This window comes from Vibrio antiquarius (genome assembly GCF_000024825.1).
Classification (GTDB): Bacteria; Pseudomonadota; Gammaproteobacteria; order Enterobacterales; family Vibrionaceae; genus Vibrio; species Vibrio diabolicus.
In genome coordinates this window covers 805,740-921,082 of sequence record NC_013456.1, presented here as the reverse complement: position 1 = coordinate 921,082, position 115,343 = coordinate 805,740, and the positions used below count along the sequence as shown (strand labels likewise).

General features: G+C 45.8%; 85 protein-coding genes, 8 tRNA genes, 9 rRNA genes and 1 riboswitch (2 of these 103 cut by a window edge). Of the genes, 33 read left to right on the top strand and 69 right to left on the bottom strand.

Going from position 1 to position 115,343, the window contains the following annotated elements; genetic code table 11:
• From VEA_RS04380 to VEA_RS04320, 13 genes are all read right to left on the bottom strand, one after another.
• A tRNA-Thr gene (locus VEA_RS04380) sits at positions 1–51 on the bottom strand (it extends 25 nt beyond the left edge of the window).
• A gap of 101 nt (positions 52–152) precedes the next feature.
• Positions 153–269, bottom strand: a 5S ribosomal RNA gene (gene rrf / locus VEA_RS04375).
• A gap of 93 nt (positions 270–362) precedes the next feature.
• A 23S ribosomal RNA gene (locus VEA_RS04370) occupies positions 363–3,251 on the bottom strand.
• A gap of 264 nt (positions 3,252–3,515) precedes the next feature.
• A tRNA-Glu gene (locus VEA_RS04365) sits at positions 3,516–3,591 on the bottom strand.
• 11 nt (positions 3,592–3,602) lie between these two features.
• A tRNA-Ala gene (locus tag VEA_RS04360) sits at positions 3,603–3,678 on the bottom strand.
• 95 nt (positions 3,679–3,773) lie between these two features.
• Positions 3,774–5,326 (bottom strand): 16S ribosomal RNA (locus VEA_RS04355).
• The 16S, 23S and 5S rRNA genes sit together here with 3 tRNA genes alongside, the layout of an rRNA operon.
• A 486-nt stretch (positions 5,327–5,812) precedes the next feature.
• Positions 5,813–7,066: a cyclic di-GMP phosphodiesterase gene (locus tag VEA_RS04350; protein WP_012841389.1), complete on the bottom strand. Its 1,254-nt coding sequence runs from the start codon at positions 7,064–7,066 to the stop codon at positions 5,813–5,815.
• A gap of 128 nt (positions 7,067–7,194) precedes the next feature.
• Positions 7,195–8,193 carry a LacI family DNA-binding transcriptional regulator gene (locus VEA_RS04345; RefSeq protein ID WP_006742369.1) on the bottom strand — a complete coding sequence of 333 codons (999 nt, stop codon included), beginning with the start codon at positions 8,191–8,193 and terminating at the stop codon, positions 7,195–7,197.
• A 105-nt stretch (positions 8,194–8,298) separates the two neighbouring features.
• The gene (gene chbG, locus VEA_RS04340; RefSeq protein WP_006742368.1) at positions 8,299–9,054 is read right to left on the bottom strand and encodes a chitin disaccharide deacetylase; all 756 of its coding nucleotides are present in this window, start codon (positions 9,052–9,054) and stop codon (positions 8,299–8,301) included.
• A gap of 18 nt (positions 9,055–9,072) precedes the next feature.
• Positions 9,073–10,395: a 6-phospho-beta-glucosidase gene (locus VEA_RS04335; protein WP_005397437.1), complete on the bottom strand. Its 1,323-nt coding sequence runs from the start codon at positions 10,393–10,395 to the stop codon at positions 9,073–9,075.
• Positions 10,396–10,405: 10 nt separating this feature from the next.
• On the bottom strand, positions 10,406–10,717 hold the full coding sequence (locus VEA_RS04330) for a PTS lactose/cellobiose transporter subunit IIA (protein WP_031780628.1): 312 nt from the start codon (positions 10,715–10,717) through the stop codon (positions 10,406–10,408).
• 51 nt (positions 10,718–10,768) lie between these two features.
• Positions 10,769–12,103, bottom strand: a complete 1,335-nt coding sequence (locus VEA_RS04325) for a PTS sugar transporter subunit IIC (RefSeq protein ID WP_005397441.1) — start codon at positions 12,101–12,103, stop codon at positions 10,769–10,771.
• An 89-nt stretch (positions 12,104–12,192) separates the two neighbouring features.
• Complete coding sequence (locus tag VEA_RS04320; protein ID WP_041852887.1) at positions 12,193–12,498, bottom strand: PTS sugar transporter subunit IIB; 306 nt, start codon at positions 12,496–12,498, stop codon at positions 12,193–12,195.
• A gap of 247 nt (positions 12,499–12,745) precedes the next feature.
• Between VEA_RS04320 and VEA_RS04315 the strand changes: the two genes are divergently transcribed.
• Positions 12,746–14,029, top strand: coding sequence for a polysaccharide deacetylase family protein (locus tag VEA_RS04315; RefSeq protein WP_006742366.1), 1,284 nt, complete (start codon positions 12,746–12,748; stop codon positions 14,027–14,029).
• 199 nt (positions 14,030–14,228) lie between these two features.
• Here VEA_RS04315 and VEA_RS04310 read toward each other — a convergent pair.
• Together VEA_RS04310 and VEA_RS04305 are read right to left on the bottom strand one after the other, a co-directional pair.
• Positions 14,229–14,313 (bottom strand) — tRNA-Leu (locus tag VEA_RS04310).
• 191 nt (positions 14,314–14,504) lie between these two features.
• Complete coding sequence (locus VEA_RS04305; RefSeq protein WP_006742365.1) at positions 14,505–15,170, bottom strand: SDR family NAD(P)-dependent oxidoreductase; 666 nt, start codon at positions 15,168–15,170, stop codon at positions 14,505–14,507.
• Between the two features lie 227 nt (positions 15,171–15,397).
• Between VEA_RS04305 and VEA_RS04300 the strand changes: the two genes are divergently transcribed.
• On the top strand, positions 15,398–16,666 hold the full coding sequence (locus VEA_RS04300; protein ID WP_006742364.1) for a DUF2254 domain-containing protein: 1,269 nt from the start codon (positions 15,398–15,400) through the stop codon (positions 16,664–16,666).
• A 184-nt stretch (positions 16,667–16,850) separates the two neighbouring features.
• Positions 16,851–17,330, top strand: a complete 480-nt coding sequence (locus VEA_RS04295; RefSeq protein WP_005397453.1) for an RDD family protein — start codon at positions 16,851–16,853, stop codon at positions 17,328–17,330.
• 87 nt (positions 17,331–17,417) lie between these two features.
• Here VEA_RS04295 and lptG read toward each other — a convergent pair whose 3' ends face one another.
• Together lptG and lptF are read right to left on the bottom strand one after the other, a co-directional pair.
• Positions 17,418–18,488, bottom strand: a complete 1,071-nt coding sequence (gene lptG / locus VEA_RS04290; RefSeq protein WP_005397455.1) for an LPS export ABC transporter permease LptG — start codon at positions 18,486–18,488, stop codon at positions 17,418–17,420.
• 3 nt (positions 18,489–18,491) lie between these two features.
• Complete coding sequence (gene lptF, locus VEA_RS04285; protein ID WP_006742363.1) at positions 18,492–19,592, bottom strand: LPS export ABC transporter permease LptF; 1,101 nt, start codon at positions 19,590–19,592, stop codon at positions 18,492–18,494.
• 200 nt (positions 19,593–19,792) lie between these two features.
• Between lptF and pepA the strand changes: the two genes are divergently transcribed.
• The 5 genes from pepA (at position 19,793) to VEA_RS23110 (ending at position 26,437) form a co-directional block, all read left to right on the top strand.
• The gene (gene pepA, locus VEA_RS04280) at positions 19,793–21,301 is read left to right on the top strand and encodes a leucyl aminopeptidase (RefSeq protein ID WP_005397459.1); all 1,509 of its coding nucleotides are present in this window, start codon (positions 19,793–19,795) and stop codon (positions 21,299–21,301) included.
• 115 nt (positions 21,302–21,416) lie between these two features.
• Positions 21,417–21,866: a DNA polymerase III subunit chi gene (locus tag VEA_RS04275; RefSeq protein WP_041853015.1), complete on the top strand. Its 450-nt coding sequence runs from the start codon at positions 21,417–21,419 to the stop codon at positions 21,864–21,866.
• Positions 21,867–21,962: 96 nt separating this feature from the next.
• Complete coding sequence (locus VEA_RS04270) at positions 21,963–24,821, top strand: valine--tRNA ligase (RefSeq protein WP_006742362.1); 2,859 nt, start codon at positions 21,963–21,965, stop codon at positions 24,819–24,821.
• 202 nt (positions 24,822–25,023) lie between these two features.
• Positions 25,024–25,416 (top strand): DUF2061 domain-containing protein, encoded by a 393-nt coding sequence (locus VEA_RS04265; RefSeq protein WP_012841386.1) that lies wholly within the window; start codon positions 25,024–25,026, stop codon positions 25,414–25,416.
• 115 nt (positions 25,417–25,531) lie between these two features.
• Positions 25,532–26,437 (top strand): bifunctional helix-turn-helix transcriptional regulator/GNAT family N-acetyltransferase, encoded by a 906-nt coding sequence (locus VEA_RS23110; protein WP_006742361.1) that lies wholly within the window; start codon positions 25,532–25,534, stop codon positions 26,435–26,437.
• A 19-nt stretch (positions 26,438–26,456) separates the two neighbouring features.
• Here VEA_RS23110 and VEA_RS04255 read toward each other — a convergent pair whose 3' ends face one another.
• Positions 26,457–27,257, bottom strand: coding sequence for a glycosyl hydrolase 2 galactose-binding domain-containing protein (locus VEA_RS04255; RefSeq protein WP_006742360.1), 801 nt, complete (start codon positions 27,255–27,257; stop codon positions 26,457–26,459).
• A 166-nt stretch (positions 27,258–27,423) separates the two neighbouring features.
• Entirely contained in the window at positions 27,424–27,837 is a 414-nt protein-coding gene (gene rraB, locus VEA_RS04250) for a ribonuclease E inhibitor RraB (RefSeq protein WP_005381081.1), read from the bottom strand.
• Positions 27,838–28,420: 583 nt separating this feature from the next.
• Between rraB and arcA the strand changes: the two genes are divergently transcribed.
• From arcA to VEA_RS04220, 5 genes are all read left to right on the top strand, one after another.
• Positions 28,421–29,641: an arginine deiminase gene (gene arcA, locus VEA_RS04245; protein ID WP_006742359.1), complete on the top strand. Its 1,221-nt coding sequence runs from the start codon at positions 28,421–28,423 to the stop codon at positions 29,639–29,641.
• A gap of 156 nt (positions 29,642–29,797) precedes the next feature.
• Positions 29,798–30,802, top strand: a complete 1,005-nt coding sequence (locus tag VEA_RS04240; protein ID WP_012841385.1) for an ornithine carbamoyltransferase — start codon at positions 29,798–29,800, stop codon at positions 30,800–30,802.
• Between the two features lie 282 nt (positions 30,803–31,084).
• Entirely contained in the window at positions 31,085–32,014 is a 930-nt protein-coding gene (gene pyrB / locus VEA_RS04230; protein ID WP_005397473.1) for an aspartate carbamoyltransferase, read from the top strand.
• Between the two features lie 15 nt (positions 32,015–32,029).
• On the top strand, positions 32,030–32,491 hold the full coding sequence (gene pyrI, locus VEA_RS04225) for an aspartate carbamoyltransferase regulatory subunit (protein WP_005381086.1): 462 nt from the start codon (positions 32,030–32,032) through the stop codon (positions 32,489–32,491).
• Between the two features lie 128 nt (positions 32,492–32,619).
• Positions 32,620–33,009: a RidA family protein gene (locus VEA_RS04220; RefSeq protein ID WP_005381087.1), complete on the top strand. Its 390-nt coding sequence runs from the start codon at positions 32,620–32,622 to the stop codon at positions 33,007–33,009.
• A gap of 85 nt (positions 33,010–33,094) precedes the next feature.
• On the opposite strand, the gene VEA_RS04215 is transcribed toward VEA_RS04220, so the two are convergent.
• The 8 genes from VEA_RS04215 to mlaF form a co-directional block, all read right to left on the bottom strand.
• On the bottom strand, positions 33,095–33,820 hold the full coding sequence (locus VEA_RS04215) for a 1-acylglycerol-3-phosphate O-acyltransferase (protein WP_005381088.1): 726 nt from the start codon (positions 33,818–33,820) through the stop codon (positions 33,095–33,097).
• Between the two features lie 146 nt (positions 33,821–33,966).
• The gene (gene murA, locus VEA_RS04210) at positions 33,967–35,232 is read right to left on the bottom strand and encodes a UDP-N-acetylglucosamine 1-carboxyvinyltransferase (RefSeq protein WP_006742356.1); all 1,266 of its coding nucleotides are present in this window, start codon (positions 35,230–35,232) and stop codon (positions 33,967–33,969) included.
• 9 nt (positions 35,233–35,241) lie between these two features.
• Positions 35,242–35,496: a BolA family iron metabolism protein IbaG gene (gene ibaG, locus VEA_RS04205; protein WP_005396230.1), complete on the bottom strand. Its 255-nt coding sequence runs from the start codon at positions 35,494–35,496 to the stop codon at positions 35,242–35,244.
• 3 nt (positions 35,497–35,499) lie between these two features.
• Positions 35,500–35,820: an STAS domain-containing protein gene (locus VEA_RS04200; RefSeq protein WP_012841384.1), complete on the bottom strand. Its 321-nt coding sequence runs from the start codon at positions 35,818–35,820 to the stop codon at positions 35,500–35,502.
• Positions 35,820–36,458, bottom strand: coding sequence for a phospholipid-binding protein MlaC (mlaC, locus tag VEA_RS04195; RefSeq protein WP_006742355.1), 639 nt, complete (start codon positions 36,456–36,458; stop codon positions 35,820–35,822). Before mlaC ends, VEA_RS04200 begins: the two co-directional genes overlap by 1 nt.
• Before the next feature lie 2 nt (positions 36,459–36,460).
• Positions 36,461–36,949, bottom strand: coding sequence for an outer membrane lipid asymmetry maintenance protein MlaD (mlaD, locus tag VEA_RS04190; protein ID WP_012841383.1), 489 nt, complete (start codon positions 36,947–36,949; stop codon positions 36,461–36,463).
• 2 nt (positions 36,950–36,951) lie between these two features.
• Positions 36,952–37,743, bottom strand: a complete 792-nt coding sequence (gene mlaE, locus VEA_RS04185; protein WP_005396234.1) for a lipid asymmetry maintenance ABC transporter permease subunit MlaE — start codon at positions 37,741–37,743, stop codon at positions 36,952–36,954.
• The gene (mlaF, locus tag VEA_RS04180) at positions 37,733–38,536 is read right to left on the bottom strand and encodes a phospholipid ABC transporter ATP-binding protein MlaF (RefSeq protein ID WP_005396235.1); all 804 of its coding nucleotides are present in this window, start codon (positions 38,534–38,536) and stop codon (positions 37,733–37,735) included. The genes mlaE and mlaF overlap by 11 nt, the downstream gene beginning before the upstream one ends.
• Before the next feature lie 374 nt (positions 38,537–38,910).
• On the opposite strand from mlaF, the gene VEA_RS04175 reads away from it, so the two are divergent.
• The 11 genes from VEA_RS04175 (at position 38,911) to mgtE (ending at position 47,673) form a co-directional block, all read left to right on the top strand.
• Entirely contained in the window at positions 38,911–39,876 is a 966-nt protein-coding gene (locus VEA_RS04175; RefSeq protein ID WP_005396236.1) for a calcium/sodium antiporter, read from the top strand.
• A gap of 29 nt (positions 39,877–39,905) precedes the next feature.
• Positions 39,906–40,877 carry an arabinose-5-phosphate isomerase KdsD gene (gene kdsD / locus VEA_RS04170; protein ID WP_005396237.1) on the top strand — a complete coding sequence of 324 codons (972 nt, stop codon included), beginning with the start codon at positions 39,906–39,908 and terminating at the stop codon, positions 40,875–40,877.
• An 86-nt stretch (positions 40,878–40,963) separates the two neighbouring features.
• Positions 40,964–41,527: an LPS export ABC transporter periplasmic protein LptC gene (gene lptC / locus VEA_RS04165; protein WP_005396238.1), complete on the top strand. Its 564-nt coding sequence runs from the start codon at positions 40,964–40,966 to the stop codon at positions 41,525–41,527.
• Entirely contained in the window at positions 41,508–42,002 is a 495-nt protein-coding gene (lptA, locus tag VEA_RS04160) for a lipopolysaccharide transport periplasmic protein LptA (RefSeq protein ID WP_005396239.1), read from the top strand. The genes lptC and lptA overlap by 20 nt, the downstream gene beginning before the upstream one ends.
• A 1-nt stretch (position 42,003) precedes the next feature.
• Complete coding sequence (lptB, locus tag VEA_RS04155) at positions 42,004–42,729, top strand: LPS export ABC transporter ATP-binding protein (RefSeq protein WP_005396240.1); 726 nt, start codon at positions 42,004–42,006, stop codon at positions 42,727–42,729.
• A 50-nt stretch (positions 42,730–42,779) separates the two neighbouring features.
• Positions 42,780–44,249 carry an RNA polymerase factor sigma-54 gene (locus VEA_RS04150; protein WP_006742354.1) on the top strand — a complete coding sequence of 490 codons (1,470 nt, stop codon included), beginning with the start codon at positions 42,780–42,782 and terminating at the stop codon, positions 44,247–44,249.
• 24 nt (positions 44,250–44,273) lie between these two features.
• Positions 44,274–44,561: a ribosome hibernation promoting factor gene (hpf, locus tag VEA_RS04145; protein ID WP_005381114.1), complete on the top strand. Its 288-nt coding sequence runs from the start codon at positions 44,274–44,276 to the stop codon at positions 44,559–44,561.
• 2 nt (positions 44,562–44,563) lie between these two features.
• Positions 44,564–45,010, top strand: a complete 447-nt coding sequence (gene ptsN / locus VEA_RS04140; RefSeq protein ID WP_005381116.1) for a PTS IIA-like nitrogen regulatory protein PtsN — start codon at positions 44,564–44,566, stop codon at positions 45,008–45,010.
• Positions 45,011–45,024: 14 nt separating this feature from the next.
• Positions 45,025–45,888 (top strand): RNase adapter RapZ, encoded by an 864-nt coding sequence (rapZ, locus tag VEA_RS04135; RefSeq protein WP_006742353.1) that lies wholly within the window; start codon positions 45,025–45,027, stop codon positions 45,886–45,888.
• A 2-nt stretch (positions 45,889–45,890) separates the two neighbouring features.
• Positions 45,891–46,166 carry an HPr family phosphocarrier protein gene (locus VEA_RS04130; protein WP_005396244.1) on the top strand — a complete coding sequence of 92 codons (276 nt, stop codon included), beginning with the start codon at positions 45,891–45,893 and terminating at the stop codon, positions 46,164–46,166.
• Positions 46,167–46,314: 148 nt separating this feature from the next.
• A complete protein-coding gene (gene mgtE, locus VEA_RS04125; protein ID WP_006742352.1) occupies positions 46,315–47,673 on the top strand; it encodes a magnesium transporter in 1,359 nt (452 codons plus the stop codon).
• A 61-nt stretch (positions 47,674–47,734) separates the two neighbouring features.
• Here the strand turns inward: mgtE and pmbA are convergent, their stop codons facing one another.
• A complete protein-coding gene (gene pmbA / locus VEA_RS04120) occupies positions 47,735–49,078 on the bottom strand; it encodes a metalloprotease PmbA (RefSeq protein WP_006742351.1) in 1,344 nt (447 codons plus the stop codon).
• A 110-nt stretch (positions 49,079–49,188) separates the two neighbouring features.
• Here pmbA and yjgA point away from each other — a divergent pair, with 110 nt between their 5' ends.
• Positions 49,189–49,716 carry a ribosome biogenesis factor YjgA gene (gene yjgA, locus VEA_RS04115; protein ID WP_005396253.1) on the top strand — a complete coding sequence of 176 codons (528 nt, stop codon included), beginning with the start codon at positions 49,189–49,191 and terminating at the stop codon, positions 49,714–49,716.
• An 87-nt stretch (positions 49,717–49,803) separates the two neighbouring features.
• On the opposite strand, the gene VEA_RS04110 is transcribed toward yjgA, so the two are convergent.
• Positions 49,804–50,766, bottom strand: coding sequence for a D-2-hydroxyacid dehydrogenase (locus tag VEA_RS04110; RefSeq protein WP_006742350.1), 963 nt, complete (start codon positions 50,764–50,766; stop codon positions 49,804–49,806).
• Between the two features lie 93 nt (positions 50,767–50,859).
• On the bottom strand, positions 50,860–51,612 hold the full coding sequence (locus VEA_RS04105; RefSeq protein ID WP_006742349.1) for a pseudouridine synthase: 753 nt from the start codon (positions 51,610–51,612) through the stop codon (positions 50,860–50,862).
• Positions 51,613–51,954: 342 nt separating this feature from the next.
• On the opposite strand from VEA_RS04105, the gene VEA_RS04100 reads away from it, so the two are divergent.
• Positions 51,955–53,220: an NRAMP family divalent metal transporter gene (locus tag VEA_RS04100; protein WP_006742348.1), complete on the top strand. Its 1,266-nt coding sequence runs from the start codon at positions 51,955–51,957 to the stop codon at positions 53,218–53,220.
• Positions 53,221–53,329: 109 nt separating this feature from the next.
• Here the strand turns inward: VEA_RS04100 and rapA are convergent, their stop codons facing one another.
• The gene (rapA, locus tag VEA_RS04095) at positions 53,330–56,239 is read right to left on the bottom strand and encodes an RNA polymerase-associated protein RapA (RefSeq protein ID WP_006742347.1); all 2,910 of its coding nucleotides are present in this window, start codon (positions 56,237–56,239) and stop codon (positions 53,330–53,332) included.
• 560 nt (positions 56,240–56,799) lie between these two features.
• On the opposite strand from rapA, the gene VEA_RS04090 reads away from it, so the two are divergent.
• A complete protein-coding gene (locus VEA_RS04090; protein WP_006742346.1) occupies positions 56,800–58,176 on the top strand; it encodes a PhoH family protein in 1,377 nt (458 codons plus the stop codon).
• 67 nt (positions 58,177–58,243) lie between these two features.
• On the opposite strand, the gene tldD is transcribed toward VEA_RS04090, so the two are convergent.
• The 26 genes from tldD to VEA_RS03960 all read right to left on the bottom strand — a co-directional run bounded on the left by tldD (position 58,244) and on the right by VEA_RS03960 (position 89,480).
• Positions 58,244–59,689, bottom strand: a complete 1,446-nt coding sequence (gene tldD, locus VEA_RS04085; protein ID WP_006742345.1) for a metalloprotease TldD — start codon at positions 59,687–59,689, stop codon at positions 58,244–58,246.
• A gap of 11 nt (positions 59,690–59,700) precedes the next feature.
• Entirely contained in the window at positions 59,701–60,522 is an 822-nt protein-coding gene (locus tag VEA_RS04080) for a carbon-nitrogen hydrolase family protein (RefSeq protein ID WP_006742344.1), read from the bottom strand.
• Positions 60,523–60,555: 33 nt separating this feature from the next.
• Positions 60,556–64,461, bottom strand: coding sequence for a YhdP family protein (locus VEA_RS04075; protein WP_006742343.1), 3,906 nt, complete (start codon positions 64,459–64,461; stop codon positions 60,556–60,558).
• A gap of 12 nt (positions 64,462–64,473) precedes the next feature.
• Positions 64,474–65,943, bottom strand: coding sequence for a ribonuclease G (gene rng, locus VEA_RS04070; protein WP_005381138.1), 1,470 nt, complete (start codon positions 65,941–65,943; stop codon positions 64,474–64,476).
• A gap of 18 nt (positions 65,944–65,961) precedes the next feature.
• On the bottom strand, positions 65,962–66,531 hold the full coding sequence (locus VEA_RS04065; RefSeq protein ID WP_012841381.1) for a Maf family protein: 570 nt from the start codon (positions 66,529–66,531) through the stop codon (positions 65,962–65,964).
• 4 nt (positions 66,532–66,535) lie between these two features.
• Positions 66,536–67,024, bottom strand: coding sequence for a rod shape-determining protein MreD (gene mreD, locus VEA_RS04060; protein WP_012841380.1), 489 nt, complete (start codon positions 67,022–67,024; stop codon positions 66,536–66,538).
• Positions 67,014–67,913, bottom strand: a complete 900-nt coding sequence (gene mreC / locus VEA_RS04055) for a rod shape-determining protein MreC (RefSeq protein WP_006742342.1) — start codon at positions 67,911–67,913, stop codon at positions 67,014–67,016. The genes mreD and mreC overlap by 11 nt, the downstream gene beginning before the upstream one ends.
• 150 nt (positions 67,914–68,063) lie before the next feature.
• The gene (locus VEA_RS04050) at positions 68,064–69,107 is read right to left on the bottom strand and encodes a rod shape-determining protein (RefSeq protein WP_005381144.1); all 1,044 of its coding nucleotides are present in this window, start codon (positions 69,105–69,107) and stop codon (positions 68,064–68,066) included.
• 151 nt (positions 69,108–69,258) lie between these two features.
• Positions 69,259–73,785 carry a DUF6701 domain-containing protein gene (locus VEA_RS04045; protein WP_012841379.1) on the bottom strand — a complete coding sequence of 1,509 codons (4,527 nt, stop codon included), beginning with the start codon at positions 73,783–73,785 and terminating at the stop codon, positions 69,259–69,261.
• A gap of 4 nt (positions 73,786–73,789) precedes the next feature.
• Entirely contained in the window at positions 73,790–74,218 is a 429-nt protein-coding gene (locus VEA_RS04040) for an MSHA biogenesis protein MshP (protein ID WP_012841378.1), read from the bottom strand.
• Complete coding sequence (locus VEA_RS04035) at positions 74,208–74,969, bottom strand: PilW family protein (protein WP_006742339.1); 762 nt, start codon at positions 74,967–74,969, stop codon at positions 74,208–74,210. Before VEA_RS04035 ends, VEA_RS04040 begins: the two co-directional genes overlap by 11 nt.
• Positions 74,969–75,532 carry a type IV pilus modification PilV family protein gene (locus VEA_RS04030; protein ID WP_012841377.1) on the bottom strand — a complete coding sequence of 188 codons (564 nt, stop codon included), beginning with the start codon at positions 75,530–75,532 and terminating at the stop codon, positions 74,969–74,971. Before VEA_RS04030 ends, VEA_RS04035 begins: the two co-directional genes overlap by 1 nt.
• Entirely contained in the window at positions 75,529–75,990 is a 462-nt protein-coding gene (locus VEA_RS04025; RefSeq protein ID WP_012841376.1) for a type II secretion system protein, read from the bottom strand. The genes VEA_RS04030 and VEA_RS04025 overlap by 4 nt, the downstream gene beginning before the upstream one ends.
• A 109-nt stretch (positions 75,991–76,099) precedes the next feature.
• On the bottom strand, positions 76,100–76,324 hold the full coding sequence (locus VEA_RS04020; protein ID WP_012841374.1) for a type II secretion system protein: 225 nt from the start codon (positions 76,322–76,324) through the stop codon (positions 76,100–76,102).
• A 77-nt stretch (positions 76,325–76,401) separates the two neighbouring features.
• Positions 76,402–76,908, bottom strand: a complete 507-nt coding sequence (locus VEA_RS04015; protein WP_012841373.1) for a type II secretion system protein — start codon at positions 76,906–76,908, stop codon at positions 76,402–76,404.
• A 291-nt stretch (positions 76,909–77,199) separates the two neighbouring features.
• On the bottom strand, positions 77,200–77,661 hold the full coding sequence (locus VEA_RS04010) for a hypothetical protein (protein ID WP_012841372.1): 462 nt from the start codon (positions 77,659–77,661) through the stop codon (positions 77,200–77,202).
• Positions 77,662–77,664: 3 nt separating this feature from the next.
• Entirely contained in the window at positions 77,665–78,888 is a 1,224-nt protein-coding gene (locus tag VEA_RS04005) for a type II secretion system F family protein (RefSeq protein WP_005397400.1), read from the bottom strand.
• An 8-nt stretch (positions 78,889–78,896) separates the two neighbouring features.
• Positions 78,897–80,621, bottom strand: coding sequence for an MSHA fimbrial ATPase MshE (mshE, locus tag VEA_RS04000; RefSeq protein WP_006742338.1), 1,725 nt, complete (start codon positions 80,619–80,621; stop codon positions 78,897–78,899).
• Complete coding sequence (locus VEA_RS03995) at positions 80,618–81,712, bottom strand: tetratricopeptide repeat protein (RefSeq protein WP_012841371.1); 1,095 nt, start codon at positions 81,710–81,712, stop codon at positions 80,618–80,620. The genes mshE and VEA_RS03995 overlap by 4 nt, the downstream gene beginning before the upstream one ends.
• The gene (locus VEA_RS03990) at positions 81,709–82,554 is read right to left on the bottom strand and encodes an ExeA family protein (protein ID WP_006742336.1); all 846 of its coding nucleotides are present in this window, start codon (positions 82,552–82,554) and stop codon (positions 81,709–81,711) included. Before VEA_RS03990 ends, VEA_RS03995 begins: the two co-directional genes overlap by 4 nt.
• A 44-nt stretch (positions 82,555–82,598) precedes the next feature.
• Entirely contained in the window at positions 82,599–84,242 is a 1,644-nt protein-coding gene (gene mshL / locus VEA_RS03985) for a pilus (MSHA type) biogenesis protein MshL (protein ID WP_006742335.1), read from the bottom strand.
• A gap of 20 nt (positions 84,243–84,262) precedes the next feature.
• Complete coding sequence (locus tag VEA_RS03980) at positions 84,263–84,595, bottom strand: hypothetical protein (RefSeq protein ID WP_012841368.1); 333 nt, start codon at positions 84,593–84,595, stop codon at positions 84,263–84,265.
• Entirely contained in the window at positions 84,588–85,238 is a 651-nt protein-coding gene (gene gspM, locus VEA_RS03975) for a type II secretion system protein GspM (protein ID WP_006742334.1), read from the bottom strand. Before gspM ends, VEA_RS03980 begins: the two co-directional genes overlap by 8 nt.
• Positions 85,235–86,680 (bottom strand): hypothetical protein, encoded by a 1,446-nt coding sequence (locus VEA_RS03970; RefSeq protein WP_006742333.1) that lies wholly within the window; start codon positions 86,678–86,680, stop codon positions 85,235–85,237. Before VEA_RS03970 ends, gspM begins: the two co-directional genes overlap by 4 nt.
• A gap of 11 nt (positions 86,681–86,691) precedes the next feature.
• Positions 86,692–88,701 carry an RNase E specificity factor CsrD gene (gene csrD / locus VEA_RS03965; protein ID WP_006742332.1) on the bottom strand — a complete coding sequence of 670 codons (2,010 nt, stop codon included), beginning with the start codon at positions 88,699–88,701 and terminating at the stop codon, positions 86,692–86,694.
• Between the two features lie 242 nt (positions 88,702–88,943).
• A complete protein-coding gene (locus tag VEA_RS03960; protein WP_012841367.1) occupies positions 88,944–89,480 on the bottom strand; it encodes a single-stranded DNA-binding protein in 537 nt (178 codons plus the stop codon).
• Positions 89,481–89,757: 277 nt separating this feature from the next.
• Between VEA_RS03960 and VEA_RS03955 the strand changes: the two genes are divergently transcribed.
• The 4 genes from VEA_RS03955 (at position 89,758) to VEA_RS03940 (ending at position 96,254) form a co-directional block, all read left to right on the top strand.
• Complete coding sequence (locus VEA_RS03955; protein ID WP_006742331.1) at positions 89,758–90,402, top strand: LuxR C-terminal-related transcriptional regulator; 645 nt, start codon at positions 89,758–89,760, stop codon at positions 90,400–90,402.
• Between the two features lie 158 nt (positions 90,403–90,560).
• Entirely contained in the window at positions 90,561–91,433 is an 873-nt protein-coding gene (gene galU / locus VEA_RS03950; RefSeq protein WP_005397418.1) for a UTP--glucose-1-phosphate uridylyltransferase GalU, read from the top strand.
• A gap of 149 nt (positions 91,434–91,582) precedes the next feature.
• The gene (gene uvrA / locus VEA_RS03945) at positions 91,583–94,405 is read left to right on the top strand and encodes an excinuclease ABC subunit UvrA (RefSeq protein ID WP_006742330.1); all 2,823 of its coding nucleotides are present in this window, start codon (positions 91,583–91,585) and stop codon (positions 94,403–94,405) included.
• 67 nt (positions 94,406–94,472) lie between these two features.
• Complete coding sequence (locus VEA_RS03940) at positions 94,473–96,254, top strand: PglL family O-oligosaccharyltransferase (protein ID WP_006742329.1); 1,782 nt, start codon at positions 94,473–94,475, stop codon at positions 96,252–96,254.
• Between the two features lie 59 nt (positions 96,255–96,313).
• Here VEA_RS03940 and VEA_RS03935 read toward each other — a convergent pair whose 3' ends face one another.
• Positions 96,314–97,435 carry a pyridoxal-phosphate-dependent aminotransferase family protein gene (locus VEA_RS03935; RefSeq protein ID WP_012841365.1) on the bottom strand — a complete coding sequence of 374 codons (1,122 nt, stop codon included), beginning with the start codon at positions 97,433–97,435 and terminating at the stop codon, positions 96,314–96,316.
• 220 nt (positions 97,436–97,655) lie between these two features.
• A riboswitch (Lysine riboswitch) is annotated at positions 97,656–97,834 on the top strand.
• Between the two features lie 101 nt (positions 97,835–97,935).
• Here VEA_RS03935 and lysC point away from each other — a divergent pair.
• Entirely contained in the window at positions 97,936–99,288 is a 1,353-nt protein-coding gene (gene lysC / locus VEA_RS03925; RefSeq protein ID WP_012841364.1) for a lysine-sensitive aspartokinase 3, read from the top strand.
• Between the two features lie 86 nt (positions 99,289–99,374).
• On the opposite strand, the gene metH is transcribed toward lysC, so the two are convergent.
• Positions 99,375–103,055 (bottom strand): methionine synthase, encoded by a 3,681-nt coding sequence (gene metH, locus VEA_RS03920; RefSeq protein WP_012841363.1) that lies wholly within the window; start codon positions 103,053–103,055, stop codon positions 99,375–99,377.
• A gap of 191 nt (positions 103,056–103,246) precedes the next feature.
• On the opposite strand from metH, the gene VEA_RS03915 reads away from it, so the two are divergent.
• Positions 103,247–104,578, top strand: coding sequence for a cation:proton antiporter (locus VEA_RS03915; RefSeq protein WP_041852885.1), 1,332 nt, complete (start codon positions 103,247–103,249; stop codon positions 104,576–104,578).
• 742 nt (positions 104,579–105,320) lie between these two features.
• Here the strand turns inward: VEA_RS03915 and VEA_RS03910 are convergent.
• From VEA_RS03910 to VEA_RS03865, 10 genes are all read right to left on the bottom strand, one after another.
• Positions 105,321–105,397, bottom strand: a tRNA-Asp gene (locus VEA_RS03910).
• Between the two features lie 46 nt (positions 105,398–105,443).
• Positions 105,444–105,560, bottom strand: a 5S ribosomal RNA gene (gene rrf / locus VEA_RS03905).
• An 85-nt stretch (positions 105,561–105,645) separates the two neighbouring features.
• Positions 105,646–108,534: ribosomal RNA gene (locus tag VEA_RS03900) — 23S ribosomal RNA — on the bottom strand.
• Positions 108,535–108,797: 263 nt separating this feature from the next.
• Positions 108,798–108,873, bottom strand: a tRNA-Ala gene (locus VEA_RS03895).
• 44 nt (positions 108,874–108,917) lie between these two features.
• Positions 108,918–108,994: transfer RNA gene (locus VEA_RS03890), tRNA-Ile, on the bottom strand.
• Between the two features lie 66 nt (positions 108,995–109,060).
• Positions 109,061–110,613: ribosomal RNA gene (locus VEA_RS03885) — 16S ribosomal RNA — on the bottom strand.
• 330 nt (positions 110,614–110,943) lie between these two features.
• Positions 110,944–111,060 (bottom strand): 5S ribosomal RNA (gene rrf / locus VEA_RS03880).
• A 93-nt stretch (positions 111,061–111,153) separates the two neighbouring features.
• Positions 111,154–114,042, bottom strand: a 23S ribosomal RNA gene (locus VEA_RS03875).
• 264 nt (positions 114,043–114,306) lie between these two features.
• Positions 114,307–114,382, bottom strand: a tRNA-Glu gene (locus VEA_RS03870).
• A gap of 89 nt (positions 114,383–114,471) precedes the next feature.
• Positions 114,472–115,343: ribosomal RNA gene (locus tag VEA_RS03865) — 16S ribosomal RNA — on the bottom strand (it continues 681 nt past the right edge of the window).

Sequence of the window (115,343 nt, the reverse complement as noted above, 5' to 3'; positions counted from 1 at the left end):
GGGGACCTCATCCTTACCAAGGATGCGCTCTACCGACTGAGCCATATCAGCACATTATTTGTGTCCGTAAGGACTAAAAAAGCCCGCTTTTACAAACGGGCTCTCTTAACTTTTGTCTTCACCTTTTAAAAAAGGAGAACACTAAATTTAAAGCCTGGCGATGTCCTACTCTCACATGGGGAAGCCCCACACTACCATCGGCGCTATTTCGTTTCACTTCTGAGTTCGGCATGGAAATCAGGTGGGTCCAAAACGCTATGGTCGCCAAGCAAATTCTTTAATTCGGAAAGCTGTTTCTTAATTCTCGTTCTTACACATTCAACGTTCTTTCATTGAGTCCATCAAAACCCCTTGGGTGTTGTATGGTTAAGCCTCACGGGCAATTAGTACAGGTTAGCTCAACGCCTCACAACGCTTACACACCCTGCCTATCAACGTCGTAGTCTACGACAACCCTTTAGGATACTTAAAGTATCAGGGAGAACTCATCTCAAGGCTCGCTTCCCGCTTAGATGCTTTCAGCGGTTATCGATCCCGAACTTAGCTACCGGGCAATGCGTCTGGCGACACAACCCGAACACCAGAGGTTCGTCCACTCCGGTCCTCTCGTACTAGGAGCAGCCCCTTTCAATTCTCCAACGCCCACGGCAGATAGGGACCGAACTGTCTCACGACGTTCTAAACCCAGCTCGCGTACCACTTTAAATGGCGAACAGCCATACCCTTGGGACCGACTTCAGCCCCAGGATGTGATGAGCCGACATCGAGGTGCCAAACACCGCCGTCGATATGAACTCTTGGGCGGTATCAGCCTGTTATCCCCGGAGTACCTTTTATCCGTTGAGCGATGGCCCTTCCATTCAGAACCACCGGATCACTATGACCTGCTTTCGCACCTGCTCGAATTGTCATTCTCGCAGTCAAGCGGGCTTATGCCATTGCACTAACCTCACGATGTCCAACCGTGATTAGCCCACCTTCGTGCTCCTCCGTTACGCTTTGGGAGGAGACCGCCCCAGTCAAACTACCCACCAGGCACTGTCCGCAACCCCGATAAGGGGTCGACGTTAGAACATCAACACTACAAGGGTGGTATTTCAAGGACGGCTCCACGCAATCTAGCGACTGCGCTTCAAAGCCTCCCACCTATCCTACACATGTAGGGTCAATGTTCAGTGCCAAGCTGTAGTAAAGGTTCACGGGGTCTTTCCGTCTAGCCGCGGGTACACTGCATCTTCACAGCGATTTCAATTTCACTGAGTCTCGGGTGGAGACAGCGTGGCCATCATTACGCCATTCGTGCAGGTCGGAACTTACCCGACAAGGAATTTCGCTACCTTAGGACCGTTATAGTTACGGCCGCCGTTTACCGGGGCTTCGATCAAGAGCTTCGACCGAAGTCTAACCCCATCAATTAACCTTCCGGCACCGGGCAGGCGTCACACCGTATACGTCATCTTGCGATTTTGCACAGTGCTGTGTTTTTAATAAACAGTTGCAGCCACCTGGTATCTGCGACTCTCAATAGCTCCATCCGCGAGGGACTTCACCGTCGAGAGCGTACCTTCTCCCGAAGTTACGGTACCATTTTGCCTAGTTCCTTCACCCGAGTTCTCTCAAGCGCCTTGGTATTCTCTACCCGACCACCTGTGTCGGTTTGGGGTACGATTCCTTACAATCTGAAGCTTAGAGGCTTTTCCTGGAAGCATGGCATCAATGACTTCACATCCGTAGATGCTCGACGTCGTGTCTCAGCCTTAAGAAGAGCCGGATTTACCTAACTCTTCAGCCTACGCACTTGAACCTGGACAACCGTCGCCAGGCCCACCTAGCCTTCTCCGTCCCCCCATCGCAATTGTAAGAAGTACGGGAATATTAACCCGTTTCCCATCGACTACGCCTTTCGGCCTCGCCTTAGGGGTCGACTTACCCTGCCCCGATTAACGTTGGACAGGAACCCTTGGTCTTCCGGCGAGGAGGTTTTTCACCCCCTTTATCGTTACTCATGTCAGCATTCGCACTTCTGATACGTCCAGCATGCGTTACCACACACCTTCAACCGCTTACAGAACGCTCCCCTACCCAATACTCAAAGAGTATTGCCGCAGCTTCGGTTTACTACTTAGCCCCGTTACATCTTCCGCGCAGGCCGACTCGACCAGTGAGCTATTACGCTTTCTTTAAATGATGGCTGCTTCTAAGCCAACATCCTGGCTGTCTGAGCCTTCCCACATCGTTTCCCACTTAGTAGTAATTTGGGACCTTAGCTGGCGGTCTGGGTTGTTTCCCTCTCCACGACGGACGTTAGCACCCGCCGTGTGTCTCCCGGATAGTACTTACTGGTATTCGGAGTTTGCAAAGGGTTGGTAAGTCGGGATGACCCCCTAGCCTTAACAGTGCTCTACCCCCAGTAGTATTCGTCCGAGGCGCTACCTAAATAGCTTTCGGGGAGAACCAGCTATCTCCAGGTTTGATTGGCCTTTCACCCCTAGCCACAAGTCATCCGCTAATTTTTCAACATTAGTCGGTTCGGTCCTCCAGTTGATGTTACTCAACCTTCAACCTGCCCATGGCTAGATCACCTGGTTTCGGGTCTATATCCAGAGACTGAACGCCCAGTTAAGACTCGGTTTCCCTACGGCTCCCCTAGATGGTTAACCTTGCCACTGAATATAAGTCGCTGACCCATTATACAAAAGGTACGCAGTCACAGGACAAGCCTGCTCCTACTGCTTGTACGTACACGGTTTCAGGTTCTATTTCACTCCCCTCACAGGGGTTCTTTTCGCCTTTCCCTCACGGTACTGGTTCACTATCGGTCAGTCAGTAGTATTTAGCCTTGGAGGATGGTCCCCCCATATTCAGACAGGATATCACGTGTCCCGCCCTACTCGATTTCACTGAATATGCGTCGTCAGTTACGGGGCTATCACCCTGTATCGCCAAGCTTTCCAGCTTGTTCACCTAACGCGTATAAAGCTTAAGGGCTAGTCCAATTTCGCTCGCCGCTACTTTCGGAATCTCGGTTGATTTCTTTTCCTCGGGGTACTTAGATGTTTCAGTTCCCCCGGTTCGCCTCGTTATGCTATGTATTCACATAACGATACTTACTTATGTAAGTGGGTTTCCCCATTCGGAAATCCCAGACTCAAGTGGTTTTTACTACCTAATCTGGGCTTATCGCAAGTTAATACGTCCTTCATCGCCTCTGACTGCCAAGGCATCCACCGTGTACGCTTAGTCACTTAACCATACAACCCGAAGGAGTTTCGAGTTGATGTTCAAATCACCAAAGTTGTCTCTCATTATTTGAATGAGCGAGAGACATTCGATTTTGCCGGACTCAAATTCCAAGAACACTTGAATGTGTTATTAGTTGTATTCATAAATGAATACTTTGAGAACTTTACAAACAACAATAAATTGTTGTTTTGTCAGCTTTCCAAATTGTTAAAGAGCTAATTACTTCAAAGAAGTAACCATTTTTAAAAGCACTCATTGAATGCCCTTAAAGATGGTATCCCGTAGGGGAGTCGAACCCCTGTTACCGCCGTGAAAGGGCGGTGTCCTAGGCCTCTAGACGAACGGGACACAGAAGTATGTGGTGGAGCTAATCGGGATCGAACCGATGACCTCTTCGCTGCCAGCGAAGCGCTCTCCCAGCTGAGCTATAGCCCCACATAAATTGCTTCAGCATTTTACGCAGAACCAATTTTGCTCTGAAATCTAAACCGTATCAATCTGTGTGAACACTCATCGCAATAATCATCGTATAAGGAGGTGATCCAGCGCCAGGTTCCCCTAGCGCTACCTTGTTACGACTTCACCCCAGTCATGAACCACAAAGTGGTAAGCGTCCCCCCGAAGGTTAAACTACCTACTTCTTTTGCAGCCCACTCCCATGGTGTGACGGGCGGTGTGTACAAGGCCCGGGAACGTATTCACCGTGGCATTCTGATCCACGATTACTAGCGATTCCGACTTCATGGAGTCGAGTTGCAGACTCCAATCCGGACTACGACGCACTTTTTGGGATTCGCTCACTTTCGCAAGTTGGCCGCCCTCTGTATGCGCCATTGTAGCACGTGTGTAGCCCTACTCGTAAGGGCCATGATGACTTGACGTCGTCCCCACCTTCCTCCGGTTTATCACCGGCAGTCTCCCTGGAGTTCCCGACATTACTCGCTGGCAAACAAGGATAAGGGTTGCGCTCGTTGCGGGACTTAACCCAACATTTCACAACACGAGCTGACGACAGCCATGCAGCACCTGTCTCAGAGTTCCCGAAGGCACCAATCCATCTCTGGAAAGTTCTCTGGATGTCAAGAGTAGGTAAGGTTCTTCGCGTTGCATCGAATTAAACCACATGCTCCACCGCTTGTGCGGGCCCCCGTCAATTCATTTGAGTTTTAATCTTGCGACCGTACTCCCCAGGCGGTCTACTTAACGCGTTAGCTCCGAAAGCCACGGCTCAAGGCCACAACCTCCAAGTAGACATCGTTTACGGCGTGGACTACCAGGGTATCTAATCCTGTTTGCTCCCCACGCTTTCGCATCTGAGTGTCAGTATCTGTCCAGGGGGCCGCCTTCGCCACCGGTATTCCTTCAGATCTCTACGCATTTCACCGCTACACCTGAAATTCTACCCCCCTCTACAGTACTCTAGTCTGCCAGTTTCAAATGCAATTCCGAGGTTGAGCCCCGGGCTTTCACATCTGACTTAACAAACCACCTGCATGCGCTTTACGCCCAGTAATTCCGATTAACGCTCGCACCCTCCGTATTACCGCGGCTGCTGGCACGGAGTTAGCCGGTGCTTCTTCTGCAGCTAACGTCAAACGAGCACGCTATTAACGTACCCGCCTTCCTCACTGCTGAAAGTACTTTACAACCCGAAGGCCTTCTTCATACACGCGGCATGGCTGCATCAGGCTTGCGCCCATTGTGCAATATTCCCCACTGCTGCCTCCCGTAGGAGTCTGGACCGTGTCTCAGTTCCAGTGTGGCTGATCATCCTCTCAGACCAGCTAGGGATCGTCGCCTTGGTGAGCCCTTACCTCACCAACTAGCTAATCCCACCTAGGCATATCCTGACGCGAGAGGCCCGAAGGTCCCCCTCTTTGGCCCGTAGGCATCATGCGGTATTAGCCATCGTTTCCAATGGTTATCCCCCACATCAGGGCAATTTCCTAGGCATTACTCACCCGTCCGCCGCTCGACGCCGCTATCGTTCCCCGAAGGTTCAGATAACTCGTTTCCGCTCGACTTGCATGTGTTAGGCCTGCCGCCAGCGTTCAATCTGAGCCATGATCAAACTCTTCAATTTAAGATTTTGTTCGGCTCAATGAATACTGAACATTACATAAAGTAATGTTTGAATTGACTGTGCTGAATCCGAAGATTCAATGGTCACTTCGTTTCATTGAAACCTAATTTGAAACCGAAGTCTCTAATTGGATTATCATCAACGAGTGCCCACACAGATTGATAGGTCTATATTGTTAAAGAGCTTGCTTTTCGAGAAGTTTTCTCTCAAAGCGGAGGTGCATTCTAGCGATTTGGTTGTTAGTGTCAAACACTTTTTTCAACTAATTTTTCGTAGAACCTTTTTACCTCTTCGACCCTACTGAAGCCTTGTGGCGTCTGCCGTGTCGATGGATGCGCATTATAGGGATAAGATTTTCTTTGGCAATACTAAAAATGCATTTTTTCTAAAAAAACATGCCAAGTGGATACTTTCCATCCAACCTAAAAATTACCCCAAAATAACACTCAAGATTTCTACAGCTTACCCACAAAAATCTGTGGGTAACTACTCATCACTATCGAAGAAGTAAGAAATGCGTGAACGCGGATTAAGATACTCTTTGATTTTCTCCGGCAATTTAGACGGATGAATCGCGTTAACTATCTTTATATCCTTTGATGCAAGATCAATGATTGGCGCCTGCGTCCTTGGCACTGATGGGTCGTAAACCAATACATTTGGGAATAATAGATGCGATGCATTCACTGAGATAACCAAGCCCACCATATTATTGGAAAGCTGAACCACAGTGCCTGGAGGAAACACGCCCATAAACTTAATCAGGATATTCAGGTTTTCTTCTTTATATAGGTGTTTACAGTTCTTATATAAATGAGAGAGTGCGGTATAAGGAATTTTTTGCTCTGAGACTATAGGTGTATGACACAAGTTATCAAATGCGTTAGCTACAGCAATAATTTGAGCAAACTCGTTGATCTCATCTCCTTTCAGACCTTTGGGATAGCCAGACCCATCTCTTAGTTCATGGTGCTGTGCAATCACAACTCTTGCAACTTCGGGAAAACCTTCTATTTGGCTCGCAAGGTCTACTCCATATTTGGTGTGCAACTTTAAGTAGTTAGTTTCTGGTTCCGTCAGCGGTGCTTGCTTTCTTAATATTGCGGTAGGAATTTTTATTTTCCCGATATCGTGGAATAGCGCTGAGAATGAAAGCTCTTTCAACTGCGCAGCTGAGTACCCCTTAGCACGGCCAATCATCATGGCGATAACAGCAACGTTCAACGAATGGAAATAAATATCTTCAAACTCATTTTTACCGTTCATCAGGTGTAGAGTGACATTATCATCACACATTAACTTCTCGACGATATCTTCAATAAGAAGCTTCGCTTCATCAACGGCAGCTGTTGGACGATTACGAATTTTCGTCATGACCGAGCGCATACGCGCAAGAGAGCGCTCAAACTCTTTTTCGCACTGGATAACGCGTCGACGATACGCACTTAACTTTTCTATGCGGTTTTGTTTTTCTTGCCAAAGTTTTTGAGTTTCATGATCTAGCGACGCTTCATTCGTTACTCTATCAGCTTGTATCTGGTCGACTGGAAGTGGTGCGGCATCACTTTGCTCTGGATTAAAGTAAACGAACTTTACACCGAGGTGACGGATCATCTCGACTTGTTCTTGATCTTTAATCTTAAAACTATTGAGTAGAAAAGGGTGATCGTTCCACTTTAGCGGAAGACGGATATGTAATCCGGGTTGAATACGATCGACCGTAAGTTTAATGGCTGCCACTTATTCACTACTGATTTACGTTGCCTAAGAGAGTTAGAATACTAGTAAATTTTGTGAATAAATTCATCAGTAAGTATCAAAACATCAGATGGTCATTTCTAATTACTCATTTAATGAGCAAAAGCAAGCTACTTTAAGGTTCGATCTGCTTTGCGTATTTTAAGCTGAGCCTCGAACGTTGGCTTATCTATTATTTCTTGACCTTTGACTAATCCCATTAATGTTTGTACCGCTACACGGGCCATATCACTGATAGGAAAGTGCACTGCCGACACTGTAGGATAAAGGCTTTCACAAAGGTCGACACTGTCAAAGCTAGTTAAAGAGATTTGCTCCGGTACTGAAATATTGTGCTCGTGTAAGTACTGCATTGCACCGACCGTCATTTCCTCACTGCAAGAAAAGACTGCAGTAACTTCAGGGTGTCGTTGTAAAATTGCAGCCATTGCATCATAACCACTTTGCCGACCATAATTCCCTTCTTCACACCAGCTTTCGTCAATATCGATACCTGCGTCCTTCATCGCATCAACGTACCCAAGCTTTCTTAATAAACTATTATGACGTTGGGATGGACCGGTAATACAGGCGATTTTTCTATGACCACCAGCTAAAAGATGCTCGACGGCAATACGGCTTGCATGATGATGATTAAAAGTAACGCAACGCTCTTCTATTCCTTCAACATAGCGATCCAGAAGAACGAAAGGCGTAGGCTGTTTTGCTAATTCACGTAAATCATCATCTGACAAATAACGACTATGGAGGACATAGCCATCACAACGCAGATCATTAAAACGCTGAATGGCTTCCTTTTCACCTTCTGCAGAATGATGTCCTTGAGCGGTAATCAGAAACTTTTTATGAATATCCAGCTCAGTCTGAACCTGCTCCATCATCTCTCCAAAGAAGCCCCCCGTATAGTAAGTCACCAATAAGCCAACCATATTACTGGATGAGGTTGCGAGTGAACGAGCAATCGCACTCGGGCGATAATTCAGTTGCGCCATAGCTTGCTCTACTTTTTTTCGAGTTTCTTCGCGAAACTTCCCCTCCCCATTAATGATTCGAGAAACGGTAGAGCGATTTACACCGGCGAGTTCGGCGACATCTTTAATCCTTGCCATAATGCTATTGGGTCCAACTGCAATTGTTATTAAATATCCGTTTGTGTAGAACGGCTGCCAGCAATTCGTAAGGTGCTTATAGGGGGCGAAGCTGGCAGCCTTTAATCATACACCGACCATTTGATTGGTAGAAACGAGCTCAGAGTAATCCGTGACAGCTATACCATGTTGAGCTAACTGTTCTTTTAAAATGGGAGAGGTTAGAACTTGTAACTCTAGCTCTCGCTGAAGCGCATAACCACTCTTTAAAATCAGCGCTTGATCGGCCTCTGCCGGGTGGCACATCACCTCAACCAAATCATAGTTTGTCTTTAGACTCAATAAATGCGCCATCAAACCATCTAAACTTACTTTTTGATCGTAAAACTCGTCAGTAAAGACATACCTTGTTGTCATCGATTCTTGACACAAGCCAGTGCCCCGCAGTGGCACTCGGTATTCACTCGCTACCTCTTTAATAACGGGCAAAATTTGAGGGTGAGTATGCGCGTGATGATGGCTATCTAAGTGGCTTAGCTCTAACCCAAGCGATAAAAAATGTTCCACCTGAGCTTTTGCTTCGTCATAAATGACCTGAGTTTCGAAGTCCTGCTTACCCCACAGTTCGTCGTATTTGATAAAATGCGCTCGACCGTTGGTCAAATTAGGGTGTCCAGTTAGAGGCACTCCCGCTGTAAACCTAAGATGAACGCCAATTCTCAAGTCTGGATTATGGCGAGCCAACTCTAAAGCATGTTTCTCAGCATCCATACCGACCATCATGGTGGTTGAATGAACAACACCTTGCTGATGAGCTTTTACGATGCCGTTATTTACACCTCTCGTTAAACCAAAATCATCAGCATTAAAAATGACTTTCATTGGCGCCCTTCCTTAGTACTACAACGTCGTTAGTTTAAATTGAGGTAAATACGGAGCGTTCACCGCTAGGATATCATCCAGAATTGACTTGGCACGACCAATGTCTGGCACCAATGGGTTGTTGGTTAATGCCATGAGCGCTTTGTCATAATTACCTTCAACAGCAGCGTCTATTGTCAACTGTTCATATGCTTTGACTTGATAGAGTAATCCTTTGATATTGTTTGACAGCTCACCAACCGCAAGAGGTTTCGCGCCCCAACTACCAATCACCGCGCTACACTCAATCACAGCATCGTCGGGGAGGCCGTTAATCGCTCCGTTATTTAAGACGTTAACAACATGAATACTATTACGATTGTTATAAATTGAATCAACCAAGTTTAGTGATGCATCTGAATAATAAGCCCCACCCCGCTCTTCTAACTCTTTCGGCTTATGATCGAGATTAGGATCTTGATAGAGCTTGAATAGCGCATTTTCTGTTTCCATTACCTGCTCAGCACGAGTGCCCTTTTCACCCGCGCTTTGTTTCTCTTCAGCGAGCATAGCATCGGTTTGATAGAAATAACGATGGTAAGGACATGGTATCGCCCCCAGCGCTTTTAAAAATGCTGGATCCCACGGTTCTTCCCAGATGTTCTTCATGCTGAAGTTAGCACCATCACCGACTTTCTCTAATACCGTTTGAGTAATATCTTCTCCATTGAGCCATGCTTTGTGCACCCAAACGAGATGGTTTAATCCGGCAAACTCCAGTTGTAGCTCTTTTGGCTCGCACTCCATCATTTCTGCGATCATCATTTCCATCGAAACCGGCACATTACATAAACCAATACTCTTTACTTTGGTGTACTTACTGACGGCTTCAGAGACCAAACCCGCAGGGTTGGTGAAATTGAGCATCCATGCATTGGGTGCCAACTCTTCAATATCTTTACATATATCAAGAATAACCGGGATGGTTCGCAGTGCTTTAGCAAACCCACCAGGGCCTGTTGTTTCTTGGCCGATGACGTCGTATTTAATTGGAATTCGCTCGTCATTAGCACGAGCAGCAAGACCACCCACACGGAACTGCGTCATCACAAAGTCCGCATCTTTTATCGCAGCACGACGATCAAAGTCTGCTTTTATCTCAATCTTTGCACCTGCTTTATCAACCATTCGCTGCGCTAGACCTTTGATAATCTCAAGCTTCTCAGCTCCTGACTCAATGTCCACAAAATGAATCTTCTTAACGGGTAAATATTCTAAGCGCTTAATAACCCCTTCAACCAGTTCAGGGGTATAACTACTACCACCGCCAATAATGGCAAGTTTGATCGCCTCTCTAGACATTTTTCTCCCCTTATTTGTTCGAGATTTTTTTGTTCAGTGCAACGATTTCTACAGCCATTTCTTGAGCCAAAATCGTGGTCATTAAGTGATCTTGAGCATGTACCATCACTAACGTCATCGGGACTTTCCCTTCCCCCTGATCTTCCTCAATCAACTGAGTCTGAATTAAGTGGGCTTTGTTAATGCACTCTCTTGCTTGAGAGAGCTTCTCCTCAGCCGCATCAAAATCTTGTTCTCTAGATAAACGCAACGCCTCGTAGCTCAAACTTCTGGCTTCGCCAGCATTACAGATGATCTCCATCACAACCAATTCTTGTTCCATCATTTTCTCTCCGAAAATCGGGCCGCGGTAATTGCGGCCCATTAAGCACCGTTAAGCAGTAACACCTTCACCTGAAGGTTGCGCCTCATCCTTAGTTTCTTTCGTCGTTGGTAGTTCTTGCTCCAACATTTGCTTCTCAAACATTTTGAAGAATGGGAAGTAGATAATTAGATCAAGAATCAATAAACCAATGACGAGCAATACTGGAGCAAAGGTCCAACCGCTACCCCACGAAGCACCTATCAGTGCTGGTGTTGTCCAAGGCGTTGTAGCGACCCCCATACCCACAAAGCCGACATGCACAGCAAAGTACGCTATCGTAGCGTTGATGACTGGAGCGAAGACGAACGGGATAAACAAGGTCGGGTTCATCACAACTGGGCTACCGAAGATCACAGGTTCATTGATTTGGAAGAAGCCAGGCACCGCACTCATTCGACCAATACTCTTAAGGTGAACAGAACGGCTAAATGACATCAGCATAACAAGAGCAAGTGTTGCACCAGAGCCACCGATAAAGATGTAAAAATCCCAGAAAGGCTGAGTAAATACGTTTGGAATCGGTTCACCTGCAACAAAGGCTTCGATGTTGGCACCAATGTTGGTCAAGAAAATTGGAGAAAGCAGCCCCACAACAATTGCAGCACCATGGATACCCGCAAACCAAAGTAGTTGGCAAAGCAATAGAGCGCCAATAATGGCAGGCAATGAGTTAGACGCACTAATTAAAGGCTTAAAGACAGCCATGACCGCATCAGGAATCAGCATGTCATACTGGGTTTGCACGAAAAGGCTAAGTGGATATAAGGTAATAAATATCGCTAAGACTGGTAACAGTACTTCAAATGATCGTGCAATCGCCGGTGGCACCTGCTCTGGCATACGAATCGTAATATTGTGCTTTTTCATAAAACGGTAGAGCTCTACCGAGAAGAATGCACACATCACTGCGGTGAAGATCCCGGTTCCTCCCATGTGTGACATAGACAACGCGCCATCTTTAGCAGGGGCCGCGATGAGTAAAAAAGACATCAGCGACAATACAGCACTCGTGATCCCATCCATCTTGTAAGCCTTAGCTAAGCTATAAGCAACGCCGAGCGAAACAAAAATGGTCATGATCCCCATCGACATGTTGTAGGGCATCATTATGGTATCAAAATGTGTGGTGGCGAAATCGAGCCAAATTCGACCAAAAGTAAAGGTCGTGTCTTCGGCAAATGGTGGGAATGCAAAAATCAAAATGAAACTACCGACAATAATAAACGGCATTGCAACTATAAAACCGTCTCTCATTGCTCGAACATGGGGCTGATTCCCCACTTTTGCTGCTATAGGGGCTATATGCTTTTCGACTGCGCCTATAATTGCGTCATAAAGCTTCATAGAATCCATCCTTATTTTAGGCAAAAGAATCCCGCATCAAATATTTATATTTGATGTACAGTTATCTTTTTTAAATTTAAAACTATGGTTTAGTTAATTAATTCTAATGCTTGCTCTAGTACTTCTTCTCCCTTCATCATTCCATAATGCTGAGGAGAAATCGCATCAATGTTTTTACCATGCTCTTGCGCCGTTTTTCTTAGCTCTTCTAGCTGAAAACGTACTTGAGGCCCGAGAAGACAAACATCGTACTCTTTAATTGCATCTTCAAATGCATTCACTGACATCGCATCAATTTTGCACTCAATTCCTTTACTTTCAGCAGCTTGCTCCATTTTTTTAACAAGCATACTAGTTGACATCCCTGCGCTACAGCATAAAAGGATCTTTTTCATAGCCTTACTCCCGTTGTGTAAATTTCAACCTGCAAAAACTGTAGCAAAAATAACCAAGACAAAAAAGCGCAACCGGTTGCATTATTCGTGAACATAATCCCAATTTAGAAAATACGACCTGTTTTTTAGTAATTATTTAGGTCTAGGATAAAAGTCAGGAAATAAATTAAGACACCACATTAGGTTTCAAATTATCAATATATTACTACTGACAACGTCGTTATTAATTTCTAAAAAGGAATAGAGAATGAAATTTAATAAATTGGCTATTGCAACGCTTGTAAGTGCCGCACTATCACAATACTCATTTGCTCAAACCGACTCTAAAGGCACCATTTATTTAACGTTTGATGATGGACCAATCAATGCTTCTATTGACGTTATTCAAGTACTTAACCAAGAAGATATCAAAGCGACGTTTTACTTTAATGCTTGGCACTTAGACGGAATTGGTGATGAGAATGAAGACCGTTCGCTAGAAGCCTTAAAGCTCGCATTAGACACTGGTCATATTGTCGCGAACCATAGTTACGATCATATGGTTCATAACTGCGTTGATGAGTTTGGACCTAATAGCGCAGCAGAATGCAATGCTACCGGCGACCACCAGCTTAACTCGTACCAAGATCCTGTTTACGATGCCTCAATGTTTACGGAAAACTTATCTGTGTTAGAGAAGTATTTGCCTAACATTACAAGCTACCCGAATTATAAGGCAACAGAGTTTGCTAGACTGCCCTACACCAATGGTTGGCGCGTGACTAAAGACTTCAAAGCAGATGGATTATGTGCAACATCTGATGACTTTAAACCTTGGGAACCAGGCTACGTTTGTGATATCAACGACCCATCAAACAGTGTGAAAGCCTCAATTGCGGTACAAAACATTCTGGCTAATAAAGGCTATCAAACACATGGTTGGGATGTGGATTGGGCACCTGAAAACTGGGGGATAGCAATGCCAGCCAACAGTCTAACAGAGGCAGAACCTTTCCTAGGTTACGTAGATGCAGCATTGAACAACTGTGCTCCTACCACCATCAACCCTATCAATTCAAAAGCACAAGAGTTTCCATGTGGTACACCACTACACGCAGACAAGGTCATTATTCTAACGCATGAGTTTTTGTTTGAAGACGGTAAGCGAGGAATGGGCGCAACCAAGAATTTACCTAAATTAGCGGAATTTATCCGACTAGCAAAACAAGCTGGCTATGTATTCGATACGATGGATAACTACACACCAAACTGGCAAGTTGGTCATAGCTACAACGCTGGCGACTACGTCCTACATTTAGGCACCGTTTACCAAGCAGTGGCCAGCCATAACGCACAGCAGGACTGGGCACCTTCCCCAACCTCTAGCCTTTGGACCAATGCTGATCCGGCAACAAATTGGGAAGTGAATGTTTCATATAAAGAGGGAGATGTTGTGACGTACTCTGGCAAACGTTATCTCGTCAACGTCCCACACGTCTCTCAAGCCGATTGGACACCTGACTCACAGAACACCTTGTTCACAGCTCTATAAGCTGTTCCCTACTATTATCATGTAGTAGCTTGCGCGAGGTAATCCCTCGCGCTTTTTTATTTTTAGAAAAGTAAAAATGGAAAGCAGTAAAGAGTGGACTGACTGGGCCTGGCATTCCTGACGCCACGCTGGATTTGAATTCACAAACCCTAGATACAACAAAGCCCCGACTTACGTCGAGGCTTTATCATATGAATTATGGTACCGGTGGGCGGACTTGAACCGCCACGCCCGAAGGCAACGGATTTTGAATCCGTCGTGTATACCAATTTCACCACACCGGCATCTTTGGGCTATTGCCCTTTGATGGTTGGCATTATACGGAAGCTTTTGACCTGCGCAAGCAGAAATACCTTAAATAACTATCGTTTGCTGATAATTTCGCCACAAAGTGTGACAAAGCTGTACTCATAAGAAACGTACACTCCATTTCCTACTACTGATCCAGATAAAAATGGGTATACGTAACTCTTTTTTAAACTCTATTCACTGTAATATCAGAAACATAACCATTCCCAATGCTCGACAAAGCCGTATGGACCATCTCGGCAGCATCTTCCGCTTGCATGAAGTGACTCGTGTCCATCGTGTTGCCGCTTGTCTTCCAGAATTCCGTATCCATTCCACCAGGATAAACCGCGATAATTTTCATTGGCTTTCCTTTTAACTCCAAACGAACCGACTCGATTAATCCTTTGACAGCCCACTTCACAGCGCAATACGTAGACTCTTGCGCTTTAGGCTGTTGCGCAGCAGTAGACATAACCATGACCACTTTTATCGGTTGATCTTTGTAACGCTTTACTAACTCTCTTAATACATGAATGGCAGAATTCAGGTTATTATCAATCAGTTTTTGAATCTCTTCCGGCTCCTGCTCTTCCAGTTCGCCAAAATAACCACTTCCTGCACTATGAATGACCATTTCAGGCGGCTGTTTCATCCCATCAAATAGGTGTTTCACATCTTGATGTAATGAGAGGTTGCAAGCTTGATAGCCGACGTTATGAGAGAGTTGTTTAGCTAGTGCGGATAGTTTTTCTGTGTTTCTTCCTATGATATACGTCTCTTTGTCTTCCGCATCATAACGCTTTGCCAGCTCTGCCCCTAAACCGCTACTTGCACCTGTAATTACAATCATGGCTACCTCTTTTCAATCACATACTTTTAATGCATCTATCAATTAAGGTAACAGAATCTTGGTAATTCACACCTCAAGAACACCATTCTTTGAAGCAAGCGGCTTTCTTACTCTCATGATGCATGAAATTCCACGTAGAATGAGGAAGATTTAACCTATGCTTAAGCAAGAATAACTTTCTGAATTTTCTATCGACTTTCGAGTAAGAACCTCATAGGAGCATACGAATGACTGGGTCAAAATGGCAATGGTTACTGAAGCAAATGACGCGTAAACTGTGGGTTCGCACGTCACTTTATGCCTTACTTGCTGTCGCTACTGCCCTAATATCCATTGTTTTAAACCAGTTCATTACTCTGCCTCCTGCAATCAACGTCAGTAAGGATTTGCTTAACAACATATTAAATATCCTCGCGACTTCTATGCTTGCGGTGACCACATTCTCGCTCAATATAATGGTCTCAGCGTACAGTGCCGCTAGTGCAGGGGTAACGCCGCGAGCGACAAAACTGTTGATGGAAGACAGCACAACACAAAATGCTTTGGCGACCTTTCTTGGCTCTTTTCTATTTAGTTTGGTAGGCATTATCGCGCTAGGCATTGGCGCCTATCATCAACAAGCACAAATTTACCTATTCATCGTAACCATCGCCGTGATCGTGATGATCATACTCACCTTGCTACGTTGGATTCAGCACCTTTCCGTACTAGGGAGAGTCAGTGAAACTACCTCCTACGTGGAACAAGCTTTGTTAGATGCGATAAGAAAACGGGGCAAAGAGCGTTGGCTAGGCGCTCACCCATGGAGCCATCCAGAACATAAACCCAGAGGAAGCAAGCCTATTTTCAGCCAAGAAATTGGCTACTTACAGCATGTTGATATGCATCATCTCGATAGTATTGCTGAAGCAAACCAATGCACTATCTATCTTGAACGACAACCAGGAAGCTTTGTGTATGTGAGTCAACCATTGGCTTGGGTTTGTGGAGCGTTGCCAGACGAAAGCGAAGTAACGGCGGCCTTCACGATTCGAACGGAGCGTTCCTATGATCAAGATCCTCGTTTTGGATTAGTCGTTATGGCGGAGATCGCCTCACGAGCTCTCTCCCCTGCAGTGAATGATAACGGTACCGCGATTGACGTTCTTGGGCGTTCTGTACGAGCACTTTCATTATGGGGAGACCTACTCAGTGAGCCGCCTACCAAGACTCGATACCCTAGGCTATTTGTGCCCGCATTAAGCTGCCAAGATTTATTTGATGATGTCTTTTTGCCAATCGCGCACGATGGTGCAGCGCAACTCCAAATACAGATTCGCCTACAAAAAGCCTTGCTGGCTCTTTCTAGTATGCACCCCAAGTTGTTTTTATCACCTGCAACCAAGCTATCAGAAAAAGCTTTAGAGCTCTCCTTGAGCCAGCATTATACCGAAGATGAGAAACACCAACTCTCTCATCTGTCTAATCTAGTTACAGACCAAAAAGCTAATTGTTAGGCAAGTAAAATTCAGTTGAAATGGGTTACCGAAAGGCCTTGTACATCATGATATGTGTTCATAACACACAGCAGAAAAGTCACTTCGTTTATGCATAATTAAAGACTCTGTGCGTTAGGTCTCTTTTCTCTTGGTGAGGGAATCTATATTCTGACGCACAATTTTTAAGGTAAGTGATGGAATAATGACGACGTCTACAACTCTTCCACCTGCAGGTCTCTTTCGTCGACTTGCAGCGTTGATTTACGACACATTGATTATTATCGCAATCGAAATGATGGCCGCAGGTATTGTTATGGCCGTTGTATTTGCACTAAATGCAGCAGGGCTGTTGAGCTATGGCGAGTACGCAGATGCCGCTGATATGCTCGGAAAGCACCCTGTATTAAGCCCTCTGTTTACACTGTATCTTGCGGTTGTGTGGATATACTTCTTTGTCTTCTTCTGGACGCGAGCAGGACAAACACTTGGGATGCGCGCTTGGAAACTTCGAGTTCGCAATGCCAAAGACGGCGCGCCGATTACAGTCACTCAAGCCCTGATTCGTATTGCAACATCTGGCTTTGGTTTGGCAAACCTGACTGTACCGATTGATCCCAAGAAACGTGGGTTCCACGACATTTGGGCAAAAACAGAGGTTGTTGTGTTGCCTAAGGCAAACTAACTTATCCGGGGATACAAAAAAGGAAGGCATAATGCCTTCCTTTTACATTTAGTCCAATGAAACATGGTTTATTCGGTGATACTTCAGCTACAGCTTTCTTCTCAGCAGCGCAATCGCAATGGCTAAGAACACCAGGCTCGGGGCCAATGCACCAAACACAGGGGATATGCCATATACCAAGCTTAATGGGCCAAAGAACTCACTGGATATATAAAAAGTAAACCCGGCAACCACGCCCGATAATACCCTTGCCCCCATGGTCACACTTCTGAGTGGACCGAAAACAAACGATAGCGCCATCAACATCATCACGGCAATTGAAAGCGGCTGTGTCAACTTACGCCAAAACGCCAATTCATAGCGAGACGCATCTTGCTCAGATGCTTTCAGATAGGTCACGTAATCATACAAACCGCTCAGTGATAACTCTTCAGGCTTTACCGTCACCACAGCTAGCTTATCTGGAGCCAATGACGTATGCCATTCCATCTGTTCGATGTCTTGCTTCGAAATCACGTTTTCATTTTTCATATCCGTGATTTGTACGTCTCGCATCAACCAATTGTTATCTTGTTGATAGTCGACCTCTTCAGCAAAGATAACCTTTTGTAGATTCTTATCATCATCAAAACGCCACATATTTAAAGCATAAAGCTTGTCGTCTTCGACTTTACCTATAAAGATAAAGTCGTTTGCGTCACGAGCCCAAACTCCAGAACGAACTGAGACAATACTACCTCCAGATATCGCAAAGGATCGTAGGTCACGAGCCATCTTTTGTGCTTCTGGAGCGCCCCATTGCCCTAACGTCATAACGATAAGCATAAGTGGCACCGCCGTTTTGAGCACGGATAACCCGATATCCAACTTTGAGAAACCAGCAGCTTGCATCACCACCAGCTCAGAGCTTGACGCCAACATACCCAAACCAATAAGGGCACCGAGTAATGCCGCCATTGGGAAGAACATTTCGATATCACGCGGCACACTGAGCAACACAAAGTACAACGCATGAGTTAGGTCATACACGCCTCGCCCTACTTTACGTAACTGTTCTACGTATTTGATGATGCCCGATAAGCCAACAAACGTCGCTAAAACCAAGGCAGTGGTAGAGATGATGGTTCTACCGATGTAAAGGTCTAAGATTTTGAACACAGCTTACGCGAGCCTCTTTTTACGGAATTTGTCTTTTATTCGTCGAGCAGCAACGCTGTCCATCATATTGGCCATGATTGCGACAATCAGTAACATCGCATTAATTGGCCACATGCCGATTGCCGCCGGAATGTCACCATCTTCTAATGCAGATTTTGTTGCACTAATCGCCAGGAAATACGCTAGATAAATAAGAATCGCGGGCCCCATTTTGGCAAATCGTCCCTGACGCGGATTCACCGCCGACAATGGAATAACCAACATCGTTAAGAGTGGAATACACACAAATAACGAAATGCGCCATTGCAGCTCTGCTTGCGCTTCTGGGTCTGGGTGTCCAATCAAATCGACCGTTGGGTACGCTTCCCAATCTCGCCCTTTCTTTTTGACCTCACGCTGGCCGATAACGCCTTCGTATTCATCGAATTTTGTGATCATATATTCAACGCGAGTAGGCACACCTTCATAACGCGTGCCTTCTTTCATGGTGATGACCTGACGGCCGTCCGACAGCTCTTTTACTTCACCAGAAGACGAGAACATCACACTCGGCAATACTGAATCTCTCGGGCGCATCTGCGCGACAAAAACGTTGCTCAATGTATTGTCTTTAATGTCATCAATGAAGACAACCGATGAACCATCTGGCGTGCCTTGGAATTGCCCTTTCTTTAGCAAGTCAACGCTGTTTTCTGCCGCCACTTGTTCATAAAGTTGCTCAACACGGTCTTGAGACCACGGCGATAACCACAATGCATTGAAAGCCGCCACAGCAGAAGTAATCAGTGCTAAGTACAAGGCCGCTTGTACCAGGAATTTGTTACCAATACCTGTCGCGTTCATCACGACAATTTCGCTCTCTGCATACAGGCGACCAAACGTGATCAATATGCCGATATACAGACTTAAAGGCAGCATTAATAGACCCATTGCTGGCATATTCAAACCAACAATCGAGAAAATCAATCCAGCAGGAATATCCCCATCAGAAGCATCAGCAAGAACACTTATGAATTTCTGGCTTACAAACACCAAAAAAAGTACGAAAAAAATCGCAAATTGGCTCTTGAGTGTTTCGCGGATCAAATATCTAACAATAATCACGCTGAAATTACCTATACAAAACTTGTTTTTTTGGTCGAATCACTATAGTTTCCCGTTGAACCATTTATTTTTTTAAAAATTATAAACTAGATGTTAGTCGCTTAATCAGCTCTGCATGTAAGCCTGGAGCTAAAATTCAACAAGTAAGCGATCATTATCTAACATTTAGAGCAATTTGTCTTCAGGATGTAGGAGTACGCATGGAGTTCAGTGTAAAAAGTGGCAGTCCAGAGAAACAACGTAGCGCATGTATCGTTGTTGGTGTGTTTGAACCACGTCGCCTTTCTCCAGTAGCCGAACAACTTGATAAAATCAGTGACGGTTACATCAGTTCACTACTTCGCCGTGGTGATCTAGAGGGTAAACCTGGTCAGATGCTGCTACTGCATCAAGTACCAGGTGTTTTGTCAGAGCGCGTTTTACTTGTCGGTTGCGGCAAAGAGCGTGAACTTGGCGAGCGCCAGTACAAGGAAATCATTCAAAAGACGATCAGCACACTTAACGAGACAGGCTCAATGGAAGCGGTATGTTTCCTAACTGAACTGCATGTTAAGGGTCGCGATACATACTGGAAAGTACGCCAGGCTGTAGAAGCGACTAAAGATGGTCTATACACATTTAATCAATTCAAGAGCGTTAAACCTGAGACTCGCCGCCCACTGCGTAAGCTTGTTTTCAACGTACCAACGCGTCGTGAATTAAACTTGGGTGAAAAAGCAATCACTCATGGTCTCGCTATCGCATCTGGTGTCAAAGCCTCAAAAGACCTTGGCAACATGCCGCCAAACGTAGCTAATCCAGCTTACCTTGCTTCTCAAGCTCGTCGTCTAGCGGACGATTACGAAACCGTAACCACCAAAATCATTGGTGAGCAAGAGATGGAAAAACTGGGTATGACCTCTTACCTAGCAGTAGGCCGTGGTTCTAAAAACGAATCTATGATGTCTATCATCGAGTACAAAGGTAACCCTGACTCAGATGCAAAACCTATTGTGCTAGTAGGTAAAGGTCTAACCTTCGATTCAGGCGGTATCTCTCTAAAACCGGGCGAAGGTATGGATGAGATGAAGTACGACATGTGTGGTGCGGCATCGGTATTCGGTACAATGAAAGCGCTAGCGAAGCTGAACCTACCAATCAACGTTATTGGTGTTCTAGCTGGCTGTGAAAACATGCCTGGCAGCAACGCGTACCGTCCAGGTGACATCCTAACGACAATGTCTGGTCAAACTGTAGAAGTTCTGAACACGGATGCGGAAGGTCGTCTTGTTCTTTGTGACGCACTGACTTACGTAGAGCGTTTCGAACCAGACTGCGTGGTTGACGTTGCAACCCTAACTGGTGCTTGTGTTATCGCACTAGGTCACCACATCAGTGGCGTTATCTCTAACCACAACCCTCTTTCTCATGAGCTAGTTAACGCTTCAGAGCAAGCAAGTGACCGTGCATGGCGTCTACCAATGGCAGATGAGTACCACGAGCAGTTGAAGAGCCCGTTTGCGGATATGGCAAACATTGGTGGCCGTCCTGCTGGTACTATCACTGCAGGTTGCTTCCTGTCTAAGTTTGCTAAAAAGTACAACTGGGCTCACGTCGATATCGCAGGTACCGCGTGGAAATCAGGCGCAGCGAAAGGCTCAACGGGCCGTCCTGTCTCAATGCTTGTCCAATTCCTTTTGAACCGCAGCGGCCAAGAGACAGAAGAGTAATTTCTGAACAAAATCTAAAAGGGCCGCAAGGCCCTTTTTTATTATCCTAATTTTCTAAAATGAAAATGGGATTTAAGATGGTCTTAGGAAGAGACCCAAGGCAAGTGAGAGAATGATGCAAACTGCAACCTTCTACATCATTAACGAAGAGAGCCCGCAAGCAACGGTGGCTGGCTTTGAAGAGTACATTGTGTTTTTGGCGCAGCACTTTGCCCGCCAAGGCGCTAAAGTGTATTTAAACTGCCAAGACAAACCACACGCCGAGCAGCTCGCTGAAGCCTTTTGGCAAGTTGATGCAGACAAGTTCATGGCACATAACCTCGTAGGCGAGGGACCGAAATACGCCACCAATATTGAGATCGGCCATAACGGTGTAAAGCCGTCTTGGAATCGTCAATTGGTAATTAATTTGGCGGAAAATGAGACAACCTTTGCGAACAAGTTTGCTCAAGTGGTAGACTTCGTGCCCTGCGAAAAAAAAGCTAAACAACTCGCAAGAGAAAGATATAAAATTTACCGTCAAGCAGGTTACCAGCTGCAAACGATCGAAATTCAATATCCTTAACGGTCAATCCTTATAGTTAAGGCGATCTTGTTAAGATCCCTCACTTATAAAGATTGACTAAGATTCAACCATCAACGTATCCATTAAAAGAGCGCTATGGAAAAGACATACAACCCAACTTCAATCGAACAAGCTCTGTATCAGACTTGGGAAGAGAAAGGCTACTTTAAGCCACACGGTGACACTACTAAAGAATCATACAGCATCATGATCCCGCCACCGAACGTCACTGGTAGCCTACACATGGGCCACGCGTTCCAAGATACGATCATGGATACGCTTATCCGTTGTGAACGTATGAAGGGTAAAAACACCCTTTGGCAAGTAGGTACTGACCACGCTGGTATCGCAACTCAGATGGTTGTTGAGCGTAAGATCGCTGCAGAAGAAGGCAAAACAAAACACGATTACGGTCGTGAAGCTTTCATCGACAAAATCTGGGAATGGAAAGGCGAATCTGGCGGCACTATCACTAAGCAGCTTCGTCGTCTTGGCGCATCTGTAGACTGGGATCGTGAGCGCTTTACGATGGACGATGGTCTATCTAACGCCGTTCAAGAAGTATTCATACGTCTATACGAAGACGATCTAATCTACCGCGGTAAGCGTCTGGTTAACTGGGATCCAAAGCTACACACAGCGATTTCAGATCTAGAAGTAGAGAACAAAGACACTAAAGGCAACATGTGGCACTTCCGCTACCCACTAGCAGATGGCGCTAAAACAGCGGATGGCAAAGACTACATCGTTGTTGCAACGACTCGTCCAGAGACCATGCTAGGCGATACGGGTGTTGCAGTTAACCCAGAAGATCCACGTTACAAAGATCTTATCGGTAAAGAAATCATCCTTCCTATCGTTGATCGTCGCATCCCAATCGTGGGCGATGAGCACGCAGATATGGAAAAAGGTACTGGCTGTGTGAAAATCACACCTGCGCACGACTTCAACGACTACGAAGTTGGTAAGCGCCACCAGCTACCAATGATCAACATTCTGACTTTCGACGCGAACATCCGCGACGCAGCAGAAGTATTCAACACTAACGGCGAAGCAAGCGACGCTTACAGCACTGAGCTACCAGCTAAATACCACGGTATGGAGCGTTTTGCCGCTCGTAAAGCTATCGTTGCTGAATTCGACGAGCTAGGCCTACTTGAAGAAGTAAAAGATCACGATCTACAAGTTCCTTACGGCGACCGTGGTGGCGTGGTTATCGAACCAATGCTAACTGACCAATGGTACGTACGTACTGCGCCTCTAGCGAAAACAGCAGTTGAAGCAGTAGAAAACGGCGACATCCAATTCGTTCCTAAGCAATACGAAAACATGTACTTCTCTTGGATGCGTGACGTTCAAGACTGGTGTATCTCTCGTCAGCTATGGTGGGGTCACCGCATCCCAGCTTGGTACGACAACCAAGGTAATGTTTACGTAGGTCGCACTGAAGAAGAAGTTCGCAAGAACAACAACCTAGAGTCAGTAATTGAGCTGCACCAAGACGAAGACGTACTGGATACATGGTTCTCTTCTGCGCTATGGACGTTCGGTACTCAAGGTTGGCCAGAGCAAACTGACGATCTGAAAGTATTCCACCCTTCAGACGTTCTAGTAACTGGTTTCGACATCATCTTCTTCTGGGTTGCGCGCATGATCATGATGACCATGCACTTCGTGAAAGACGAAAATGGCAAACCACAAGTACCATTTAAGACAGTTTACGTTACCGGCCTAATCCGTGACGAAAACGGCGACAAAATGTCGAAGTCGAAAGGTAACGTACTTGACCCAATCGACATGATCGATGGTATCGACCTAGAGTCTCTAGTAGAGAAGCGTTGTGGCAACATGATGCAGCCTCAGCTAGCGAAGAAGATCGAGAAGAACACGCGTAAGACGTTTGAAAACGGTATCGAAGCATACGGTACAGACGCACTGCGTTTCACTCTTGCAGCAATGGCATCAACAGGTCGCGATATCAACTGGGATATGAAGCGTCTTGAAGGTTACCGTAACTTCTGTAACAAACTATGGAACGCAAGCCGTTACGTAATGATGAACACAGAAGAGCAAGATTGTGGTTTTGGTGAAGGTGAGATCGAGTACTCACTAGCAGACAAGTGGATCGAGTCTCAGTTTGAACTCGCAGCGAAAGCGTTCAACAACCATATCGACAACTTCCGTCTAGATATGGCTGCAAACACACTTTACGAATTCATCTGGAACCAATTCTGTGACTGGTACCTAGAGCTAACTAAACCCGTTCTATGGAAAGGTACTGAAGCGCAACAGCGTGGTACTCGCCGTACACTAATCACGGTACTTGAGAAGACGCTACGTCTAGCTCACCCTGTGATTCCTTACATCACAGAAACTATCTGGCAAAGCATCAAGCCACTAGTTGACGGTGTTGAGGGCGAGACAATCATGCTACAAACTCTGCCTCAGTTTGACGAAGCGAACTTCCACCAAGAAGCGCTAGACGACATCGAGTGGGTGAAAGCGTTCATCACTAGCATCCGCAACCTACGTGCTGAGTACGACATCAACCCAGGCAAGCCTCTAGACGTTATGCTGAAAGCAGCGAATGAGAAAGACGCCTCTCGTCTAGAAGCAAGCAAACAAGTATTGATGTCTCTAGCGAAGCTAGAAGCAGTACGCGTGCTTGAAGCTGGCGAAGAAACCCCAGCGTGTGCAACGGCACTGGTTGGCAAGTCTGAGCTGATGATCCCAATGGCGGGTTTGATCGACAAAGATGCAGAGCTTGCTCGTCTAGATGGCGAAATCAAGAAGACGCACGGCGAAATCAAGCGTATCGAAGGCAAACTGGGCAACGAAGGCTTTGTAGCGAAAGCACCTGAAGCGGTTGTTGCTAAAGAGCGTGAGAAGCTTGAAGGCTACAAAGAGACACTAGCTAAGCTAGAAGAGCAGAAGACAACGATCGCCGCACTTTAAGCCTCAGTGAAAGAGAAGAACTAACACTTCTCACTTTGAATCCAAAGGTTGGCCATCATGGTCAACCTTTTTTGTATATCTTTCACCAAAAACCATCATCAATAGCTTTCCCCTATCGCAACAATACTCATCATCCATTAGTATTAATGAGAATTATTATCGATAATAAACTCATCGAAACAAACACGATTGAGTAATTATCATGAAAAAGACACTAACTTTCGCAGCACTGCATTTTACTATCGCATTTAGTGTCGCTTACGTACTCACAGGCGACGTTTTAATTGGTAGTTTAATTGCCATGATTGAGCCTTCAGTGAACACCGTAGCCTTCTACTTTCATGAAAAGGCATGGGCAAAAGTCCCAGCACTTAAAGCTCGTCAGTGGATGACCAAATTAAAAACCGCAAGCTTTGCGACCGTGCACTTCAGCGTCGCTTTTACCGTGGTTTACTTACTAACAGGTGATGCATTTGTCGGCGGCGTAATGGCGATGCTAGAGCCGAGTTTGAATACGGTGGCTTACTACTTCCACGAGAAAGTATGGATGCGTAAATCATCAGCACCGCAGTTTTGTTTACATCACCACGCTTAAACATGGAGGCTCACTACGTCTCCTAACGAGCCAAATGACATTTATCATTGACAAAGTTGCGCACCGCAATTAATTTAATTGCGGTGCGCAACTTTATTTTTAGAGGTAAGTGATAATGAACGCTCGTCAACTCCGACACTACTCCCGTCAAGCCGTCCGATTGCTTGGTATGCTCGATAAACAATGCGGCGATGTCGCTCTTACCCCGGTACAAGCGCACGCATTAGGTGAAATCCAATTGCAGCCATTGACCATCAACCAACTGGCGCAGCAGCTTAGTGTCGACAAGTCCAATGCAAGCCGCACCATTACTGGTTTGATTAAATTAGGTTTGGTTGAGAGCATCGAAAACCCGAAAGATAAACGAAGCCAACTCGTAGTGCTCACAATTCAAGGACAGCAGGCGTTAGCGCAACTAGACCAGCAGCAAAACAGCTTTTTTGAGCAGTTGCTTACACAACTTGATGACTGTGAGCAAGAACAACTCAAACTTGGTCTAGAGACTTACCTAAAAGGGCTAACAAAAGTGTGTCAGGCAGAGGAATACACCCTTCGACCTCTTACCAAAGCAGACAATCCGCAAGTGGCAGACGTAATTCGTAAAGTCTCCGCAGAATACGGCTTAACCGCAGACAGAGGTTATGGTGTGGCCGATCCAACGCTTGATGATATGTATTCGGTGTATAATCAAAACGGGGCCGCCTATTGGGTCATTGAACATCGCGGAGAGATCGTTGGTGGCGGTGGCTTTGCCCCTTTAGCTGGTGAGCCAAATGTGTGTGAGCTGCAAAAGATGTACTTCTTACCTCAAACACGAGGACACGGTTTAGCCAAACGCATCGTCGCATTGAGCTTACAACTGGCGAAACAGCTTGGGTATCAGCAGTGCTATTTAGAGACAACCGAATGTCTAAGAGAGGCGGTAGGCTTGTATGAAAAGCTAGGCTTTGAGCATCTCGATGCCCCGCTTGGACAAACAGGGCATGATGCATGTGAAGTCGTAATGCTTAAGGTACTGTAATAAAAAATATTATCAGACGTTAAAGCACAACATGGGTAACGCAAAGCTCCTGGCTCAATGCAACAGTGAAGTTTTGGCGTTGCCCATCCAATTCAACAGACAACTGATAGAGATCATTTGGATCAGGGTCATTAAGATCAGCATACTTTGGCGCTTCAATCTGAAAGAGTGCACTGGCGTGATCTGCACGAACGTCAATTGGGATATGGTAAGTCATGCCATTAAACTTTACCGCTGCTGACACTAGTCCTGGCGCAAATGTCTGGTAATACAAATCGACCTTAAATTCACACCCGCCACCATGGTGCCAAATCTGCTCGGTTGCCACGCGATCTAAACGCACGTTGCGAATAAACTGCAAGTACGGTTCTTGCCACACGCCCAGTCGCTCATCACTTTTCTTATATTGATGTTCAGAAAGCGGGCACAGCTCTGGCTTATCCTCATCGAATAAAAGATCTTCTTCTTCCTCTAGGAACAATATCTCAAAGCGATTACGCCCCATTTGCATGTATGGGCGAATGTCTTTCTTATACACACTTTGCGAGCCATCACAATCAAACACAGCCACGCCGTTCAAACGTACCTCCGCATGGTAATCAACACCACCCATTACCATTTCCACTGCAGGAAATGCCATCATCGCCTCATCCACTTCAATGTCATGCATCAGGTGCCATTCTTGTTGACGGATCGCTTCCTCCGTCAATTCATCAGGCAGGACCAGACTTAAAGGGGCGGGAAAAGTGATGTCATCCTGTGGAATCGAGAGGTCCGTCAGTGGAGAGACTTGCCATAAACCGGCGAGTGAGAGTTGCATATACACCTTGCGCTAGATCAATTTTCACGCATTATAGGGAGAAATCCCCTATAAACTCAATGTGAATTATTTATCACCTCCACATACATCTGTTGTTGGATGCCATTTTCAAGGTATAAAAAAACCAGCGTTAAACGCTGGTTTTTCTAAAAAAGGTGAGCTTTGATTACTCGTCGTCTTCATCTTCTTCAGGGTAAAGCGCATCTTCGCCTTCGTAGTACGTACCCCAACCGTCATAGATGATGTCGTATTTTTCTGCCAAGTGAATCAATTTTTCAACTTGCGCATCAATCGCTTCTGCGTCTAGTGCGGACTCCATAGTCGCATCACAGCAAAGCAACTTGTTACCATCTTCATCTTCAGTTTCTTCTGCTTCAAGCACTTCAAAGCCCATCTTGAATGCTTCAACTACCGCTTTTTCTAGCGTGTCAAAATCTTCTGCAAACAGGTGGTGCTCAATTTCGTATAGCGAATCTGGATCGCTGCCATCTTCTAGCAATGCTGCAATGATATCGCGAGTCTCTTCCTTTTGAATCTCAATTAATTCTTCTACTGATAGATATTCATCTTCGTGAGACATGTTTTGGCTCCAGATTAGTTACTTGATGGAAACACAATACCCGATACTGAGTATGCTGATCCGGTGAAATATGGCATGGATTGCGATGAAAAGCCACAAACAAACATCATACCACTGCGATTCTTATCGGTTATTTGAATCTAAATATTAAACCGACCACACAAAGAAACAAAAAATTAACAAAGAATGGCATTTTTTAATATTCAGAACATCCTAATTGACACTTAATGTGGTTATTTTCTCTTTCTATGCGTGTTTATGGCGCTTTCTTGAATACACTCACGTGTAAAACGAAGAAGCATAACGAATAAATTCACTTTAATAATGCATAATTTAGAATAAAAATGCACGTTTTATGCACTGTGCGTGTATTCTTTCTCAACGGGAAAATTAGAATAAAAACGCACGCACTCTAATTTTAATAAAATAGCATTTATATCTAATAATAAATTTCATAAGAATCAAAATGAAAATAAAAAACTCACAAAACCAGAAACACCAGAATATAAACAAAGCTTGATAACTTGCATCTTTCTAGGAAGCTTGTCATAACTAATGGCTGGAAAATTTGTAAGGATACAAAATGAGCAAGCTGTACGTTGGATCAGAAGTTGGTCAACTTCGACGAGTTCTATTAAATCGCCCAGAGCGCGCCCTAACCCACTTAACTCCATCAAACTGTCATGAGTTACTGTTTGATGATGTTCTTGCTGTAGAAGCGGCCGGTGAAGAGCACGATGCGTTCGCACGCACGCTACGCGATCAAGATGTAGAAGTGCTTCTCCTCCACGATTTACTGGTCGAAACCCTCGCCGTTCCAGAAGCAAAACAGTGGCTGCTAGATACTCAGATTTCTGACTTTCGTTACGGGCCAACCTTTGCGCGAGACCTACGCCAATATTTTTCAGAAATGGATGATGAACACCTTGCCAGCATCTTTTTAGGTGGCTTAGCTTACTCAGAGCTGCCGATCACCTCATCTTCTATGCTGCCAAAAATGAAGCGTCCGCTGGATTTTGTTATTGAGCCACTACCTAACCACCTATTTACGCGTGATACCTCATGCTGGGTTTATGGTGGTGTATCGCTCAACCCAATGATGATGCCTGCACGCCAACGTGAGACAAACCACTTACGTGCGATTTATCGTTGGCACCCAATTTTTGCTGGCCAAGACTTTATCAAATACTTCGGTGATGATGATCTGCATTATGATAATGCGAATGTCGAAGGCGGTGATGTGTTGGTTATTGGTAAAGGTGCAGTTCTGATCGGTATGTCTGAGCGTACGACCGCGCAAGGCGTAGAGAACCTTGCAGCGAGCCTGTTTAAGGCAGGACAAGCAACCGAAGTGATTGCGATTGATCTGCCTAAACACCGTTCATGCATGCATTTAGACACCGTTATGACCCATATGGATGTGGACACGTTCTCTGTTTACCCAGAGATCATGCGCAAAGATCTCGACACATGGCGCTTAACACCAAAAGGCAATGGTGAAATGCATGTTGAAGCATCTCATAACTACCTACATGCGATTGAATCTGCTCTTGGCTTAGATCAGCTGAAAATCATCACCACGGGTGGTGACAGTTATGAAGCTGAGCGCGAACAATGGAATGACGCCAATAACGTTCTTACCGTAAAACCGGGCGTTGTGATTGGTTACGAACGCAATGTATACACCAACGAAAAATACGACAAAGCTGGTATCAAAGTACTGACAGTCCCAGGTAACGAGCTTGGCCGTGGCCGTGGTGGCGCCCGCTGCATGAGTTGTCCGATAGAGCGAGACGATATATAACCAATTCGTCCTTTTACATTAAATGAATAAAAACTAAGGTTGATGTGAATGCATCAACCTTTTTTAGTTTTATGTAAAAATAATTATTCACAAATAAAGCATTTATATGTTTTAATGCATTCTATTAATTCAATCACACGTACTAAGGGACGAGCTATGGCTTTCAATTTACGTAACCGCAACTTTTTGAAGCTATTGGATTTCTCAACCAAAGAAATCCAGTTCTTGCTCGAACTGTCTGCAGAGCTAAAAAAAGCAAAATATGCAGGAACAGAGCAGAAGACACTTCAAGGTAAAAACATTGCACTCATCTTTGAGAAATCTTCGACTCGTACCCGATGTGCGTTTGAAGTCGCAGCTTTTGATCAAGGCGCTCAAGTCTCTTACATCGGCCCTTCTGGTTCTCAGATTGGCCATAAAGAATCAATGAAAGACACCGCGCGCGTACTTGGCCGCATGTATGATGGCATCGAATACCGCGGTTTTGGCCAATCCATTGTTGAAGAGCTTGGCACTTATGCTGGTGTTCCAGTGTGGAATGGTTTGACTGATGAGTTCCACCCAACCCAAATCCTTGCCGATTTCCTTACCATGCAAGAGCACGGCCGTGGTAAACAGCTGCATGAAATGACCTTCGCTTACCTAGGCGATGCACGCAACAATATGGGCAACTCGCTCATGGTGGGGGCCGCTAAAATGGGCATGGATATTCGCCTTGTCGCGCCAAAAGCGTTCTGGCCTGAAGAAGATCTCGTGGCGACTTGCCAAACTATCGCGCAGCAAACTGGTGCAAAAATCACATTAACTGAAAGCGTGGAGGAAGGCGTGAAGGGTTGTGACTTCCTTTACACCGATGTTTGGGTATCTATGGGTGAGTCTGCCGAGGCATGGGATGAACGTGTAGCGTTAATGACACCATATCAAATCAATATGGACGTGATTAAGCAAACGGGTAATCCACATGTGAAATTCATGCACTGCCTTCCTGCTTTCCACAATGATGAAACCACCGTCGGCAAAGAAGTCGCTGAAAAATACGGCATGAAAGGCCTTGAAGTAACAGAAGAGGTATTTGAATCGGAATACTCCATCGTATTCGACGAAGCTGAAAACCGTATGCACACCATCAAAGCCGTGATGGTTGCGACGCTAGGAAGCTAAACCAGCGCGCAAAAACAGCTGCCAAAAACCATGATGTAATCGCTTGCGCTCACGAAAGTTAAGCGTATAATGCTCGGCAATTTGTCTGAGGATTAAGAAATGACCAAGCTAATTGCCAACATGAAAACGCGATTTGCTCTCGCTAAGCGACTACGCTTACGTGGTGTTATTTTCGTTAATTCTATTGAATTTTAAAACCTCCCCATTTGGGGAGGTTTTTTTATGTCCAAAATTCCTTTCGGCAATTTGGATATAGTCATCAATGTTATAGGGAAGAAGATCATGGCGAACTCGCTTTACCAGAAGCACATCATCTCTATTCCAGAGCTTTCACGTGAAGAGCTGGAACTTATCGTAGAAACAGCAGGCAGCCTTAAAAAAGCACCTCGACCAGAACTGATTAAAAACAAAGTCGTTGCCAGTTGTTTCTTTGAACCATCAACACGTACACGTTTATCGTTTGAAACAGCGATTCAACGCATTGGTGGTGACGTGATTGGCTTTGATAATGATGGTAATACCTCTCTGGCGAAAAAAGGCGAAACACTCGCAGATTCAGTACAGGTCATCTCTTCTTACGTCGATGCCTTTGTAATGCGCCATCCACAAGAAGGCGCCGCTCGCTTGGCCTCTGAATTCTCAAATGGCGTGCCAGTGATCAACGCTGGTGACGGTGCAAACCAACACCCAACTCAAACGCTACTCGACCTATACACCATCGCAGAAACACAAGGGCGTCTAGACAACCTGAACGTCGCATTCGTAGGTGACCTAAAATATGGCCGCACAGTGCACTCACTGACTCAAGCCTTAGCGAAGTTTAATAACATCCGCTTCTTCTTTGTTGCACCAGAAGCATTGGCAATGCCAGATTACATCTGCGAAGAGCTAGACGAAGCTGGCATTCAATATAGCCTGCACACGGACATGGAGAGTGTGATTCCTGAGCTGGATATTCTGTACATGACACGCGTACAGAAAGAACGTTTTGACGAATCGGAATACGCACATATTAAGTCGGCTTACATCCTAACGGCGGCACTACTAGAAGGGGCGCGCGAGAACCTAAAAGTACTCCACCCCCTCCCTCGCGTGGATGAAATCACAACCGATGTTGATAAAACGCCTCATGCTTACTTCTTCCAGCAAGCTCAAAATGGCGTATACGCTCGCCAAGCACTGTTGGCGCTTGTTCTAAACGAAACACTGTAATCGAGGAGAAAACCCATGGCTAAAGAAACTCAATTGCAGGTAGAAGCAATCAAAAATGGCACAGTCATCGACCACATCCCTGCGCAAATCGGCATCAAAGTATTAAGACTGTTCGATATGCACAATTCATCACAGCGCGTTACGATTGGTCTGAACTTGCCATCATCGGCACTCGGTCATAAAGATCTACTGAAAATAGAAAATGTGTTTATTAATGAAGAGCAAGCGAGCAAGTTGGCGCTGTATGCTCCTCACGCGACCGTGAACCAAATCGAAAACTATGAAGTGGTGAAAAAGCTCGCGTTAGAGCTTCCAGAGCGCATCAATGATGTCTTCGAATGCCCAAATTCAAACTGTATTTCTCACAATGAGCCAGTAGAAAGCAGCTTTAGCGTATTCGAAAAGAAACAAGAAATCCGCCTAAAGTGTAAGTACTGCGAGAAAGTGTTCTCACGTGAGATCGTAACCGAACGATAAACACACCGTACGACTGGGCGTGATACGTTTAAAATACCCCGCAATGCCGGGGTATTTTACTCTTTACCTACCACGGGTTTAGAGGCAAACTGAGAATCTCTATTCCCTACAACTGATGGAAAAATCAAATGACGAAAGTACTTCACACTGAATCTGCACCAGCAGCAATCGGTCCTTACGTTCAAGGCGTAGATCTAGGTAACATGGTTCTTACTTCAGGCCAAATCCCAGTAAACCCAGCGACAGGTGAAGTGTCTGCTGATATCGCAGAACAAGCTCGTCAGTCTCTAGAAAACGTAAAGGCTGTAGTTGAATCTTCAGGTCTTAAAGTATCTGATATTGTAAAGCTAACGGTTTTTGTTAAAGACCTAAATGACTTTGGCACAGTGAACGAAGTTTACGGCAAGTTCTTTGATGAGCACGGCGTAGCAAACTACCCTGCACGCTCTTGTGTAGAAGTGGCTCGCCTACCAAAAGATGTTGGCATCGAGATTGAAGCAATCGCTGTTCGCAAATAATTGCACTTGCTGACAAACATAAAAAAACGGGTAGCTCAGGCTACCCGTTTTTTATTGTCTTTTCGTGATGATATCGCAGTAAAACTTAAGCAGCGTTGCGCTGTTTGACTTCTTCATCTAACGATTCAAGCTTCTCTTTCATCTGTTCACGACAGATATTCGCTAACTCGCGAATGCCCTCTTTACCATAGCCTTCAGTGCTGATTGGAGGTAGCATTTCAACAATCACATGACCATTGTTCCAACGGTTCAGCTTAATTTTATTCGTCGAGCTACATACGATAGGAATGATTGGCACACCTGCACCAATTGCCGCATGAAAAGCACCTGTTTTGAATGGCAGCAAACCACGTCCACGAGAACGCGTGCCTTCAGGGAACATCCACACCGAAACATCACTTTCTTTCATGCTGCTCACTACCTGATCGATAGTACCTTTTGCTTTCGAGCGATTCGCTCTGTCAATCAGGATGTTACCCGTAAGCCAGTAAAGCTGACCAAACAGTGGCATCCAAGCCAAGCTCTTTTTACCTACTGTCACAACTTTCGGGGTCACAGCAGCAGAAACAGTAAACATGTCCCAGTTGTTCTGGTGGTTAGCAATGTAAACATGTTGTCCGCGTGAATACGCATCTTCAGGGATACGCAGCTCTAACTTAATCCCAAATACACGAGACATCTTGGCAAACAAGCGGCCAAAAGTGAAAACGTGCTTAGGGTTTCGGGGGCTTAACAGGCAGTAACCACAACCACCAATAAACATAACAATCGCAAAGATAGCGACAGCAAATACACGTAACAGTGCAATCATTCTTGTTCTCCAGGAACCGGCTTTTGCCAGATACAGCTATTAATTTCTCTCTTTCCATAAAGGATAACTATGGTCATGAGAGTGATATAAAAAAGCCGAAACTCAGGTTTCGGCTCTCTTGATATCCAAGTTACCTGCGGTGCAGTTTAACTTGCCTCGCTCACTCGCTCAATATTTGCGCCAAGTGCAGCCAGTTTATTTTCGATTTTGTCGTAACCGCGGTCGATATGGTAAATACGATCAACGATGGTTTCGCCTTTAGCAATACAGCCCGCAATTACCAAACTAGCCGAAGCTCGTAGGTCGGTTGCCATCACTTGCGCACCACTTAATGACTCAACATCACCACAGATAACGGTGTTGCCTTCAATCTCGGCTTTCGCGCCCATACGCATGAGTTCTGGTACGTGCATAAAGCGGTTTTCAAAGATAGTCTCAGTGATCACGCCGCCGCCTTTCGCCATCATGTTTAGTAGCGTAAATTGCGCTTGCATATCGGTCGGGAAGCCTGGATGCGGCGCTGTACGTACACTCACTGCTTTCAGCTCGCGAGCAGTCATATCAACTGAAATCCAATCTTCACCCGTTTCGACAAGCGCGCCAGCTTCTTCTAGCTTGGCTAAAACCGCTTCAAGCAAATGAGCGTTAGTGTTACGACATACTACTTTACCACCAGATACCGCGGCAGCGACAAGGAATGTTCCTGTCTCAATACGGTCGGCAACTACGTTGTGTTTACAACCACCTAGGCGCTCAACACCTTCAATCGTGATCGTATCTGTACCTGCACCAGAAATTTTTGCACCAAGCTTATTTAGGAAATCCGCGGTGTCTACAATTTCAGGTTCACGCGCCGCGTTGTCTAGCGTTGTAGTGCCTTCAGCAAGTGCTGCAGCACACATGATGGTGATCGTCGCGCCTACGCTGACTTTATCCATCACGATGTGCGCACCTTTTAGACGACCATCAACCTCAGCTTTAACGTAACCATCTTCAAGCGTAATCGTTGCGCCAAGCTGCTCTAGGCCAGAAATATGCAGATCAACAGGACGAGCACCGATAGCACAACCGCCAGGTAGAGAAACCTGACCTTGACCAAATCGCGCTACGAGCGGGCCCAAAGCCCAAATAGAAGCACGCATGGTTTTCACCAAATCATACGGTGCGCAGTATTCAGTAATGCGACTTGGATCGACGTGAACAGAACCATTACGGCTTACTTTCGCGCCTAAACGCTTAAGCAGTTCCATGGTTGTATCGATATCACGAAGGTGTGGCACGTTTGCCACTTCTACAGGCTCTTCCGCCAAGATAGACGCAAATAAAATCGGCAGTGCTGCGTTTTTTGCACCGGAAATGGTCACTTCACCAACGAGTGGTTTATCTGACCCAATAACTCGAAACTTTTCCATCAATAAACCTTAAAGCGACATCAGTTTCTTATCACGAGCCCACTCTTCTGGTGTGAACGCTTTAATTGATAATGCGTGAATGTCGTTACGCTGGATGTATTCCATCAGAGGACCATAAATTAACTGCTGCTTCTTAACGCGGCTCATTCCATCGAAACAAGCATCAACAGCAACCACCTCATAGTGGCTACCTTCACCTTTTACATGCACTTCTTGAAGGTTTAGTGCTTCTTCTAATAACTGTTGTACTTTTGCGCTATCCACAATTTACCCCTGATAATTCTGTATGTGTTTGGCCACTAAAGATTCAACATTGCTCAGTTGAAACAAAGTGCGCAGTTGCGCCGGCACGAAACTGAGCATTATATGACAGTTTTGCTTTTTTGCATTCTCTAATAAGTGGATTAACATCACCATTCCTGCAGAGTCGACGCGCTCTATCTCTTTTAACGAGCATTCCAGCTCAGCTTGAGCTGGTTGCCATTGCTGAGCATACGCCCACAATGAGGGCACTGTATCTCTATCAAGTGCCCCTGTTAGCTTAAGAATGTTTTGATCTAATTGCCACTGAGCGGGAGTCTGGGCCATTATTTCTTCGCCTCAAAGCGAACCGGCTCCGCAGCTAATTTTTCTAGATCTTTCGCGACAGATAAAATGCCTTCTTGACGAATTTTGCTATTCCATTCTGACTGTTTGCTAGAGAGTAAACTGATACCTTCCGCAATCATATCGAACGCTTCCCACTCACCAGATTTGTTGTCTTTACGCAATTTGAACTCTAGCTTGATGTTTGGACGCGGCGTATCGATGATATCAACTTTAATGCTGGTGATACGCTTAGAGTCATCAATACTAGGCTCAGGACCAAATTCAATTTTCTGGTCACTGTATTGCGTTAGCACTTGGGCATATGAAGCAATTAAATACGCGCGAAATGCATCGATAAACTCAAGTACGTCTTCACGTTTCGCTCCTTTTAGGTTTGGACCTAGGAGCTTTAACCCAGCATAGCGGTAGTTGACGTAAGGCATTAGCTCTTCTTCAACAATCACCTTGAGTAAATCTGGGTCTTGTTTGATTTTCGGCTGCTCGGCTTTTAATCTTTCGAACGTGACTTCAGCCACTTGCTTCATCATCTTATAAGGTTCAGTTTTATCCACTTCTGCTGCACTTGTACCAAACGCGCTAAACACAGCACAAACTGAAAGTAATAATCTCGCTAACATAGTTATTCCTTACTTGAATCGTCTGAACCACCTACGCTGTAAAGCACTTGACCAATTAAGTCTTCAAGCACGAGCGCTGATTTGGTGTCTTCGATGGTATCGCCATCGACCAGCATGACTTCATCGTCAAAAACAAAGCCTGGTACTAAACCAATGTATTGCTCACCAATCAAGCCAGACGTCAAAATTTGTACGCTCGACGTTTCTGGGAATTGATTGTATTTGCTATTGATCGATAGAGTTACAACAGGTAATAAGTTATCTGGGTTAAGCGAAATATTGCTTACCCGGCCAATCACAACCCCACCCACTTTTACTGGCGAGCGAACTTTTAAACTACCAATATTATCGAACTCAGCTTTGAGGGTGTAAGTATCACCAGAGCCAATGCTTTTTACGTCAGCAACTTGAAAAATCATCACAAGAATCGCGCAAATTCCCGCTAATACAAAGCTGCCAACCCATAATTCAGTTTTACGTGTTTGTTGCATGATTAATTCCCAAACATCAATGCGGTCAGTACAAAGTCTAGTCCTAGTACTGCTAAAGAAGAATGCACAACAGTGCGCGTAGTTGCTCGGCTGATCCCTTCCGAAGTTGGAATAGCATCATAACCGTTAAATAGAGCGACCCAAGTAACCGTAATTGCAAACGCAAAGCATTTGATCATACTGTTACCAATATCCTGTCCTAGTTCAACTGAGGACTGCATCGCTGACCAAAAACTGCCATGGTCAACACCTTTCCAGTCAACACCAACAAGCTGAGCGCCCCAAATACCCACTGCCATGAAAATCATAGCCAGTAATGGCATTGAAATAGCACCAGCCCAAAAACGTGGCGCGATCACTCTTTTCAGCGGATCTACCGCCATCATTTCAAGGCTAGAAAGTTGCTCCGTCGCTTTCATCAAACCTATCTCTGCAGTTAACGCAGAGCCTGCACGACCAGCAAACAGAAGTGCAGTGACAACGGGCCCTAATTCACGTAGCAATGAGAGCGCCACCATTTGCCCCAAACTGCCCTCTGCGCCGTAATCCACCAGCACAACATAGCCTTGTAGGCTCAAGACCATACCAATGAACAACCCAGATACGACGATAATCGCCAGAGACTGGACGCCTACGGAATAAAGTTGTTTAACGAGCAGAGGAAAGCTTTTGAGCGGTTGTGGCTTAGTAAACAGTGCCCCAATCAGCATGAAAGTCGCACGACCAAATGCTCCGCAGATGGAGAGCGTTCGTCTACCTAGTGAGGCGACAAAATGCATAAAGTTATCGACCATCAAATAAGTCCTTTTCGATACTTTGAGAAGGGAAGCGAAACGGTACAGGACCATCTGCATCACCTTGTAAGAACTGCTGAACGCGAGGGTCAGGATTCTGATTAAGCTCTTCTGGTGTGCCAAAAGCGATAATTTTGCCATCGGCCATCAGATAAACCCAATCGGCAATACTCATTACTTCAGGCACGTCGTGAGAAACGACTATAGAAGTTAAACCTAACGCTTGATTTAGATTACTAATGAGCTCAACCAAGACACCCATGGTGATTGGGTCTTGTCCGACAAATGGTTCATCATACATGATTAAATCAGGATCCAGGGCGATCGCACGCGCCAACGCAGCGCGTCTTGCCATGCCACCCGATAGCTCGCTCGGCATCAGTTGTGCCGCGCCGCGTAGACCGACGGCTTCAAGCTTAAGCAATACCATGGTACGAATCAGCTCTTCAGATAAATTCGTATGCTCTCGCAATGGGAAGGCGACGTTATCAAAGACATTCAAATCAGTGAATAAAGCTCCTGATTGAAACAACATGCTCATTTTCTTTCGAGCATGGTAGAGTTTTTTACGCGAGAGAGAGGGAATATTGTCGCCATCAAACCAGATCTCTCCTTGCTCGGGATACAACTGACCACCAATTAAACGCAGCAGTGTTGTTTTACCAATTCCCGATGGTCCCATAATGGCCGTCACTTTGCCCTCAGGAACATGCAGATCAATACCATCAAAGATCTTGCGCTCTCCCCGTGAAAAAGTGAGGTTGTTCACGGTGACTAAATCGTTGTTCGACATATCATCTCTTCTACTGTCGGAGCGTTGCAACTCACGGCATCATCAACCTGACACACAACGGAGTTGAATTTCACGTTTAATAAAGTAACGTCGGTACATTTATTAGGCTGCAATCATAAGCACATTGGCTTTGAATTTAAAGCACTGTTCAATTAAATAAAGTCGAGTATATACCTGCAATTTTTTATGGATTACGATCAAATCAGCGCAAAGTGTTTAAATCCTAGACAAGAATTGCTGATTTAAGTGAACGACATTTGCATACATTTTCGTTACTAACCTTTAATTTATTCGTCGTTTATCTTCCATTTTAGGCCGCAAAAGGTCAAAATTAGCGGTTATTCATTTTACTTATTTAATACTTAGGAATTCTCATGCTCGAAGCCGTAGCGTTGCTTATAGTCGGTCTTGTTTTGCTCGTATGGAGTGCAGATAAACTTGTTTTTGGTTCTGCAGCGATAGCCCGCAACGTCGGTATTTCACCTCTTGTCATCGGCATGACAATCCTTGCGATGGGCTCTTCTGCGCCAGAGATGATGGTTTCTGCAACCGCAGCCTGGGACGGAAAAACCGATACTGCAGTGGGTAACGTTTTAGGCTCAAACATCGCGAACATCGCGTTAATCCTAGGTATTACAGCACTCATCAAGCCTCTGTCGATTAGCTCCGCGGTCATCCGCCGGGAACTGCCATTAATGATTGCTGTAACAGTACTCGCCGGTATTCTGCTTTGGAATAGCCATCTCGGTTTTTATGAAGGTGTCTTATTGTTTGTACTCTTTGGGGCATTTTTATTTGCTATGTTGCAGATCAGCCGCAAAGAACAAAAATCAGGTGATGTTTTTCTTGATGACCAAGAGTCAGAGATCCCAGAAGGCGTCAGCAACCCTAAAGCGATCATGTGGGTGGTTATTGGCCTGATACTGCTTCCTTTGGCAGCAAGCATGCTAGTGGATAACGCGGTGATTATTGCAAAGTATTTTGGCATGAGCGATCTTGTCATCGGTCTGACTATCATTGCCATCGGTACTAGTCTACCTGAGCTCGCAGCATCGCTTGCTGGTGTTTTAAAAGGTGAAGACGACATGGCCGTCGGTAACATTATTGGCTCGAATGTGTTTAATATTCTGGCCGTAATGGGCATTCCTGGCATCATTAATCCATCGGTGCTGAGTGAGTACGCGATGGGACGTGACTTCTGGGTCATGTTAGGCGTTTCACTATTACTTGTCGCGATGTGTTTGGGTAAATCACGCAGTATTAACCGTATTGAAGGTGCAATCTTGTTTGCATGCTTCCTAGGTTATCAAGTGTACTTATTCGCAAACATGGCCGCTTAATTACCACGATAAATAAGTAGAGAACTGATATGTCCAATCAATTTGATTTTCGCGCTGCTGCTAAACAAGTTCTTGATATCGAAGTTGCTGCTCTGCAAGAGCTGGATACCTACTTTGATGATCAATTTGAGAAAGCGTGCGAACTGATCCTTTCCAACAGCGGCAAAGTAGTCGTTATGGGTATTGGCAAGTCAGGCCACATTGGTAACAAGATTGCTGCGACTCTGGCAAGCACGGGGACTTCTGCGTTTTTCGTTCACCCTGGCGAAGCAGCACATGGCGACTTGGGCATGATCAGCCCTGGAGATATTGTGCTCGCAATTTCTAACTCTGGTGAGTCAAACGAAATTCTGTCTCTATTTCCGGTATTAAAACGCCTGAACATCAAGATAATTAGCATGACAGGCAAGCCAGAATCCAATATGGCAAAACTGTCTGACTTGCACCTGCAAATCACGGTACCTCAAGAAGCTTGCCCACTAGGGTTGGCACCGACCAGCAGTACCACGGCCACATTAGTAATGGGAGACGCATTAGCCGTAGCCCTACTTCAAGCGCGTGGTTTTTCTGCCGAAGATTTTGCCCTGTCTCATCCAGGTGGCGCGTTAGGGAGAAAACTGCTGCTTAAGTTGTCTGATATTATGCACTTTGGAGAAGCGTTACCTAAAGTTTCTCCAAACGCATTGATTCGTGATGCCCTGCTTGAAATTTCAGAAAAAGGGCTAGGCATGACCGCTATCGTCGATGAACACGATGCTATGCTTGGTATATTCACCGATGGTGATTTACGTCGCACCTTAGACAAACGCATTGATATTCATACGACCGCGATTGGCGAAGTCATGACGACAAATCCAACCACAGCGCACCCTGATATGCTAGCGGTTGAAGGTTTGAACTTGATGCAGAATAAAAATATTAACGCTCTGATTTTATGTAAAGACGAAAAAATTGTGGGTGCACTGAACATGCACGATTTACTAAAAGCTGGCGTGATGTAATATCAGCACAAACATTTAAATCATTTATTACACAAATAAAGGCAATGGTCAGGGAAGTACTGAGCTAAACGATAGGCCTTCATTATATGAGTTTTACTCGCCTTATTTATTTGCTCTTGATCTTCGTTGTCGCATGGTGCGGTTATTACCTACTGACCCCAAAAGGCAACGACGCAATTCAAGTAGCACCAGATTCTGAACTGCCCATGTTCAGTGGTACTGGACTGGAAAACATCACCTATGGTGAAGATGGTGTCCGCAGTTACATCATCCGCTCCACGAACTTAGACCATTATGCTAAGAGTGGAGATACCATTTTTAATAACCCGACTTTGATGGTTTACCGTGAAGGTAGCGTCATTGAATGGAAGGTGACGGCCACAAGAGCCGTGTTAGATGAAGACCAAGTCTTAACGTTATATGACAAGGTCTTAATGCAAAATCTTCTGCCTGGTGCGAGCTTTGATACCATGGCAACAGACAAGTTAGTCATTAATCTAACCAATCGTGATTTTAAAGCCGATCAACAGGTCATGTTGGTTGGGCCACAATTTGAAACTACTGGAGGCGCAATGCAAGGCAACTTAAAGCAGCATACCGCAACTCTGACAGACGAAGTTCAAGGTCGATATGAAACCGTTACACCTTAGCCTACTGGCACTGGTATTGGCGGCGCCTCAAGCGCTGGCACTTAAGTCGGATACTCAACAACCGGTTTACATTAACTCTGACACCCAACAGGTGGATATGAAGAGTAACCAGGTTATCTTTAAAGGCGATGTATCTCTTAAGCAAGGTAGCATCAATATCGATGCTGATAGAATCGTGGTAACGCGCGATCCTAAAACCGAAGCCATCAAACAGATTCAAGCATTTGGTAAACCTGCGAAGTTTTCTCAGCTGATGGACGATGGTAAGACACTGAGTGGTCAAGCTGTGGAGCTGGATTACCGTATTTCTACAGACGAATTGACCATGAAAGGTCAAGCGCAACTGGCACAAGACAACAACACCATCAAAGGTTCTTCGATTCGTTACCAAATTGGTAAACAAAAGCTAGTCGCTGATAGCTCTAAGGAAGAGCGCGTTACGACCATTTTGCAACCCAATCAGATAGAGAACTAATATGGCAGTACTGAGTGCGAAAAACTTGGCGAAAAGCTACAAAAAGCGCAAAGTCGTAACCGATGTTAGCTTGGAAGTTGAATCTGGTCAGATTGTTGGGCTGCTAGGCCCAAACGGCGCAGGTAAAACCACCTCGTTTTATATGATTGTCGGCTTGGTGCCACGAGATGAAGGCACCATCACCATTGATGATAAAGACATCAGTATTCTGCCGATGCACAGTCGTTCGCGTCTCGGGATTGGCTACCTTCCGCAAGAAGCGTCGATTTTCCGTAAGCTGTCGGTGGAAGATAACATCATGGCCGTACTCGAAACTCGTCAAGAAATGACACGTGAAGAGCGCCAAGATAAGCTGGAAGATTTGTTGGAAGAATTCCACATTCAGCACATCAGAACCAGTGCAGGTATGGCACTATCAGGGGGTGAGCGACGCAGAGTGGAGATCGCTCGCGCTTTAGCAGCCAACCCTCAATTCATTTTGTTGGATGAACCTTTCGCTGGTGTTGACCCAATCTCGGTTAATGACATCAAGAAAATCATCGAGCATCTACGCGATCGCGGCCTCGGAGTGTTAATCACTGACCATAACGTGCGTGAAACACTGGACGTATGCGAAAAAGCCTATATCGTAAGCCAAGGGCACCTAATTGCATCGGGAACTCCGGCAGAAGTTCTCAATAATGAACAGGTGAAACAAGTTTATCTCGGCGAACAATTCCGTCTATGATTATATTAGGAACGGTAAGATTCTGAGCATTACAAGGTAAGTAACACTGAATGAAACCTTCATTACAACTCAAGCTAGGTCAACAGTTAGCCATGACGCCACAGTTGCAACAAGCGATTCGCTTACTGCAACTGTCGACACTCGATCTTCAACAGGAAATCCAAGAAGCCTTGGATTCAAACCCATTATTGGAAGTTGAAGAAGGCCAAGATGAGCCTGTAGCAAACGGTGAAGATAAATCAGCGGTCGAGGCTGCTGATAGCAACAGTGCTAACGAACCAGCAGACATTGACGTTCCAGACAGTTCAGACGTAATTGAGAAGTCAGAGATCAGCTCTGAACTTGAAATCGATACCACTTGGGATGACGTCTACAGCGCGAATACCGGTAGCACTGGCTTAGCTCTTGACGATGATATGCCCGTCTACCAAGGCGAAACCACGGAATCATTGCATGACTACCTAATGTGGCAGCTTGACCTGACACCATTCAGTGAAACCGATCGTACGATTGCATTAGCGATTATTGACGCTGTTGACGACTACGGTTACCTAACCCTATCTCCTGAAGAAATTCATGAGAGCTTCGATAACGAAGAGATTGAGTTAGACGAAGTAGAAGCCGTTCGTAAACGTATTCAGCAGTTCGATCCGCTCGGTGTGGCATCACGCAACTTACAAGAGTGCCTACTGCTACAGCTGGCGACTTTCCCAGAAGACACGCCATGGCTTGCTGAAGCCAAAATGATTCTTGCGGATCATATTGATCACCTGGGGAACCGTGATTACAAGCTCGTCATCAAAGAGACTAAGCTGAAAGAAGCCGATCTCCGTGAAGTCCTCAAACTTATCCAGCAGTTAGATCCTCGTCCCGGTAGCCGTATCACACCGGATGATACCGAGTACGTAATTCCAGATGTGTCCGTTTTTAAAGACAACGGCAAATGGACTGTTTCTATCAACCCAGATAGCGTTCCAAAATTAAAAGTTAATCAACAATATGCTCAATTAGGCAAAGGCAATAGCGCGGATAGCCAGTACATCCGCAGCAATTTGCAAGAGGCAAAATGGTTAATTAAGAGCTTAGAGAGTAGAAACGAGACGCTACTCAAAGTTGCAAGATGTATTGTTGAACATCAACAAGATTTCTTCGAGTATGGTGAGGAAGCCATGAAGCCAATGGTACTAAATGATGTAGCCTTGGCAGTGGACATGCATGAATCCACGATTTCTCGTGTAACAACACAAAAATTCATGCATACACCACGTGGCATTTTTGAATTGAAGTACTTCTTCTCTAGCCATGTTAGTACTGACAACGGCGGAGAATGTTCGTCAACAGCAATTCGCGCACTCATTAAAAAACTGGTCGCAGCAGAGAATACTGCTAAGCCATTGAGTGATAGCAAGATTGCTGCTCTTCTGGCTGACCAAGGGATTCAGGTCGCAAGACGTACGATAGCCAAATATCGAGAATCCTTGGGAATTGCCCCTTCAAGTCAGCGTAAACGCCTATTATAAGGCACTAACTGAAAAGGAAAGTCTATGCAAATCAATATTCAAGGCCATCACGTTGATCTTACCGATTCAATGCAAGACTATGTAAATTCTAAGTTTCAGAAGCTCGAAAGGTTCTTCGACCATATCAATCAAGTACATGTTGTACTAAAAGTTGAAAAAATCACTCAAATCGCGGAAGCTACGCTTCATATAAATCAAGGCGAAATCCACGCATCAGCTGATGACGAAAATATGTATGCCGCGATCGATTCGCTGGTAGATAAATTGGTTCGCCAACTCAATAAGCACAAAGAAAAACTAAACAGTCATTAATCATGCAACTGAGCGAAATACTGTCATTGGACTGCACCAAGAGTGCGGTCCACTGCACGAGTAAAAAACGCGCCCTTGAAATGATCAGCCGCATCGTGGCTGATCAAACGGGCCAAGATTCTACCGAACTGTTCGAGTGCATGCTCAACAGAGAGAAAATGGGCAGTACTGGTATCGGAAACGGTATTGCGATCCCACACGCTAGAATGCAATCGAGCGACAAGGCTATTGCTGTCTTGCTGCAATGTGATGAAGCAATTGAATTCGATGCGATTGATAATCGACCTGTCGACCTTCTTTTTGCGCTCCTTGTACCAGAAGAACAGTGCAAAGAGCACCTCAAGACTCTATCCTCTATGGCAGAACGTCTGAGCGATAAGCAAGTATTGAAACTACTGCGCAATGCTCAGAGTGATGAAGAACTTTACGACATCATGATTCACCAATAAGCAGGACGGACATCATGCGACTAATCGTGGTTAGCGGGCACTCAGGTGCCGGTAAGAGTATTGCGCTGCGCGTACTGGAAGACTTAGGTTATTACTGTGTTGATAACCTCCCAGTGAATTTGCTGGACGCATTTGTTCACTCTGTTGCTGACAGCAAGCAGAATGTTGCGGTAAGCATTGATATTCGCAATATCCCTAAAAAGCTAAAAGAACTGACTGGTACACTGGAGCAGTTGAAAACAGAGCTTGATGTGACCGTGCTTTTCTTGGACGCCAATAAGGAAACGCTACTCAAACGCTACAGCGAAACACGCCGAATCCACCCTTTATCTTTAGGTGGCACCTCTCTCTCCCTTGACCAAGCCATCGAGCGTGAGAAAGAAATTTTAACACCACTTAAAGCGCATGCCGATCTTGTACTGAACAGCAGCGGACAATCTTTGCATGAGTTGAGTGAAACCGTGCGTATGCGTGTTGAAGGCAGAGATCGCAAAGGGCTTGTTATGGTATTTGAGTCTTTTGGCTTCAAATATGGCCTGCCTTCCGATGCCGATTACGTATTCGACGTTCGCTTCTTGCCCAACCCACATTGGGAACCAGCGTTGCGCCCACTTACGGGTTTGGATGCCCCTATCGCCGCATTTTTGGAGCAGCACCAATCGGTGTTAAGTTTGAAATACCAAATTGAAAACTTTATAGAGAATTGGTTACCTCTGCTCGAGAAAAATAACCGCAGCTATTTGACCGTTGCAATAGGTTGTACCGGAGGTAAACATCGTTCGGTGTACTTAACTCAGCAAATCGGTGAGTACTTCGCCAATAAAGGACACCAAGTGCAAATTCGTCATACCTCACTAGAGAAAAACACTAAGGAGTAGCTGTGGAGTTAAGTCGTAAAGTATTGATTCAAAATCGCCTTGGCTTACATGCTCGCGCAGCCGTCAAACTGGTCGAACTGGCCCAGAGCTTTGAAGCGGTCATCACTATCGACAATGAAGAAGACAAAACCGCCACAGCAGACAGCGTAATGGGTTTATTAATGCTTGAGTCTGCTCAAGGACAGTACGTCACAATCCACGCTGCGGGTGAGCAAGCAGAAGAAGCACTGGATGCCGTTTGCCACTTAATCGAAGATAAATTTGATGAAGGCGAGTAATTTACTCGCTTTTTTATTACCTCTCACTCTCCTTCCCCTCACTGCTCCAATAAATAAATTTGCTTAGTATCATAAGTTGTTATTAAAAGGCGCCTAGAATTAAGTTATTATTCAACGCATTGTAAATATCAGGAATTGGGAGGAATGAATGGCAGAGCAAATTGAATTCGACCAAGCTCACCAAGCCCTCCAAGAAGTCACAGAAGCGCTAGAAAATGGCCGCTTCGTCCATGTTCGTCGTCAGTTACAGGACATGGAACCTGAGGATATCGCTCACCTTTTAGAAGCCTCTCCACGCAAAAGCCGTGAAGTTCTCTGGCAACTCACCGACCCTGAAGACTACGGTGAAATCCTCGACGAACTGAACGAAGACGTCAAAGATAGTCTCGTATCCAAAATGGCACCAGAAGCGCTTGCAGAAGCGACAGAAGGCATGGATACCGATGACGTGGCTTATGTACTGCGTAGCTTGCCAGACAACCTGTCACGCGAAGTCCTGTCGCAAATGGACTCCTCTGACCGTCTGCGTGTCGAAACCGCCCTGTCCTACCCAGAAGACACTGCAGGTGGACTGATGAACACCGACGTTATCACGATTCGTGGTGACGTAGATGTGGACGTGGTTTTACGTTATCTGCGTATGAAAGGTGAACTACCAGAAGCAACGGATGCACTTTATGTCATTGATGAAGAAAGCAAACTGATTGGTGAACTACCCATTACTCTGCTGATCACGACCCAGCCTGATGTCAAAATTGTCGACATCATGGAAGATGCTGACGAAGCGATCACTGTCGATACCAGTGATTCAGATGTTGCTAGTCTGTTCGAACGTCGTAACTGGGTCTCTGCTCCTGTCGTAGACGAGAATCAGCATCTCGTTGGCCGTATCACTATCGATGACGTAGTTGACGTTATCCGTGAAGATGCCGAACACTCGATGATGAGTATGGCAGGTATGGACGATGACGAAGATACCTTCGCACCCGTTGTAAAATCAGCTCGCAAACGCAGTATCTGGCTTGGGGCCAACGTGTTGGCCGCACTAGCTGCCGCTTCTGTTTCTAACATGTTTGAAGCCACGCTAGACCAGATGGCGGCCATTGCCGTATTGATGACGATTGTTCCTTCCATGGGTGGTGTCGCTGGTAACCAAACCGTCGCACTAGTGATTCGTGGTCTTGCTCTTGGTCATATCGGTGACTCGAACAAACGAGAACTGTTGATGAAAGAAGCCTCGATCGGTTTACTCAACGGCATCATGTGGGCGCTGATTATTGGCGGCATTGTTGTCGCTTGGAAAGGTAACTGGATGCTAGGAGGAATCATTTCCGCCGCGATGCTGACTAACTTATTGGTCGCTGGGGTTGCCGGAGTAACGATTCCAATCCTCTTAAAGAAAATGAACATCGACCCAGCTTTAGCTGGTGGTATGGCGTTAACGACCGTAACGGATGTAATTGGTTTATCAGTATTCTTAGGGCTTGCCACAATACTGATTACCTAACTGCAAAAACTAAAAAGCCTGATGAACACATCAGGCTTTTTTAATTCTGAATTAGGAAAGCTTACTCACCTGCAACTTTCATCGCATCCAGTAAGATTGAACCCGTTTGAATTTGCGAGCGCGTTTCAACGTCGCTACCTACGGCAACAATCTTATTGAACATGTCCTTCAGATTACCAGCGATGGTAATTTCCGATACTGGGTATTGGATTTCACCGTTCTCAACCCAGAAGCCTGCAGCACCGCGAGAGTAATCACCTGTTACCACGTTCACGCCTTGCCCCATCACTTCTGTCACTAACAAACCAGTGCCGAGCTCTTTAAGCATTTGTTCGAAGTTTTGACCCGTCGATTTCACGTACCAGTTATGGATGCCACCAGCGTGACCTGTCGGCGCCATCTTCATTTTACGTGCGGCATAACTGGTTAACAGATAAGTTGCTAGCACACCGTCAGTAATGATCTCACGGTCTTGAGTATATACGCCTTCGCTATCGAATGGGCTTGACGCCAAACCACGCAATACATGCGGACGTTCTGAGATATTGAACCATTCAGGAAGCACTTGTTTGCCTAGATGGTCAAGTAAGAAAGAAGATTTTCGGTACAGGTTACCACCGCTGATCGCCATAACGAGATGGCCAATCAAGCCAGTTGCAACATCAGCGGCAAACATGATTGGGTATTTACCTGTCTTTAAGCGCTGCGCATCTAAGCGGTTAATCGTATTCTCTGCCGCCTTACGACCCACTGTTTCTGGTGTCCATAAGTCATCGCGATGACGTGCCACTGTGTAGCTGTAATCACGCTCCATTTCGCCATTTTGACCAACGCCAATCACACAACAGCTGGTACTGTGGCGGCTAGACGCATAGCTTGCTAATAAGCCATGGCTGTTACCATACACTTTTACACCGTAGTGGCTATCATAACTCGCGCCATCACTTTGCTTGATTGCACTGTTATAACTTAACGCTTCTTTCTCAGCGGCGATCGCCACATCGGCAGCATAATCGGGATCAGGGGCGTCTGGGTGGAAAAGATCAAGCTCAGGGATCTCTTGCACCATGTATTCTTTGGCTGCGGGCCCTGCAAATGGATCTTCAGATGTGTAATGCGCAATATCCAGCGCCGCAATAACGGTTTGCTCGATAGCAGCTTCACTTAAATCAGACGTGGAAGCACTGCCTTTACGTTGACCTCGGTAAACGGTAATGCCCAGCGCACCATCGCTGTTGAACTCGACATTTTCTACCTCGCCCATGCGAGTAGATACACTTAAACCAGTGCTTTTGGTAATTGCGACTTCGGCGGCGTCAGATTTTGCCGATGCAAGCTTTAAGGCTCTTGCGACGGCTTGCTCTAGCTCGGTACGTTGCTCAGCAACCTGCTGTTTAATATCCATTGTCTTTCACATCTTGTCTTTGATGAACAATAGGATAACAAGAATTTCGCTTTCTCCCCACGATTCTTGTTAAAATAGTCATAATATTAATCAAAACACAGGCAACTGAAATGGCACGTAAGAATCAAAAAGCGCCATGGGAACCAGAAGAAGAGATCATCTGGGTAAGCAAATCCGAGATGAAGCGAGACATGGAAGAACTGCAAAAGCTAGGTGAGGAGCTTGTCGGCCTCAAACCTGCAGTTCTCGAAAAGTTTCCATTGAGCGAAGACCTGCGAGAAGCAATTGCAGACGCACAACGCTTTAAAAACGAAGCACGTCGTCGCCAATTACAACGTATTGGTAAGTTGATGCGTTATGAAGATCCAGAGCCAATCCAAGCGGCGTTGGATAAGATTCGTAACAAGCACTCTCAATTAACGGCGGTATTCCACAAGCTTGAAGCTCTGCGTGATCGCGTGGTAGAAGAAGGCGACAAAGCCATTGATGACGTAATGGAAATGTACCCAGAGGCGGATCGTCAGCGTCTACGCCAATTGGCTCGCCAAGCAGCGAAAGAGAAAAAGGCTGGGAAACCAGCAAAAGCGTACCGCGAAATCTTCCAGATCCTAAAAGGTCTGAACGAAGAAGAGTTTTAATTAGACGGTTCGATTCCAACGAGCATTCAATTAACGAAAAAAGCAGACATGATGTCTGCTTTTTTATCTTTTACTTAAATGTCAGCGTTACACCAAGCGATTAATACGCTCTCCGCGCTCGAAAGCGTTAATGTTCTCAATCAAGATTTCCACTAAACGTTGAATCGATGAGTCGCTGCCCCATGCAACATGCGGTGTAAGTAACAAATTAGGTAAACCCATATTGGCAATCAGCGGATTGCTCTCATCTGCTGGTTCTTGTGTAAAAACATCAAAGCCAGCCGCAGCAATTTCTCCCTGTTTTAGGGCATCCACCAGCGCTTCCTCATTCACCAAGCCTCCACGCCCCGTATTAATTAGAATGGCGTTGGGCTTCATTTGTTGCAACTCTGCTTGACCAATTAAATTCTGAGTATGCTCGTTGAGCGGACAGTGCAAAGTCAACGCATCAGAACGTTTTAACACTTCCTCAAACGGCACATAACCAGGTCGACATTCTGCCGCCCCTTTACGCTCAGAAAACAACACGGTCATTCCTAACGCTTGAGCTAGATTCGCCGTCGCTTGCCCCAGCGCCCCACTACCAACAACACCTAACGTGCTACCACCTATATCCCCGATTGGGTGCGTAAAAAAGCAGAACTGCTTATTACGCTGCCATTCGCCAGCGGCAATATCTTGATGGTAACCAAATAAATTTCGGCGTAAAGCAAACAGCATCGCAATCACGTGCTCAGGCACCGAACGCGTCGCGTAACCACGTACATTGGCAACCGCAATATCATGCTTAGCACAGTAGTCCACATCGACGTTATTAAAACCAGTCGCGGCAACCGCGATCATCCGCAATTGTGGTAGTTGCTCTAATATATTTTGGTCAAGCAGGACTTTATTGCTAATCACGATATCTGCATCTGCTAACCTTTCTATTACCTGCTCTGGCGCGGTTAAGTCGTACTCACGCCAGTGGTGCTGAAAGCTAGGTCGTGGGATCTCAATATGTTCTGGGATGGTCGCTCGGTCCAAAAATACGATGGTCGGCAAAGACATAACAACTCCTTGTTCACGGCTGAAAGACAGGATACATCAACCACAGTAACGAAATAGCGAACTAGAAAGAACCGTTGTTGAGTGCAATTGGCGTTAAGGGTGTGGCAACGTTTTATAATCAGGCAATGTACGTTCTGGCGAAAAATAGTTAAAGATCATCGCCTCAGCTTCAGGATAAAAGTCACAGGGTACAAAAATACTGCTCAGCTGATCCGTGGCTGGGTGATAAAAACTTAGCTCCGCAGCGTGCAACTCTAAACGTTCTGAAAACTGATACGCCTCTTCAGTTGCATAAAACTCATCACCCACAATCGCATGACCAATCGCCATCAAATGCACGCGTAACTGATGCGATCGACCAGTAATGGGCAGTAGTCGCACAACGGTCGTATGGGTGCCATCAGAGTGCACTTCACGCTTCACCACTTGGAATAAAGTTTGAGATGGCTTGCCGTCGTCGAAGCATACTTTTTGTCGCGGACGATTTGGCCAATCACAAATTAATGGAAGGTCAATATTCCCTTCTTGCGGCTCAACATGCCCCCAAACACGTGCGTAATACACCTTGTGGGTGAGACGATATTGGAACTGCTTTTTTAATGCTCGCTCCGAAGGTTTGTTTTTCGCCAGCAGCATCAGCCCTGATGTCGACATATCCAAGCGATGCACTACTTGGATTTCTGGATGCACTTCCTTGAGGCGGCTCCACATGCTGTCGTAATGCTCTGCAAGGCGACCAGGAACAGACAGCAACCCTGATGGCTTATTCACTGCCAGAATGTCGTCATCCTCAAAAACGATATCGACCCAAGGATCGGTGGGAGGGGTATATTCAAGCATTGCCATGGGAGATCTCTACAAAATAAAAACGCCGCGATTATATACCCAAATAGCACCCAAATGCAGGGTTCTGAAAAAAAGTTCAAACCAATAAAACAAAGTCAATCCTTTAGCATAAAAACTAAAAATAGCACGTTGTAAATTTAGTTTGACAACAAGACGCATAACTGAATAGAGTGCTAGATGCACACAACATGATATTCGCAAAGAATACTTAAAATAAATACATCAAAACACAGCATTTAAAAGACATTACCGTTGCGCAGTATAGGGCGAGCGCTCAGCTTGTCATGTACTGCGGTATGTATCTCTTTAGAAAGATACATAAGATAAAAAGGACAATAAGCAATGGACTCCGCCGTTATAGATAAATCCCAATCCAAACTTTCCTTATTTTTTCGTTCGCTAGGCCCCGGCATATTAATGGCATCTGCTGCGGTGGGTGGCTCTCACCTCGTCGCCTCAACCAAAGCTGGTGCGATTTATGGCTGGCAATTGGCGGCGCTGATTCTGCTCGTAAACCTGTTTAAATACCCTTTTTTCCGAGCGGGCGTACAGTACACCATGGGGACAGGGCTCACCTTGGTTGAGGGCTACGCGAAATTAGGTCGGTCTTATCTATGGCTATTTCTATTTCTGAGCGTGGTCTCAGCCGTCATCAATACCGCCGCTTTGTTGATGTTTAGCGCTAGCTTGCTGGGCTACTTCATTCCGTTTTCACTATCAATGGCATCACTCAGTATCATTGTGATTGTCACCTGCCTGATCATATTATTTGCGGGCCATTACAAAGCGCTCGATACGTTATCTAAGGTGATCATGTCGGTGTTAACCATCGCGACTTTACTTGCCGTTTCTATCGCTTTTGGTAACCCTGTTGAGCAAGTGACCAACTTCGATCCACCGTCACCTTGGTCTATTGCGGCAATTGGCTTTATCGTCGTAACAATGGGGTGGATGCCTGCACCGATAGAGATCTCCTGCTTGACCTCTGCGTGGTTAAAACGCCAATCAAGCCAGCAAGAAGTAACATACCGCTCTGCTCTATTTGACTTTAATGTCGGTTATATTGGCACGGCTTTTCTTGCCATTATCTTTGTATCGTTAGGTTCTTTGATGCTCTATGGTTCTGGCGTTGCACTTGAAAACTCAGGCGTTGGCTTCTCCCACCAATTGGTTGGCTTATATGCGGCAACAATTGGCGAATGGTCTCGTTACTTAATCGCGGTAATTGCGTTTTTCTGTATCTTTGGCAGCACGATTACCGTTATTGATGGCTACTCACGCGTTATTTCTGACTCTCAACGCCTACTGCGCTCGCAACCAGACACTAACCCTAAAACCACTTCAGCGATCATGCTGGTAGTCTCCTTACTTGCATTAGGTATTGTGGTTTTCTGGGCTTCTGCGTTATTGCCTATGCTGAACTTTGCGATGATCCTCGCCTTTATGACCACGCCATTCTTTGCTCTGCTAAATTACACATTAGTGAGCAAAACCGAGTTACCTGAACCTTTGGCTGTTGGACCTAAATTGAAGTGGTTGTCGATTGCAGGTTTGATTTACTTGTTTGGCTTCTTGGCTGTATTTATCTGGTGGAAGTGGTTGATGTAAATTACTTAGCTATCAGTGATTAATGCATTCCGCATAAAGAAACTAAACCGCAAATAAAGAAAAAGGTCTTCAACTGAAGACCTTTTTTTAATGAACAATAAATGCTTACTTAGTTGTGGCTCACCACAATCAAACGTAGCGAGTCGAGCTGCACTTGAGCTTGGTTGATGTAACCAGTGAGCTCCTTAATTTGTGCATCAATGGCTTCAATTTCTTCATCACGAATATTTGGGTTTACCGCTTTCAGTGCTTGCAAACGCTCAAGTTCTGCATTCAAGCTATGCTGCATATCTTGATGAGCTTGCTTGCGTACTTCCTCAACCTTCGCTTCGATAAGATTGTCCCCCGCTTCAATTAAGCGGTGTACGTCTTTCTGTACCGACGTGACCAACTTGCTGCCTAAGTGACGGTTTACAGGGCTGAGCTGGCGGTTAAAGCTTTCAAATTCCACTTGAGCAGACAAATCATTACCACGCGAGTCCATCATCAAACGGATTGGCGTTTTCGGTAAGAAGCGCGCGATACCACTGCGTTTTGGCGCTTGCGCATCTACCGCGTAAATCAACTCAAGAAGAATGGTCCCAACTGGTAACGCTTTGTTTTTCAGTAGAGATACCGCAGACGTCCCCACCCCTTCACTCATCAGAAGATCGATACCCCCCTGGATCATTGGATGCTCCCAACTGATAAAGTGCATATCTTCACGAGATAAAGCCGTATCACGATCAAACGTGATCGTCGCTCCTTCGTATGGCAGACCTGGGTAGCTTGGTACCATCATGTGCTCAGATGGGGTCACAATCAGTGCGTTTTCACCTTTATCGTCTTGGTTCAAGCCAATCGTATCAAAAAGAGAAAGTGCGAAGGTGACCAGATTGGTATCACCGTCGGTTGATTCAATTTTCTCAACGATTTGTTGTGCCTTTTCTCCGCCATTTGAATGCATTTCTAATAGGCGATCACGGCCTTGCTCCAATTGGGATTTCAGCTCTTTATTCATTTTTGCTGACGCTTCAATGATCTCATCTAGCGTGCTGGTGTCACCAGAAGCAAGGATTTCAATCAAGTCATCAGAATACTTATCGTAAACGGCACGGCCTGTTGGGCAAGTTTCTGCAAAAGCGTTTAAACCTTCATCAAACCAGCGAGCAAGAATGGCTTGCGAGGTACCTTTCAGGTAAGGAATATGAATGTCGATGTCACGGTTTTGGCCGATACGGTCCAAACGACCAATACGTTGCTCAAGCAAGTCAGGGTTGAACGGCAAGTCAAACATGACTAATTGGTTGGCAAACTGGAAGTTACGGCCTTCAGAGCCGATTTCACTACAGATAAGAACCTGTGCACCACCTTCTTCTTGCGCAAAGTAAGCGGCTGCTTTGTCACGCTCAAGAATCGACATACCTTCATGGAAGACGGTCGCACGAATGCCTTCACGCTCACGCAGTGCTTGCTCCAATTGCAGAGCCGTACTTGCACGAGAGGCAATCACCAGAATTTTCTCGCTGCGCTTCTCCTTTACCTTTTCAAGTAACCAATTCACGCGCGAGTCAAACTGCCACCAGCTTGCGTCATCGCCTTCAAATTCTTGGAAAATTTCTTCCGGGTAAAGGTTCTTCATCGCACGTGCTTCAGAACTCATCTTACCGCCGATCATCCCAGCAACACGCATTGACGTGGTGTATTGCGGTGGAATATCCATTGGCATCAGATGCACGTTACGCGCAGGGAAACCTTTGATAGCCGCACGTGTGTTACGGAACAGAACACGTCCCGTACCGTGACGATCCATCAAGTTGTCGATCAACTCTTGGCGCGCTGACGCTTTAGCTTCTTCGTCCGCTTCACTTTCGATAATGCGGAAAAGTGGTTCTACGTCTTGTTCAGACAGCAACTCAGTGATCTGGTTTTTCGCTTCATCAGGCAGTTTTTCACCAGAGAAGAGTGAAGTAATCGCATCCGCTACAGGCGCGTATTGTTCTTCTTCCTCGACGAACGCTTCGTAATCGTAGAAACGGTCAGGATCCAGCAAACGCAGACGAGCAAAGTGGCTCTCACGACCAAGCTGTTCTGGCGTTGCCGTCAATAGCAGTACGCCCGGAGTGCGTTCAGCTAAACCTTCTACCACTTGATATTCACGGCTCGGTTTATCTTGGCTCCACTCAAGGTGATGCGCTTCATCGACAACTAATAGGTCCCATTCGCCTTCCAGTGCTTGTTCAAAACGCTTGCGGCTCTTGCGTAGGAAGTCCAAAGAACACAGCACATATTGCTGAGTATCAAATGGGTTTTCTGCATCCGCAAAAGCTTCGATACAGCGCTCTTCATCAAAGATAGAGAAATGCAGATTGAAACGACGCATCATCTCAACCAGCCATTGATGCTGCAGTGTTTCAGGCACCACAATCAAAATGCGTTCGGCACGACCAGACAGAACTTGTTGGTGGATGATCATGCCCGCTTCGATGGTTTTACCCAAACCCACTTCATCCGCCAGTAATACGCGTGGCGCGTGGCGACGGCCAACTTCGTGCGCGATGTAAAGCTGATGAGGGATCAAACCTGCACGCATACCACATAGGCCACGCATTGGGCTCTTATGCTGCTCAAACTGGTTGGTTAGCGCACGGTAACGCAGAACAAAGTTGTCCATACGGTCGATTTGACCGGCGTACAACTTATCTTGAGGTTTGTTAAAACGAATTTGGTTGCTCAGAAAAATCTCACGCAGAACAACGGCGGTTTCTTGCGTGTCTTCACGAGTACCGAAATAGGTGTATAGGCCTTCATCTTCCAGTACTTCTTCAACTTTTAGAGACCAACCTTCTTGGCAGTCGATGACATCACCAACGTTAAAAGTGACTCGGGTAACAGGTGCATCGTTACGTGCGTAAACTCGGTTTTCCTCTGACGCTGCAAACATCAATGTCACAGTACGAGCATCCATTGCTACAACGGTACCTAAACCTAAATCGCTTTCCGTATCGCTAATCCAGCGCTGCCCCAAAGCAAATGTCATGAATTGACTACCTCGTTATTAGTTCTTGATTCGTGTTTCTTGTTGGTCTACTCATGCCCGTAGGCATGGATAATAGTTTAGATCTGATTCTGGCTTCTGCTATGCCGATAGCATTCGTCATTCCAGTATGAACTGAGTATTTTTAAGCCAGCTCAACATGATAAATCGGACGTAGCCTATACGCAGAAAAAGGTCGCTAATCTTACTTGAAGCTGTGATTTAGGTCACGCCGAAACCGCATCAAGCGGAAACTTTTTTTCCCAAACTATAAATGCAATCAAATTGTAAAATACTCATGCCAATTATTAAGTTGTAGAACGTAAATATTACGTATACTTCTAGTGAGGGGCGTTTAAAACCATTGCATATGATTTAAGCGCGTTAGTACACGATTAGGATCAACACGGGTTTGCAGTAAGTTGTCTTGCTACTCGGTTGCACACTAACCGACATCAGCCCGACAACCTCTATTGCAAGCAATCAGAGTTAGGCCGCTTCACACCTATTTGAGAACGACCTAACCACTCGCATGCAGAGCCGTATTACGGCAAGGAGACGCTATGGGCGATACCGATCGGAAACTGTTTGTACTTGATACCAACATTCTTCTTCATGAACCCTTTGCCATCTTCTCTTTCCAAGAACACGATGTCGTTATCCCCATGACCGTGTTGGAAGAACTCGACCGAATCAAAGACAGCAAACGCGATGTCGCAAGAGACGCTCGCGTGGCTATTCGCGCTTTGGAAGATTTGTTTAAAGAAGCAACGCCCGATGAAATTTCTGAAGGTATTCCTGTTTCTAAAGACAGCCCCGACCAAGGCACCATTTCCATTTTGGCGGATTTTGAACTGCAGGAAACCGTCAAAGCCTTCGCCGACAAAGCCGGTGACAACCGCATACTCAATGCGGTGCTTTATCTGCAAAACAAACGAGCACCGCGTGAAGTGGTACTGATCACGAAAGACATTAACATGCGTCTGCGCGCCAAAGGCGCTGGCGTACGCTTTGTTGAAGACTACCGAACCGATCAACTGATTGACGACATTCAATACCTCACCAAAGGCTTTCAACTGCGTGAGGGGGACTTCTGGAGTGATATTGAGGAAGTAGAAAGTTATGCGCTGGGCGGAAAAACCTATCACAAGCTCAGTCGTGAGCCTTTTGAACCAACCTTTATTAACCAATATGTGATTGATGAAGACAGCGACTTTGCTGGCCGCGTAGAAACCATCAATGAAGACAAATTAACGCTACTCGACCTGAGCCGCGAACGCATGATGCACCGTAAGGCTTGGGACATCACACCAAAAAACATCTACCAAGGAATGGCGTTGGATGCCTTACTTGACCCGGATATTGACCTGGTGATTTTAACCGGTGCCGCTGGTAGTGGTAAAACGCTATTAGCCATGGCAGCAGCACTGGAGCAAACCATTGAAAAAGGCATGTTCGATAAAATTATCGTGACGCGTAACACGCCAGATATCGGTGAATCCATCGGCTTCCTACCCGGCTCAGAAGAGGAGAAGATGATGCCGTGGTTAGCGGCGGTGACCGATACCTTGGAAGCGTTACATAAACACGATCACTGCACTGAAGGCTCATTGAAGTACATCTGCGATAAAGCCAATATTCAGTTTAAATCGATCAACTTTATGCGTGGCCGTTCGATTCAAAATGCGTTTGTGCTGCTTGATGAGTGTCAAAACCTCACCGCTTCACAAATCAAAACCATCATCACCCGCTGCGGCGAAGGAACCAAAATCGTCTGCTCCGGTAACTTGGCGCAGATTGACTCCCATTACCTCACCCCTGTGACCTCAGGTTTGACCTACATGGTTGAACGCTTCAAGAACTTTGAAGGCAGCGCGAATATTCACCTTAACGGCGTGGTTCGTAGCCGCTTGGCAGAGTTTGCCGAAGAGAACCTGTAGTCGACATCGACTCACAAAAACAAAAGAGCGCTCTAATGAGCGCTCTTGTTATAACGATTCGAATGAGTTACTCAGTGCCACCCACCGTCAGTGAGTCCAGCTTCAAGGTCGGCTGACCAACACCAACAGGTACACTTTGACCTGCTTTACCACATACGCCAACGCCCTTGTCGATACTTAGGTCGTTACCGACCATAGACACTTGCTGCATTGCTTCGATACCTGAGCCAATCAACGTCGCACCTTTAACAGGGCGCGTAATTTTACCGTTTTCAATCAAGTATGCTTCGGATGCAGAGAACACAAACTTACCCGAAGTAATGTCCACCTGGCCGCCACCAAAGTTTGGCGCATACAACCCTTTCTCGACCGTCGAGATAATTTCTTCTGGCGTATGTTCACCTGGAAGCATGTAGGTGTTGGTCATACGAGGCATTGGCAAATGTGCATACGACTCACGACGACCGTTACCTGTTGGGTTCACACCCATTAACCGCGCGTTTAGCTTGTCTTGCATGTAACCTTTCAGCACACCATTTTCGATAAGCGTGTTGTACTGGCCGTTTACCCCTTCATCATCCACATTCAGTGAACCACGAAGGTCTTTTAACGTGCCGTCATCGACGATGGTACACAGTGAAGACGTCACTTGTTGACCCATTTTTCCAGAGAACACTGACGACTCTTTGCGGTTAAAGTCACCTTCTAGGCCATGACCTACCGCCTCATGTAGCAATACGCCTGGCCAACCTGAGCCCAATACCACTGGCATCATGCCTGCTGGTGCGGCTTCTGCTTCAAGGTTTACCAACGCCATGCGAATCGCTTCATCTGCATAATGGAAAGCTTGTTTCACACCATTGCTTTCCGTTAAAAAGAAATCGTAACCGAAACGGCCACCGCCACCAGCGCTACCGCGTTCACGTCGTTCACCTTTTTGAGCGAGCACGCTAATAGACAAACGTACCAAAGGACGAATATCGCCTGCATAAGTACCGTCTGTTGCCGCAACAAGCATCTGCTCATGCACACCGCTGATGCTGATCGAGACTTCTTTAATCAATGGTTCTTTAGTGCGGATGTAAGCATCTAGAGACTTGAGTAATTCTGTTTTTTGCTGCTTTTCCCATTCAGCTAGTGGATTCACAGCCGCGTAATACGCTTGGTTTTCGGTGCGTTTAAACGCTTGAACTTTGCCATTTTGCCCTTGCTGAGCAATACCGCGCGCCGCCATTGCACTCTGCTTCAGACCTTCAGGCTGGATTTGATCAGAGTAGGCAAAGCCGGTTTTTTCACCAGTTACCGCACGGACACCAACACCACAATCAATGTTAAAAGAGCCATCTTTGATGATGCTGTCTTCTAGAACCAGAGACTCATGCCAGCTGGACTGAAAGTAAATGTCCGCATAATCGATCTGGCGTGTCGCAATGCTGGCAAGCGTGTCAGCAATGTCTTGTTCTGTCAGACCATTTGGGGCAAGGAGTGCCTGTTCTATTTGGTTTGTGCTCATAGTTAGCTCTTTTATTTCCGTCTCAATTCATTTTGAAAGCGACTGTGTTGAGTCAGCGGCATATTCTGCCTTACTTGTTGGCTTTGTGACAAATCTATCTCTGTCACCAATAAGCCTACTTCATCCTGAAGCTGTTTATGAATACGTCCCCAAGGGTCAACGACCATTGAGTGTCCCCATGTTTTTCGTCCACATGGATGCGTTCCAGTTTGTCCGCTCGCCAAAATCCAACATTGTGTCTCAATCGCTCTAGCTCGCAATAATACTTCCCAGTGAGCTTGCCCCGTCACAGCGGTAAACGCAGCAGGCACCACAATGATATCCGCGCCTTCTTGGCGTAATACTTTATAAAGCTCAGGAAAACGAAGATCGTAACAAATGCTCAATCCAACGCTGCCGATATCGGTTTCCGCCACGACTATTTGATTACCCGCCATAAACGTATCCGACTCACGATAACTACCATAACCATCGGCTACGTCGACATCAAACATATGCAGTTTGTCATAGTGAGCCATGCATTTACCGTGCGGCGGCAATACAAGCGTTGTGGTCGTGACACCTTTTGCGGTTTGAATGGGCATGCTTCCGACAATCAGTGTTAACTGGTTCTTTCTTGCGATTTCAGAGAGCCGCTGTTGAATCACGCCACTCCCAAGTGGCTCTGCATGTTGATGGTACGCTTCGCGGTTGGCAAACAGCACCGTATTTTCAGGGGTAAGGACAAGCTTGGCACCTTGCTTACTCGCCAAAGCACACTGTTTTTCAATAAAGTCCAGATTCGCGGTGATATCTGGACCCGATGTCATTTGAATAATGCCAACACGTTCCATGTGTTTCCTCCTTATTCCATTTTAATCGGTGAGTTATTTGGCCTGTTCACGCAGCTTTTCTGGCAGTTTGTATTCACCTTTACTTCGCGAAATTTCTTTCACCGTTGGTGAATCTAGTGGGCCTTTCACTTCATAATTGACTTGAGTGAAGACCTCAACCACCGGAGAAATAACTGTTGAGATGGCTAAAACATACAACGCGGTTTGTGGCGCTACTGCAAACGCGGTCAGCATTGGTAGGCCTGATGTGATGTCTGGGGTGAACTTCACTTCCGCATCGACCATTCTGCTGTTCATATTGGCGATGCCGCGGATCTGCATTTCCCCTGCTAACGCATCCATCACGATATCGTTGGTGATAAATACGCCATCTTGGATTTTGCCCGTGCCTGTGATCGAGTTAAACGCCATGCCTTTGTCGAATACGTCGGTAAAGTCGAGCTGCATCTTACGGATGATAGAATCCAAACTGAACAAGCCTAACAAGCGTGCCGCACCACTGACTTCACTGATCACGCCTTTACCAAATTCCGTTGAGACATTCCCTTGCAAGGTTTGTGTCTTCATCGACCAAGGCGCGCCGTCCCATTCCATATTGGCATTGATCTCAAATGGTGCCTGCTGAATACCCGATGTGATACCAAAGCGCTCCATAAGATCAGTGTTGTTATCACCTTTCATTTTCATGGTTAAGTTGGAATGGCTATTCTCTTTTGTCAGATCCCACCAACCGCTCATATCAATGCGGTTTTTGCCGCTGCTAAAGGTGATATTTTTCCACTCCAAACGGTTCTCGCGACGCTGCAAATCAACATTCACCTTCCCCACTTTGTAACCTTGCAACCAAAAATCATCGATGTTCAAAGTTAAGTTTGGCATCTCAGCGTGAAACTGGCGGTCAAAATTGGTAATCAAAGGCGCGTTTTGGTCTTCACTGGCAAAGAGCGAGCTGCGCTCTTTGGTCATCTCTTCAAACCCTGGAATATACAGGTGCAAGTGCTCCAAAGAGACCGATAAGTCATACGGCTTCAGATAGTTAGCCTTACCTTTAACCTCTTGACTGTCCACATCGAGTTGCCAGCTCAAATTCTTTTTGCTTGCGGAGAAGTCCACATCATGAAACTCAATCCCACCAAGCTGCAAGTTAGGCGTTTCAACATCAATCCGTGTAGGCAATGGAATACTCGGCGTCTTCATGCTTGCCAAAACAGACGATGACGGCTTGCTTTCTGAGCCCTGAACCAGCTCTGCCCACTGGTCTAAATTAAGCTCACCGACACGCACTGATGCATCGTGTCCGACAATAGGGCTGATCCTGAAACCACCTTTGCCGACCATTAAATGAGTCGCCGTCAGAACAGGTACATCGCCAGTTATATCTATCTCGGTTTGATACTTAACATTTGGTATCTGTAGTCTTGCTGAAATACTTTCTTGGTTGCCGGATGCCTGTAGTTTTGCTTGCCCGGACTCGCCAACTTGTTTCGCTAGCGGATAGGGATATTGACTCGCTAAACGATTTAGCTGCGCCAACACATCAAGTTGATAGGTGAAGCCTACATCATTAAGTTGTAAGTCAATGTCCATTTGCCACGGCGCATGCCCAGAAACAAGCTTTAGCCAACGCTCGCCAACATAAGGTTTGAGAGGCTCAACGTCCCAATCCCCTAATGTGTTAATCGTCACATTGTAGCCCTGTTCCGCACTCTCATTGTAGCCCTGTTCCGCACTCTCACCACGAAAATCGAGGGAGATAGGCTGGGTAAGCAACTCTGCAGACAAACCCGATGTGGTGACCACATCATTATCGAAGTGGATACGCCCTGTGGCTTTCTCCAGCGTCATTGGCGGCGCTTCAATATCGACACGGTTTTCTGTTAAATCGGCATAACCCCAAGCACGGGACTCTTTTTCAAAATCAAACGGAATGTTGAGCTGGAACTCAGAGTAAACCGGACCACTCACTTGCAGCGCCGTCAACGCTGCCCCGACCGAGTCCACCAATGGCGTCGCCATCATGTAGTCACGAACTTCATTGCCCGGCGCGCTCGCTTTGGCTTCAATCTCAATGTGTCCACCTTCCGCCAACTCAGGAATTCGCCCGGTAATACGCTTTGCATGGACACCATTTAACGTGGCGGACTTTGAATCCAAATACATGGCATCATTTTCAAACAGCAAGTCCAGCTGCAGATCCGTGATGGTTGGCCACGCCGTATCAAAGCTAAATTTAGCGTCTTTTAAACCGACCCACGCCTGAAACATGCCATTATGATCTTTATAAGGAAAATCCCCTAACTCGCCATACCACAGCAGCTTAGCCGTATTAACTTTACCACCTTGAATCGCAGTCGATAGGTAATCCGTTAAGTCTTGTCCGAGTGCCAGAGTCGGCAGGTAACGCCATGTTTCACCTGCGTTATAGAGATCTGCTTCAGCATAAAACGATAAAAATGGGCTTTGTTCTTTTGGAAAATCAAGACGGAATGCACCTAGTACTTGAAGATCCGGTGTCGCAGCCGTCACTTTATCAGACCACAAGCGCCAGCCGCTCTCATCTTGCTGCCAGATAATATCGACTTCACCTTGTTTGATATTCAGCGGAGCTTGAAATACATCACCGTACGGAAATACATCATCAATGACGGTTACTTTCGCTTTTGCCTGATCTAAATTACCAGATACACTGCCCTGTACATGATGGAATCCTGGTAGCAGTTCCCATTGCGTCATCGCGAGTTCATCCAGTTCCGCGGAGTAGCGTAACGTGTCTAAACCACCGTTCATGGACAAGCGAACATCTTCAACTCGGCCTTTCGGTGCCAACTTGTTGATAAGGTCACTGGTCGATTCTGACTCTGGAGCCAATTTGATGAGCGGAATAAGTGCTTCGATATCGAGTTGAGAAAGGTTGAGCGTCCAACCATTCGGTTGCCAATCAAACGCTGCGTCTAATTCCGGCCAAGGGGTGTTGTCGGTTCGGATCCGAAGTGAGTGACCATTTACTTTCCAACCTTGTTTATCTGGTCGAAGATTGAAAATACCTGACTCGATAAACAGCTCATGACGACCGTTTTCATTCCACACCAGCTCAGAAGGTAATAGTTCAACATACGCATCATTCGGTTGGCTGTGTTTCAGCGTCAGCCAAGTGTTTAAACTGACCTTACCCGACTCAGCACCCGACTCTTCTTGCATGTAAGTGGTTAACCAAGGCGTCACTGAGACATCTTGGGCACTCACGTAAAACTCACCAGACACATCACGCAGCGAACCATGGTCTTTAAAGTTAGCGCTCACTAACAATGAATTCAGACGAACATCGGCAATGTTCACGGTGCCTTCTGCTAAGTGGTGCTTGCCTTGGTTGCTCCAACGGAGCTGCTCGATATCTAAACGGCGAGTCTCACCAGATACCGATTTATACCAAATCCGTGAGTCGGTAATGGTGAAGTCTTCAAACTGACGTAAAAGAAGTGAGTCGAGTTGGTCGATGAGCTTCACTTCGCTCTTGTCCACACTCGGTTCCTGCTCTTGACGACTAGAGGTCGGCAGAATGTCTACGGTGTGAATATCCAGAGCGAGGTTATGGATGGTGAGGTCTGCGACCACCGGTTTGAGTTGCAAAAGAGATTGAATGAGATCGAATTCAATTTGGATTTCTTCAACGGCAAAGCGTGCATCCTGAATATTCGGCAGGTTCGCTTCTAAACCGAGTAGCGCGATGGAGGGGTGATTATTGCGCCACGTCCCTGCGACGTTGGCGATAGAAAAGTCAAAACCTGTGTCCTGCTTGACCCAGGTTTTGATCTCATCTTGGAAGTGGTTAAGTTGTGGCAATGTGACGCGCAGTGTGGTTACTAATATGGCCAATAACACCAGTACAGTAACTAAACTCCACGCACAAAAACGCCCAAAACGGTTAACACCAGAATTCACAAATGTTCCAAATTACATCATTACGACGTCAAACTGTTCCTGAATGTACAGGGGCTCAGCCTGAACTCGCACTTGCTTGCCAATAAATACTTCGAGCTCAGCCAATGCATGAGACTCATCACCCAACAGCGCTTCAGCGACAAACGGCGATGCGTACACAACAAAATTATCGGCGTCGTAAGCACGGTTTACACGAGTAATCTCGCGTAATATCTCAAAGCACACGGTTTCAACCGTTTTCACACTGCCACGGCCCTCACAAGTAGGACAGCCAGAACACAAGATATGTTCAATACTTTCTCGTGTGCGCTTACGCGTCATCTCGACTAAGCCGAGCTGAGTAAAGCCGTTGATGTTGGTTTTTACTCGATCTTTAGCCAGTGCGGTTTCCAATGAGGTGAGCACTCGCTGACGGTGCTCTTCAGACGCCATATCGATAAAGTCGATAATGATGATGCCGCCGAGATTGCGCAAACGCAGCTGACGAGCAATAGCTTGCGTTGCCTCAATGTTGGTATTAAAGATGGTCTCTTCAAGATTACGACGACCAACAAATGCACCAGTGTTGATGTCGATAGTTGTCATAGCTTCAGTTTGATCAATGATCAAATAGCCACCCGACTTTAGCTCAACCTTGCGCTCTAAGGAGCGCTGAATTTCATTCTCGGTGTCGTACATGTCAAAGATTGGCTTGTCACCTTCGTAAAGCTCAAGCTTGTCTGTTAACTCAGGTACATACTCAGAAGTGAATTCTTTCAGGTTTTCATATTCGAGGCGGGAGTCGACCATGATTTTATCTAGCTCTGTGCCGACAAAATCACGTAGAATGCGCTGGGCTAAACCAAGTTCACCGTAAAGCGTTGAACGTGTTTTGTATTTTGAACGACGCTCCATGACTTTTAGCCACAAGCGCTTAAGAAATGCCGCGTCTTGAGAAAGCTCTTTTTCATCTGCGCCTTCCGCTGCGGTACGAATGATAAAACCACCGTGCTCATCACAGTAATGATTCACCACTTTTTTCAGACGCTCGCGCTCTTTCTCACTCTCAATACGCTGCGAAACACCGACATGACTGGCCCCCGGCATAAAAACAAGATAACGCGAAGGTAAGGTGATATCCGTCGTTAAACGCGCGCCTTTCGTACCGAGCGGATCTTTGACCACTTGTACAACAATGTCTTGCCCCTGACGTACCAGCTCAGAGATATCACGGACTTGAAACTGCTGTTTTTCGTTCTCTGCCACACATTCGGTATGCGGGACAATATCTGACGCATGTAAAAACGCCGCTTTATCTAAACCGATATCGACGAAAGCCGCTTGCATACCTGGCAGTACTCGGCTGACTTTGCCTTTGTATATATTGCCCACAATGCCACGACGCGATTCGCGCTCGATATGTATTTCTTGTAGTACTCCACCTTCAATCATGGCCACACGAGTTTCACTCGGGGTCACGTTAAGCAGCAATTCTGCACTCATGTGCACACCTCAAAACAATTATAAAAATTCTTGAATTAGCTGATCGGTTTCGAACAAAGGTAAGCCTACTACAGCGTGATAACTGCCTTCGATTCGGGTGACAAATCGCCCTCCGAGTCCCTGAATACCATAACTTCCAGCTTTATCGCATGGCTCTCCTGACTGCCAATATTGTTCGATTTCTTCGTGAGTCAGTGGTTTGAACCACACGTCAGTGGTGACGACCACTGAATGTTGTTGTTCCGATGATACGACGCTCACCGCAGTCATCACTTGATGACGACGACCGGATAAGTCAGTAAGCATACGCTTTGAATCTTCAAAACTTTTTGGTTTTTCTAGCACACGGTCATCGCATACTACGACCGTGTCAGAGCCCAATACAACGGAATCAGGCTTAGCTAATGCTAAGCCTGCCTGAGCTTTTTCCAAAGAAAGACGCAGCACGTACTCTCGTGCCTGCTCATGAGCCTGTTTAGCTTCCTCAATATCAGGCAATACGATCTCAAAGTCATAACCTAGTTGAGCAAGCAGCTCTTTTCTTCTCGGAGAACCCGAAGCGAGAACGAGAGATAAGCTTTTCTTCACCGCTTTACCTTACGTGCCATGCACGACGAACTCGTCGCATTAATAAAAACATCCATGGCCAAAGTATACAGTTTATTGCTGCCGTCCACAGAGATAATGGATTAAATACTACGTCCTGGTTCAAATATTCCCCACAGAATATCAAAACTTCCAATAACGCAGTAAAAAAGGCAATTAAAATCGACTGTTGCCACAATGCCATGTTACGAATCAATAGGAAATTCAACGCCACCAGATAGATGACAATCGACATCATCATGCCGCGAATTCCAAGCGTTGAGCCGATCAAGATATCCCATAATAAGCCCAGCACTAGCGCGGTTCCAACGTTCACTCGGTGCGGCAGTGCCAACACCCAATAACACGTGACAAGGAACAACCATGATGGACGTAAAACATCTAACACACCTGGCCACGGAATGGTTTGCAATACCAGCGCAACGAAGAAACTGACACCAATCACCATTCGGCTACTCACTACATTATTGGCCATCAGTTACCTCTTGTTCTTCTTGCTCTAACCCTTCATCCACATTGGATCGCAGCACTTTGTGTTGACGATCTTCATTCGGCCAAATCAGCAGTAGGTAACGTAAGCGATCAAACTCTACAACTGGCTCAGCCTTGATTGACGCAAATTCTTGGCGCGTATCGTGATCCACATTGGTAACCGTCGCGACTGGGTACCCTTCTGGGTAAATCCCACCTAGGCCGGATGTCACCAATAGATCGCCAACCTGAATATCAGTACTGGTTGGAATGTGCTCCAGTTGGATTTCATCCATTTCACCATTGCCCGACGCGATCACTCGAATATCGTTACGGATCACTTGGACAGGAATCGCATTTTTCGCATCCGTTAGCAACAGAACACGTGCGTTGTGCGCTGCGACAAACGTGACTTGACCAACAATGCCTTTTTCGTTGATCACTGGCTGTCCGACGTACACACCGTCTATTTGTCCTTTATCAATCACCACTTGATGACGATAAGGTGAGGTATCAACCGCCATCACTTCTGTTACGACTTTCTTTTCATCCCGGACAAATGAAGAGCCTAACAACTTGCGTAGACGTTGGTTTTCTTCTTTATATTGTTCGAGCAAGATCAGCTCGCTTTTCAGGCGTAGCACTTCTCGCTTTAAGTTGCGATTGCCTTCAACTAATGCCTGACGAGTATTAAAACGTTCAAATACGCCATCGAACATGCTGCGAGGCAAATTGGCTGCGTATTGAATGGGCGCAACCATACTGTTCAATAAGTATCGGACGTTGGAAAACGTATCTAGACGACTATCAGCCAGCATTAAGCTCGCCGACACGATGACAGCAAAAAACAGACGTAATTGCAGAGACGGACCTCTGCCAAAAATCGGTTTCATCTTGTTTTTGACCTGATTGCTTCCATGATTATTGAGCCTTACTTGGCAACCTAAAAATACTTAAATAAATACTTTTAGGTATGGAGCATGTTTGAATTACAGAGAGAGCAGAAATGAAGGTGAAGCCCGACATGAGCTTCACCTAAACCTTTATTCTTCAGAGAACAGATCGCCACCGTGCATGTCGATCATTTCTAGTGCTTTACCGCCACCACGCGCAACACACGTTAGTGGGTCTTCCGCGATAACCACAGGGATACCGGTTTCTTCCATTAATAGTCGATCGAGATCTTTCAGTAGCGCACCGCCACCGGTTAGAACCATACCATTTTCAGAAATGTCTGAAGCAAGCTCCGGTGGACACTGTTCTAGTGCAACCATGACTGCTGATACAATGCCAGATAACGGCTCTTGAAGCGCTTCTAAGATCTCGTTTGAGTTCAAGCTAAAGCTGCGTGGTACACCCTCTGCAAGGTTACGACCGCGAACTTCAATCTCTTGAACTTCATCACCAGGGTAAGCAGAACCGATTTCGTGTTTGATCTTTTCAGCCGTGGCTTCACCAATCAAGCTGCCGTAGTTACGACGTACGTAGTTAATTACCGCTTCATCAAAGCGGTCACCACCGATACGTACAGACGATGAGTAAACCACACCGTTTAGAGAGATAACGGCAACTTCAGTTGTACCACCACCGATATCTACCACCATTGAACCAGTCGGCTCAGACACGCGCAGGCCTGCACCAATTGCTGCCGCCATTGGCTCGTCGATTAGGTAAACTTCACGCGCGCCAGCACCGAGAGCTGATTCACGAATTGCGCGACGCTCAACTTGGGTAGAACCACAAGGAACACAAACAAGAACACGTGGGCTTGGCTTTAGGATGCTGTTGTCATGCACTTGTTTGATAAAGTGCTGAAGCATTTTTTCGGTTACGTAGAAATCAGCGATTACGCCGTCTTTCATTGGGCGGATAGCGGAAATGTTGCCAGGTGTACGACCAAGCATCTGTTTTGCTGCGTGACCGACTGCAGCAACGCTTTTTGCAGAACCTACACGATCTTGACGAATAGCAACTACAGAAGGTTCATCAAGGACAATTCCTTGCCCTTTTACGTAAATTAGAGTGTTGGCTGTACCTAAATCGATAGATAGATCGTTAGAAAACATGCCACGAAGTTTCTTAAACATACTCTTCGCTCATCCTGCAAAAATATAGAAGACAAAAATTGCTCTAAATGTACCAATGCCTCGCTGTCACAGCAAGGTATTGGTACACAAACATGAGCAGAAAGCCTCAATTTCTTGCAGTTTCCTAACTTAAGGGCAAAAACCTAAGTTGTTACTGTCCGGTTAACCCAGGCTCACCACGGTAAATCACACGGTCATTACCACGGTGAATACCGAAGGTGACGACGGTGGATGGGTTTTCTTCGGAGCCATCATTGTCCCAATCATATTTGAGCCAAGGTAAGCCATTTTCAGAGTCATCAAGATCTAACCAAACTTGTGATTGCTGTCGAACTTCATTATCACAACCTTGTACAGCGGTTAAACGCTCTCTATTTGCATTTGGTAATATGCCCCCGGTAACTTTAGCACTGGATGTTTCACTGTCTGCTGAATCAAGAACTTGAATATTGATATCACAGGCAGTAACACCATCTGGACTGCTCCAAATCAGTTTATCATCGCCTTGTTCTACAGCAGAAACGGCCGTTCGGTTGTCCTCAGAATTGACAACAAATCGGTTCTTATTCCAGTACTCAACTTTAAGAGGAATGCTGAGTGTATCCCCTTGTCTTCCGCCAATATCATCTAAAACCATACGCCCATACCTAACATCAGGTTGAGATAACAGTTGTTGCTCTACGGTACGAGATTGTTTGCCATCATTACCTTCTGTCAGAAATAGAGTTGGGTCAATATGTGCTGTCTTCGTACTCGCTGTCTTATTAAGAGACAACGCAATTGATGACTCAGTAGAACTATCTGTTGATACTTTGGAGTTAAATGGACCATCTAAATTAGCAGCTTTGCTCCAATCAACAGAATTAACCCAGGTTTTACTCCAAATCGCACCAGACCAGTTTTTACTCGTTAGATCAGAGTCCAAGATACTCAGTCGGTCAGAAAAGCTTCCAGCTAAATACAAGTCTGCTTTCAAAGAATCGGCAAAACTACCATAGTTCTGCGTAGCATACCCATCAGCGTTATATGCGGTGACTTCAAACTTAACTGACGCAAAGTTTTGCCCCATATAAACAGAGTCATTCTGATTATCAGGATAAGTCCACTCGGTTCCTGTTACTTTAAAATAATCAGGATAGAAGCGACCAATTGTTGACTTGCCATCTGCAATTTTAAAAGCTTTGCTGCCAAGATACAGAGATGTCCCAATATCATCGCCATTTTCATCTTTAGCAACTGGTGCCTCAGCAATAAGCTCGAAAACACCGACTTCTGAAACCGATTGGTCAAACTTCACATTACCGCCAGACCATTTACTTGATTCTGGTAATCTCTCATTCAGAAGTTTGGCTAATGAACCATTAGACGGGTACTTCACTTTATTACTAACCGTAATAGTCTTCTCTTGATAGTTCTCAGCAACTGAACCGTCATCCTGCAGCGCAGAAATAGTTAGTTCAAAAACTTCACCAGCAGCAACAAACCCCGAAGAACAGCCATTTTCACTGTTGGTGCACTCTCCGCTCTTATCACCACTCTTTGCAGTCACTTTCAGTTTTGAAGGAAAACTAACGAAGCTGCCGAATCCATCCGAGTCATCAACGCCTTCAACACTGGCTTTAAGTTTGACCTTTCCAGCTTCAGCGTATCTCAACTTAAAGAATGCCTTGCCTTCATCATCAAAATAAACATTAGGCAGGTATTTATTAGCCTTGGTTAGCTCGACATCTGAACTCCATTCCACAGCCTGATCTTTCACTTTTTTCTTGTAAGAAATCACGACAGGTTGAGAGCTATCGACCGGTGCCACTTCATAATCAATCGACATATTAACACCGCGAGATTCACCGCCGTCTTCTGTTCGAGTTGAGCAAAACGATAGGTAATCCTCACCCGTAGTTTCGCGACTAGCAACTACATCATTAACATTCACCGCGAGCACATTTGAAGCGAAGGTTACATTACAGTTGTTAGCAGATAGTGGACCGCCATTAATTCGACATCGCGCCCCTTCAAAGCCAAACTGTGGTACGGAACTTTGGTCGATACCTAAAGTAACATCGCCAGCTCTTGAACCTTGCAGCTCAAGCTGAGTTTCATTCTCAAACTGTACATTTGTACCGCCAACCCAGTTGGCAACATTATTGCCAACAGATGGAAGTAAAGTGACAGAGAGAGGCGTTAAGCTGCCATCATCGTATGCATCTCTAGGATATTGCTCAGAACAACTTTCATTCATACAAGCTCTAAGTGTCACATCAGAAGCCTGACACGTACTGCCCGAGCCAGAGTAGTCAAACTCGAAATGATGAATACCATCTGTTAATCGCGAGTACTTGTCCGCACAGACTTGGAAGTTATCCACTTCATGAAAGTTCGTTGCAGCACCTGTTGATGCCGTTACTGACAAACGGAAGTTTGTTGGAGCTTGGCTAAAGTGCCCTTCTGTTCGCACATCAAAATCTGAAATAACAGTATTCCATTCTCCACCATTAATACTTCTTTCAACTTTCAACATCATATGCTGACCATCTCTTGAATTCAGAGTGATCTTATAGCGATGTAAATCGTGATGGTTGTCGATGGAGCTCGAAAACTGCGTGCCATCAACATATGCGTATCCTTTTAACCATTTTCCTTGGTTATCTTGAGCACCCGACCCACGAATACCTACACTATCTGGTCTACCATTTCGATTTGAGATAGTTTCTCCACCTTCGCGATAGAAATTGCCGTACTCATCAATGCCTATACCCAGCCAACCACCAGCAAATCCTTCAACATCACTACTAACCTCACCACCATGGTTTTTCTTTAGTTTCATCCCATAGCCAAGAGGGCCTCCAAAAGCACCCGTTTTAGGCGGTACGTTCGCATCAGAGATAACTAAAGCAATGCCATCACCGCCACCACGATTAATACCGTATGCATAATGCTCAAACTCGATTTCAAGATAGTTTTGATCCGAAGGGAAAATGTAGTTATAAGCAGATGCTGTAGCTTGACGCGTTCTATCATCATTCAGACGGAACTTGCCACCGTGAATTTTAGGGTCAACACTGTCACCAAACCCCATAACAGACCAGTTGGTTAGTACGCTGCCATTGTCAAACGTCTCTTTGGGTAGATAAGTACACTGTTGAGGCTCTGGTGGAACCCAACAGGATTCTGGGTATTTTGGTTTCTCAATTTTTGTTGAGCCACGCATATCAAGTCTGAGACTCGTAATTGCCCCATAAATATGCTCGCTAGTATCAAGCATAATGCTTTTAGCTAGAACAAATCCTTTGAACACCTGACCAGAGTCGGTTTTGAAATGTACGCTGGCTTCTGGACCATAAATAATTGGCAAAACAAGGTCATCTTTAAAAGTACGATAATCAAAATGGGCATCCTCTAATTTAAAGTCTGCAGATGTCACAGGGCCAACAGGCTGATTCGTTCCCACAACATTGAAGATTACGTCACTACCAAAAATCAATTTCGGATCAGAGCCAGTATTTCTAAACGTCTTCACCGTCAGCTTGGCGTCATCACTAAAATACAGGGAGAGGTTATTACCAGCATCATAGGCAAAGCTTTTAATTTCCCTAGTACCATCAATTTGAAGCTCAACACTTTTTTCTGAACCATATCCGTTAATGTCGAGAGAGTTCAAATCGCTTTTCAGTCGAATAACGACTTTGTCGGTCAGGTTGCTGTACTCACATAGAGTCGAATTAGAAGAACAAACCTTACCGTAATAGTTTGAATCCGTATCTTGTGTACGAATAATTAGGTCTTGAGATGAGTCAAATAAAGCGTTAACTGAAGCCGGAGTTTGGGCTTTACGCTTTTCAATTAAACCGTCATTTCCATCAGGCTGGGCATCACCAGGATAACATCCCATCCGATCATCACAGATGGTTGAGCTTGAGTTTTCATATAGCTGCCATGCCCCTTCTCCCTTATCAAAGCCCACTCGTAACGTGTTCCAAGATTGACCATTAGAATTAGAGTACTCATAAATATTCTGTCTATCAGCAATATACTCTGGAGACCACCCCAAAGTGCCTACAGTTGAGTTAGTAACAATTAACTGGCTGACTTCATTTTTCCAACCTTGAATAGGCTCAGGAAAGACTTCACAAACTTGTTCTGGTACAGTAATTTCTGGTTCAGGTGTTGGTGATGGTCCCTCAAGTTCACCACATCGCAGAGTTTTGAGTTCTTCGCCTTTCTCAATCAAAACATCAGCACTATTCGACATTTTAGAGAAAACATTATCGAATACAGTTTCTTGACGTATCAATGAACCACTAGAAGAGCGTAGGTAGTAGTTCAAATCCCCAGTATAACTATTGCCTTGCTTTCTTACGTTGCTGTATTCCAAACGAATAGAGTATAACGTTCTGTTGGAAAGCGAATGTTCGTTAAATATCCCGTCAACATCATCGTCAGCAGACCATAGTGGGTATAAGGAAACGTTGCCTTGACCTTGTTTTTTGAGATAGATCACTTCGTCTTCAATGTCTGAGTCTCGAGACAGCCAGTCGAACCAATCATCATCATAGTAATTGGCTTCGACAAAAAATGGGGCGTCCATTTTAACAGAGCAAGTCTCCGTACCTTCCCATTCATCCGCATAAGACAAATTACTTGAAGACAACAAAGCTAAGGCAAATAGTATTTTTCTCATTATTCTAATCCTTAATCCAAATCTCTTGTCTGCGTTCAACCAAGCTCAATCCAGAACCACACTGGACTGCAGCTTCGATACGATAAAATGTTTGACTATCCAACTTTTTATCGCCCCCGTCACACACAAGCGAAACTAATCGGCAGCTTCCGTAATCAATGCTCTCTGAGCTTGGCGCTTTACCATTGATTTTATTACTGCAATTGCTTCCCACATCTGGGTTTTCATCGTTAAGTGGGTATATTTCAGTGAGCGCCCACTCTGTTGAAGATTGAGCGTAAAACCATGCTTGTGTCCCTAAAAACTCACGAGTCATTGAGTTTTGATTAGACCAGTTAGTCTTTGTGAGCGTTGCACCTAGATATCCCATCACAATAATCACGAACAGGCATACAATAAGTACATTTCCACTGTTTTTCTGTTTATGGGACATTTAACACCTGCACATCTTGTTGGTAGGTACTAACTTCACCATTTTGTTCAAAAGCAAATTTGAGATAAACAATCCCACCAGTCTGTAAACTCACATTCGTGTAATCAAATTGACTTTCATCTGCCACGATATTTTCAACAACAGTGCCATTGCGAGTTAAGTGGTTACTACGCACACCTGTTTTGACAATGCAGTATTCAACTTTGGTTGCTAACTGATATAGATAAATACGATGAGCGATCGAATCGCTAGGTAGAGACGCCGTTAAGCTATAGCGATAAAAGTCGGCATTACCATTGCTATCATCACCATTTAAAGCAAGATCGCTATCAATTAAGTGATTACTCACAGCGCCAGATATCAAATCGTCATAGCGTGTAGGATTAATAACAAAGCGTATCCCGTCGGAAGCTTTTAATGTATTTCCTGAAACGTTTTCCCCAGTGATAAAAAGCAGATCGTTGCTGGTTGGTTCTTGAAAATAATAACCGGAATTTAAAGTTGGAACAAACGACAGGCAGGATTCGTCAACCGTGTTTGTCATTGCAAAACTATTGGGAACGGCGTGTCTAATTTCACGCGCCATTTTTTCTAGCACAAATTGAGCTTGGGTCTGAATTCTTTGTCTTGAACTAGCATCAACATACCCTTTCATCCCAACTTGAACATAACCTGCAACCCCCAGCATGATGATGCTACCAATAACAATGGTCAGCACGAGCTCTATGAGAGTGAAGCCTCTTTGACTCATTAATAATTACCTCTGTAACCAACCAATGAAATCGCTAACGCGGAACCAGCAAATACATCTAGCTTCACTTGTTTCATTTTAGGGACACTTCCTTCGAGCTCTGTCGTTTCTACCGCAACCTCTACACGAAAATTGATATAACTACTGTCTGCACTATTACCTACAACATCTGAGAGTTGGTATTTTTCGCTACCTGACGGACAACTATTCTGAGTATTTTCGGTGTACCAACAACCAATATAATCATCAACGTCATTAAAAGCAGAGGGCGAAGTCTCTCCATCTCTTCCAAGAGGTGAGCAAGCGTCTGCCCCGCTTTCGCCGCAGCGGAGCATGCCACCGTTGTCATCATAATAATGGTCAAAATTACGGGCCAAAATTTGCGACATCATACTATGCCCTAAAGAAATGGCTCGACTTTGATAATGGGAGGTGGAAGCATCTTTAATTTGTGGTATCAATGCTGTCGAAAACATCACCATTGCGATTCCCATTAAGACGATCGCAATAATCATCTCAATAAGCGTCATTCCTCGAGGCGTTTTTTTGCATTTCATCGTCATAAACAGCCACCTTTACTTACGTAGCCTTGCTCATTAATTGTGACCGTACAAGTTTGAGAGCTATTGTTTTCGCTAATAGAGATAGTGACCGAAGAAGGGGTTGGATTTCCTAGAAGATCAAATTTAACCTCTTGAACAGGAGAAAAAGTAACACTGCTGTCTTCGACCCAATCACTACGACTACTGGACTGAGATGAGCAAGAGGCTTTTGAACCGATACAATTGGTTGCTATGGATAGAATAAAATCGTTATTTCCTACCGCACTACTGACATTTGATTGCATGCGATTCACCTGGACTTGGCGAACAACAGAAATGACTTGATCTTGAATTGCTGCGGCAGAAATTCCAGTGCGCATAAATCGACTGGACGCGTAAAGCGATAATATTGAAAGGATGACGATTACCATGATCAGCTCAATGAGAGTAAAACCTGATATCGTTGAGCGCGACTTCATACTTAGGAACCTTCGGCTTACAACAAGCGATTAAATTACAAGCAAAAAAGCATGGTAATTTTGGACTAAAATCACACTTCTTTTACGTAGCAAACAAGATTGCTCTAGGTTAGTTTTTCGATCTATCGATCTCTTCTTCAATTCGATCGTAAGTTTCTTTGTTGCTTAGCGTCTCAGAAACATGCTCAGCGGTTTGCTTGGTTTGCTCCCACTTCGCTTCATAAGTTTCTGGCTCGAAGCTGATAAATCTTGGTAATACCACATAACCGATCACACCTAAGATAATCAGCACAACCACAAACTCGATTGCACTTAGACCCGATGATTTACGCATATGAACTATTCCGAGATTAACCAAAATAAAGAGATAAAGGTCAGACTAGCTGACCTTTAAAGGAACTTCTTAACTGATTAACATTTAGTGTCAGTTACTGTTGTTTTAGCACCCTCATCGATACCTTTACCTGACGCAGAGGTATAAGTAACGTAACATTCTGTCTCTTTAATCTTATCTACAGTATTGTCAGTGCCGCCTGCTTTCAGTGTAGAAGTTGGGAAAGTAGCAACTAATGTACCCACTGCACCCGAAGCACTTGCTGTTGATGCCCATGCCCAATCTTCATTCAGACCAGAAACTGCCTTAACTAGGCCGTTAGCATCAGGTTTTGGATAACCAAAGTCCGTCTGGATACCATTTTCTAACGTTTGACCAAATGTGGCTTCTTTTCCTTCAATAGCCGCTTTACCAAATACAATACCGGCAGCACCATCCATAGCCCCTTTCAAACCTTGAAGAGCTGATTCACGTGCATCAGATTGCAGGTTAAGGAAACGTGGTGCTGCAGTTACCGCTAGAATACCTAGGATTACAATTACCACTACCAATTCGATAAGGGTGAAACCACCTTGTCTTTTCATTGTTTACTCTCTCTATGTAAGCATGCAGTACAACTGCAAAGTTTCGTTTAGGTCACGCGACCATTTTGGATATTGTCAAAACGGTTTGGGGCAGCAACGTTCACTAAAACTGACCGTGAAGTGGATACTGTATCTACCGCTTGAGCAGAATGACGATTCGCCATTATTCAGTTCACGCTGCAATGAGAAAAACACATTATTGTTTACCCTCTATTACAACGTCTTACTTATGGTAATGATTGCATTATACCGACTTTCAATACCAATTATAGTGATTAGGTGTCAAAAAATTCACTCCGCCGACATTTCGACGTCTATTTTCAGTTGATTAGCTGTTGAAATAACTACAATCGACTGACCATTTTCATAAGTATACTGACAGACATAACGATCAGTTTTGATGGCTCCACTGATATCTATTAACTTATTAGTCATTATTTTACGTTGTGGATAATGCACTGCTAGCCAATAACCACAATCTAAAACACCTTGTTGAGTAAAGGGAGACACTAGCCCGCCCTCAGTCATGGTGAGATTAAAACCATCCATCAGCATATGTTTTGGCTCGCCTTGTACTAACCAAGCTTGACGATAACGCTGAACACTATCTTGCATCCAAACTCTCGCCAACTTCGCTCCGGTCACTTGCGCCTGCTCAGTAACAGGACGTAATTTGACCGCCAAGCCAACAGCAATGATGGTAGCAATTACCCCAAAAACGATTAGCGTCGCTCGACTTTGATTTTCAACCACCTATTAGCCGCCTTTGATGATGTCTAGCATTCCCCACATTGGCAGGAAGATACCCAGTGCTAGCACCATGACCATGCCGGCGACAATCACCAAAAGTAGCGGTTCTATTCTTGCGGTTAGTGTTTTTAGATCGTAATCAACTTCTCTATCGTAAAAATCCGACACTTCTAGCAGCAGCTCATCAATACGACCGGTTTCTTCCCCTACTGCAATCATCTGAATCACCAAGGGGGTAAAGATTTTACTGTTGATAGCGGTAACCGAGATGGTGCTACCCGCTTCAATCGCGGATTTCATCTCAAGAATTCGATTTTCTAAAAAGCGGTTCCCCAGAGCTTCCCCGGCTAAAGCTAAAGACTGGTTAAGTGGAACGCCTGACTTCAGCATCAACGAGAAGGTTCTGGCAAAACGGGAAAGCTGCGCGCGATTAACGATATCGCCCACAATTGGAAGCCGAAGCCGAAACTTATCGAACTTTTCCCGACCATCAGCCGTCGCCACCCAGGCTCTGAAAACCGCAAACGCGCCAATCATTGCCACAATCAACAACACCCAATAATTAACAAAGAAATTAGAAGTAGCGATCAAAATACGCGTCGGCAATGGCAGCTCAACACCAAAGCGCGTGAACATGGAAGCAAACTCAGGGATCACCAAGATGTTCAATATAAACATAGCGATGGTAATAAAGATAATCACAAACGTCGGATAACGCATCGCCGCTTTGATGCGTTTGCGAGTCTCGAGTTCCTGCTCGTAGTAATTTGCCAGTTGCAATAGCGCTTGATCGAGTCGACCCGTATTCTCGCCTACATTGATCATAGAAACGAACAGTGGGCTGAATACTTTGCTGTGTTGCTGCATCGCAGAAGACAAACCTCGGCCATTACTCAGTTCAGAAACGACATCTTCCAGTGCCTCTTTGAGCTGTTTGTTTTCACAATTTTGCAGCAGGCCACGCATAGAACGCAGCAACGGTACGCCCGCTTTAGTTAAGCTAAACAACTGGCGAGAGAAAAGAATGATCACTTCCAATGGAATGGCTGGCACAAATAGCTTAGACAAGCTCACTTGGCTTTTTGCCGACTCTTTCTCTAACCGTACATTGAGCGGGATGACCCCTTTGTTCATCAATGCTTCCGCCGCAGCCTCTGAGTTCACTGCTTCGATTTTGCCGTTAGTGGATGAGCCGTCTAGCGTGCGGCCTTGATAACGAAAAGTTGGCATTCACTTACCTATATGAAAATGGGATCAGTCTTACCAGAAGCATCACCCTCACCTAGGGTCATCACTTCATCCAAACTGACGGTGCCTTGTAGCGCCAGTTCCATTGCAGAAGCAAGCAGTGGCTTATAGTTTTCTGAGCGACGCGCGGCTTGGGCAAAGCCAACCGCATCATTGGCGCGCAGTTTATCCATCATTTCTTGCTCCAGTTCGAGCATTTCAAACACACCAATTCGGCCTCGATAGCCAGTCAAGTTACAGTTTTGACAGCCTGCACCTTTATAAAAAGTGGTGCCCACTTGGTTTGGAAAACGCCCAGCTAACCACTGTTGGCGTGACTCGTCTAGATGGTCTTCTGTTTTGCAATCTGGACAAACACGGCGAACAAGACGCTGCGCCACCACAGCTCTGACCGCACTGGCAACCAAGTAACCCGGCGCACCCATATCAATCATGCGTAACGCACTGTCAACCGCGTCGTTGGTGTGAAGAGTGCTCAATACTAAGTGACCCGTTAGTGCAGCCCGTAGACCAATTTCTACCGTTTCTTGGTCACGCATCTCACCGACGAGAATAATGTCTGGGTCTTGACGTAAAAAGGTTCGAAGCACACGCGAGAAAGTCAGATCGATCTTACTGTTTACCTGTACCTGAGTGATACGAGGCAGACGGTATTCGACCGGGTCCTCTGCTGTAATGATCTTTTTCCCTGGCTCGTTGAGCTCACTTAATGCGCCGTAAAGCGTGGTGGTTTTACCTGAACCTGTCGGCCCCGTCACCAAGATCATGCCGTGCGGACGAGCCAGCTGTCGACGTAAACGAGCAAGCAAATCTGGCGGCAATCCTGATTCTTCTAATGGACGCAAACCAGCAGACTGGTTAAGCAGACGCATTACTACGGACTCCCCGTATTGCGTTGGTAGCGTCGACATACGAATATCGATTGATTGACCACGCACTTTGATATTGAATCGGCCATCTTGTGGCAAGCGCTTCTCAGAGATGTCCAGGTGCGCCATCAACTTCAATCGAAGAACCAAAGCCGATGCGATATTCACTTCATTCAGGATGGTTTCATGAAGTACACCATCAATACGCTGGCGTAAGCGCAAAACCTGATCGTCTGGCTCAATATGAATATCCGATGCCCCGACTTGTACCGCATCTTCAAACATGGAATTAACCAGCTTTACAACGGTAACTTCCTCGCTGTCGGTTCCATCAATACCATAATCGAAGCTTTGCTCATCTTTATGCTCTTCATGCAACTGTTCCGCGAAAGATGCGATTTCTTTGGTGCGGCGATAATAACGGTCAAAGCTTGAAATGAGTTGGCGCTCTGAAGCCACGATGAACTCAAGGTTGTATTCACCTAGCAAATTCATCAGTGATTCTTGGATGAACAAGTCCGCAGGGTCACTCATGGCAACGCGCAACGTGTCCCCATTTCGAGCAACCACCATCGCACGTAAGCGACGTGCGTGTACCTCAGGTAGAATCTGTACCGCTTCCGCATCCACAGGGGCGCGACCAAGATCGATCAATGGCAAACCAAGTTGTTGGGACAAGAAGTCCAACATTTGCTTCTCAGTAATAAAGCCGAGATCAATTAACGCATCGCCTAGCTTCTGCCCGGTGCTACGCTGTGCGTTTAGTGCTTGCTGGATTTGTTCTTCAGAGACGATGCCTTCTTCAACCAGAAGATCGCCTAAGCGTTTTCTCAACTGAATTTTCATTGTGCATTCTCCAGCTGTTTCAAGATGCTCAAACGGTCACGAATAAACGCTTGCGATTGATTCGAAATTCCAACTTTACCCAGAGCTTGGTTGTAAGAGTTGATCGCGGCGGTAAACGTCAGCGCGCGCTCTTGTTGAATCGCTAAACCTAGCCACCAGCGCGCATTTTCCGGCTCACGTTGAGTAAGGAGTTGATAACTCTCAAGCGCAATATCATTCTGCTTGTGTTTTTGTGCCAATGCCGCACGCATCGCCAAGTAATCTCGACTTGGTATTGGAGGCAAATGCACAAGCGGACTCAGCGCCGCTTCAGGTTGATTAGCTTTCACTAACAACTTAGACAAGGCCAAACGAAGTACTTGGTTGTTCGTGTCAAGGTTGATCCCTTCTTGGATAATCTCATACGCTTTACGCGTGTCGCCTTTGCCAAAGTACAACGCCGATAATTTTTGACGCGTGTCTGCATTCATTGGCTCATAACGTAACGCCTCAGCATAAGCCGACAACGCCGTTTGCATATCGTTAGCATCCAGTGCTTTTTCCGCTCGGCTAACCGCTTTAAGAGATAACTGGCGGTGCGTCAGCTCAACCTGCTCAATACGCATTGAACTGTTTTCTGCTGTCGTGCGGGTTACGTGATTAGATTGCTCATCGCTTGGCATCGTTGCCACTTGCGCGAGTAGCACTGCATCTTCAGAGACCGCATTTACCTCCGCTCTTGGCGTGAACCTATCAGTCTCAGGCATATGAAGCTGTTGCGCAGCCGGTTGTGTCACTGGCTTCGTGTAAACCACATGGGCTGTCTCGGGCGTCATTTTACTCGTTGGCGAATGAGTACGCTCTGATGATGTGATTGACGAAGCATTCACTGACGACAATGGCATGGTTTCTGTTTGAGCAGATGAAAGCTCGCCTGAAGGGATAGGACCGCGAGAGACCGCCCAGCCGCCCACCGCAAGGCTTAACGAGAAACCAGCAACGAGCCAAAGCCAAGGTTTACTGCGTGAAACGTTGGGAATGTCCGCACGAGTAAGCTCTGACGGTGATGTTTTTTCAGCGAGTTCTGATAATGCTTTATTGATGGCACTCAAGGTTGACTCCATCCCCAAAATACGGGTGTTTTAAACTTAGGTTTACGGGCATCAAACGTATCGTGCATAGCTGCGTAAACGTGATGATTTTTTAATAGTGTGCAACGATCATTAAATGCCGCAAGCAACGACTTGTGGCTAATTTGGTTGATCAAACGTGGAATCCCCATGGATGAACGCCAAATTGCTTTTTTCTGCTCAATAGAAAAAATGTGCGCTCCATTGCCTGCCTTGTCTAAACGATTACTGATGTAAGCCACGCCTTCATCGATAGAAAGAGGACGCAACTGACAACTAAACGTAATACGTTGACGAAACTGCCTTAGCTCGTGGCTGGCTAACCGCTCATCCAACTCAGGTTGTCCGAATAACACCAGTTGAATGAGTTTATCTTGTTCCGTTTCTAGGTTACCGAACAGACGCAATGTTTCTAAAGCTTGTGGAGAAAGAGCTTGTGCTTCATCGACGATCAAGACGGTTTTCTTTCCCGTAGAATGCACTTGAATCAGGTGTTCTTGAATGAGAGAAACAATACGTAGCGGGTCATCGTTCTCGATGCCTAACTCTCTGGCGACAGCAAACTGCAACTGCTCTCCATTCAAAACTGGATTGGGTAAGTAAATCAGCTCGACTTCAGATTCAATCTGCTCAATTAACTTACGACACACCATGGTTTTTCCGGTGCCGACTTCTCCTGTCACCTTAATCACCCCTTCTCCCATTTGCACAGCGGCTAAAATGGTTTGGATCGCCTCATAGTGAGGGACTAACCCCAAGAACATTTCTGTGTTTGGGGTTAACGAAAAAGGCTGAACTCGAAATCCAAAATGTGACAAGTACATACTCGAATCACAAACTCATTGAAAAACGGAACCTTTCCCCGCGCTTATTGCGCATCTGGGAACCACTCTTGCAGCAGATCACGAGAGCGCTCTAGCTCTTTCTGCCAAGAGTTCACACCAACTACGGTCGGTTTTAGCAAGATGACCAATTCTGTTTTCTCAGTCACGTTATTTACGTTGCGGAACAAATGCCCCAATGCGGGCACATCGCCCAAGAATGGGACTTTAGAAACAAGCTCACGATTTTGCTGTTTCATCAAACCGCCGATAACCACAACATCGCCATCTTTAGCACGAATAACCGAGTCTGATTCACGAATAGAGCTTTTTGCCAGTGGCAATTGGATGTTTTGGAACTCACCGCCCAAGTTCAATTTCTTCACTTCTTCCGAGACTTCAATAACCGCAGGGTGAACATGCAGGAACACATTGCCTTTGTTATCAATTTGCGGAGTCACATCGAGAGAGATACCTGAGAAGAATGGTGTTAATTCCACTTCTGGAACGGCATTTGAGTTTTCACCGTTGCCTGCATTGCTCGATAGCTCGGTAACAAAGTACTCATCGGTACCCACTTTGATGACCGACTTTTGGTTGTTGGCAGCGGTAATACGAGGGCTCGAAAGAACGTTCAAGTCACCTTGTGTAGACATAAAACTCAACACAGCATTGAAGTTGCCATCAGAGATAGTCACGTTGGTTTGACCGCCCAATAGCGTGCCAATCGCATCCAACGGTGGTAATGCCGACGCAGGGCGGTTCACTACGACACTACCCGAGTTACCAATTGACGCCGATAAGTTCGACCAGTTGATGCCTTGTTGGTAGCCATCATTCAACGTCACTTCTAGAATTTTAGCTTCAAGAATGACCTGACGCTGCATGCGCTCCTGCGATACACCTAAGAACTCACGGACTTCTCGAATATCATCTGGAAACGCTCGAACCGTAATCACTCCAGCTTGTGGTGTTACGACAACGCTTTGTCCTTTGCCTGAACCAATTAGATTCGCAACGGCTTGCTGCAGCATCGGCCAGAAGTCACTTTCAGTGATGGTTTCGATGCGCGTACCGCCCGTAGATGTGGTCGAGCTATCGCCGTTGTTACTTCCATTGTCAGAGTCTGATGAGTCAGAACTGTCTGAGCTACCGCCAGAATTAGACGTACCAGCCGAGGTCACTGAGCCCGTGACAATGCTCGTCAATGATCGACCAGAGCGTTTGAACTGGAGGTAATCAACAGGAATGGTTACCGTACGCATACCAGCAGGGTAGATTTGAATAACTTTGCCAGACTTCACCACATCATAGCCATACATGTTCTGTACAACGTTCAGGACTTCATCCAACGTAACATCTGACAAGTTGACGGTGATATTACCTTGTACCGCTGGATGAATCGCCACGCTGTACTCAGTGCCTTTGACTAGAGAGGCAAAAAAGCTTCGTGCATCGACCGCATTCGCTTGAATACGGAAACGCTTCGAGGTGCCTTGCTCTGAAGCAACATTCGAGTCTAAGTTAGGCATCAGGTCCGCTTCGACAGAAGAAGGAATTTCTTCTAACGTGCGGCTGTTCGCTTGATTGATAGATTCATTGAGTGCTTCTTTGACTTCCACGGGGTCACGGTGACCCATTGAACATCCCATTAAAGAAGCAATCGTTATTCCTACAACTAATTTGCGCATATCTGATCAGGCTCTGGTTATTATTTTTTTACGTTTAAACCAAAAAGCTCTAGGTCCCACTGACGGTTACCACGCTTTAAAGTTACAAATTCACTATTAATGCTCGCGACGCGATAACCCTTAAATAGCTCGCCTTTTTCAACAAGCTTGTTATCCATAATCGCGACACAAGCAGTACTTGGCTTACACACAATACTGTTGAGCGTAGGCAGTCGGTACTGTTTTGCTTTTGGTTTCGCTGACGTTTCAACCGCAGGCTTTTCCCAGCCAAGTGGTGCCGTTGGATCTTGGTTCGCCCAAGCGGTTCCTGTCGCAGCCATGACAAGCAATGAGATGATGAGTTTTTTAACCACCAATAAACTCCTCTCGAGATCCTAGTGTGTAGACTTCCAACACAAGCTTCGCTTTCGGGTACTCTTCGACTTTGTAACTAAAGCTGCGCCAATAATAACTGGCAGGAAGGCTCTCCAACTTATTTAGATAATTGGCAATAGAAAAGTAGTCGCCAATCAGCTCCATGCGTACAGGGTGCACGTAGTAACCAGAGTATTGCGATGCTTCTTTATCTTCCGTAATTGGCTCAGATGGCAAAGTTTGCAAAGACAAAAGGTGAATGCCACTTTGCTGCTCTAATACATTTTCCAGCAGCTCAGCCATTTGCGAAGGTGTAATAAGGTGTTCGATGATCTCCGCTAGCTGCATCGAAAGGTGCTGACTTTCTGTTAGCAGGTTAGATATCGCGCGATCAATCTCAGCGTTTGGATCTTTCTTCAGCTGCGCTTGAATACGTAGCGTGTCGATTTCAATCTTTTGATTGGCTTGCTTTAAATTGCTTAGTTGCCTCTCATTACTGATGATCTCGTTAAGCTTTGGTTCCAGTACCAGCGTAAAAAGCAACATGATCACGACAACTAAACCACACAGCGCGATAAGCACTTTTTCACGCGCGCTCATTTCGCCAAAGCGCTCTTCTAATGAGATCCAGAATTCGTTCATTTCTCTTTATCCTCGCGCGTTTTTAGTTCAAACGTCACAATATCCTTATCATTTCGGCCAATTTTGACGTCGTCAAATGTCCGGCCAACCAAGCTAATTTCATTTTTAAATTGGTTAACCCAACTTGGTACTGAGCTCGGCTTTTTCGCCAGTCCCTTCAGATCTAAGGTATGGTTATTGATTCGAATTTCGGACAAAGAAATTTCTTGGTTTCCTAGCTTAGCTAATGATTGCATAACGCCAGAGTAACCCGTGCGCTGCGAGTCATCGTATTTCCCGACGGCTTTAAGCGAGTCTCGCTTCGCCTTGACTTCACGCTCTAAGCGGGCTTTAGCTGCCAGCTTATTATTGTCGGGTTGATGTTTACGTAGCTTGACTTGATAGCGTTCAAGCTCTGAATTCATGATATCGCCTTTGCTTTTTACAATAGCAATTTCATCTTCTAAACCGCTGCTCTGCCAAGTCACATAGCCGTAAGAGAGTAGAATGGCCGCAGCCGCGACACCCCAAGATAACGCGATATTTTTTAGTGTCAGGAGCTCTTTTTTCGGCTTTAAGTAATCAGGGTATAAGTTAACGCGTCGAGTATTAGAAGCCGCAGCAGCATCTGCTAAAACGTGTCCTGATAACTCATGTTCTGGTAGTAATAACGGAGAAACTTTAGTGCTTAAACGATAGTTCAGAGACTGAACAAGCTCACTCTCATCCTCCTCATCACAACACACTTTCAATTGATGCAGCTGCACATGGCGCAACTGAGAAGAAAGATAATCAATCGAACGTTGCAGTTCTAACGAGAGGCTATCCATCTGTAACTCGCTAGACGGAACACCCGTTAACGGTGGCGTCACACTGCGAATCGAACGATGGAACGCGATAGTATGTTCGACAAAAGCGCTAATACGGAAGTGACCACGCACACTGCGTTGTAATAATAGGAAGTTACCTAGTTCACCTGCGGTCTCTCCCCAAATGTCGTCTTCAGGAAGAATAGCTTCTAATGGCAACTGGGCGCGACTGGCCAGTAACACGATCTTATCCAACATTTTTCGTGATAAGACGTAAGCTTGCACTTTGGTTGAATTGGGTAGCTCTACCGCATCGGCAATGATGTCGACGGCACGCTCAGAGATCAGTTCTTTCAACAAAAACGGTAATGCTGCAGGCCATTCTTGGCGCGGCATGACAGGTTTGTCAATTTGATACATCTGATAATAGTTATGAGAAAGGACAACCGTTAGAGAATCATACGCACTAGCAGCAACGCTCAATGCTTGCTCTACGGCTTTCTCCCAATTGGATTCAGAAATATCAAATTGGTATGGGCGGCCACTTTTTATTGAAGATGATAAATAAACGGCGTCTGGCTGAATAACCAAAAAGCAGGAACGACCACCACCAGATGATCGTTTGAGCTTGTCGAGTAGTGCTTTGAAATCCATGATTATTATCTTTATTTTTTACGCCAGCGATTTCGTCTTCCCAATTTCACTTGGGATTCTGATTGAGAACTTGGCAATGCTTGTGGACGAGGAAGAAACTGCTGCTCTGCAGAGAAGTAGCGCCCTTGCCCACCATAAACCCCGAGCTCAATTAACGTGTTGAGCTCGTGTTGATTCTCAATTCCCACTGCTATGATTTTAGTTTTACTGTTTGCCGCGGCACCTAGCATGCTGCGGACAAATAGCTGGTTCTCATGTCGCTGGTCGATTTTTGCTACTAAACTGCGATGAAGTTTAAGGTAACGAATATCCACTTCTTTTAAATAGTGAGTGCTGACGATGGTTCGTCCAGCCTGCCCAACCATTAAGTGGCACCCTAAACCGGCCAGCATTTTAGCGACTGGTCGCATAAAGTCTAAGTGTCTTACAAATTGTGCTTCAACAAACTCAAAACTGAGACACTTTCTCTGTTCACGTGACAACTGTAAGAGTTCATCACGAAACCATTTAAAGTACTCTCGGTTAGAAAAAGGCGTTACATTCAAATTGAGCGCATACGATCTTGAGTTATCAAAATTATCCTTAAAGTCTCTTAAGAATTTATTAATAACTGACTTATCCATTTGCGCTTCATAACCAACCTGTCTGATCGCAGAAATAAACCGAGACGCTTTAACAATGCCATTCTCAGGATCGCGAATCCGACATGTTAACTCTTCATATAATGATTTTTTATGCGTCGCATCACTTATTGGGTGCACAGATTGTGCGTAGAGTATCACATTTTCTGGTGTAAGTGCTGTGTCAAATAACGTTCTCCACCTCACACTTCCGCGAGCTTCTTCATCGTGGTTCCATTTTTTGAAGCGACTCCAATTATTGTTATTTTGTAGTTGCGCACTACGCAAAGCTGTCTCTGCCTCATCGATGATTTGGCTGTGTCGCTCACCCTCTTTATAAGTAGTGATGCCGATATGACACCAGTTATCTGGGTCGAGTGGCTCTGGCGGAATTAATTTTTCTAACTGGCGAATGCATTGTGATGCCAAATTAGCCACATCTTTGGCACTTTGATGCGGCAGAAATAACGCAAAATCAGCATCGTAATAACGAGAAAATACAACATCAGGATATCGCTGAACTAAGTTGGATAATAAACTCCCAACTTCAACAATAAACTCATCCGTAATTTGCTTATCTTGCTCTTCTTCAACCAGTTTCCAGTCTTGAATACGTACTAGCAACACGGCGCCGCGAGCCCCACTTTCTAGTAACGCCGATTCCAGTTTGCTATCAAATAGCACTCGATTGGCGGTACCTGTTAACTTATCAAGGAAGGTTTGAGTGCGAATAAAGGTATCAAATCGACTTCGCTCTTGACGCGCATCTTGTAACTCTTCAATTAATACATCGAGCGCTTCACTGGCAGTATAAGGCCATTCTTTTTTGTCACCTTTTGCATACTGCTCTACCCGACCAGCAAGGATCATCCTGCCTCGCTCTTCGAGCATTTCAGAGCCTTCTAATTGCTCCTTAAGCCACGCAACGCCACGCATTAAACAGAAGATGATCAAGATAACGGCAAGCGTGATCGACCAAAGCGCCTGCATTGAGTAGCTGTAACCTAAGTAAGGCGGGATCGCTTTAAAATGAATCGTGTAATCTTGATTGTGAGTCAGTTGGTATTCTGTCTCAAACAAGACTGACGCTTCCATTTGATGAGAAGTATCTTTGAAGCGATAAACAACCGCATTGTTGGTCGACAATGTCATTTCGACAATATTGGAAGCCTGCAGCATTTTCGGCATCCAGCGCTGCATAGAATAAGCAGCGTCAGGATCTTCCATCTCCTTGTCGACCACCTCTACGATCCCTTCTAAATAATGGGTGAGATATTCCTGCCCAAGACGCTTAAAAGAGAGGGTGCCACCGACAAACAAGATAAACATGGCGCAGATGACGATCATGGTGACAAAAGCCACCAGCCGTGTGCTTAACTTAAGAGTTGGGGTATACCTCATGAATACCAAATTCCTTTTTTATTCATCATATACCTTATTGAAATATTTATACTTGATAAGAGTTCATCAAACAATCGGATTCGTCTGATAGTGAGAGGCTGGAGCATAAAGAACATCACACTCATTGATAAGTTTTATTGTTACGCCTAACCTTGCTGAGATAAGCCTTTGAGATCATTAGATAGCGACAATAAAAAAGACCGCGATATTCGCGGCCTTTTCGATTCAAGCATAAGCAGAATTTAGAACGGGATATCGTCGTCAAAATCCATTGGTGGCTCATTGTACTGCTGCTGTGGTTGCTGCGGAGCCTGCTGTTGTTGCTGTTGCTGAGGCGCATTGTACTGCTGCTGAGCTGGTTGTTGAGGCTGACCCCATCCACCTTGCTGCTGCTGTTGACCGCCCATTGGTGCGCCGCCACCTTGACCACGACCGCCAAGCATTTGCATCACGCCGTTGAAGCCTTGAACAACGACTTCAGTTGAGTAGCGATCTTGACCGCTTTGGTCTTGCCATTTACGAGTTTGCAGTTGGCCTTCAATGTATACTTGAGAACCTTTACGCAAGTACTCACCTGCTACTTCCGCAAGTTTGCCGAACAACACAACACGGTGCCATTCCGTTTTTTCGCGCTGTTCGCCAGTCGCTTTATCACGCCATGAATCAGAAGTCGCAATAGTAATGTTTGCTACTGCACCGCCGTTCGGCATGTAACGAATTTCAGGGTCGTTACCTAGATTCCCCACCAAAATAACTTTGTTAATTCCACGGCTGGCCATGATGTGCTCCGTTTCACTCTGGATATATAAAATTTTAGCGCATTAGAATAGCACGCTTTAATGTTTTGATTAAAGTCTAATACCATTGTGATCTAATGAGTCACCTACTAGAACCCAAATCGCATTTCAACTTACGCATGTAGCACTTTTGATTCGCGTTGCAGACATCGTTTCGTGAAGCTTTGAATTCGAACGCATTTATTCAGTAAAGCTATGGTTATAACCTCTCTTTAATGCCAACTTATGGCCTTTATTGAACACTGGGAGATTTGAACTCGTGAGAAAGTCGGCTTACGCAAGAAAGCTATTTCTGATCAGTATGGAAGATAATGCGCAAAAAAAGGTGGCAGCACTCGAAAAGTACATTGATATGAGCATCCCGGTGATTTCAACCGAAGCACTCATGGAAGCTAAGCCACAGCATCGTAATAAAATCCTACTGATCGACTTCAGTGAACATAAATCATTCGTTCAATCGATCAAAAACTTACCGCTGGTATGGAAGAACTTTGAAACCGTTGTGTTCAATGTCCCTAAAAGGCTGACCACGGATGAGCTTCTTTCATTTGGTCAATTAAAGGGGCTGTTCTATTCCGAAGATAAGCTAGAGCAAATTGGAGAAGGATTAAAAGGCATTGTTAACGGTCAAAACTGGCTGCCGCGTAATGTAACCAGTCAACTTTTACACTATTACCGTAACGTCATTAATACTCATACTGCCCCAGCCACGGTAGACCTAACCATTCGCGAGCTGCAAGTACTGCGTTGCTTGCAAGCTGGCGCATCGAACAGCCAAATGGCCGAGGAATTATTTGTCAGTGAATTCACCATCAAATCGCACTTGTATCAGATATTCAAAAAGCTATCAGTGAAGAATCGCGTTCAGGCTATCGCGTGGGCAGATCAAAACTTAATGTCATGATGCGATGCCGCGACTCTAATGACTGAAATGACGAGTCGCTCATCTTTTTTCCGCACTGAGTCTCACACTTTTTCCTACTTTATTCATGATTCATTGACGACTCTCGTGTTAAAGTTATGCGCAGATTCTTGATAATAACGAGATAGGATATTCCCCCAATGATTAAAAAATGTCTGTTCCCTGCTGCAGGCTATGGCACACGCTTCTTACCAGCAACGAAATCTATGCCAAAAGAGATGATGCCAGTCGTGAATAAACCGCTTATTGAATACGGCGTTGAAGAAGCAATTCAAGCTGGTATGAACGGCATGTGTATTGTGACGGGTCGTGGCAAACACTCTATCATGGACCACTTTGATAAGAACTACGAACTGGAACACCAGATTAGCGGTACCAATAAAGAAGAGCTATTGGTAGATATCCGTGAAATCATTGAATCTGCAAACTTCACTTACATCCGTCAACGCGAGATGAAAGGCTTAGGCCACGCGATTCTGACCGGGCGTGAACTGGTGGGTGACGAACCATTTGCCGTCGTTCTTGCTGATGACCTTTGTGTCAACGAAGAAGAAGGCGTGCTAGCTCAAATGGTGGCGCTATTTAAACAGTTCCGTTGTTCTATCGTTGCCGTACAAGAAGTCCCAGAAGATGAGACTCACAAATACGGCGTTATCTCTGGTGAAATGATCAAAGATGACATCTACCGCGTAGACGACATGGTAGAAAAACCTGAGAAAGGCACGGCACCAAGCAACCTTGCGATCATTGGTCGCTACATTCTGACCCCTGATATTTTCGAACTGATTGAAAATACAGAGCCAGGTAAAGGTGGTGAAATTCAAATCACTGACGCGCTACTTAAACAAGCAAAAGCGGGCTGTGTCTTGGCTTACAAATTCAAAGGCAAACGCTTTGACTGTGGTAGTGTTGAAGGTTACATCGAAGCAACCAACTACTGTTTTGAAAACCTTTATCTAAAAGATGAAAAAGCTTCAGAGTTAGGTAAACACGCAACACAAAAAGCGGTATAAAGCATCGTCGTAGTACGAAATTATTGTTTCTAAAGCCCAGCATTATGTTGGGCTTTTATTTTTACTGTTTTTTTATCCAGTAATTTTCTTTGCACATTTCTCACACTATGTAATACTTGCCCCACTTGGTTATACATAGAGCAAAAACGATGGATAAAATAGAAGTTCGCGGTGCCCGAACCCATAACCTCAAAGACATTAATCTTACAATCCCTCGCGATAAACTGATTGTCATTACTGGACTAAGTGGCTCCGGTAAATCCTCTCTCGCTTTCGATACATTGTATGCAGAAGGCCAACGACGCTACGTAGAGTCTCTCTCTGCCTACGCTCGTCAGTTTTTGTCTCTGATGGAAAAACCCGATGTCGACCATATTGAAGGGTTATCACCCGCGATTTCTATTGAACAGAAGTCTACTTCTCATAATCCGCGTTCAACCGTCGGTACAATTACCGAAGTCTACGACTACTTACGTCTGTTGTATGCTCGTGTAGGCGAACCACGCTGTCCAACGCACCATGCCCCTCTTGCCGCACAAACCATCAGTCAAATGGTGGACAAAGTTCTAGAGATGCCAGAAGGCAGCAAAATGATGCTGTTGGCCCCTATTGTCAAAGAGCGTAAAGGTGAGCATGTTAAAACGCTTGAGAACCTGGCAGCTCAGGGCTTTATTCGTGCGCGTATTGATGGAGAGACATGCGATCTATCTGATCCTCCAACGCTAGAGCTACATAAAAAGCACACCATTGAAGTCGTGGTCGACCGCTTTAAAGTTCGTCCCGATCTGCAACAGCGCTTAGCGGAATCTTTCGAGACCACGCTCGAGTTATCAGGCGGAATTGCGGTTGTCGCGCCAATGGATGGAGACGGTGAAGAGATTATTTTCTCCGCCAACTTCGCTTGTCCACAATGTGGTTACAGCATGCAAGAGTTAGAGCCGCGACTTTTCTCATTCAACAACCCTGCTGGTGCATGTGGCACTTGTGATGGTTTGGGTGTGCAGCAATACTTCGATCCAAGCCGAGTAATTCAAGATGATTCATTAAGCTTGGCACAAGGTGCGATTCGCGGTTGGGATCAAAAGAACTACTACTACTTCCAAATGCTCACCTCATTGGCCGATCATTATGGTTTCGATCTCCATGCCCCTTTTAATTCTCTGCCAAAGAAAACGCAAGATGTCATTCTAAAGGGCTCTGGTCGTACTGAGATTGAGTTTAAATACATCAACGATCGTGGCGATATTCGCGTTAAGCGCCATCCATTTGAAGGTATTCTGAATACCCTAGAACGTCGTTATCGTGATACAGAATCCAACTCTGTCCGTGAAGAGCTTGCGAAATACATCTCCACTAAATCTTGTTCAAGCTGTGGTGGTACTCGTCTGCGCCTTGAAGCACGTAACGTGTTTATTGCTGATACGACACTGCCTGAGATTGTTGAACTTAGCATTGCTGATGCATTGGAATTCTTCCATTCCTTGAAACTGGAAGGTCAACGAGCCCAAATCGCTGAAAAAGTGATGAAGGAAATCAACGACCGCCTGCAATTCTTAGTTAACGTCGGTTTGAACTATCTGAACCTGTCTCGCAGCGCCGAAACGCTCTCTGGTGGTGAAGCTCAACGTATTCGCTTAGCCAGCCAAATTGGGGCGGGTCTTGTTGGTGTGATGTATGTTCTGGACGAACCGTCGATTGGTCTCCACCAGCGTGATAATGAACGCTTATTAAGAACGCTCACTCATTTGCGTGATTTAGGTAACACCGTACTTGTAGTAGAGCACGATGAAGATGCGATTCGCTGTGCGGATCATGTCATAGATATCGGTCCTGGCGCTGGCGTACACGGTGGTAATGTTGTCGCGGAAGGCACCATGGAAGAGATCATCGCAAATCCGAATTCTCTGACAGGTCAGTACTTAAGTGGCGTTAAAGAAATCGCAGTACCGAAAGATCGCACGCCGCGTGATCCGAAAAAAACGGTTGAGCTCTTAGGCGCAACAGGTAATAACCTTAAGAACGTTAATCTCTCTATTCCTGTTGGGTTATTCAGCTGTATTACAGGGGTATCTGGCTCAGGTAAATCAACGCTGATTAATGATACTTTCTTTAAAATTGCTCACACCCAACTCAACGGAGCAACAACGGCTCAACCTTCACCTTATAAATCGATTAAAGGCCTAGAGCACTTCGACAAGGTTATCGATATCGATCAAAGCCCAATTGGTCGTACACCTCGCTCTAACCCTGCAACCTATACGGGGATCTTTACCCCAATCCGTGAACTGTTTGCAGGCACACAAGAGTCGCGTTCTCGCGGTTACAAGCCTGGACGTTTTAGCTTTAACGTACGCGGTGGTCGTTGTGAGGCCTGTCAGGGTGATGGTGTCATTAAAGTTGAAATGCATTTCCTACCAGATGTTTATGTGCCATGTGATGTATGTAAAGGTAAGCGCTACAACCGTGAAACACTTGAAGTACGTTACAAAGGCAAAACCATTGATGAAGTGCTAGAAATGACGGTCGAAGACGCCCGAACGTTCTTTGAACCCGTACCTGCTATAGCACGTAAGCTACAGACTCTAATGGATGTTGGCTTGTCTTACATTCGCCTAGGTCAAGCGGCAACGACACTCTCCGGTGGTGAAGCTCAGCGTGTGAAACTAGCGAGAGAGCTATCCAAGCGTGATACAGGAAAAACCTTGTACATTTTGGATGAACCAACAACCGGCCTGCACTTCCATGATATCCAGCAGTTGCTCACTGTATTGCACAGACTTCGCGACCACGGAAATACTGTCGTGGTGATCGAGCATAACCTAGATGTCATTAAGACTGCGGACTGGATTATCGATCTAGGGCCTGAAGGGGGACAGGGTGGCGGCGAGATAATCGCTCAAGGCACACCTGAAGATGTGTCGCAAATCGAGGGTTCGCACACAGCTCACTTCCTTAAGCCTATATTGAAGTAGAAAAAACAGGTAAAGTACCGAGACCAGCAAGTGCTGGTCTTTTTTCATTCAAAACAACGCAATAACTATGGCTACTATACATGTAAGTGGAACAAAGCTTTCTCCCGAAAAAGTACAGGTTCCCCTCAATCGCAAGTTTCTCATTGCCTTGGCAACACTATTTGTGTTGGCAATGCACTTTTTCATGCCCAACCCCGGCGGTTCAGGACTTTCACTTTCCTTCAATGCGACAACTTGGATTGCTTTTAGCTTTGCATTAGGCATTGGGTGCTACCAACTCGCGAATAATCGAGCGCTACGTTACTCAAAATTAACCATCGGCTTGTTCATTAGTGCTCTTATCATGACGGTACCCATTCTGTACCCAAATGCGAATAGCAGTTTGGCAGCCAACAAGCTCATTGGTCTGTGGTGTGGCGTCCTGTTTTTTATTGTCTTACAACAATTTCATTTCAGTAATAAACATCGCCAACGCCTGTTATGGTTCATTGTCCTTGCGGTTGTTATCGAAGCCATTTTTGGTCTGACACAATATCTGTATCTCAAACCAGGCAATCCGTTTGGCTACGACACGATGGCCAATCGTCCTTATGGTATTTTCCAACAGCCTAATGTAATGGCCAGTTTTCTTGCGACAGGATTGGTGATTGCCAGCTATTTACTTGCACGTCAGCCCTACAAATACGACCGTAAGTTAAGCGATGTTTATCTTCTCTATGCAGTGCCAGTTTTAACCTTACCATTGATTGTGGCGTTGGCTTCACGCACTGGTTGGTTAGCATCGATCATCGCCGTGTTGTTGGTCATCCCATACATGTATCGTTTTGCGACCAAAGGGCGCTTTATCCGCTGGGTTACGTCGCTTGTCACTGGGCTCGCACTCTCAGTCGTTGTCATGTATCTTGCCTTTCCTGATGGAAGTGGGTTAGCCGCAGAAAAAGTAAACATGGAGTCTCCTCGAGCGTATACTTTTCCGCAAACATTAGACATGGTGATTGAAAAGCCTTTTACTGGCTATGGATATGGCAAGTTTGAATCTGAGTACATGCTGTATACGGCTCGTCAACATGCCCTAAATGAGAATTACCCAGCTGGTTTGCCAGCCATGGATCATCCGCATAACGAGCTACTTTACTGGGGAGTAGAAGGTGGTTTGCTGCCAATACTCGGCATCTTCTTAGCGATGGCACTGGTACTGTATCGAATCTATCAAGCCAAACGCGGAACTCGTCTTGCGTTGCTGGCCTTGTTTATACCTATCGTATTGCACTCACAACTGGAATACCCTTTCTACCACTCTCTCGTACATTGGTTGATCTTCGTTATCCTGCTGTACTGGGTCGATCAGCGCGTCTCTCGTTATCGACAAGTCGGCTTTAGTAATGTGACCAAAAGCTTGCTGCGAGTCTTTAGTTTGGTACTTCCCGTTACGTTTACGTTTTACATGGTAAGCGCATTGCATACGAACTATGTATTGACGAAGTTTGAGGCCACTAGGCCAACTAACCCTGATATTCTGAATCAAGTCAGTAACCCTGTAGTTTGGAAAGACAGGTTTGATTGGGATGTCTATAGCACGTTTTTAAACATTGGGCTGTACCAACAAGACGCAACCTTGATTCAGCCTTATATCGATTGGTCGCTAAAAATCATCAAAGATAAGCCTCGCCCTGCATTTTATAATAATTTGATTTTGGCCTACCAAGGCTTAGATGACTCAAGTAAAGCGGAGCAAATCAGAGCTGAAGCGCAGTTTTTGTTCCCGAAGATTGATTTCAGTGACGTCAATTACCGACCACCTTCTCAAGCAATCTCTGCCTCACCAGCACCCACTTCAGGTGCAGAGTAATAAGTACAAAAAAGCGAAGGGATGACCTTCGCTTTTCTTTATCTCATTGCGGTATAGCTTTATTCAGTGAGTGACTCTTCTAACGCTTTTAAGCACAGTGCAACGTTTTCAGGTCGAGCGCCGTAACCCATTAAGCCAATACGCCACGCTTTACCAGCTAATGCCCCGAGGCCTGCACCAATTTCTAGGTTATAGGTTTCTAGCAAGTGAGCACGAACTTTTGCTTCATCAATTCCTTCAGGCACGTAAATCGCATTTAATTGCGGCAAACGATGGGCTTCGTCCACAACAAATTCAAAACCTAGCTTTTGTAGGCCATTTTTGAGTTTTTCATGCATCAGTTGATGACGAGCCCAAGCGTTTTCTAATCCTTCATTTTTCAGTATCAATAAAGCTTCATGAAGCGCATACAAGCTATTAACTGGCGCCGTATGATGGTAACTACGCTTGCCTTCTCCACTCCAATACCCCAAAACTAAACTCTGATCGAGGAACCAACTCTGTACTGGTGTTGTTCTTGCTTGAATCTTTTCAATCGCGGCAGGAGAAAACGTCACTGGTGAGAGCCCAGGTACACATGACAAACATTTTTGACTACCAGAGTAAACCGCATCCAGTTGCCATTCATCCACTTTTAACGGCACACCACCAAGCGATGTCACCGCATCAACAATAGATAATGCATTATGCTGTTTCGCCAGCTTACCCAATGCTTGAGCATCACTGACTGCACCAGTTGAGGTTTCCGCATGCACAAAAGCAAGAATTTTTGTATCTGGGTGCTGTTCGAGTGCTTGCTCGACTTTATCAATGGAAACAGGCGTCCCCCATTCATCATCGACGATAACAACTTCACCACCAGCACGGACGACATTTTCGCGCATGCGTTCACCAAATACACCGTTACGGCAGACGATCACTTTGTCGCCTTTCTCGATCAAGTTTACAAAGCAGGTTTCCATCCCTGCACTACCTGGCGCTGAAACCGCAATAGTGAACTCATTGTCAGTTTGAAAGGCATACTTCAATAGCTGCTTGAGCTCATCCATCATACCGATAAACAGAGGATCAAGGTGACCTACGGTAGGACGGCTTAGCGCTTGTAACACTTGAGGATAAATATCAGAAGGACCAGGTCCCATTAAAATACGGTGAGGTGGAATAAAGCTTTGGATCGACATGTCAGCTCCTTGATTATCTTTTATCCTGAGCATTCTAAAAGTTCTATTCAATAACATGGCTCAGGTGTAGGGTTCTTCACCCTAATAGATTTTTCCTCTATCAGCAATTAGCCGTAAGTATGGAGGTCAAACCAGTGTCACAAAATCGTTAATAAAAAACACCATAAAGGTTGAAATATTGATTGACATTAAGGCCTCAAAACCGTTCAATGTTTGAGCTTTATGTAGAAGAGGAGCGCTACCCAGGTAGATGATTTGTGGAACCGCAATTCCAACACCAATCATTGAGGGGGAGTAGTGCCGAGGTAAGTCAAAGTTGCAGGGTTTGACTTGTCGGTTGAATTGGGCTGAATCCCATCAACTGTCATCAGCGCAGTCTGATGAAGGGCTTCTGAGGGTAAATTTTTCAAATAGCATTCTAAATACCTCTCTTTTTGCTCTGTTCCTTTTCTCACTAAACATTGGATGTACAATTTTTTAGGAAGTCGTGGGAGAACGCAGTGAGCGCATTTAACGTAGCTAAATTCGGTGGAACCAGTGTTGCCAACTTTGAGGCAATGAGTCGTTGTGCCACCATTATCGAAAACAATCCAAATACTCGCTTGGTCGTGAGCAGCGCTTGCTCTGGCGTCACCAACCTATTGGTAGAACTCGCCAACGGTGTTCAGGATCAAACGCACCGTACTGAGCTGCTGCAAAATCTGGCCAACATTCATGACGCCATTTTAACTCAGCTCGAAGACAGCACGAAAACTGCTGCCGAGGTGTATGGCATATTAGATACCGTAACCAGCCTGGCCGAGGCTGCATCTATCCAAGCTAGTGCGAAGTTAACCGATCATTTGGTCGCATGTGGCGAACTCATGTCGACGCATATTCTAACTCAGTTAATGTGTGAGCGAGGCATTCAAGCTGTGCGCTTTGATATCCGCGATGTGCTGCGTACTGATGACAACTTTGGTCGCGCGGAGCCAAACATTGAAGCAATTTCGACGCTTGCGCAAGATAAACTCATACCACTTTGCCAACAATCCGTTGTTGTTACTCAAGGCTTCATAGGATCTGACGAAGCCGGTAATACAACAACACTAGGTCGAGGAGGCAGCGATTATAGCGCCGCCTTAATTGCTGAGAGCGTCAAAGCGGCAGGGTTAGAAATCTGGACTGATGTTCCGGGCATCTACACAACAGACCCGCGAATTGCGCCAAAAGCCTCACCAATTCCCGAGATCAGCTTTAGTGAAGCTTCAGAAATGGCTAACTTTGGCGCTAAAATCCTTCACCCTTCTACGCTAGTACCCGCATTGCGCCACGACATTCCGGTATTTGTAGGGTCATCGAAAGAGCCAGAAAAAGGGGGAACTTGGATTCGCCACCAAGTCGAAAGCTCACCGTTGTTCCGTGCGCTAGCTTTGCGTTGTAACCAAACCATGGTAACGCTACGCAGCGCCAACATGTTCCACGCATACGGCTTCTTAGCAAAGGTCTTTGAGATCCTTGCAAAGCATAAGATCTCGGTCGATTTAATCACGACATCTGAAATCAGTGTATCGTTAACACTTGATCAAACCGATACATCTGGCGGAGCACCACAGCTGCCGCAAGCTGTACGAGAAGAGTTAGAAGAGTTATGTAAGGTAGAAGTTGAACATGACCTATGCCTCGTTGCTCTCATTGGTAACAACATGAGTGAGAGTAAAGGCTACGCGAAACAGGTTTTTGGCACGCTAGAAGATTTTAACCTACGCATGATTTGTTATGGCGCTAGTCCTCACAACTTATGCTTCTTGCTCCATGAATCGGTATCGAAACAAGCCATACAAAAACTCCACACCGAGTTGTTTGAGAAGTAAGTTCAACTCAATAAAACAAAGGGCTGCGTATCTGCAGCCCTTTGTTGTTTCAATAGTTGTTACATTTGAACGAGGTAAACATCAATTTAACCGTTAATGTTTGGCCCTAACCATTTTTCAGCCTCGATCCTATCCCACCCCTTACGATCGGCGTAGCTCTCTAGCTGATCTTCTTGGATCTGTGCGATCGCAAAGTAACGTGAGTCAGGATGAGAGAAATACCAACCAGAGACTGACGCGCCCGGATACATTGCATAGCTGGAGGTTAGAGTCATGCCAATATTCTCTTCCACATTAAGTAGCTCCCAAAGCGGTCCTTTTTCAGTATGCTCAGGGCACGCTGGATAACCCGGCGCAGGGCGAATACCTTGGTATTTTTCACGAATGAGATCATTGTTAGATAAATCTTCATCCGCAGCATAACCCCAAATTTCTTTACGGACACGCTCATGCAAATACTCAGCAAACGCTTCGGCTAGGCGATCCGCCACCGCTTGAATCATAATTGCGTTGTAATCATCTCCCTGTGCTTTGTATTCATCAGCAAGCTCTCGTTCACCAATACCACCAGTGACAGCAAATGCCCCTATCCAATCATGTTTACCCGACTCTTTAGGTGCGATGTAGTCAGATAAACAATAGTTGAATCCTTTTGGTTTCTCGGTCTGTTGACGCAAGTTACGCAGTACTTTCACAACGTCGGTACGAGTTTCATCAGCATAAACTTCAATGTCGTCCCCCACGCTCGCAGCAGGGAATAAGCCACACATTCCACGCGCTTTTAACAGGCCTTCTCGCTCAACTCGATCAAGTAACTCGTTGGCATCTTCGAATAAACGTTTTGCTTCTTCACCAACTTCTTCATGTTGGAAAATTGTTGGATACTTACCCACAAGTGACCAAGTCATAAAGAATGGTGTCCAATCGATGTATTGACGTAATATAGCCACATCAAAATCATCGAAGATATGAATACCAGGCTTAACAGGCACTGGAGGAGTGTAAGCTTCCCAATCGATCGCAACTTTATTCGCTCGAGCCGCTTCTAATGTCACTGGTTTGGTTCTCGGTTTCTTTCGATTATGTTGATCACGTACTCGTTCGTAATCAGCTTCAAGTTTTTCAACAAATTCAGGGCGACGTTCATCTGACAATAGAGAAGTACATACGCCCACCGCACGTGAGGCGTTATTCACGTAAACAACTGGATGCTTGTAATTTTGCTCAATCTTAACTGCTGTATGGGCTTTTGACGTTGTTGCGCCACCGATGAGAAGAGGTAAGTTAAAGTCGAGACGCTCCATCTCTTTTGCAACATGCACCATTTCGTCTAATGAAGGCGTGATCAACCCTGACAAACCAATAATATCGACGTTCTCTTCTTGCGCTACTTTTAAGATCTTTTCGCAAGGAACCATGACACCAAGATCGATAATTTCATAGTTATTGCACTGCAATACAACGCCTACGATATTTTTCCCGATATCGTGTACATCACCTTTTACCGTCGCTAACAAGATCTTACCGTTTGTTTGTCCCACCTGCTTTTCTGCATTGATGTAGGGCTCGAGATGCGCTACCGCTTGCTTCATCACTCGGGCAGATTTTACGACCTGAGGAAGGAACATTTTACCTTCACCAAACAAGTCTCCGACGACGTTCATCCCATCCATGAGTGGGCCTTCAATCACCTCTAATGGCTTTGAAGCATTGACACGTGCCTCTTCGGTATCATCAACGATAAACTCGGTTATTCCTTTCACTAACGCGTGTTCTAAACGCTTTTCAACAGGCCAAGTTCTCCACTCAAGTGCAGAGGCATCCTCCTCTTTACCTACCCCTTTGCCTGCGTATTCCGCCGCGATATCTAACAACCTCTCAGTGGCATCATCGCGACGGTTAAGAACGACATCTTCCACAGCCTCACGCAGCGTTTCAGGCACGTTATCGTAGATTTCTAACTGACCCGCATTCACAATCCCCATATCCATGCCATTCTTAAAGCAGTGGTAGAGGAACACCGCGTGAATCGCTTCACGCACATAGTTATTACCGCGGAATGAGAAGGAAACGTTAGAAACACCACCCGAGATCATCGCGTGTGGTAAATCACGTTTGATATCGCCAACGGCTTCAATGAAATCCACCGCGTAGTTATTATGCTCCTCGATACCCGTAGCAATGGCAAAAATGTTTGGGTCAAAGATGATGTCTTCTGGTGGAAAGCCCACTTCATCAACGAGAATTCGGTAAGCGTTGGTACAAATTTCCACTTTGCGCTCACGTGTATCTGCTTGCCCTATCTCATCAAACGCCATCACAATCACAGCCGCACCGTAACGGCGGATCAACTTAGCTTGTTCAACGAATTTCTCTTTACCTTCTTTGAGAGAGATCGAGTTAACAATGCCTTTGCCTTGGATGCACTTAAGACCGGCTTCAATAACCTCCCACTTTGAAGAGTCGACCATGATTGGTACTTTTGAGATTTCAGGTTCTGACGCACAAAGATTTAAAAATCGAACCATACAAGCTTGTGCATCCAACATGCCTTCGTCCATGTTGATATCGATAATTTGAGCGCCATTTTCAACTTGTTGACGAGCCACATCGAGCGCTTCATCGTACAGTTCTTCTTTAATCAAGCGCTTAAAACGCGCAGAGCCAGTTACATTCGTACGCTCACCGACATTGATGAATAAAGAGTCTTTATCAATGGCGAGCGGCTCTAAGCCAGACAAGCGACAAGCAACGGGAAGGTCAGGCAATTGACGAGGGGCGACATTTTCAACCGCGAGTGCCATTTGGCGAATGTGCTCTGGAGTTGTGCCACAACACCCACCAATCAAGTTTAAAAAGCCACTTTGAGCCCACTCTTGAACATGCTTAGCCATATCTTCTGGCGACAAATCGTATTCGCCGAATGCATTCGGAAGCCCAGCATTTGGGTGAGCGGAAACAAAAGATTCTGATATACGCGAGAGATCTTCAACATAAGGACGAAGCTCATCTGGGCCCAGCGCACAGTTCAAACCAAACGAAATCGGTTTAACATGACGTAATGAGTTGTAAAACGCTTCTGTGGTTTGACCGGATAATGTCCGACCGGAAGCATCGGTAATAGTCCCCGAGATCATCACAGGTAACTCAATACCCATCTCTTCAAACACACTTTCAACAGCAAATGAACAAGCCTTAGCGTTAAGAGTATCGAAGATGGTCTCGATAAGAATAAGGTCAGAACCACCTTTAATCAGCGCTCGAGTCGATTCAGAGTAAGCCTCAACTAACTCGTCGAAAGAAACATTTCGATATCCGGGGTCATTTACATCAGGAGAAATAGAACAAGTGCGGTTCGTCGGCCCTAAAACCCCTGCGACATAACGCGGTTTATCGGGTGTTTTTGCGGTCCATTCGTCTGCAACTTCACGTGCAAGCTTGGCAGCAGCAAAGTTAATTTCTTCACTTAGGCTTTCCATCTCGTAGTCAGCCATCGCAATGGTTGTTGCGTTAAACGTGTTGGTTTCGAGAATATCTGCACCCGCTCCTAAATATGCAGCGTGAATTTCCTTGATAAGTTGAGGCTGACTTAGAACCAACAGGTCGTTGTTACCTTTTAGATCACAATGCCAATCCGCAAAGCGCGTTCCTCGATAGTCTTGCTCTTCAAGTTTGTATCCCTGAATCATGGTTCCCATACCACCATCAATCAAAAGAATACGTTGCTTCAATTGAGCTTCAATCTGTTGTCTTACGTTACTTCCCACAGTACAGCCTCATTCCTTTAGTTATCTTTCCATCCTATCACACAAACTTCAGGAGTCTAGACGTCTAAACGTGGAATTAATGATTATTTTATCTCCTTCTTAACTTACAAAATAATCGCGAAAAAATGTTTGCTATTTAAGCAGCATCAGTCGAGAATCCCATTCATAAAATGTTACAAATAGAGAGCTCTATGTCGGTCTATCATACTTTATGTTTTCTATCCGCAGCTGCGATGCTAATTGCTTTTGTAAACAGCAAGATAGGAAAGATGCAAACCACCATTGCGATTACCGCAGGTTCAATGGTGCTTTCACTTCTAATCTTAATTGCGGGCCAAAACAACTGGTTCCACCTCACCGAAATTGCGACAGAAACGGTCACAAGGATCAACTTCGAAGATTTCTTGCTCAAAGGCATTCTTGGCTTCTTACTATTTGCGGGTGGATTAGGCATCAAACTTCCAAACCTTAAAGATCAAAAATGGGAAATTACCGTTTTGGCTCTCGGAGCCACCCTATTTTCCACTTTCTTTATCGGGTTTGCGCTCTACGGATTCTGTCAGTTAATTGGCATCCAATTTGATTTGGTCTACTGCTTACTATTTGGTGCTCTAATATCGCCAACTGACCCAATCGCTGTATTGGCTATAGTTAAAAAGCTCGATGCTCCCAAACGTATCTCCACCCAGATTGAAGGAGAGTCGCTCTTCAATGACGGCTTCGGTTTGGTTATCTTTGTCACTCTATTTACGATTGCATTTGGTACTGAGGCACCAACTGTAGGTAGTGTCACCTTACTCTTCATCCAAGAAGCTATCGGTGGTATCACTTATGGTTTCGTACTCGGTTTGCTATTCCACTACTTAATCAGTGCCACCGATGATCACTCAATGGAGTTATTACTTACCATTGGTGTCCCAACGGCAGGTTACGCATTTGCTGAATACATCCATGTATCAGGACCATTAGCGATGGTTGTATCTGGTATTATGATTGGCAACTGGACACGTTTTATTGGCTTTTCGAAAGAGAGTGAAGACCACCTTGACCACTTTTGGGAGCTCGTCGATGAGTTCTTGAATGGCGTGTTATTCCTACTGATCGGTATGTCGATGCTGCTATTTGAATTCCACAAAGAAGACTGGATCATGATGGCTATATCAGTCCCTCTTGTACTAGCAGCTCGCTATCTAAGTGTATTTCTTTCTTACATAGGCTTTAAACGTTACAGAAAATATAACCCGTGGTCAGTACGTATTTTGACGTGGGGCGGTTTACGCGGAGGCCTGGCACTAGCGATGGCACTTTCTATTCCATCAGGTATTTGGGTGATTCAAGATAAGTTAATCGATGTAAAAGAGATTATTCTTGTAATGACCTACTCCGTCGTTGTTTTCTCTATCCTCATTCAAGGCTCAACAATCACCCCAATGATTGAAAAAGCAAAAGATGAAGAGAAGAAAATGGAAGAGAACAACCAAGCAATAACCACTCCGGAGCATACGGAGCCAGTGGACTCTTAAAGACACGTAACTTAATAGATAAAAAAGCAGCTATCTAGCTGCTTTTTTCATATCTAATCTTCGGTATCGGCAATAGTTAGTATCTATGAAACCGTAGCGTGACGATTATTCGGATATTTAACTGTATATCAAAGAGTAACAAGCGTTTTGTTCTTGAAGGGGATAGATAGTATCCATAGAGGGAGTCTTTTAGTTTAAGCATTTTCATCATCACTTCTCTTCCCTTGGCGATATAGGCTCCCTGTAAACACCACAGCTAAACTTCCACAACACTTAACAATGAGCGACTTTGTATTTGTATATAGAAAGAAGCATTGAGGATGATTGCGAGATCACTCCCCCAAACGGGCTTGAAATCCCACCAAACTAAGGTCTGAGCTAGCACTCAGGTTGTTCAAGCCCTTAGCAGAAGTTTAGAGTCCTCATACTTGATCTCAGCGACACTGAACTTATATTCAAAGTTGTTCTGTTTTCGAGATAGAAACAAAGCGACACCTCGAACAACTAGGTTCATAGCTAGATATTTCTAATATGTTATAGAGGAATCTTTGGTAAGCACGTGCTGGTACTCAAAGCTAGAGCTCGAGACTGGCATCAACTCGTTCATGGAAGGGCTTAGAAATCATAGCGAAGAGGGAAGCCTGCCTCTCGATGCAAAATTTCAATATGGAAATGAGGTTAAGGTAAGTCGGGTAACCAAAACGAAAAAAGCCCCAGTCTTTCGACTGAGGCTTAATATAAGTGGCGGAGTGGACGGGACTCGAACCCGCGACCCCCGGCGTGACAGGCCGGTATTCTAACCAACTGAACTACCACTCCGCAGTGGTATCACCTGCTTGTAATCAGCAAGTGTCCAAAATTTAAAGCCTGGCGATGTCCTACTCTCACATGGGGAAGCCCCACACTACCATCGGCGCTATTTCGTTTCACTTCTGAGTTCGGCATGGAAGTCAGGTGGGTCCAAAACGCTATGGTCGCCAAGCAAATTCTTTAATCTGGAAAGCTGTTTTCGTTCTTACACATTCAATGTTCTTTCATTGAGTCCATCAAAACCCCTTGGGTGTTGTATGGTTAAGCCTCACGGGCAATTAGTACAGGTTAGCTCAACGCCTCACAACGCTTACACACCCTGCCTATCAACGTCGTAGTCTACGACAACCCTTTAGGATACTTAAAGTATCAGGGAGAACTCATCTCAAGGCTCGCTTCCCGCTTAGATGCTTTCAGCGGTTATCGATCCCGAACTTAGCTACCGGGCAATGCGTCTGGCGACACAACCCGAACACCAGAGGTTCGTCCACTCCGGTCCTCTCGTACTAGGAGCAGCCCCTTTCAATTCTCCAACGCCCACGGCAGATAGGGACCGAACTGTCTCACGACGTTCTAAACCCAGCTCGCGTACCACTTTAAATGGCGAACAGCCATACCCTTGGGACCGACTTCAGCCCCAGGATGTGATGAGCCGACATCGAGGTGCCAAACACCGCCGTCGATATGAACTCTTGGGCGGTATCAGCCTGTTATCCCCGGAGTACCTTTTATCCGTTGAGCGATGGCCCTTCCATTCAGAACCACCGGATCACTATGACCTGCTTTCGCACCTGCTCGAATTGTCATTCTCGCAGTCAAGCGGGCTTATGCCATTGCACTAACCTCACGATGTCCAACCGTGATTAGCCCACCTTCGTGCTCCTCCGTTACGCTTTGGGAGGAGACCGCCCCAGTCAAACTACCCACCAGGCACTGTCCGCAACCCCGATAAGGGGTCGACGTTAGAACATCAACACTACAAGGGTGGTATTTCAAGGACGGCTCCACGCAATCTAGCGACTGCGCTTCAAAGCCTCCCACCTATCCTACACATGTAGGGTCAATGTTCAGTGCCAAGCTGTAGTAAAGGTTCACGGGGTCTTTCCGTCTAGCCGCGGGTACACTGCATCTTCACAGCGATTTCAATTTCACTGAGTCTCGGGTGGAGACAGCGTGGCCATCATTACGCCATTCGTGCAGGTCGGAACTTACCCGACAAGGAATTTCGCTACCTTAGGACCGTTATAGTTACGGCCGCCGTTTACCGGGGCTTCGATCAAGAGCTTCGACCGAAGTCTAACCCCATCAATTAACCTTCCGGCACCGGGCAGGCGTCACACCGTATACGTCATCTTGCGATTTTGCACAGTGCTGTGTTTTTAATAAACAGTTGCAGCCACCTGGTATCTGCGACTCTCAATAGCTCCATCCGCAAGGGACTTCACCGTCGAGAGCGTACCTTCTCCCGAAGTTACGGTACCATTTTGCCTAGTTCCTTCACCCGAGTTCTCTCAAGCGCCTTGGTATTCTCTACCCGACCACCTGTGTCGGTTTGGGGTACGATTCCTTACAATCTGAAGCTTAGAGGCTTTTCCTGGAAGCATGGCATCAATGACTTCACATCCGTAGATGCTCGACGTCGTGTCTCAGCCTTAAGAAGAGCCGGATTTACCTAACTCTTCAGCCTACGCACTTGAACCTGGACAACCGTCGCCAGGCCCACCTAGCCTTCTCCGTCCCCCCATCGCAATTGTAAGAAGTACGGGAATATTAACCCGTTTCCCATCGACTACGCCTTTCGGCCTCGCCTTAGGGGTCGACTTACCCTGCCCCGATTAACGTTGGACAGGAACCCTTGGTCTTCCGGCGAGGAGGTTTTTCACCCCCTTTATCGTTACTCATGTCAGCATTCGCACTTCTGATACGTCCAGCATGCGTTACCACACACCTTCAACCGCTTACAGAACGCTCCCCTACCCAATACTCAAAGAGTATTGCCGCAGCTTCGGTTTACTACTTAGCCCCGTTACATCTTCCGCGCAGGCCGACTCGACCAGTGAGCTATTACGCTTTCTTTAAATGATGGCTGCTTCTAAGCCAACATCCTGGCTGTCTGAGCCTTCCCACATCGTTTCCCACTTAGTAGTAATTTGGGACCTTAGCTGGCGGTCTGGGTTGTTTCCCTCTCCACGACGGACGTTAGCACCCGCCGTGTGTCTCCCGGATAGTACTTACTGGTATTCGGAGTTTGCAAAGGGTTGGTAAGTCGGGATGACCCCCTAGCCTTAACAGTGCTCTACCCCCAGTAGTATTCGTCCGAGGCGCTACCTAAATAGCTTTCGGGGAGAACCAGCTATCTCCAGGTTTGATTGGCCTTTCACCCCTAGCCACAAGTCATCCGCTAATTTTTCAACATTAGTCGGTTCGGTCCTCCAGTTGATGTTACTCAACCTTCAACCTGCCCATGGCTAGATCACCTGGTTTCGGGTCTATATCCAGAGACTGAACGCCCAGTTAAGACTCGGTTTCCCTACGGCTCCCCTAGATGGTTAACCTTGCCACTGAATATAAGTCGCTGACCCATTATACAAAAGGTACGCAGTCACAGGACAAGCCTGCTCCTACTGCTTGTACGTACACGGTTTCAGGTTCTATTTCACTCCCCTCACAGGGGTTCTTTTCGCCTTTCCCTCACGGTACTGGTTCACTATCGGTCAGTCAGTAGTATTTAGCCTTGGAGGATGGTCCCCCCATATTCAGACAGGATATCACGTGTCCCGCCCTACTCGATTTCACTGAATATGCGTCGTCAGTTACGGGGCTATCACCCTGTATCGCCAAGCTTTCCAGCTTGTTCACCTAACGCGTATAAAGCTTAAGGGCTAGTCCAATTTCGCTCGCCGCTACTTTCGGAATCTCGGTTGATTTCTTTTCCTCGGGGTACTTAGATGTTTCAGTTCCCCCGGTTCGCCTCGTTATGCTATGTATTCACATAACGATACTTACTTATGTAAGTGGGTTTCCCCATTCGGAAATCCCAGACTCAAGTGGTTTTTACTACCTAATCTGGGCTTATCGCAAGTTAATACGTCCTTCATCGCCTCTGACTGCCAAGGCATCCACCGTGTACGCTTAGTCACTTAACCATACAACCCGAAGGAGTTTCGAGTTGATAATCAAATCACCAAAGTTGTCTCTCATTATTTGAATGAGCGAGAGACATTCGATTTTGCCGGACTCAAATTCCAAGAACACTTGAATGTGTTTTTAGTTGTATTCATAAATGAATACTTTGAGAACTTTACAAACAACAATAAATTGTTGTTTTGTCAGCTTTCCAAATTGTTAAAGAGCTAGATTTTCTGATGAAAACCATTTTTAAAGATTCTTTTTCAAGAACACTTAAAGATGGTGGAGCTATGCGGGATCGAACCGCAGACCTCCTGCGTGCAAGGCAGGCGCTCTCCCAGCTGAGCTATAGCCCCATCAAGGTGTGTCGATACTGTAGCCAATTCCTTGGAAAAGAAATTGGTGGGTCTGAGTGGACTCGAACCACCGACCTCTCGCTTATCAGGCGAACGCTCTAACCACCTGAGCTACAGACCCAGTATCGTCTCTTTACTTTATAAACCGTATCAATCTGTGTGAACACTCATCGCAATAATCATCGTATAAGGAGGTGATCCAGCGCCAGGTTCCCCTAGCGCTACCTTGTTACGACTTCACCCCAGTCATGAACCACAAAGTGGTAAGCGTCCCCCCGAAGGTTAAACTACCTACTTCTTTTGCAGCCCACTCCCATGGTGTGACGGGCGGTGTGTACAAGGCCCGGGAACGTATTCACCGTGGCATTCTGATCCACGATTACTAGCGATTCCGACTTCATGGAGTCGAGTTGCAGACTCCAATCCGGACTACGACGCACTTTTTGGGATTCGCTCACTTTCGCAAGTTGGCCGCCCTCTGTATGCGCCATTGTAGCACGTGTGTAGCCCTACTCGTAAGGGCCATGATGACTTGACGTCGTCCCCACCTTCCTCCGGTTTATCACCGGCAGTCTCCCTGGAGTTCCCGACATTACTCGCTGGCAAACAAGGATAAGGGTTGCGCTCGTTGCGGGACTTAACCCAACATTTCACAACACGAGCTGACGACAGCCATGCAGCACCTGTCTCAGAGTTCCCGAAGGCACCAATCCATCTCTGGAAAGTTCTCTGGATGTCAAGAGTAGGTAAGGTTCTTCGCGTTGCATCGAATTAAACCACATGCTCCACCGCTTGTGCGGGCCCCCGTCAATTCATTTGAGTTTTAATCTTGCGACCGTACTCCCCAGGCGGTCTACTTAACGCGTTAGCTCCGAAAGCCACGGCTCAAGGCCACAACCTCCAAGTAGACATCGTTTACGGCGTGGACTACCAGGGTATCTAATCCTGTTTGCTCCCCACGCTTTCGCATCTGAGTGTCAGTATCTGTCCAGGGGGCCGCCTTCGCCACCGGTATTCCTTCAGATCTCTACGCATTTCACCGCTACACCTGAAATTCTACCCCCCTCTACAGTACTCTAGTCTGCCAGTTTCAAATGCTATTCCGAGGTTGAGCCCCGGGCTTTCACATCTGACTTAACAAACCACCTGCATGCGCTTTACGCCCAGTAATTCCGATTAACGCTCGCACCCTCCGTATTACCGCGGCTGCTGGCACGGAGTTAGCCGGTGCTTCTTCTGTCGCTAACGTCAAACAACGCCGCTATTAACGACGCCGCCTTCCTCACGACTGAAAGTGCTTTACAACCCGAAGGCCTTCTTCACACACGCGGCATGGCTGCATCAGGCTTGCGCCCATTGTGCAATATTCCCCACTGCTGCCTCCCGTAGGAGTCTGGACCGTGTCTCAGTTCCAGTGTGGCTGATCATCCTCTCAGACCAGCTAGGGATCGTCGCCTTGGTGAGCCCTTACCTCACCAACTAGCTAATCCCACCTAGGCATATCCTGACGCGAGAGGCCCGAAGGTCCCCCTCTTTGGCCCGTAGGCATCATGCGGTATTAGCCATCGTTTCCAATGGTTATCCCCCACATCAGGGCAATTTCCTAGGCATTACTCACCCGTCCGCCGCTCGACGCCGTTATCGTTCCCCGAAGGTTCAGATAACTCGTTTCCGCTCGACTTGCATGTGTTAGGCCTGCCGCCAGCGTTCAATCTGAGCCATGATCAAACTCTTCAATTTAAGATTTTGTTCGGCTCAATGAATACTGAACATTACATAAAGTAATGTTTGAATTGACTGTGCTGAATCCGAAGATTCAATGGTCACTTCGTTTCATTGAAACCTAATTTGAAACCGCTCTTTATTAAGAGAAATTTCTAATTGGATTATCATCAACGAGTGCCCACACAGATTGATAGGTCTATATTGTTAAAGAGCTTGGCTTTCAGTGCCTTAGCACTTAAGCGAGGTGCGTATAATACGCTTTCCACTTTGAAAGTCAACATAAAACTCTAAAAAGATTAGAACTTTATGGTGACTTGCTTAAATCTTAAGCAAGTGCAAAATAAAGCCTGGCGATGTCCTACTCTCACATGGGGAAGCCCCACACTACCATCGGCGCTATTTCGTTTCACTTCTGAGTTCGGCATGGAAGTCAGGTGGGTCCAAAACGCTATGGTCGCCAAGCAAATTCTTTAATTCGGAAAGCTGTTTCTTAATTCTCGTTCTTACACATTCAACGTTCTTTCATTGAGTCCATCAAAACCCCTTGGGTGTTGTATGGTTAAGCCTCACGGGCAATTAGTACAGGTTAGCTCAACGCCTCACAACGCTTACACACCCTGCCTATCAACGTCGTAGTCTACGACAACCCTTTAGGATACTTAAAGTATCAGGGAGAACTCATCTCAAGGCTCGCTTCCCGCTTAGATGCTTTCAGCGGTTATCGATCCCGAACTTAGCTACCGGGCAATGCGTCTGGCGACACAACCCGAACACCAGAGGTTCGTCCACTCCGGTCCTCTCGTACTAGGAGCAGCCCCTTTCAATTCTCCAACGCCCACGGCAGATAGGGACCGAACTGTCTCACGACGTTCTAAACCCAGCTCGCGTACCACTTTAAATGGCGAACAGCCATACCCTTGGGACCGACTTCAGCCCCAGGATGTGATGAGCCGACATCGAGGTGCCAAACACCGCCGTCGATATGAACTCTTGGGCGGTATCAGCCTGTTATCCCCGGAGTACCTTTTATCCGTTGAGCGATGGCCCTTCCATTCAGAACCACCGGATCACTATGACCTGCTTTCGCACCTGCTCGAATTGTCATTCTCGCAGTCAAGCGGGCTTATGCCATTGCACTAACCTCACGATGTCCAACCGTGATTAGCCCACCTTCGTGCTCCTCCGTTACGCTTTGGGAGGAGACCGCCCCAGTCAAACTACCCACCAGGCACTGTCCGCAACCCCGATAAGGGGTCGACGTTAGAACATCAACACTACAAGGGTGGTATTTCAAGGACGGCTCCACGCAATCTAGCGACTGCGCTTCAAAGCCTCCCACCTATCCTACACATGTAGGGTCAATGTTCAGTGCCAAGCTGTAGTAAAGGTTCACGGGGTCTTTCCGTCTAGCCGCGGGTACACTGCATCTTCACAGCGATTTCAATTTCACTGAGTCTCGGGTGGAGACAGCGTGGCCATCATTACGCCATTCGTGCAGGTCGGAACTTACCCGACAAGGAATTTCGCTACCTTAGGACCGTTATAGTTACGGCCGCCGTTTACCGGGGCTTCGATCAAGAGCTTCGACCGAAGTCTAACCCCATCAATTAACCTTCCGGCACCGGGCAGGCGTCACACCGTATACGTCATCTTGCGATTTTGCACAGTGCTGTGTTTTTAATAAACAGTTGCAGCCACCTGGTATCTGCGACTCTCAATAGCTCCATCCGCAAGGGACTTCACCGTCGAGAGCGTACCTTCTCCCGAAGTTACGGTACCATTTTGCCTAGTTCCTTCACCCGAGTTCTCTCAAGCGCCTTGGTATTCTCTACCCGACCACCTGTGTCGGTTTGGGGTACGATTCCTTACAATCTGAAGCTTAGAGGCTTTTCCTGGAAGCATGGCATCAATGACTTCACATCCGTAGATGCTCGACGTCGTGTCTCAGCCTTAAGAAGAGCCGGATTTACCTAACTCTTCAGCCTACGCACTTGAACCTGGACAACCGTCGCCAGGCCCACCTAGCCTTCTCCGTCCCCCCATCGCAATTGTAAGAAGTACGGGAATATTAACCCGTTTCCCATCGACTACGCCTTTCGGCCTCGCCTTAGGGGTCGACTTACCCTGCCCCGATTAACGTTGGACAGGAACCCTTGGTCTTCCGGCGAGGAGGTTTTTCACCCCCTTTATCGTTACTCATGTCAGCATTCGCACTTCTGATACGTCCAGCATGCGTTACCACACACCTTCAACCGCTTACAGAACGCTCCCCTACCCAATACTCAAAGAGTATTGCCGCAGCTTCGGTTTACTACTTAGCCCCGTTACATCTTCCGCGCAGGCCGACTCGACCAGTGAGCTATTACGCTTTCTTTAAATGATGGCTGCTTCTAAGCCAACATCCTGGCTGTCTGAGCCTTCCCACATCGTTTCCCACTTAGTAGTAATTTGGGACCTTAGCTGGCGGTCTGGGTTGTTTCCCTCTCCACGACGGACGTTAGCACCCGCCGTGTGTCTCCCGGATAGTACTTACTGGTATTCGGAGTTTGCAAAGGGTTGGTAAGTCGGGATGACCCCCTAGCCTTAACAGTGCTCTACCCCCAGTAGTATTCGTCCGAGGCGCTACCTAAATAGCTTTCGGGGAGAACCAGCTATCTCCAGGTTTGATTGGCCTTTCACCCCTAGCCACAAGTCATCCGCTAATTTTTCAACATTAGTCGGTTCGGTCCTCCAGTTGATGTTACTCAACCTTCAACCTGCCCATGGCTAGATCACCTGGTTTCGGGTCTATATCCAGAGACTGAACGCCCAGTTAAGACTCGGTTTCCCTACGGCTCCCCTAGATGGTTAACCTTGCCACTGAATATAAGTCGCTGACCCATTATACAAAAGGTACGCAGTCACAGGACAAGCCTGCTCCTACTGCTTGTACGTACACGGTTTCAGGTTCTATTTCACTCCCCTCACAGGGGTTCTTTTCGCCTTTCCCTCACGGTACTGGTTCACTATCGGTCAGTCAGTAGTATTTAGCCTTGGAGGATGGTCCCCCCATATTCAGACAGGATATCACGTGTCCCGCCCTACTCGATTTCACTGAATATGCGTCGTCAGTTACGGGGCTATCACCCTGTATCGCCAAGCTTTCCAGCTTGTTCACCTAACGCGTATAAAGCTTAAGGGCTAGTCCAATTTCGCTCGCCGCTACTTTCGGAATCTCGGTTGATTTCTTTTCCTCGGGGTACTTAGATGTTTCAGTTCCCCCGGTTCGCCTCGTTATGCTATGTATTCACATAACGATACTTACTTATGTAAGTGGGTTTCCCCATTCGGAAATCCCAGACTTAAGTGGTTTTTACTACCTAATCTGGGCTTATCGCAAGTTAATACGTCCTTCATCGCCTCTGACTGCCAAGGCATCCACCGTGTACGCTTAGTCACTTAACCATACAACCCGAAGGAGTTTCGAGTTGATGTTCAAATCACCAAAGTTGTCTCTCATTATTTGAATGAGCGAGAGACATTCGATTTTGCCGGACTCAAATTCCAAGAACACTTGAATGTGTTTTTAGTTGTATTCATAAATGAATACTTTGAGAACTTTACAAACAACAATAAATTGTTGTTTTGTCAGCTTTCCAAATTGTTAAAGAGCTAATCACTTCAAAGAAGTAACCATTTTTAAAAGCACTCATTGAATGCGCTTAAAGATGGTATCCCGTAGGGGAGTCGAACCCCTGTTACCGCCGTGAAAGGGCGGTGTCCTAGGCCTCTAGACGAACGGGACACTGGATTGAAGAGTTTGGGAACTCTTCTTCTCTTTACTTTATAAACCGTATCAATCTGTGTGGACACTCATCGTGAATAATCATCGTTTAAGGAGGTGATCCAGCGCCAGGTTCCCCTAGCGCTACCTTGTTACGACTTCACCCCAGTCATGAACCACAAAGTGGTAAGCGTCCCCCCGAAGGTTAAACTACCTACTTCTTTTGCAGCCCACTCCCATGGTGTGACGGGCGGTGTGTACAAGGCCCGGGAACGTATTCACCGTGGCATTCTGATCCACGATTACTAGCGATTCCGACTTCATGGAGTCGAGTTGCAGACTCCAATCCGGACTACGACGCACTTTTTGGGATTCGCTCACTTTCGCAAGTTGGCTGCCCTCTGTATGCGCCATTGTAGCACGTGTGTAGCCCTACTCGTAAGGGCCATGATGACTTGACGTCGTCCCCACCTTCCTCCGGTTTATCACCGGCAGTCTCCCTGGAGTTCCCGACATTACTCGCTGGCAAACAAGGATAAGGGTTGCGCTCGTTGCGGGACTTAACCCAACATTTCACAACACGAGCTGACGACAGCCATGCAGCACCTGTCTCAGAGTTCCCGAAGGCACCAATCCATCTCTGGAAAGTTCTCTGGATGTCAAGAGTAGGTAAGGTTCTTCGCGTTGCATCGAATTAAACCACATGCTCCACCGCTTGTGCGGGCCCCCGTCAATTCATTTGAGTTTTAATCTTGCGACCGTACTCCCCAGGCGGTCTACTTAACGCGTTAGCTCCGAAAGCCACGGCTCAAGGCCACAACCTCCAAGTAGACATCGTTTACGGCGTGGACTACCAGGGTATCTAATCCTGTTTGCTCCCCACGCTTTCGCATCTGAGTGTCAGTATCTGTCCAGGGGGCCGCCTTCGCCACCGGTATTCCTTCAGATCTCTACGCATTTCACCGCTACACCTGAAATTCTA

Bases quoted from the DNA above. Each gene is read 5' to 3' on its own strand.
- mlaE (WP_005396234.1), bottom strand. From the start codon at position 37,743: ATGGTCGATAACTTTATGCATTTTGTCGCCTCACTAGGTAGACGAACG.
- VEA_RS04255 (WP_006742360.1), bottom strand. From the start codon at position 27,257: ATGCAACTCTCACTCGCCGGTTTATGGCAAGTCTCTCCACTGACGGAC.
- VEA_RS04320 (WP_041852887.1), bottom strand. From the start codon at position 12,498: ATGAAAAAGATCCTTTTATGCTGTAGCGCAGGGATGTCAACTAGTATG.
- VEA_RS03990 (WP_006742336.1), bottom strand. From the start codon at position 82,554: ATGTACTTGTCACATTTTGGATTTCGAGTTCAGCCTTTTTCGTTAACC.
- rng (WP_005381138.1), bottom strand. From the start codon at position 65,943: ATGAGTGCAGAATTGCTGCTTAACGTGACCCCGAGTGAAACTCGTGTG.
- mgtE (WP_006742352.1), top strand. From the start codon at position 46,315: ATGGCAGAGCAAATTGAATTCGACCAAGCTCACCAAGCCCTCCAAGAA.
- VEA_RS04150 (WP_006742354.1), top strand. From the start codon at position 42,780: ATGAAACCTTCATTACAACTCAAGCTAGGTCAACAGTTAGCCATGACG.
- VEA_RS03915 (WP_041852885.1), top strand. From the start codon at position 103,247: ATGTCGGTCTATCATACTTTATGTTTTCTATCCGCAGCTGCGATGCTA.
- mshE (WP_006742338.1), bottom strand. From the start codon at position 80,621: ATGAAAATTCAGTTGAGAAAACGCTTAGGCGATCTTCTGGTTGAAGAA.
- VEA_RS04080 (WP_006742344.1), bottom strand. From the start codon at position 60,522: ATGGAACGTGTTGGCATTATTCAAATGACATCGGGTCCAGATATCACC.
- VEA_RS04015 (WP_012841373.1), bottom strand. From the start codon at position 76,908: ATGAAAAGACAAGGTGGTTTCACCCTTATCGAATTGGTAGTGGTAATT.
- pmbA (WP_006742351.1), bottom strand. From the start codon at position 49,078: ATGGATATTAAACAGCAGGTTGCTGAGCAACGTACCGAGCTAGAGCAA.
- VEA_RS04275 (WP_041853015.1), top strand. From the start codon at position 21,417: ATGCAAACTGCAACCTTCTACATCATTAACGAAGAGAGCCCGCAAGCA.
- mreD (WP_012841380.1), bottom strand. From the start codon at position 67,024: ATGGCCAATAATGTAGTGAGTAGCCGAATGGTGATTGGTGTCAGTTTC.
- yjgA (WP_005396253.1), top strand. From the start codon at position 49,189: ATGGCACGTAAGAATCAAAAAGCGCCATGGGAACCAGAAGAAGAGATC.
- VEA_RS04050 (WP_005381144.1), bottom strand. From the start codon at position 69,107: ATGTTTAAGAAACTTCGTGGCATGTTTTCTAACGATCTATCTATCGAT.
- lptA (WP_005396239.1), top strand. From the start codon at position 41,508: ATGAAACCGTTACACCTTAGCCTACTGGCACTGGTATTGGCGGCGCCT.
- ptsN (WP_005381116.1), top strand. From the start codon at position 44,564: ATGCAACTGAGCGAAATACTGTCATTGGACTGCACCAAGAGTGCGGTC.
- rraB (WP_005381081.1), bottom strand. From the start codon at position 27,837: ATGTCTCACGAAGATGAATATCTATCAGTAGAAGAATTAATTGAGATT.
- gspM (WP_006742334.1), bottom strand. From the start codon at position 85,238: ATGAACGAATTCTGGATCTCATTAGAAGAGCGCTTTGGCGAAATGAGC.
- VEA_RS23110 (WP_006742361.1), top strand. From the start codon at position 25,532: ATGAACGCTCGTCAACTCCGACACTACTCCCGTCAAGCCGTCCGATTG.
- VEA_RS04300 (WP_006742364.1), top strand. From the start codon at position 15,398: ATGACTGGGTCAAAATGGCAATGGTTACTGAAGCAAATGACGCGTAAA.
- VEA_RS04025 (WP_012841376.1), bottom strand. From the start codon at position 75,990: ATGAAGTCGCGCTCAACGATATCAGGTTTTACTCTCATTGAGCTGATC.
- mlaD (WP_012841383.1), bottom strand. From the start codon at position 36,949: ATGCAACAAACACGTAAAACTGAATTATGGGTTGGCAGCTTTGTATTA.
- VEA_RS04330 (WP_031780628.1), bottom strand. From the start codon at position 10,717: ATGGAACAAGAATTGGTTGTGATGGAGATCATCTGTAATGCTGGCGAA.
- VEA_RS04175 (WP_005396236.1), top strand. From the start codon at position 38,911: ATGCTCGAAGCCGTAGCGTTGCTTATAGTCGGTCTTGTTTTGCTCGTA.
- VEA_RS04315 (WP_006742366.1), top strand. From the start codon at position 12,746: ATGAAATTTAATAAATTGGCTATTGCAACGCTTGTAAGTGCCGCACTA.
- pyrI (WP_005381086.1), top strand. From the start codon at position 32,030: ATGGCTAAAGAAACTCAATTGCAGGTAGAAGCAATCAAAAATGGCACA.
- mreC (WP_006742342.1), bottom strand. From the start codon at position 67,913: ATGAAACCGATTTTTGGCAGAGGTCCGTCTCTGCAATTACGTCTGTTT.
- VEA_RS04110 (WP_006742350.1), bottom strand. From the start codon at position 50,766: ATGTCTTTGCCGACCATCGTATTTTTGGACCGAGCGACCATCCCAGAA.
- csrD (WP_006742332.1), bottom strand. From the start codon at position 88,701: ATGAGGTATACCCCAACTCTTAAGTTAAGCACACGGCTGGTGGCTTTT.
- VEA_RS04295 (WP_005397453.1), top strand. From the start codon at position 16,851: ATGACGACGTCTACAACTCTTCCACCTGCAGGTCTCTTTCGTCGACTT.
- VEA_RS04090 (WP_006742346.1), top strand. From the start codon at position 56,800: ATGGGCGATACCGATCGGAAACTGTTTGTACTTGATACCAACATTCTT.
- VEA_RS04100 (WP_006742348.1), top strand. From the start codon at position 51,955: ATGGACTCCGCCGTTATAGATAAATCCCAATCCAAACTTTCCTTATTT.
- mlaF (WP_005396235.1), bottom strand. From the start codon at position 38,536: ATGTCGAACAACGATTTAGTCACCGTGAACAACCTCACTTTTTCACGG.
- VEA_RS04020 (WP_012841374.1), bottom strand. From the start codon at position 76,324: ATGCGTAAATCATCGGGTCTAAGTGCAATCGAGTTTGTGGTTGTGCTG.
- VEA_RS03970 (WP_006742333.1), bottom strand. From the start codon at position 86,680: ATGGATTTCAAAGCACTACTCGACAAGCTCAAACGATCATCTGGTGGT.
- galU (WP_005397418.1), top strand. From the start codon at position 90,561: ATGATTAAAAAATGTCTGTTCCCTGCTGCAGGCTATGGCACACGCTTC.
- VEA_RS04040 (WP_012841378.1), bottom strand. From the start codon at position 74,218: ATGTCCCATAAACAGAAAAACAGTGGAAATGTACTTATTGTATGCCTG.
- VEA_RS04220 (WP_005381087.1), top strand. From the start codon at position 32,620: ATGACGAAAGTACTTCACACTGAATCTGCACCAGCAGCAATCGGTCCT.
- pyrB (WP_005397473.1), top strand. From the start codon at position 31,085: ATGGCGAACTCGCTTTACCAGAAGCACATCATCTCTATTCCAGAGCTT.
- VEA_RS04345 (WP_006742369.1), bottom strand. From the start codon at position 8,193: ATGGCAAGGATTAAAGATGTCGCCGAACTCGCCGGTGTAAATCGCTCT.
- VEA_RS04265 (WP_012841386.1), top strand. From the start codon at position 25,024: ATGAAAAAGACACTAACTTTCGCAGCACTGCATTTTACTATCGCATTT.
- VEA_RS04105 (WP_006742349.1), bottom strand. From the start codon at position 51,612: ATGGCAATGCTTGAATATACCCCTCCCACCGATCCTTGGGTCGATATC.
- kdsD (WP_005396237.1), top strand. From the start codon at position 39,906: ATGTCCAATCAATTTGATTTTCGCGCTGCTGCTAAACAAGTTCTTGAT.
- VEA_RS03960 (WP_012841367.1), bottom strand. From the start codon at position 89,480: ATGGCCAGCCGTGGAATTAACAAAGTTATTTTGGTGGGGAATCTAGGT.
- VEA_RS04325 (WP_005397441.1), bottom strand. From the start codon at position 12,103: ATGAAGCTTTATGACGCAATTATAGGCGCAGTCGAAAAGCATATAGCC.
- VEA_RS04035 (WP_006742339.1), bottom strand. From the start codon at position 74,969: ATGAGTCAAAGAGGCTTCACTCTCATAGAGCTCGTGCTGACCATTGTT.
- VEA_RS04335 (WP_005397437.1), bottom strand. From the start codon at position 10,395: ATGTCTAGAGAGGCGATCAAACTTGCCATTATTGGCGGTGGTAGTAGT.
- hpf (WP_005381114.1), top strand. From the start codon at position 44,274: ATGCAAATCAATATTCAAGGCCATCACGTTGATCTTACCGATTCAATG.
- lptB (WP_005396240.1), top strand. From the start codon at position 42,004: ATGGCAGTACTGAGTGCGAAAAACTTGGCGAAAAGCTACAAAAAGCGC.
- uvrA (WP_006742330.1), top strand. From the start codon at position 91,583: ATGGATAAAATAGAAGTTCGCGGTGCCCGAACCCATAACCTCAAAGAC.
- tldD (WP_006742345.1), bottom strand. From the start codon at position 59,689: ATGAGCACAAACCAAATAGAACAGGCACTCCTTGCCCCAAATGGTCTG.
- arcA (WP_006742359.1), top strand. From the start codon at position 28,421: ATGAGCAAGCTGTACGTTGGATCAGAAGTTGGTCAACTTCGACGAGTT.
- lptC (WP_005396238.1), top strand. From the start codon at position 40,964: ATGAGTTTTACTCGCCTTATTTATTTGCTCTTGATCTTCGTTGTCGCA.
- VEA_RS04200 (WP_012841384.1), bottom strand. From the start codon at position 35,820: ATGGCCCAGACTCCCGCTCAGTGGCAATTAGATCAAAACATTCTTAAG.
- VEA_RS04305 (WP_006742365.1), bottom strand. From the start codon at position 15,170: ATGATTGTAATTACAGGTGCAAGTAGCGGTTTAGGGGCAGAGCTGGCA.
- pepA (WP_005397459.1), top strand. From the start codon at position 19,793: ATGGAGTTCAGTGTAAAAAGTGGCAGTCCAGAGAAACAACGTAGCGCA.
- murA (WP_006742356.1), bottom strand. From the start codon at position 35,232: ATGGAAAAGTTTCGAGTTATTGGGTCAGATAAACCACTCGTTGGTGAA.
- VEA_RS04240 (WP_012841385.1), top strand. From the start codon at position 29,798: ATGGCTTTCAATTTACGTAACCGCAACTTTTTGAAGCTATTGGATTTC.
- VEA_RS04270 (WP_006742362.1), top strand. From the start codon at position 21,963: ATGGAAAAGACATACAACCCAACTTCAATCGAACAAGCTCTGTATCAG.
- VEA_RS04005 (WP_005397400.1), bottom strand. From the start codon at position 78,888: ATGCCAACTTTTCGTTATCAAGGCCGCACGCTAGACGGCTCATCCACT.
- mlaC (WP_006742355.1), bottom strand. From the start codon at position 36,458: ATGTTAGCGAGATTATTACTTTCAGTTTGTGCTGTGTTTAGCGCGTTT.
- VEA_RS04045 (WP_012841379.1), bottom strand. From the start codon at position 73,785: ATGAGAAAAATACTATTTGCCTTAGCTTTGTTGTCTTCAAGTAATTTG.
- VEA_RS03940 (WP_006742329.1), top strand. From the start codon at position 94,473: ATGGCTACTATACATGTAAGTGGAACAAAGCTTTCTCCCGAAAAAGTA.
- VEA_RS04215 (WP_005381088.1), bottom strand. From the start codon at position 33,820: ATGATTGCACTGTTACGTGTATTTGCTGTCGCTATCTTTGCGATTGTT.
- VEA_RS03935 (WP_012841365.1), bottom strand. From the start codon at position 97,435: ATGTCGATCCAAAGCTTTATTCCACCTCACCGTATTTTAATGGGACCT.
- VEA_RS04030 (WP_012841377.1), bottom strand. From the start codon at position 75,532: ATGACGATGAAATGCAAAAAAACGCCTCGAGGAATGACGCTTATTGAG.
- rapZ (WP_006742353.1), top strand. From the start codon at position 45,025: ATGCGACTAATCGTGGTTAGCGGGCACTCAGGTGCCGGTAAGAGTATT.
- mshL (WP_006742335.1), bottom strand. From the start codon at position 84,242: ATGCGCAAATTAGTTGTAGGAATAACGATTGCTTCTTTAATGGGATGT.
- chbG (WP_006742368.1), bottom strand. From the start codon at position 9,054: ATGAAAGTCATTTTTAATGCTGATGATTTTGGTTTAACGAGAGGTGTA.
- rapA (WP_006742347.1), bottom strand. From the start codon at position 56,239: ATGACATTTGCTTTGGGGCAGCGCTGGATTAGCGATACGGAAAGCGAT.